The 81,996-nt window shown below is 63.6% G+C and carries 78 protein-coding genes, 1 tRNA gene and 3 pseudogenes (1 of these 82 cut by a window edge); 47 read left to right on the forward strand and 35 right to left on the reverse strand.

Going from position 1 to position 81,996, the window contains the following annotated elements; translation table 11 throughout:
• From C484_RS15135 to C484_RS15155, 4 genes are all read right to left on the reverse strand, one after another.
• Positions 1-74, reverse strand: the beginning of a protein-coding gene (locus tag C484_RS15135) for a metallophosphoesterase family protein (RefSeq protein ID WP_006826778.1). Its footprint begins 871 nt before the window's first position; only the first 74 of its 945 coding nucleotides appear in the window; it begins with the start codon at positions 72-74; its stop codon lies beyond the left edge, outside the window.
• 81 nt (positions 75-155) lie between these two features.
• Positions 156-992 (reverse strand): phosphosulfolactate synthase, encoded by an 837-nt coding sequence (locus tag C484_RS15140; protein ID WP_049915532.1) that lies wholly within the window; start codon positions 990-992, stop codon positions 156-158.
• Positions 993-1,384: 392 nt separating this feature from the next.
• Positions 1,385-2,734, reverse strand: a complete 1,350-nt coding sequence (locus C484_RS15150) for an MmgE/PrpD family protein (protein ID WP_006826781.1) — start codon at positions 2,732-2,734, stop codon at positions 1,385-1,387.
• A 160-nt stretch (positions 2,735-2,894) separates the two neighbouring features.
• Complete coding sequence (locus C484_RS15155) at positions 2,895-3,467, reverse strand: DUF6789 family protein (RefSeq protein ID WP_006826782.1); 573 nt, start codon at positions 3,465-3,467, stop codon at positions 2,895-2,897.
• Between the two features lie 292 nt (positions 3,468-3,759).
• Here C484_RS15155 and C484_RS22435 point away from each other — a divergent pair.
• The 5 genes and pseudogenes from C484_RS22435 to C484_RS15175 all read left to right on the forward strand — a co-directional run.
• A pseudogene (locus C484_RS22435) lies at positions 3,760-4,109 on the forward strand (MFS transporter); the annotation flags it as partial.
• Between the two features lie 162 nt (positions 4,110-4,271).
• The gene (locus C484_RS15160) at positions 4,272-5,051 is read left to right on the forward strand and encodes an alpha/beta hydrolase (protein WP_006826784.1); all 780 of its coding nucleotides are present in this window, start codon (positions 4,272-4,274) and stop codon (positions 5,049-5,051) included.
• Positions 5,052-5,272: 221 nt separating this feature from the next.
• Positions 5,273-6,112, forward strand: coding sequence for an ATP-dependent sacrificial sulfur transferase LarE (gene larE, locus C484_RS15165; RefSeq protein WP_006826785.1), 840 nt, complete (start codon positions 5,273-5,275; stop codon positions 6,110-6,112).
• A gap of 261 nt (positions 6,113-6,373) precedes the next feature.
• Positions 6,374-6,730 (forward strand): hypothetical protein, encoded by a 357-nt coding sequence (locus tag C484_RS15170; protein ID WP_006826786.1) that lies wholly within the window; start codon positions 6,374-6,376, stop codon positions 6,728-6,730.
• Positions 6,731-6,921: 191 nt separating this feature from the next.
• Positions 6,922-7,302, forward strand: a complete 381-nt coding sequence (locus C484_RS15175; protein ID WP_006826787.1) for a hypothetical protein — start codon at positions 6,922-6,924, stop codon at positions 7,300-7,302.
• An 89-nt stretch (positions 7,303-7,391) separates the two neighbouring features.
• Here the strand turns inward: C484_RS15175 and C484_RS15180 are convergent, their stop codons facing one another.
• The 3 genes from C484_RS15180 to tatC all read right to left on the reverse strand — a co-directional run bounded on the left by C484_RS15180 (position 7,392) and on the right by tatC (position 13,094).
• Positions 7,392-9,230 (reverse strand): nitrite/sulfite reductase, encoded by a 1,839-nt coding sequence (locus tag C484_RS15180; protein WP_006826788.1) that lies wholly within the window; start codon positions 9,228-9,230, stop codon positions 7,392-7,394.
• A gap of 376 nt (positions 9,231-9,606) precedes the next feature.
• Entirely contained in the window at positions 9,607-11,733 is a 2,127-nt protein-coding gene (gene nasA / locus C484_RS15185) for an assimilatory nitrate reductase NasA (RefSeq protein WP_049915510.1), read from the reverse strand.
• Positions 11,734-12,107: 374 nt separating this feature from the next.
• A complete protein-coding gene (gene tatC / locus C484_RS15190; RefSeq protein WP_006826790.1) occupies positions 12,108-13,094 on the reverse strand; it encodes a twin-arginine translocase subunit TatC in 987 nt (328 codons plus the stop codon).
• A gap of 175 nt (positions 13,095-13,269) precedes the next feature.
• Between tatC and C484_RS15195 the strand changes: the two genes are divergently transcribed.
• Positions 13,270-15,681 carry a twin-arginine translocase subunit TatC gene (locus tag C484_RS15195; RefSeq protein ID WP_006826791.1) on the forward strand — a complete coding sequence of 804 codons (2,412 nt, stop codon included), beginning with the start codon at positions 13,270-13,272 and terminating at the stop codon, positions 15,679-15,681.
• A gap of 50 nt (positions 15,682-15,731) precedes the next feature.
• Positions 15,732-15,908 carry a ribbon-helix-helix domain-containing protein gene (locus tag C484_RS15200; protein WP_006110673.1) on the forward strand — a complete coding sequence of 59 codons (177 nt, stop codon included), beginning with the start codon at positions 15,732-15,734 and terminating at the stop codon, positions 15,906-15,908.
• A 58-nt stretch (positions 15,909-15,966) separates the two neighbouring features.
• Here C484_RS15200 and C484_RS15205 read toward each other — a convergent pair whose 3' ends face one another.
• Together C484_RS15205 and C484_RS15210 are read right to left on the reverse strand one after the other, a co-directional pair.
• A complete protein-coding gene (locus C484_RS15205) occupies positions 15,967-16,743 on the reverse strand; it encodes a 23S rRNA (uridine(2552)-2'-O)-methyltransferase (protein ID WP_006826792.1) in 777 nt (258 codons plus the stop codon).
• Positions 16,744-16,872: 129 nt separating this feature from the next.
• Positions 16,873-17,781, reverse strand: coding sequence for a hypothetical protein (locus C484_RS15210; protein WP_006826793.1), 909 nt, complete (start codon positions 17,779-17,781; stop codon positions 16,873-16,875).
• A 171-nt stretch (positions 17,782-17,952) separates the two neighbouring features.
• Between C484_RS15210 and C484_RS15215 the strand changes: the two genes are divergently transcribed.
• Both C484_RS15215 and C484_RS15220 read left to right on the forward strand, forming a co-directional pair.
• Entirely contained in the window at positions 17,953-18,696 is a 744-nt protein-coding gene (locus C484_RS15215; RefSeq protein WP_006665106.1) for a DNA polymerase sliding clamp, read from the forward strand.
• A gap of 198 nt (positions 18,697-18,894) precedes the next feature.
• Complete coding sequence (locus C484_RS15220; protein WP_006826794.1) at positions 18,895-19,275, forward strand: HalOD1 output domain-containing protein; 381 nt, start codon at positions 18,895-18,897, stop codon at positions 19,273-19,275.
• Here the strand turns inward: C484_RS15220 and C484_RS15225 are convergent.
• Positions 19,272-20,228 (reverse strand): alpha/beta fold hydrolase, encoded by a 957-nt coding sequence (locus C484_RS15225; protein WP_049915511.1) that lies wholly within the window; start codon positions 20,226-20,228, stop codon positions 19,272-19,274. The two genes, C484_RS15220 and C484_RS15225, sit on opposite strands and share 4 nt — an antisense overlap.
• A 198-nt stretch (positions 20,229-20,426) precedes the next feature.
• Here C484_RS15225 and priL point away from each other — a divergent pair, with 198 nt between their 5' ends.
• Positions 20,427-21,614 (forward strand): DNA primase regulatory subunit PriL, encoded by a 1,188-nt coding sequence (gene priL / locus C484_RS15230; RefSeq protein ID WP_006826796.1) that lies wholly within the window; start codon positions 20,427-20,429, stop codon positions 21,612-21,614.
• Between the two features lie 132 nt (positions 21,615-21,746).
• On the opposite strand, the gene C484_RS15235 is transcribed toward priL, so the two are convergent.
• Together C484_RS15235 and htpX are read right to left on the reverse strand one after the other, a co-directional pair.
• On the reverse strand, positions 21,747-22,007 hold the full coding sequence (locus tag C484_RS15235) for a DUF7472 family protein (protein WP_006826797.1): 261 nt from the start codon (positions 22,005-22,007) through the stop codon (positions 21,747-21,749).
• A 97-nt stretch (positions 22,008-22,104) separates the two neighbouring features.
• Positions 22,105-22,992: a zinc metalloprotease HtpX gene (gene htpX / locus C484_RS15240; RefSeq protein WP_006826798.1), complete on the reverse strand. Its 888-nt coding sequence runs from the start codon at positions 22,990-22,992 to the stop codon at positions 22,105-22,107.
• A 536-nt stretch (positions 22,993-23,528) separates the two neighbouring features.
• Between htpX and C484_RS15245 the strand changes: the two genes are divergently transcribed.
• From C484_RS15245 to C484_RS15265, 5 genes are all read left to right on the forward strand, one after another.
• Positions 23,529-25,145: an outer membrane protein assembly factor BamB family protein gene (locus C484_RS15245; RefSeq protein WP_006826799.1), complete on the forward strand. Its 1,617-nt coding sequence runs from the start codon at positions 23,529-23,531 to the stop codon at positions 25,143-25,145.
• 194 nt (positions 25,146-25,339) lie between these two features.
• A complete protein-coding gene (locus C484_RS15250) occupies positions 25,340-26,482 on the forward strand; it encodes a 60S ribosomal export protein NMD3 (RefSeq protein ID WP_006826800.1) in 1,143 nt (380 codons plus the stop codon).
• The gene (locus tag C484_RS15255; protein ID WP_006826801.1) at positions 26,479-27,807 is read left to right on the forward strand and encodes a class I SAM-dependent methyltransferase; all 1,329 of its coding nucleotides are present in this window, start codon (positions 26,479-26,481) and stop codon (positions 27,805-27,807) included. The genes C484_RS15250 and C484_RS15255 overlap by 4 nt, the downstream gene beginning before the upstream one ends.
• A 341-nt stretch (positions 27,808-28,148) precedes the next feature.
• Complete coding sequence (locus C484_RS15260) at positions 28,149-31,322, forward strand: S8 family serine peptidase (RefSeq protein ID WP_006826802.1); 3,174 nt, start codon at positions 28,149-28,151, stop codon at positions 31,320-31,322.
• A 131-nt stretch (positions 31,323-31,453) separates the two neighbouring features.
• A complete protein-coding gene (locus C484_RS15265; RefSeq protein WP_049915518.1) occupies positions 31,454-32,452 on the forward strand; it encodes a hypothetical protein in 999 nt (332 codons plus the stop codon).
• Positions 32,453-32,987: 535 nt separating this feature from the next.
• Here C484_RS15265 and C484_RS15270 read toward each other — a convergent pair.
• Entirely contained in the window at positions 32,988-34,883 is a 1,896-nt protein-coding gene (locus C484_RS15270) for a helicase C-terminal domain-containing protein (RefSeq protein ID WP_006826804.1), read from the reverse strand.
• A gap of 180 nt (positions 34,884-35,063) precedes the next feature.
• Between C484_RS15270 and C484_RS15275 the strand changes: the two genes are divergently transcribed.
• Positions 35,064-35,163 (forward strand) — tRNA-Gly (locus C484_RS15275).
• A gap of 247 nt (positions 35,164-35,410) precedes the next feature.
• Here the strand turns inward: C484_RS15275 and C484_RS15280 are convergent.
• The gene (locus C484_RS15280; RefSeq protein WP_006826805.1) at positions 35,411-35,680 is read right to left on the reverse strand and encodes a DUF7561 family protein; all 270 of its coding nucleotides are present in this window, start codon (positions 35,678-35,680) and stop codon (positions 35,411-35,413) included.
• 79 nt (positions 35,681-35,759) lie between these two features.
• Between C484_RS15280 and C484_RS15285 the strand changes: the two genes are divergently transcribed.
• Positions 35,760-36,842 carry a YkgJ family cysteine cluster protein gene (locus C484_RS15285; RefSeq protein WP_049915521.1) on the forward strand — a complete coding sequence of 361 codons (1,083 nt, stop codon included), beginning with the start codon at positions 35,760-35,762 and terminating at the stop codon, positions 36,840-36,842.
• A 156-nt stretch (positions 36,843-36,998) separates the two neighbouring features.
• On the opposite strand, the gene C484_RS23120 is transcribed toward C484_RS15285, so the two are convergent.
• Entirely contained in the window at positions 36,999-37,172 is a 174-nt protein-coding gene (locus C484_RS23120) for a DUF5786 family protein (protein ID WP_006110690.1), read from the reverse strand.
• A 130-nt stretch (positions 37,173-37,302) separates the two neighbouring features.
• Here C484_RS23120 and C484_RS15290 point away from each other — a divergent pair, with 130 nt between their 5' ends.
• Positions 37,303-38,310, forward strand: a complete 1,008-nt coding sequence (locus C484_RS15290) for a DUF5784 family protein (RefSeq protein ID WP_083867358.1) — start codon at positions 37,303-37,305, stop codon at positions 38,308-38,310.
• A 101-nt stretch (positions 38,311-38,411) separates the two neighbouring features.
• Here the strand turns inward: C484_RS15290 and hisG are convergent, their stop codons facing one another.
• Entirely contained in the window at positions 38,412-39,266 is an 855-nt protein-coding gene (gene hisG, locus C484_RS15295; protein WP_006826808.1) for an ATP phosphoribosyltransferase, read from the reverse strand.
• Positions 39,267-39,333: 67 nt separating this feature from the next.
• Positions 39,334-40,194 (reverse strand): annotated as a pseudogene (locus C484_RS15300) (stage II sporulation protein M); the annotation flags it as partial.
• A 178-nt stretch (positions 40,195-40,372) separates the two neighbouring features.
• On the opposite strand from C484_RS15300, the gene C484_RS15305 reads away from it, so the two are divergent.
• From C484_RS15305 to hjc, 7 genes are all read left to right on the forward strand, one after another.
• Positions 40,373-40,666 carry a hypothetical protein gene (locus tag C484_RS15305; RefSeq protein ID WP_049915524.1) on the forward strand — a complete coding sequence of 98 codons (294 nt, stop codon included), beginning with the start codon at positions 40,373-40,375 and terminating at the stop codon, positions 40,664-40,666.
• A 436-nt stretch (positions 40,667-41,102) separates the two neighbouring features.
• On the forward strand, positions 41,103-42,401 hold the full coding sequence (locus C484_RS15310; protein WP_006826811.1) for an amidohydrolase: 1,299 nt from the start codon (positions 41,103-41,105) through the stop codon (positions 42,399-42,401).
• Between the two features lie 160 nt (positions 42,402-42,561).
• A complete protein-coding gene (locus tag C484_RS15315) occupies positions 42,562-43,317 on the forward strand; it encodes a hypothetical protein (protein ID WP_049915534.1) in 756 nt (251 codons plus the stop codon).
• A gap of 253 nt (positions 43,318-43,570) precedes the next feature.
• The gene (locus tag C484_RS15320) at positions 43,571-44,854 is read left to right on the forward strand and encodes an adenosylhomocysteinase (RefSeq protein ID WP_006826813.1); all 1,284 of its coding nucleotides are present in this window, start codon (positions 43,571-43,573) and stop codon (positions 44,852-44,854) included.
• A 168-nt stretch (positions 44,855-45,022) separates the two neighbouring features.
• Positions 45,023-45,898, forward strand: a complete 876-nt coding sequence (locus C484_RS15325; protein ID WP_006826814.1) for a hypothetical protein — start codon at positions 45,023-45,025, stop codon at positions 45,896-45,898.
• Between the two features lie 71 nt (positions 45,899-45,969).
• Entirely contained in the window at positions 45,970-46,800 is an 831-nt protein-coding gene (locus C484_RS15330) for a CPBP family intramembrane glutamic endopeptidase (RefSeq protein ID WP_006826815.1), read from the forward strand.
• Between the two features lie 57 nt (positions 46,801-46,857).
• Positions 46,858-47,379: a Holliday junction resolvase Hjc gene (gene hjc / locus C484_RS15335; protein ID WP_006826816.1), complete on the forward strand. Its 522-nt coding sequence runs from the start codon at positions 46,858-46,860 to the stop codon at positions 47,377-47,379.
• Between the two features lie 35 nt (positions 47,380-47,414).
• Here the strand turns inward: hjc and C484_RS15340 are convergent, their stop codons facing one another.
• Positions 47,415-49,253, reverse strand: a complete 1,839-nt coding sequence (locus C484_RS15340; protein ID WP_006826817.1) for an acyl-CoA dehydrogenase family protein — start codon at positions 49,251-49,253, stop codon at positions 47,415-47,417.
• 89 nt (positions 49,254-49,342) lie between these two features.
• Positions 49,343-49,975: an SWIM zinc finger family protein gene (locus tag C484_RS15345; protein ID WP_006826818.1), complete on the reverse strand. Its 633-nt coding sequence runs from the start codon at positions 49,973-49,975 to the stop codon at positions 49,343-49,345.
• Positions 49,976-50,208: 233 nt separating this feature from the next.
• Here C484_RS15345 and pspAB point away from each other — a divergent pair, with 233 nt between their 5' ends.
• From pspAB to sufU, 5 genes are all read left to right on the forward strand, one after another.
• Positions 50,209-50,814 carry a PspA-associated protein PspAB gene (gene pspAB, locus C484_RS15350; protein ID WP_006665131.1) on the forward strand — a complete coding sequence of 202 codons (606 nt, stop codon included), beginning with the start codon at positions 50,209-50,211 and terminating at the stop codon, positions 50,812-50,814.
• Between the two features lie 284 nt (positions 50,815-51,098).
• The gene (locus C484_RS15355) at positions 51,099-52,340 is read left to right on the forward strand and encodes an aminotransferase class V-fold PLP-dependent enzyme (protein ID WP_006826819.1); all 1,242 of its coding nucleotides are present in this window, start codon (positions 51,099-51,101) and stop codon (positions 52,338-52,340) included.
• Positions 52,341-52,770: 430 nt separating this feature from the next.
• Entirely contained in the window at positions 52,771-53,415 is a 645-nt protein-coding gene (locus tag C484_RS15360) for an HD domain-containing protein (protein ID WP_049915535.1), read from the forward strand.
• 103 nt (positions 53,416-53,518) lie between these two features.
• The gene (locus C484_RS15365; RefSeq protein WP_006826821.1) at positions 53,519-53,767 is read left to right on the forward strand and encodes a hypothetical protein; all 249 of its coding nucleotides are present in this window, start codon (positions 53,519-53,521) and stop codon (positions 53,765-53,767) included.
• A 117-nt stretch (positions 53,768-53,884) separates the two neighbouring features.
• Positions 53,885-54,304: a Fe-S cluster assembly sulfur transfer protein SufU gene (sufU, locus tag C484_RS15370; RefSeq protein ID WP_006665135.1), complete on the forward strand. Its 420-nt coding sequence runs from the start codon at positions 53,885-53,887 to the stop codon at positions 54,302-54,304.
• A gap of 274 nt (positions 54,305-54,578) precedes the next feature.
• On the opposite strand, the gene radA is transcribed toward sufU, so the two are convergent.
• The 5 genes from radA to C484_RS15395 all read right to left on the reverse strand — a co-directional run bounded on the left by radA (position 54,579) and on the right by C484_RS15395 (position 59,257).
• Positions 54,579-55,610, reverse strand: coding sequence for a DNA repair and recombination protein RadA (gene radA, locus C484_RS15375; protein ID WP_006826822.1), 1,032 nt, complete (start codon positions 55,608-55,610; stop codon positions 54,579-54,581).
• Positions 55,611-55,741: 131 nt separating this feature from the next.
• A complete protein-coding gene (locus C484_RS15380) occupies positions 55,742-56,944 on the reverse strand; it encodes an outer membrane protein assembly factor BamB family protein (protein WP_006826823.1) in 1,203 nt (400 codons plus the stop codon).
• 78 nt (positions 56,945-57,022) lie between these two features.
• Entirely contained in the window at positions 57,023-57,904 is an 882-nt protein-coding gene (locus tag C484_RS15385; RefSeq protein WP_006826824.1) for a hypothetical protein, read from the reverse strand.
• Positions 57,905-58,013: 109 nt separating this feature from the next.
• Positions 58,014-58,307 (reverse strand): DUF424 domain-containing protein, encoded by a 294-nt coding sequence (locus C484_RS15390; protein ID WP_006826825.1) that lies wholly within the window; start codon positions 58,305-58,307, stop codon positions 58,014-58,016.
• Positions 58,308-58,423: 116 nt separating this feature from the next.
• The gene (locus C484_RS15395; RefSeq protein ID WP_006826826.1) at positions 58,424-59,257 is read right to left on the reverse strand and encodes a tetratricopeptide repeat protein; all 834 of its coding nucleotides are present in this window, start codon (positions 59,255-59,257) and stop codon (positions 58,424-58,426) included.
• A 180-nt stretch (positions 59,258-59,437) separates the two neighbouring features.
• On the opposite strand from C484_RS15395, the gene thpR reads away from it, so the two are divergent.
• The 5 genes from thpR (at position 59,438) to C484_RS15420 (ending at position 62,417) form a co-directional block, all read left to right on the forward strand.
• Positions 59,438-59,998 carry an RNA 2',3'-cyclic phosphodiesterase gene (gene thpR, locus C484_RS15400; RefSeq protein WP_049915538.1) on the forward strand — a complete coding sequence of 187 codons (561 nt, stop codon included), beginning with the start codon at positions 59,438-59,440 and terminating at the stop codon, positions 59,996-59,998.
• 149 nt (positions 59,999-60,147) lie between these two features.
• Positions 60,148-61,197, forward strand: a complete 1,050-nt coding sequence (locus tag C484_RS15405; RefSeq protein ID WP_006826828.1) for a hypothetical protein — start codon at positions 60,148-60,150, stop codon at positions 61,195-61,197.
• Positions 61,198-61,306: 109 nt separating this feature from the next.
• The gene (locus C484_RS15410; protein WP_004267621.1) at positions 61,307-61,459 is read left to right on the forward strand and encodes a 50S ribosomal protein L39e; all 153 of its coding nucleotides are present in this window, start codon (positions 61,307-61,309) and stop codon (positions 61,457-61,459) included.
• Between the two features lie 4 nt (positions 61,460-61,463).
• Positions 61,464-61,742 carry a 50S ribosomal protein L31e gene (locus tag C484_RS15415; RefSeq protein WP_006110715.1) on the forward strand — a complete coding sequence of 93 codons (279 nt, stop codon included), beginning with the start codon at positions 61,464-61,466 and terminating at the stop codon, positions 61,740-61,742.
• Between the two features lie 9 nt (positions 61,743-61,751).
• Positions 61,752-62,417 carry a translation initiation factor IF-6 gene (locus tag C484_RS15420; RefSeq protein WP_006665143.1) on the forward strand — a complete coding sequence of 222 codons (666 nt, stop codon included), beginning with the start codon at positions 61,752-61,754 and terminating at the stop codon, positions 62,415-62,417.
• A 376-nt stretch (positions 62,418-62,793) separates the two neighbouring features.
• Here the strand turns inward: C484_RS15420 and C484_RS15425 are convergent, their stop codons facing one another.
• Entirely contained in the window at positions 62,794-63,105 is a 312-nt protein-coding gene (locus tag C484_RS15425) for an ASCH domain-containing protein (RefSeq protein WP_006826829.1), read from the reverse strand.
• 106 nt (positions 63,106-63,211) lie between these two features.
• Between C484_RS15425 and C484_RS15430 the strand changes: the two genes are divergently transcribed.
• The 8 genes from C484_RS15430 to thiM all read left to right on the forward strand — a co-directional run bounded on the left by C484_RS15430 (position 63,212) and on the right by thiM (position 70,482).
• Positions 63,212-64,162, forward strand: a complete 951-nt coding sequence (locus C484_RS15430) for a DUF6159 family protein (protein WP_006826830.1) — start codon at positions 63,212-63,214, stop codon at positions 64,160-64,162.
• A gap of 412 nt (positions 64,163-64,574) precedes the next feature.
• Positions 64,575-65,027, forward strand: a complete 453-nt coding sequence (gene pfdA / locus C484_RS15440; RefSeq protein ID WP_006826832.1) for a prefoldin subunit alpha — start codon at positions 64,575-64,577, stop codon at positions 65,025-65,027.
• A gap of 137 nt (positions 65,028-65,164) precedes the next feature.
• Complete coding sequence (gene ftsY / locus C484_RS15445) at positions 65,165-66,604, forward strand: signal recognition particle-docking protein FtsY (protein WP_006826833.1); 1,440 nt, start codon at positions 65,165-65,167, stop codon at positions 66,602-66,604.
• Between the two features lie 158 nt (positions 66,605-66,762).
• Complete coding sequence (locus C484_RS15450) at positions 66,763-67,443, forward strand: hypothetical protein (protein WP_152422726.1); 681 nt, start codon at positions 66,763-66,765, stop codon at positions 67,441-67,443.
• A gap of 94 nt (positions 67,444-67,537) precedes the next feature.
• Positions 67,538-68,260, forward strand: a complete 723-nt coding sequence (locus C484_RS15455) for a phosphatase PAP2 family protein (RefSeq protein WP_006826835.1) — start codon at positions 67,538-67,540, stop codon at positions 68,258-68,260.
• 75 nt (positions 68,261-68,335) lie between these two features.
• Positions 68,336-68,953, forward strand: a complete 618-nt coding sequence (locus C484_RS15460) for a GNAT family N-acetyltransferase (RefSeq protein WP_006826836.1) — start codon at positions 68,336-68,338, stop codon at positions 68,951-68,953.
• Between the two features lie 24 nt (positions 68,954-68,977).
• On the forward strand, positions 68,978-69,646 hold the full coding sequence (thiE, locus tag C484_RS15465) for a thiamine phosphate synthase (protein ID WP_006826837.1): 669 nt from the start codon (positions 68,978-68,980) through the stop codon (positions 69,644-69,646).
• The gene (gene thiM / locus C484_RS15470) at positions 69,643-70,482 is read left to right on the forward strand and encodes a hydroxyethylthiazole kinase (RefSeq protein WP_006826838.1); all 840 of its coding nucleotides are present in this window, start codon (positions 69,643-69,645) and stop codon (positions 70,480-70,482) included. The genes thiE and thiM overlap by 4 nt, the downstream gene beginning before the upstream one ends.
• 47 nt (positions 70,483-70,529) lie before the next feature.
• On the opposite strand, the gene C484_RS15475 is transcribed toward thiM, so the two are convergent.
• From C484_RS15475 to C484_RS15485, 3 genes are all read right to left on the reverse strand, one after another.
• Complete coding sequence (locus C484_RS15475) at positions 70,530-71,186, reverse strand: hypothetical protein (RefSeq protein ID WP_006826839.1); 657 nt, start codon at positions 71,184-71,186, stop codon at positions 70,530-70,532.
• Positions 71,187-71,235: 49 nt separating this feature from the next.
• Positions 71,236-71,445, reverse strand: coding sequence for a hypothetical protein (locus tag C484_RS15480; protein ID WP_006826840.1), 210 nt, complete (start codon positions 71,443-71,445; stop codon positions 71,236-71,238).
• Between the two features lie 162 nt (positions 71,446-71,607).
• A complete protein-coding gene (locus C484_RS15485; protein WP_006826841.1) occupies positions 71,608-72,474 on the reverse strand; it encodes a sulfurtransferase in 867 nt (288 codons plus the stop codon).
• Between the two features lie 281 nt (positions 72,475-72,755).
• On the opposite strand from C484_RS15485, the gene C484_RS15490 reads away from it, so the two are divergent.
• The gene (locus C484_RS15490) at positions 72,756-73,556 is read left to right on the forward strand and encodes a sulfurtransferase (RefSeq protein WP_006826842.1); all 801 of its coding nucleotides are present in this window, start codon (positions 72,756-72,758) and stop codon (positions 73,554-73,556) included.
• Positions 73,557-73,600: 44 nt separating this feature from the next.
• Here the strand turns inward: C484_RS15490 and C484_RS15495 are convergent, their stop codons facing one another.
• The 5 genes from C484_RS15495 to C484_RS15515 all read right to left on the reverse strand — a co-directional run bounded on the left by C484_RS15495 (position 73,601) and on the right by C484_RS15515 (position 77,077).
• Entirely contained in the window at positions 73,601-73,783 is a 183-nt protein-coding gene (locus C484_RS15495; RefSeq protein WP_006826843.1) for a hypothetical protein, read from the reverse strand.
• A gap of 278 nt (positions 73,784-74,061) precedes the next feature.
• Complete coding sequence (locus C484_RS15500; RefSeq protein ID WP_006826844.1) at positions 74,062-74,379, reverse strand: hypothetical protein; 318 nt, start codon at positions 74,377-74,379, stop codon at positions 74,062-74,064.
• Between the two features lie 288 nt (positions 74,380-74,667).
• Positions 74,668-76,131 carry a dihydrolipoyl dehydrogenase gene (locus C484_RS15505; protein WP_006826845.1) on the reverse strand — a complete coding sequence of 488 codons (1,464 nt, stop codon included), beginning with the start codon at positions 76,129-76,131 and terminating at the stop codon, positions 74,668-74,670.
• Positions 76,132-76,222: 91 nt separating this feature from the next.
• Positions 76,223-76,762 carry a hypothetical protein gene (locus C484_RS15510; protein WP_006826846.1) on the reverse strand — a complete coding sequence of 180 codons (540 nt, stop codon included), beginning with the start codon at positions 76,760-76,762 and terminating at the stop codon, positions 76,223-76,225.
• A 93-nt stretch (positions 76,763-76,855) separates the two neighbouring features.
• On the reverse strand, positions 76,856-77,077 hold the full coding sequence (locus C484_RS15515) for a type II toxin-antitoxin system HicB family antitoxin (RefSeq protein ID WP_006826847.1): 222 nt from the start codon (positions 77,075-77,077) through the stop codon (positions 76,856-76,858).
• Between the two features lie 352 nt (positions 77,078-77,429).
• On the opposite strand from C484_RS15515, the gene C484_RS15520 reads away from it, so the two are divergent.
• Positions 77,430-78,815 carry a signal recognition particle protein Srp54 gene (locus C484_RS15520; protein ID WP_006826848.1) on the forward strand — a complete coding sequence of 462 codons (1,386 nt, stop codon included), beginning with the start codon at positions 77,430-77,432 and terminating at the stop codon, positions 78,813-78,815.
• 268 nt (positions 78,816-79,083) lie between these two features.
• A complete protein-coding gene (locus C484_RS15525; protein ID WP_006826849.1) occupies positions 79,084-80,100 on the forward strand; it encodes a hypothetical protein in 1,017 nt (338 codons plus the stop codon).
• Positions 80,101-80,131: 31 nt separating this feature from the next.
• Here the strand turns inward: C484_RS15525 and C484_RS15530 are convergent, their stop codons facing one another.
• Complete coding sequence (locus C484_RS15530; RefSeq protein WP_006826850.1) at positions 80,132-80,545, reverse strand: RNA-binding domain-containing protein; 414 nt, start codon at positions 80,543-80,545, stop codon at positions 80,132-80,134.
• Between the two features lie 101 nt (positions 80,546-80,646).
• On the reverse strand, positions 80,647-81,357 hold the full coding sequence (locus tag C484_RS15535) for an AAA family ATPase (RefSeq protein ID WP_006826851.1): 711 nt from the start codon (positions 81,355-81,357) through the stop codon (positions 80,647-80,649).
• A gap of 359 nt (positions 81,358-81,716) precedes the next feature.
• Between C484_RS15535 and C484_RS23125 the strand changes: the two are divergent.
• Positions 81,717-81,996, forward strand: a pseudogene (locus C484_RS23125) (hypothetical protein); the annotation flags it as partial.

Raw genomic sequence — 81,996 nt, forward strand, 5'->3', positions numbered from 1 at the left:
AGGCGGGTCGGGTCGGTCGCCGTCGGTCGCTCGAGGCGTGCGAGAACCTGTCCGGAATGCGGACGAGCTGGCATCGGTATGGTCCCCAACGGCAACGAGCCGTGTAATCCCCGGACCGTCATTCGCCGTCGAAACCGGAACGGTCTCCGCCGCGGTTAGCCACCGTCGCCGTCGTAGCTCGCGATCCGCCCCCACGTCGATTTCTTCCCCCAGAGCCCCGAGCGCATGCACTCGAGTTCGACGATCTGGGAGTTATCGACGAAGAGGTTCACCCGCGGCCCGAACTGCTTGATGTACCACTCGAACACCGCGGGATCGGCGGCCTCGAAGACACAGTGCTCGATCCCGAGTTCGGTCGCGATCTCGAAGGCGACATCCGTCCGCCAATCGCGAACTCGTTCGGTGATTCCCTCCGATTCGACCATGACTTTGTACGCGCCGGCCTCCAGGTGTCGTTTGCCTTCCTCGATCGCGCTCGTCGGATCGATCGCGGACTCGCTTTCGAGTTCTTCGACGCTCGATGCGCCGCCGGCACCGAACTGGACGTTGATCTCGGGTTTCGCCTGCAGGCCGTGGTCCTGGACGAGTTCGGTGAGCGCGACCGTGTCGTCGACATCGATGGCGAGGAAGCCGCTCGAGATTTCGACGATGTCGAAGCCGAGGTCGGCGGCTTCCTCGATGTACCGTTCGACCCGGTCGTGGTCGCGGATCAGGACGTTCTCGATGAAGCCGCCGGTCGAGACCAGTACGTCGTGGTCGTGGCAGACCTCGATCAGCTCTCGGACGGCGTCTTCGGGCATCAGCGCGAACGAGCCGCCGGAGAACTTGTAGATGTCGACGTACGCGCCCATCGTCTCCAGGATGTCGCGCAGTTCGCGCGGGCCCATCGGGTCGTAGTAGGGGCCGCGGATTTCGGTGATGCCGTTCTCACGGGGTTTGTCTTCGCGCTCGTTGACGTGCAGGAAGTCGAACGCGCGGTCTGTGTCGACCATGGAGGGCCCGACCACGAGCATGACCAAAACGCTGTCACGCCACTCCATTGAACTCCTCCGCCGGTGATAGATCTCCGGTGAGAAGCGCGCCTGAAAGATTATCCCGTTCCAAACGAAATTCGAGACTATGCCGTCGCTAGAAGGCCTAAAGACCTGGTTTTACTATGAGGCCCGCATCATAGCGTTCGCCGTCTTCCTGTTTATTGTTTTATGGGCGGTAAATCGGATTACGGGATACCTGGACGGGCTTTCGCTTACAAGTCCGCGATTTGGACTCGCTATCACGGCGATCTGGTTTGGCACGGCCCTGGCTCTGCTCTGGCTGGCAGGGCGATACAACTGACCGGGACGCAGCTCTACGAATCGCCGTTTTCGCACGAGTTCGAACGCGGTCAGGCGAGGAGTGCCGTCAGGTCGGTCACTCTGTGGTCTTCGATCGATCGGATCAGCGCCTGAATGTCATCGCGACGCTCGGCGTCGATAAACTCGTCGGTGACCGTCTCGAATTTTTCCGTGAGACCGTCCCATCCGATCGGATCGGTCGGATGGCCCCGGAAGGCGTCCTTCTCGACCCGGTAGGTGGTCCCGTCGTCCATCGTGACGTCGATGACGGCGGGCATCTCCCCGTTTTCGAAGCGTTCCGTGAGGTCGGGATCCTCGGAAACGTCGACGATCCGGAGCAACTGCTGAACGTCGTTCCGACGGATTCGATCGGGGTCGTACTGCGCCAGCGAGAGGTCGCGATCGAGCAGCGCGACGGCGAGCATGTACGGCAGCGAGTGGTCCGCCTGCGCTCGGTTGGCGACCTCGTAGCGGTTGCCCTCGCCGCCGCCGATGATGAGCTTTGCGCCGCCGAAGGTCTCGAGTTTGATTCCGGCGACCTTCGCCGGATCGAGCTCCTCGCGCTCGGCGAGTTCGACGACGCCTTCGACCGCGGACTGGGCGTAGGTCTCGGCGACGTACCGTTTCGTCATCACGTCGTGAACTCGCTCGCCCGGCGTCAGTTCGACTTCGAACGGCCCCGAGATCACGTCCTGCCAGCCCTTCTGCCCCTCGAAGACGTTCCGCGGGCCGGCAACCCCGTGTTTCGCGAGCATCGCCGCGTAGACCGCGTTGCGAGCGGCGTTGGCCGATGCGAGCCCCTTCCACTCGTTGATCTCGCCGGTGCGGGTCACGCGAAGGGCGTTGTGACCCGTCGCGGCGATGGCGATCGCACTTCGGATCTCCTCAAGATCGAGTTCGAGTACCTTCGACGCGCCGGCGGCGGCCGAGACGACGGTGTGAGTGACGTGATCGAATCCCCGCTCGCGGACGGGTGCGTTCCAGGCGAGTTCAGCCTGGATCTCGTAGGCGACCGCGAGACCGGCGAGCAGGTCGGTGCCGGAGCGGTCGGCGAACTCGGCGGCGGCGACGACGGCTGCGACGTTGTCGCTCGGGTGTGGCGTCTCGCCGGGCGCGAGAAAGGAGTCCATGTAGTCGAGGTAGCGAACGAGCGCCGTGTTGTGCATCGCCGCGCCGACTGGGGAGACGCGTTGGTCGCGGCCCCAGAGCGTACAGGGACCGTCGTTCTCGAGCGCCGTGACCGTCCGGAAGACGGCCTGTGGCGGCCCGGCGACTTCGGCGGGGATAGCGATCCCAACCGCGTCGAAAAGCCGTCGTTTGAGCGCGTCGCGAACGTCCGGGGAGAGGTTGTCGTAGTCAGTTTCCTGAACGAACTCGGCGAGTTCGAGTGCGGTTGTCATACGGCCGGTACCACGACGACCGCCAAACGTCTTGGCGTGGTCGGCACGGATAGCGATCAGCGTCGATGCCGTCGCCGATCGCGAGTGGCCGGTCGTCCAGGACGGGAGACGCGCGTTCGATAGTTCAAAGGGGCATCTAACCGGGTAACCGAGTATTCGGTCAGGGATCGTCGTCGTTGTATCCGTACTCTCGATCCGGGTCCTGAACGCCTTCCGTGCGCGAGCCGACCCAGGCCCCCAGGGCGAGGCCGTAGACGAAGTGGCCGGCGTGAAACAGCGCGAGTTCGTCGGTGTCGAGTCGGATGTCGAGCAGTTCCTTCAGCATGATCTGGGAGCCGAACGCGGAGAGGGCCATCCCGAAGACGGTTCCCCAGACGAGGCCGCGTTGCTCCGGTTCGATCGACTCTTCGGCGTCCTGGAGGGCGAAGAGGGCACCGAACACGGCACCGGCCTGGACGCCGTAGAGGAGATGCAAGGCGATGCCGGCGATCGGATGGTCGTCGGGGTCGCCGCCGGAGACGTACTGCGCCCAGAAGTTGGCGGACGGTGGCAGCGAGCGCAGGATCGGCAGCCGAAACGCCGTCATGATGAGCGTCGCGACGAAACCGGCTTGAAGCCCGCGAACTGCGGCACCGCCGGCGTGTGCGAGACGCGACTTGTCGGTTACCGCTCCGGAACGCTTCGGTGCCGACGAATCCGACCCGAACTGCTGTAACCGATCGAATACTGACATGGGGGTTTGGGACGCTACCACTGGGAGTTCCTTAACGCTCCGGCGTGATCCTGACTGCAACTGGGCGGAACGTGTGTCTGCACAATAGATCAACGCAACTGCCGGTATCGATAGACGGTTACGTCGAATTGACCGACTAGTCAGACGGGAGTAGAAGCGTGGACGAGACACCGGGTACAGACGGACAGTACAATACAGTTCGAGACGGCAGTACCTGATCATCGGATCCGCCGTCGCCAGCACCTTCTTCGTCGGCTTCGGCGGTGGCGTCATCTTTCCGATCCTGCCGAATTTGGCGGGCGCGAGTTCAGCGGTGACGCTGACCGTCGCCTGTCTCTTCATCGGCGCTGGACAAGGCGGGACCAGCGGCCCACTCATGGCGCTGCTCGCCGATCTCACGCCGGACGAGCATGGGCCGGGTCCGGAACGACGAATGTTCTCGGCGATGTCGGCGGCGGGCTCGGGCCGCTGCTCTCGGTTCCACTCGTCGATACGCTCGGCTTTCCGCCGGTGTACGCCGCGTGTGCGATCATGCCGCTGGTCGCGGGCGGAATCCTGCTCGCCGGTATCTACCGCGAGACGGGCGCGTTGCTTCCGGCGACGAGAGAGCAGAGCAGGGCCAGCGAGTCACTGGACGACTAACGACAGTTGAGAATACGAGTGCAGTATGCAGAGTAGTCGATAAAATTCACGCACATTGGAAGTGCAAGCCTACACTACAGACGGTCATCAGTATTTCTTTCCTACGTTATCTGAGTTGCCATCATGTGGATTCTTTTATGATTGTGTCCTTACTAAATACGCATGGATACGATCACTGTGAAGCAGGATATTCGGTTTAAACAAACCGCTGAACGCGACCTTCTCACAGATGTATTTCTCCCGCCTACCGACGACCGGGAACGCACAATCGTTATCTGCATCCATGGTGGCGTCTGGAACCGTGGTGATCGGTCGTTCTTCGATGATCGGTGCCGTGCCCTCGCCAAGCGGGGTGTCCCGGCATTGACGATCGAGTATCGCCTTTCCGGTGAGGCAACGTATCCGGCCGCAGTAAAAGATGTCAAAAGTGCAGTTCGATGGGTTCGGGCTGAGGAACCGTTCGAAACCGCACCACGGCAAATCGTTCTCTGCGGGCACTCAGCAGGTGCGCATCTTGCTGCCTTAACAGCGGCAACTGCGAACACTGGCCTGACACCCGATGACGAATACGAGGACACTGCGACGACAGTTGACGGACTCGTCGGTTTCGATGGGCCCTACGACTGTCTCGGCGCAAAGGAAGACGGTGAAACGGCAGACTTCCTCGGGGGAGCACCGACAGAGATTCCTGAACGATACCGGGAAGCGTCACCGCGAGAACGAGTCACATCCGATCATCCGCCGGCGCTGTTGTATCACGCGACGGATGACGAGTGGCTCACGCTGCGTGAAACGCGGGCATACCGTGACGTACTCAACATTGCTGGTGTGGATGTCGAATTGCACACACCACCGGGCGACCACTTCTTTTTCACCGAGGAACCGTGGTTCGAGCGAACTGTCAACCAGACTGTAACCTTCATAGAACGAATACAGTCCTGATACGTTCGCAGAAGGAATTCTCGAACTGATCGATCGGTCTCAACCATAGTTCTGGTAAAGAAACGACATTCCTATCCACTTCTCGGAGTACAAACTACGTCTGGCGAGAACTGACGCCGTCCGAAGCCGTCAATGGGCCGCCGAGCGACCGAGGCACTGAAATACCATATCGTCACGCCGACGACAACGCGCTTTTGCATATCCGGTCCGAACCAGGCCCCATGACAACCGTCGAGGCCAAACTGGCGGCCGCCCGCGACGAACTGGCGACCCACGACGGCATCCTCGTCGCCTTCTCGGGCGGGGTCGACTCGAGCGTCGTCGCCGCACTCGCTCACGACGCCCTCGGCGACGACGCCGTCGCCTGCACCGCAAAGAGCGAAACCCTCCCCGCCGCCGAACTCGAGGACGCAAAACGGGTCGCCGACGAGATCGGCATCCGCCACGAGATCGTCTCCTTCTCCGAACTCGAAAGCGACGAGTTCGTCGCGAACGACGACGATCGGTGCTATCACTGTCGGACGATGCGCCTCGGCGAAATGGAAGACGCCGCGCGCGAACTGGGCGTCGAAACCGTCTGCGACGGCACCAACGCCGACGATCCCGGTGCCGGCCACCGCCCTGGCCTGCAGGCCGTCGACGAACTCGACGTGCACTCGCCGCTGCTCGCCCACGACATCGCGAAGGACGAGGTCCGAATGATCGCCGAACACTACGGCCTCTCGGTCGCTGACAAGCCCTCGATGGCGTGTCTCTCCTCACGCATCCCGACCGGGCTCGAAGTCACCGACGACCGACTCACGCGCGTCGAACAAGCCGAAGCCCTGCTTCGACAGTGGGGCTTCGATCAGTTCCGCGTGCGCGATCACGACGGCCTCGCCCGCATCGAGGTCGCCCCGGACGAACTCGATCGTGCGCTTGATCGGGGGTTCGTCGAAACGGTACGCGACGCGCTTTCGGACCTGGGTTTCGAACACGTCACGCTCGACCTCCACGGCTACCGAACCGGGAGCGTGAGTCCGGCGACGGACGCCGCTGCCACGACCGAATCCGACGACTAACCGCCCCCGTTTCTGACGGGTTCCCGTACCGATTTCCCGGCCAACCCCAGACAGTCGCGGGTGCGCCGGCACTGACTGCCAGCAGTCCGTATCGAACGAGATTCCCGAACGGGCGAATCGAGCGAGAAGAAGCGCCCGATCGACCACAATATAATCAGATTCTATCCTTGTAATACACCAATAGTACAGGGACTGCGAGAGGGACAGACAATATTGCACAATACGATACGAACGTAGCATCTCCCCGTATACTACTGACTGATGGCTGCCGACGTACCGCCCGACTGGACCGTCCACGTTTCCCGGACGTACACACCCGCCGACACCGACCGAGAATTAGAATACCGCCTCTACCGCCACGAATCGGACGACTTGCGGGTAAAGGTCGCCCCCGCCTCCCTCGACGGTGACGACCGTCCGGGATACGCACTGACGGCCACGAGCTATCCCGAACTCGAGTTCAGCGAGACACACCGGATCAGGACCGTTCTGACGTTCGAACGCTGCGCCGAACTCGCGCGGGATTTCATGGTGCTGTTTTCGACCAGTTACGACGGGGCGGGGTCGCTCGAAACGGCGCGGGAGTACGCGGCCGAGCGGACGCGATCGCACCGGTGACACCGTCCTCATCGTAAACGACGGGGCTACTTCTACGACCGGGATAGCGAAACCTGTCCGGGTTACGTGAGGAGCGATCAGCGGCGCGAGGACGAATTCGAAGACAACCACGAATACGCAATTGTCCGGTATGCGGACTGTTCTCAACACCGAGAGACTTTTTACTCATAATCGAGTAAGCGATTACGATGATGGAAATGATGTGGCAAGATCTAGTCTTTCTCGCAGGGAGCGTTCTCTCGATCGTCTTCCTCGCACCGACAATCAAAGACACCTCCGCACGCGTGCCGCTCGGATCGAGCATTCCGTCGATGACGATCGGCGCGATCTACGCGCTCACGTACGGAACGATGGGGATGACGTTCTCGGCCGTCGGCTCGTTCGGCGTCGCCACCATGTGGTCGCTGATCGCGTGCTATCGCTCGCCTGGCGAGCAGAAAGGCGTCCTGAACATCCTGCGGTTTGCTCGGACGATGAACCGACGCCTTCGTGAACTCGTGGGCACTGCCGTTCCCGGACTCGAAGGCGGACGGAGCAACGCGCAGTCGGGCCACCAGCAATCCGCTGACTAACGCTTGTTACTCGTTGCTCGTTTCGATCTTCTAACTTCGAACTCTCGACGCGATCGCACGCTCGAACCCTCGACGGTATCCCGACGACGTTAATCGTCCGACGATACTGGGGTTTCACTCGCCGCGGGTGACTCCGCCTCTGCGAACGGGTACCACGACTGTTTTCCGTCGGTCATATAGGGGGCCTCGAAGTCGGTCTCCTCCGGCTCGCAGAACTCGACGAGTTGTTCCTCGGCCGTCGCGTCGACCCACTGGCGGAACGTCTGTCCCCGGACGGCTTCTGTCTGTGAGCCAGAGGTGCTTCGCGCCTCGCTGTCACCGTCCGCTCGAGACGCCGCCGGAGCCTCGCACTCGCGATGGGCAGCGTAGGCCTCGAGCAGGTTTCGGATCGCGCCGGGAGCCTCGTCGGCCGGCACGCGTTGACGCACCCAGTCGATGAAGGACGGATCTTCGCCGACACCGCCGCCGACGCCGATATCGAAGGCCTCGACCATCTCGCCGTTCTTCCGGGCGCGCATCCCCTGGAGTCCGATGTCGGCGGTCATCGCCTGTCCGCAGTCGGCGGTACAGCCGGAGTAGTGCATCTTGATTTTGCCGACATCGTCGGGCAGGTCGATGTTCTTGTTGAACCAGCGCAGCATCCGCGCCATCCGCCCCTTCGTCTCGGTCAGCGCGATCGAACAGAACTCGGTGCCGGTACAGGCCATCGCGCCGCGTTCGAACGGACTCGGCTCGGCGGGGTACTCCTCGAGCAGCGGTTCGGCGAGCAACCCCTCGAGTTCGTCGTCGGCCACGTCGACGATGACAGGATTCTGCCGGCGGGTGAGCCGTACCTCTCCGGAACCGTACTCGGCGGCGAGGTCGGCCAGTTCGATGGCGTCGTCGGCCGGCAGGCGACCGACGGGGACGCTCAAGCCGACGTAGTTGCGGCCGTCCTGCTGGTCGCCGACGCCGACGTGGTCGTGCTGGCCGTCTTCGACGGGGCGACCGGCGTTGTAGGTGTACTCCGTCCGGAAGTCCTCGCCCGCGGTGTGCATCTCGAAGTCGACGTACTCGTCCTGGAGCGTCTCGCGGATCTTCTCCATCCCCCAGTCCTCGGCGAAGAACCGTGCGCGGTTCTTCGAGCGGTTCTGGCGACCGCCGTACTCGTGGTAGAGTTCGACGAAGCCGCGGCCGACCGCGTAGGCGTTTTCGGGTCGGACGAACACGTCGAGCGGGGTCGCCGCGCGGGGCTGACGACCGCCGAGACCGCCGCCGATGCGGACGTTGAACCCGCGAACTACCTCGCCGGCGAGTTCTTTGGTCGCCGGCTCGAACCCGATATCGTTGATCGAATCCTGCGCGCAGCCGACCGTACACCCCGACACGCTAATGTTGAACTTTCGGGGCATGTTCGCGAGTTCGTCGTCGCCGCGCAGTTCCTCCTCGAAGCGCTCGAGGAGGGGCCCCGACTCGACGAACTCCTCGGCCTTGCCGTGGAGCGGACAGCCGGAGATGTTGCGCATCGTGTCCCCGCCCGAAGAGCGCGTGTGGACGCCCACCGACTCGAGCGTCTCCCAGATTTCGGGGACGTCTTCCAGATCGATCCAGTGCAACTGGACGGACTGGCGCGTCGTCAAGTCGAGCCAGCCGTTGCCGAACTCGGGATTCTCGACCGGGCCCGTCGCGTAGTCGCGGGCGACCTCGGCGATCGCGCGCAACTGGCCCGGTTCGAGGACGCCGCTCGCGTTGGTCAGGCGCATCATGAAGTACGATTCCTGGCCGTCGCGCTGGTGGAACAGCCCCCAGAACTTGAAGCGGGTGAACCACTCCTCGCGTTCGTCCTCGGGAATCGCCTCGAAGCCGCCGTTTGCGGCGAACTCGAGGATGTGCTCGCGAACCTCGTCGCCGTAGCATCCCTCCTTGATTCCCTCTTTCTTATGCGCCATCGCAAATCACCGCCGGAGGAATTGAACGATCGGTCCCGACGACACGGGATTTGTCACCAAACATATTTTGAGTCACGGTAGAACGACACGATAGTGAGGAATATAATGCTAATCGTTGACATACATCTGTTTTTCGCTCTGTTTAATCGAATAGCTCAGATGTTCAATCGAATATGGTCTGTATTAGGGTGTATATCCGAAGGAAATGGCCCACTCTTTTGGGATTGGGCAGCACTCACCGCTTGGCGAATACGCCTCGTCCGACGGAGAACGCGACACCTATCGACGGAAAGATCCGCTCACGAGAACGGTCGGTTCGGAAGCGACGGTGTCGACACGTCCCCTTCGAAAACCGGCCCGCAGTAACGGACGATCGCTATCGTGAACTCGGCGTCGCAACCGGCCTGTTCTCGCGAGTTCGCGCCGGTTCGAGTCGCACCGCACACTGCTTGAAGTGGGGTTCTTTCGAGCGCGGATCGACGACCGGCAGCGTGAGGTCATTGACCGCCGGGTGATGAATAGGAAGCCAGACGACGCCGTCGGGAATCGACTCGTCGGATTCGAATCTGACGCGGACCGATGCACGCCGTGAGACGACGTGGCAATCCTGAGAGGAGAGAGTCGCATCGGCTTCCGCCGATCCCCGTTCCTCGTCCTCGAGTTCAGTCGTGAACGCGAGCGCCGTCGCGGGACTGACGCGGGCGACGGGGGCGTCCGCGTCGGACGGACGGGTGCGAACGCCGGTGTTGTACGCGTCGGGCTGCCGGCCCGTCGTCAGCGTGAGCGGGAATTCCTCGTTGGGCGGTTCGGGCGCGGGAGCGGCCTGGCCAGCCGAAAACCGTGCACGCCCGGACGGCGTCGGGAACGACCACGATTCCGCGACACCGTCTCGGTCATCGTCCGGCAAATCGGATTCGTAGTACCGATAGCCACCCGCCGCATCCGACTCGGGCGCGGGCCAGCGGACCGCCACGTCTCGCTCGAGGCGCTCGTAACCGATCCCCGAGAGATCGGCGTCGGTTCCCGCAGTCAGCGTCGCGAGTTCGTCGAAGACCGTTTCGGGCGTCGGCGACTCGTCGAACAGGTCGGGCGCGAGTCGCGACGCGAGCGTGCCGATCAGGTCGAGATCGGATTTGACGCCGGCGGGCGTCTCCGTTGCGGCGCGGACGCGGGAGACGGTCCGTTCCATGTTCATCGTCGTCCCCTCGGACTCGCCCCAGGTCGCCGCCGGCAACACGACGTCCGCGAGTTCGACCGTCTCGCTGCGGAAGGCGTCCTGGACGACGAGGAACGTCTCTGCAAGCCGCTCGCGAACGCCCGTTGCGTCGGGCATCCCCGCGGCGGGGTTCGTCGCGACGGCGTAGACGGCCGACACATCCTCGCCGATCGCATCGGCGATGCCGACCGGTCCCGGCCCGGGGTCGTCCGGGAGCCGCGAGAGTGGAACGTCCCAGGCGTCGGCGACGAACTCGCGGTGTTCGGGCGCGTCGAACGGCCGGTGGCCGGGCCAGGTCCCCTTCGACGAGCACACGCGCGTCCCCATCGAGTTCGCCTGGCCGGTGAGCGAGAACGGGCCCGAACCGGGCCGGAGATTCCCGGTCGCGAGACAGCAATCGATCAGCGCGCCCGCCGTCGCGGTGCCGTTGACGCTCTGGTTGACGCCCATCCCCCAGTAGACGAGCGTCGACGCGTCGAACGCCGCCGCAAGTCGATCCACGTCGGCCGTCGAGACGCCCGCGCGCTCGGCGGCTGCGGACGCATCGGGAAGGCGCTCGCGGAGCTCCTCGAATCCCGCCGTCGCCCTCGCGATGAACTCGTCGTCGAGGCGATCGGTTTCAACGAGTCGCGCGAGAACCGCGCGAGCGAGGGCGAGATCGCCGCCGGGGTCGGGTGCGACGTGGCAGTCGGCACCGTCGGTCGTCTCGCTTGCGACCGGGTCGACGACGAGCAGTTCGGAGTCGTCCTCGGCGGCCGATTGCTGAATCCAACGAAACAGAACCGGGTGCGCAACGGCGGGGTTTGCACCCCAGATGAGGTGTGTCCGTGCCGCCGGGATGTCGTCGTACGTCGGCGGCGGCGCGTCGCTGCCGAAGGCGTCGTAGTAGGCGGTGACGGCCGAGGCCATACACAGGGTCGTGTTGGCGTCGTAGTACCGGGTTCCGAAGCCGCCGCGGGCGAGTTTTCCGAGCGCGTAGGCGGCTTCGTTGGTCTGTTGGCCGCTGCCGAGGACCGCGACGCTGGTGGCGTCGTTTTCGAGCGCCCGTCCGAGTCCGACCGTCGCGCGCTCGAGGGCGGTCTCCCAGGTGGTCGGCACGAGTTCACCGTCGCGGCGGACGAGCGGGCGGGTGAGCCACTCGCCGTCGGGATCGGCAGTCTCGCGGATGCCGCGCTGGCAGGCGAGGCCACGGTTGACCGGATGAGCCGGATCGCCGCGGACGATATCGAGTCCGTAGCCCTGTTCGACCGGTTGCTGGACGTGTCCACAGCCGACGGCACAGCGCATACAGGTGGTTGGAACCGGGTCGGTCACGCCGCCCACCTCGCGGGGCGACGAGGCGTTCGTCCGCGTCCTAAAGGAGGAGACGCGGAGCACCCCATTTGGTTCACAATCTCGCACATAGATACGAGAAGAGAGTACAGACACAACACCTAAACGGTATTCGTTTACAAATGGTTAGTTTTAGAGCTATAGGAGGCGCATCCATCGATATAGAAACGGATACCGAGAATATAAGGAGTGAAACCGGGCGAAGGCTGCCGATGACTGTCCGAACGGGCACCAGCGGGCGATGCGCTGGCGAGAAAAGCGGAGAAAGCCGTCGCGTAGACGCGACTAAACGTCGACTGAAAGACGGAAAACGGGAGGACGGACCGGTCTCACTCGGTTCCGACCCACTTCAGGATGAACAGCGTTCCCTCGAACAGGAGGATCATCGTGATCCCGACGATAATGGGTGCCATCCCGGTCGGGTCGAACGTGAACATGAACGCCAGTCCGAAGAAGGCCGCCCAGAAGTACAGCCGCTTACTGACGAGCCAGCGACGGGTCGTCACACCCATCATAATCGCGAGCATTATAAACAGCGGAATCTGGAAGACGACGGCGAGAAAGCCGATCAGCGTGATGATCAGGTCGAAGGTATCGCCGAGCGCATAGGCAATCTCTGCACTGCCTTCCGCGTAGAACGTGAAGTACTCGAAGAGCACCGGCAACACCAGCACGTAGGAGAACAACATCCCGACGCCGGCAAGAACCACGCTCGTCGGGACAGCCGCGAGGTAGTACTTGCGCTCGTGTGGATACAGCCCCGGTTTCATGAAGCGATAACACTGGTAGACGAACATCGGCAGCGCCACCATGATCCCGAGCAGCGTCGAGACCTTGATTCGTGTCAACCACAGTTCGAGCGGCTGGTAGATATGGGGTAAGGGAACCTCCTCTGCCGCGTACGGGAACACGTTGTACCAGATGTGCTCGATTGCCCACGAGGCACCCAGTAGCCCGATCGCCGTCCCCGCAGAACCGAAGAGCAAGACCACGGCAAACCGAAGCACCATCTCCTCGATGTGGTCCGCAAGCGGCATTTCCTCGTCGTCCGGGGGCGTCGAAATTCCACCGACATCGTCGTCCGGATCGGGGTACTCGGGGCTTCCCGTCCCCGGTCCGGTCCCCGAGTCGTGACCACCGCCGACGACTCCCTCACCGTCGGTTTCAACCGGTGGATTGGCATCGGTCCCGGTCGACGCCTCGGGTGAACTCGAAGGCGACGCTTCCGATGGCGAGTGCTCCTCGTCGGACCCGCCGTCTTCACGTGGTTCGTCGGGGTCCACACCGTTCCCCGTCTCCGCCGACTCGTCCGGCATCTATCGGGATATAGATAGGCGGGCGGTTATAGGCCTTTTTCTTGTGCGCACTGGGTCACGGTACCGATCGACGCGTTCGTCCGCACCGGTCGCCGTCGAATGTGGTGAACGAGCACGATGCGCGGTAGGAGACTCGAAAGGTTGATAACTGGATGTCAGTTACCCATGGTAGTAAATGAGTTCTGCCGTTGACGAGGATACCGCCCGTGCGATCAATACCGGGCGCGAAACTCTTGGTGCGATGCTCTCGAGCGTGCAGACACACCTTCAGAAGGTGTTTATCGTCTTCGTTATCGGCTTTATCGGCTCGTTCTACGCGTTGCGCGTCTTCATCTGGGACTTTCTCAAACAGACTGCAAAGGCAGAAATGTCGCCGTACATCGCCGATTCGACGGAGCTTATTACGCGGACTCCGTTCGAGGTTATTCTCTTGCAGGCCAAGATCGGGATGCTCGTCGGTATTGTCGTGGCGGTTCCCGCGTTACTGTACTTCTCGAGGAATAAGTTGCGCAAACGCGGCTACGACACCATCGTGCCCATCTCTCGGAGCTATATCGCGAGCTTCGTCCTGACCGCGATCACGTTGTTCTGCCTCGGGGTCGTCTACGCCTATGCGGTGTTCTTCCCGTATACGTTCGACTTTCTCGCCGGAAACGCCGTCAGCGCCCACGTCAAACCGAGCTTCGGGATCACCGAGTTCACCGAGTTCATCGCACTGTTGACGCTCTCGTTCGGGCTGGCGGCCCAGTTGCCGCTGTTTATGGGTGTCCTCTCGTACACCGAGATCGTCCCCTACGAGACGTTCCGGGACAAGTGGCGACACGCGATCGTCGGGATCACCGTCTTCGGCGCACTGTTCTCGCCGCCGGACCCGTTCACGCAGATCATGTGGGCGACGCCGATGGTCGGGCTCTACATCATCAGCCTCAGTCTCGCAAAGGTAGTTGCAAACATCCGCCGGCGCGGTGCGGCCGAGAGCGACGGGACCGGGACCGATCATATGAAACGAGTCGTCCTCCGATTCGTCGGCGTTCTGGCTGTTGTCGCCATCGGAACCGGCGCGTTCGTTAATCAGGGTGGATTCGACTACCTCGGGGAGGCGGTCTACCCCAGCCTGCCGGCGTGGCTTCAACCCGGTCCCGAGGGCCCGTTCGGACTCGGATCGCTCGCTGCCGAGCACGGACTCCTCGGTGACGCCGCTGTTGGGCTTACCATCGCTGCAGGCGTCGGCGTGCTTATCCTGTTCGCCTATACGATCAAAGTGCTCCAGGCTCCGATCTACCCGCGGGAGGGAGCCATTCGAACGGCCGAATCGCCCGACGATGTCGACTTCGAGATGCTCACCGCCGAGGACGTGGAGGAAGTGCCAGCGTCCGTCTTCCTCCAGATGAAAGAGGAACAGGCGCTCGAGGTTTCTCGACAGGCGATGTACGACGACAACCGGGAGAAAGCCCAGGCGATCTTGAACCGGTTCGACTCGCTGCAAGACCAACAGGCCGAGGACGGCACAACCGGTGACGGCGAGAGTGCAGCACTCACTCAGACCGATGCCGGTGGCGCTGCCGAGGAGGAGGAGGAAGGTGGCTTCCTGACGAGTACGGCCGCCGGAATGCTCGATCCCTTCACCGAGGAAGAGACGACCGAGGACGACATCGGTGGCTACGCCTACGACATCGCCTTCATCCTCAACAGTCTCACCTCGAAGATGTTCCGCATCGTCGGTATGTTTATGCTCGTCATGGGCGGGACCTTCTTCTGGCTCTACCAGGGTGGGATCGGCCAGGTTCTCACGACGTTCCTCCATCGCGTTCCCGAACCGATCCTCCACGAGGTGGCCGTCCGTAACGGGGTCGACCCCGCCGGGATGACACTCCAGGAACTCATCACGGAGATGGACATCGTCATCGCGCTCCATCCCGTCGAAGTGCTCATCTTCGAGGTCAAAGTGAGTGTCATCGCGGGGATCATCGCCGTGCTCCCGCTGGTGCTGTACTACGGCTGGCCTGCGATGAAAGAGCGCGGGCTGGTCCGAGGTGACCGCCGTATCTTCGTCGTCTGGGGTGGCTCGCTGTTGGGTGGGTTCGCGTTCGGAACGTACCTCGGCTTCTTCTGGATCGCACCGGCGGTCATCTCCTATCTCGTCTCCGACGCGATCACCAACGGAATGGTCGTCTCCTACCGGATTAGTAGCTTCTTCTGGATGGTCATCTTCACGACCCTCGGCATCGGCTTCCTGTTCAACATCATCGTCACGATGGCGCTGTTCCACGTTGGCGGCATCATCAACTACCGGACGATGCTCCGGCGCTGGCGACCGGCCGTCGTCGGCATCTTCACCGTCGCGGCGATCGCCAGTCCGAAGGGTGTCCTCACCATGTTGATGGTCGCCATTCCGATCGCCCTGACCTACATGCTCGGCCTCGGCGTCCTGTATCTCCTCACCGGCGGCGGGCGGCTATTTGGCGGCAGCGGTGGCGGCGGTAGTGGCGAACAAAACGACGCAGACGCTGCCGGTACCGCTGGCACTACTGAGGCCGACACCGGCACCGATACCGGCTCCGGACCCCAACCCGACCCAACCACGTAGCGAACTCGTCCGACGGCTTAAGATGGGAGGCATGCGAACGCGTCCCTACGATGCCAAAGATCAGCGTCGAAATCCCGCAGGAACTACTCGAGGACTTAGACGACCACGTCGGCGACGACGGCAAGTTCGTCAACCGGAGCGATGCGATCCGTGCCTCGATCCGAAAAACGCTCGACATTCTCGACGAAATCGACGACCGACACGATCGACTCGACTCCGACGAATAAGTCCGTATTCACCCGGAAACACGACCGAACAGCAACAGATCGTTACACCACGGACCGTTCAGTCTCGATCGATCCGTTGTGCGAAGCCGAAATTCGGCTTCACGTCCTCGACTCGAACCGTCACAACATCTCCCGTCTCCGCCGCCGGAACGAACAACCTGTAGCCATCGACCGATGCAATACCGTCACCCTCGTTCCCGACATCGGTGATCTCGACCTCGAGTTCATCGCCCGGCCGCACCGATGCGGTGAGTCGCCCCTTTCCGATAAAGTAGAGTTCGGAGGATTCGTCCCGTGAGGCCTTCGGACTCGTAGCGCGAACGTACTGGAACTCCTCCTCGACGTCCGCTCTGAACTCGTCGACGTCGGGGCCTTCGAAGATTTTCACGACGAAGTCGCCGTCGGTGTCGAGGAGTTCGAGTGCGGTTTCGAAGGCCTGGCGCGCGAGGTGGAGCGAGCGAGCCTGATCGAGCGAGTACTCGCCGGACATGTTGGGGGCCATGTCGGACAGCACAGCGTCGACCTCGCCGCCCGCGGCGTCGATGACCCGGTCGCGCGTTCGTTCCTCGGTCATGTCCCCGCGGATGGTTTCGATGGTGTCGTGGCCCTCGATGTCTTTGATGCGCTGAAGGTCGACGCCGATCACCTGCCCGTCGGGGCCGACGGCTTCGGCGGCGACTTCGAGCCACCCGCCGGGCGCGGCACCGAGGTCGACGACGGTATCGCCGCGCGAGAGGACGTTTTCGAGTTCGTCGAGCTGCTTGAGCTTGTAGGCGGCTCGGCTTCGGTAGCCTTCCTGCTTTGCCTTGTTGTAGTAGTGGTCCTTTCGTGCCATGCTCGGATAGTCAGTTGGCTGTGGTACACGGCGAAGACGGATAGGTGTCGCGAAGAGGAGTCACGCGTTGTGCGCGTGAAGTCATGACGCTGTCTATCGGGACTTGCGGAGGCGTCCGGACGAGGCGCGTTATCGGGACTCCGGGTCGCCGTCTGCTGCGTCGGTATCGTCATCGTCAGCTGCGTGCTCGGTGTTCGGATCTGCATCCTCGGTGCGCTCTCGTTCCGCGAGATCGGCCTCCTCGTCGACGCCCGAACCGTCCCCGACCTCGGAGTCGATCCGCTCCGGATCGATGGCCGCGTCGTCCCGTCGGCGTTCGTCGATGTTTCCGGGGGCGAGTTCAGCGTCCGAGCGCTCATCGAGCTCCATCTCGGGCTCGACTTCGGCGTCCGTGCGTTGGCCGACATCCTCGTCCGGGTCGAGTTCAGCGTCCGTGTCGCGGCCGGTCAGTTCGGAGGGATCGACCTCGAGCCCGCGGCCGGCTTCTTCCTCGATCGCGTCCATTTCGTCGGCGGCGGTGTCAGCGGACGATTCCGTCTCGTCCAGTTGCTCGTCCGGGTCGACGCGAGGTTCATCCTCGAGATCGTCGTAGAACTCGTCATCGCGCATCGGCTCCGAGCGGTCGCGTGCCGTCGATCCGGGACCTTCTTCGGTCCCGTCGACGCCGGTTTCGGATTCGGTGTTGATTCCCGAGACCGGTTCGCCAGGGGTGTAGTCCGTATCGCGCTGGTCTGACCGATGCTCGGTGTCTACTTTCCCGCCCTCCTGCTGCTCGTCGCTCGTGAGACTTTCCTCGGGAAACGCCGTCTCGAGTCGAATCGCCTCGTCGGTGATCTCGGTGACGGCGTCGTCGGTGAGCGGCACGGTCTCCTCGGATTTGTTGCCCCAGTTGAGCGTCGCTTTAATCGAATCGGTGACGCCAGGGTTCGGGTCGACGTACGCGGTTTCCGATTCGACGGAGTCCACGACGCCGAGGGGCTCGCCGTCCGCACTTTCGACCGTCTTGCCGGCATCGTCGGCGGTGAATGTGGGACTCACACTCGGGGGTAGTGCCGGCGGCGGGAAGCAACTCGTGCCTGCACACCACGGCAGAAAGAATCGGGGAAGCGCAGACCGTGGACCGGGGACGACAGACGACGCCGCGAGTGGCGTGGTGGAATCAATCGTAAAGGGTGCCTTTTTATGCCAACCGTTCGTACCCCGACGCATATGTTCAAGGCCATCGTGAGCGCGGAAACGCTCACCAGCGCGCTCGATTCGATCAGCGTGCTGGTCGACGAGTGTAAGATCCACCTGGAGGAAGACGGACTCGAAATTCGAGCCGTCGACCCCGCCAACGTCGGGATGGTCGACCTCTCGCTCGACGCGGCTGCCTTCGAATCCTACGAAGCCGACGGCGGGCTGATCGGCGTCGACCTCTCCCGACTCGAGGACATCGCAGGGATGGCCGAATCCGGCCAGCTCATCCAGTTCGAACTCGACGAGGAGACCCGCAAGCTCCACATCCAGATCGACGGGCTCGAGTACACGCTCGCGCTCATCGACCCCGACAGCATCCGACAGGAGCCGGACATTCCGGATCTGGACCTGCCCGCCGAGGTCGTCCTCGAGGGCAAGGATGTCAACCGCTCGGTTACCGCTGCGGACATGGTCTCGGACCACATCGCACTCGGCGTCGACGAAGGCGACGACGCGTTCTACGTCAATGCGGAAGGTGACACCGACGACGTTCACCTCGAACTCACCCAGGAAGATCTGATCGATCTGCAGGCCGGTCCCGCTCGCTCGCTTTTCAGTCTGGACTACCTGAAGGACATGAACAAGGCGATCCCCTCGAACACCGAGGTCACGCTCCACCTCGGGGAGGAGTTCCCCGTGAAGATTTACTTCGGGTTTGCGGAGGGTCAGGGACAGGTCACGTACATGCTCGCGCCACGGATTCAAAGCGACTGAATCTGCCCCAGACTGCCGAACTGCAACGGATTCACGCCGATCGGTCGTGTGGTGGGAATACAACGCCTTTCTTTCCTCGACTGCAATCTCGCCGGTTTTGGCGAAACGTGTTAGGTATCGAACACTCTCTCGAGTGGGAAATAAAGCCTGCACAGCGACAGGACAGTCATTACGTGGCCACTACTGGAGGACCGGAGTATGCCCTCCAACGATGACACGCCAGATAGCGCGATCGCTGCAGATACCGATATCGCGGATGAACCGCACAGACACGCCAGTTCGTCGCTGGACGATCTCGACTATACAACCACGTTCGATCCAACTGCCGACTGTGCAAGCGAAATGGTGATTATCACCGTCGCCGCCCTCACCGACTCGACGCCGGTCGATCTTCCGGCACTCGCACGCGTTATCGACCCCGATGCACTCGATGCACTGCTCGATCGCGCGGCACGGGACGACGACCATGGCGTCCAAGAACTCTGGTTCACGTACGCTGGCTTCGATATCGGGCTCCGAAGTGATGGCAAACTCAGAATAACGCTGGCGACTTCGTCGACGAATACAACGACGGCTTAGGTATCGGTGCTGGCCTGAGCGCGGGTCCGTGATCGATTCCGAGTTCCAGTTCCGGTCTCCTGTTCGCCGAGAAACGACACCAGCGCGTCAGAGACGGCGTCAGCCCGTTCGATACACGCCAGGTGTGAGCCGCCCTCGATCAGTTCGAGTCGGGCATCGGGAATCGCCTCCTCGAGCAGCCGCGCGTTCGACGACGGAACCACCGCGTCGTCGGTCCCGTGGATCACCAGCGTCGGGACGCGAACGCGATCGAGTTCAGCGCTGGCGTCGAACGCGAGGGCCGCCCCGAGTTGGGCTTCGATCGCCGGTTCGGTCGCGTCTTGCTCGCGTCGCCACTCGATGATTCGGTCCATCAGGTGCGGGTTCCGGTTGGTGAACGACCCGCTGAAGACGGGGCGCATCCGGTGACGGAGCGTTTCCCGTTCGTTCGCGCCCGAGGGCGTTTCGAGCAGCCGACCGGGGATATCCGCGGGAATCGCCATCGCGTCCGGACCGCCGTGGGTCGTCGCACACAGCGTCAGCGACGCCGCGCGGTCGTAGGCGATCGCGTACTGCTGGGCGACCATCCCGCCGAGACCGATTCCGACGAGATGCGCGCTTCGAACCCCGGCATCGTCGAGAACCGCCTCAAGATCGGCTGCCAGTCCATCGACCGAGTAGCCGGCCGGCTTTCGAAGGAGCGGCGACCGAATGCGACCCGGAAGTCGCGGAACGAGCGGTGGAAGTCCGGCATCTGAGCGGCCGGTTCCCCGCATGTCCGGCGCGATCACGGGCGCGCCGAACTCGCGGGCGACGGCCTCGCGCTGCCAACGCCACAGCCACCGCCCGTAGCCGATGTCCTGCAGAAAGACGATCGGGGTTTCGCTCGCGTGGCTCTCGTCGGTCGGCTCGCGCTCGTCGCGGTCGTCGAACTCGTAGTAGATCGACACGCCGTCCCGCATCGCCCGTGGCATGCTCGACACAACGTTCCGGCCCCTCTTGAAATCGAGCCTCCCGTTCCGACCCGTGCGATCACCCGACGAAGCGGCGGTGGGCCAACGGGCGGGAACCGACTCGATCGAGGGGTAGCGGGGTAATACTATCTTATCGACACTATCGCACTCGATCGACAATCAGTGGACTTAATCCATCAGAGTAGCTTTCAATTACCGATGCAGCGACTGCACGCTCGGTACCCGTTTCTCGAAGCCGCCCGCGAAACCGTGGCGACGGAGACGGTCGATCTGGCAACCGTCGTCGAGCAGGAGCGGGCAGTCGTCGAGCGCGCACGGAAACGCGTTATTACCGCGCTCGAAGACAGCGAGATCGGCGAGCCACACCGCGATCCCCGCACCGAACTGCTCTCTTACCCCGTCGCTCGCGTCCTCGTCTCGATGGTCGACGAACGCGTCCTCGTCCGCAAGTACGCCCGCGCCGAGGCGGCCACCGCTCACGAGCGGTTTACCGCCGACCTCGAATCGACGACCGAACTCAAAAGCGTCGAGTCGACCGGCCTCGAACTCGAGACCGTCCTTGAGGAGTTCAGTCTACAGGAGGCAGTGACTCCCGCACCCGCGAGTGCTCCCCGAGAGGCTGGGACCGCAGCCGCGACGGCCGATATCAACGATGTCGACGACGTCAACGAGTTCAGGATCGATGTCGGCACCTACCTCCCGCTGGCTGCGGACCTCTGGGACGACGAGTGGGGGCTGGTCAATCAGCCCCTGACGAACGGCGAGGTCCCGGTCGCGCGAGACGACCTCCTCGTGCTGTTACGGGAGGCCATCCGCGACCGAATCGAGGAGGGCCTTCCCTTCGAGGTTCCCGACCCGATCGCGACGGGGCTCGAAGACGATGTCGCCGCCGTCCGGGACGTCCTCGCCGAACTCGATCTCACGCGCGACATCGATACCGTCGTTCCCGAACTCTTTCCGCCATGTATGCAGGCGCTGTTGGATCAAATCCAGAAGGGCGAGCCCCTGCCCCACCACTCGCGGTTTGCGATTACGGCCTTCCTGTCGAGCATCGGGATGACGACGGACCAGATCGTCGACCTCTATCGGGTGAACTCGTCGTTCGGCGAGGAGATGACCCGCTATCAGACCGATCATATCCGCGGTGAAACCTCACCGACGGAGTACTCGCCGCCGTCGTGTGCGACGATGCAGTCCTACGGCGACTGCGTGAACAAGGACGACCTCTGCGAGCGCATTCCCCATCCGATGGCCTACTACGAGGAACGGATCGACGAGGCCGACGAGGACGAACTCGAGGACTGGCGCGAAGGGGACACGGAGACGGAAGCCGATGAGAAGGGAACGGACACGAGCGACGGGACTGGAACGGTCAATAGCGACTGATACGGTCTGCTGTAACGATTTACCGGCGCAACCGCGCCCGTCCTGCGGTTGCGCCGGAAATGACTTACAGCAGTCCGTATGAAAAAGCGTACAGCCGTCAGTTCTCTCTCGCACTCATACTCAAATTCAAATTCAAATAGCGTTCTGCGTCTCGAAATCGTTGTCGCCGTCACCGTCCTCAGGATCGTTCAACGCGTAGGCGACGCCGAACCCGGCGGATGTAACCAGGAGAATAAAGCCGACGATAGCACCGACGAGAAGTCGCGCGCCGTCGGGAGTGAGAACTCCGTCGTCGCCGCCGTAGGTCACGCCGATGGCGACCATCGCGCCGAGCAACAGCAACACGGTAGAGACGGCGACGACCAGTTCGATGAGTTTCTCACGCTCGAGCATTACTGCTGCTTTTATCGGGGCGGTCAAAAGCGCTTCGAAGGGACAACAGGGATGGCACGGCGAGTTCACCGGCCGACTCGCGTTCGGCTCGGATCGGTTACGCCATCGCGACCGTTCGTTCGAGGTCGCGCAACTGTTCGACGCGGCGTTCCGTCGAAGGGTGGGTGCTAAACAGGCGGCCGACGACGCCGGATTTCAGCGGGATGATGAAGAAGGCGTTCATCTCGGCTTCCTCGCGGAGGTCCTTGTCGGGAACGTTGTCGACCTCGCCCGAGATTTTCAGGAGTGCAGAGGCAAGGGCGGACGGGTTGCCGGTGATCGCCGCAGCGCCGCGGTCGGCGGCGAACTCGCGGTAGCGCGAGAGCGCGCGGATGAGCAGGTAGCTGATAACCCAGACGACGAGCGAGACGAGGATAGCGACGAGAATGCCGCCACCGCCACGGTCGCCACCGCCGCGGCGATGGCCGCCGCCGAAGAACGCGCCCCAACGGACGATCATGAACGCGATGGTCGAGAGGAACGAGGCGATGGTCATGACCATCATGTCCCGGTTTTTCACGTGGGCGAGTTCGTGTGCGAGGACGCCGTCGAGTTCGTCGCGGTCGAGGGTGTTCAGGAGGCCGGTCGTGACGGCGACGGCGGCGTTGCGCTGGTTGCGGCCGGTCGCGAAGGCGTTCGGGACGTTCGAGTCGACGACGGCGACCGACGGTTTGGGGAGGTCGGCCTGTTGGGAGAGGCGTTCGATCGAGCCGTGGAGTTGCGGGTACTCGTCGGCCGAGACCTTCTTCGCGCCCATGGTCCGGAGGGTGAGCGTGTCGCTGAAGTAGTACTGGACGAGCGAGAAGCCGCCGAACAGCGCGATTATCCACAATCCGCCGCCGATGTACAGCGTGAGTACGCCGGCGAAGACGATGTACAGCGCAAACAGCAGGAACATCGTCAGGAACATTCGAGCCCGAAGCCCCCAATCCGACTGCCAGTTCATAACCTCCCCTAGGGGCCCTGAGGAAATAAGTATCATGACCGTGGTGGGCGGTTCGTCGGTCGAGTCGAACCGGACGTATCAACGGCGGAACCGATAAACAGACCGCCGCTGCAACCCCTTCGTTTCGCATGGAAACCCAGCGACGGGGGCCGTTCGATCCGGACGCATTCGACTGCCGTCTGACGAGCGACTGACGCCGCACGTGAACTCGTCGGACCCCCTCGTTTCGTGTCGAGTTCTCACGCTGTGAGACGTGATTTCATACTGCCGGACAAAAGTCAGTGAACACTCGATCGCGTCTCACGGATCGTCGCTTGTGGCGACGACCGTTCGAGTGCGATCGACGTGTGAATAGTTTTGTCCGGCAGTATCAGAAATCCCTCCAAAAGGAAAGCAAGGGCGTCGCAGTGGAGTCTACTGCAACCGTCAGTCGACAACTCTTGTGCCTGCGTGAACGGAAGACATCGACTGTTCGGGGAGAGAAACAGTACTACCAATCGGATAGAAAAGGGGCGACCCGTCCGAGCACGGCCCGTATGGTCGAACATAATCGGCGGAACGTCCTGAAGTACGCCGGACTCGCGATGACCGGCGGCGCACTCGCAACTGGCAGTACAGTTGCTGATACCACCGGATCCGGAACCGGAGCGAACGGGACCGACGGATCGGCGGCTGAATCGCGCGGCTGGTCGTCAATCGGCGGGAATGCGGGCAACAACCCGGTCGTCTCGGCGGGCGATGCGCCCGAGACACCGGTCACCGTCGCCTGGGAGTACGACCAGGCTGGTCCAACGGCGGTCGTCGACGGCACCGTCTACCTGACGACCGACGGCGAGGTCCACGCCCTCGACGCGGCCGACGGCTCTGTCGAGTGGCAGACAGACGCCATCGGCGCGAGCGGCACGCCCGCCGTTGCAGACGGCACCGTCTACGTCGGCGGCGAGCGCCTCACGGTAATCGACGCCGCAAACGGTGACCTCTGCTGTCAGCACGACCTGGGCTACGACGAGGACATCGCCTCGCCCGTCGTCGCAGACGGCCGCGTCCTCACCGTCGGGGACGGAACGCTGTACGCGCTCGACGCCGCCGAACGCGAACTCGCCTGGGAGTTCACACCCGACGGCGACCCGCTGTACGAGCAACCCGTCGCCGTCGGCGGCGACGCCGCGGTCGCCGTCAGCGAGTCCCGGGCGTTCGCGCGTGAACTCGCGGACGGAACCGAGCGCTGGCGTCTCGACGAACCGGTCGGCGACGACGAACACAGTCGGTTCGCGAAGCCGAGCTATCGCCAGACGAGTTTCCCCGTCGCGACCGACGACGTGGTGGCGATCGGCAGCGCGGATACGGAGCCGGAAGCGATGTGGCCGCTCGGGTACACGACGCTGTACGACGTGGAAACGGGCGAGCAACGCGTGAGCAGCGCCCGCGCGGCGTTCAATCCGGCAGCGATTACCGACGCTAGACTCTACGCGCTGGAGTCGCACAACGCTCGGGGGCACGACCGAGAAACCGGCGAAGAGGGCTGGGACACGGCGGTCAGCACGTATCAGGTGTCCTCGCTGGCTACCGGCGACGGCACCGTCTATGCGGGCTTGACGATCGACGGGGAGGCGTACGGTCCCGGCGAGGCACCCGAAGACGAAAACGGCGTGTACGCCTTCGACTCGGAGACCGGCGAGGTCGAGTGGAGCGTCGGAACGGACAGCATTCCGACGATCGCGGTCACCGACGGGACGATCTACGCCAGTTCCGAGACGCTGGTCGCCATTCGCTCCGAGGGCGACGACCGCGACGCGGAGTCTGCCGACGAGGAAGGAACCGAAGACGAGACCGACGGCGAAAGCGACGGAGAGGCGGACGGTAACGGAACCGAGTCCGATAGCTCCGACTCCACCGGCGGAAACGATACCGGCGAATCGTCGACCGGCGACGCGAACGAATCGGCGTCCGGGGACGGGAACGGGAGCGAAACCGGAAACGGAAGCGGAGACGGCGACTTGGGCGAAGGAAACGTCGAATCGGAAGCCGACTCGAACGAAGAGAGCGAGGGAATGCCCGGTTTCACCGCCGGTGCAGGTGTCGTCGGTGCCGCGGCGGGGATCGAAGCCCTCCGCCGCCGAACCGACGTGGACACGGACGACACGGACGCGTAATCCGAGACGCTGCTGCTATTTTCGGTTCCCCTCCCTCGTCCGCCGCTCAGTACTCACTGCCCGCCGCCCACCGCTCACCGTTCACTGCGTCGGCGGCTTGCTGGACAAACGGGTCGCCAAGTCGACGGCGAGGACTCGACCGTCCACACGTACAGAGCGCGCCGTTTAACTCTCTCAGCCATCAATCGGTGATAATGAGTGATTCTCGCGCGTTCTGTCCCCGATGCGGGGACCCCGTTCCCGAGCGATCGGCCGACGAGGCCGACGCCGCCGACCCGCTGCGCCCCGGCAGCGAGGTCGATCTCTGTGATGCCTGCTATTTCGACGAGTTCAACTTCGTGGACGCGCCGGACCGAATCGACGTGCGCGTCTGCGCCCGTTGCGGGGCGGTCTACCAGGGGAACCGCTGGGTCGACGTGGGGGCACAGGACTACACGGATATCGCGATCGAACAGGTGAGCGACGCGCTCTCGGTGCATGTCGATGTCGAGGACGTGGCCTGGCAGGTCGAACCCGAGCAGGTCGACGAGAACACGATCCGAATGCACTGTTTCTTCACCGGTGTCGTGCGGGGGACGCCGGTCGAAGAGCAGGTGACGGTCCCGGTCAAGATCGCCCGCCAGACCTGCACCCGGTGCGGCCGGATCGCCGGCGACTACTACGCCAGTATCGTCCAGATCCGCGCTGAGGGGCGCACTCCGACGAGCGAAGAAACCGAACGCGCGGAGGAAATCGCCCATGATATCGTCGCCGACATGGAGGCGACGGGCGACCGCAACGCCTTCGTCACCGAAATCGGCAAGACCGACGACGGCCTGAACATCAAGGTCTCGACCAACAAAATCGGCAAGAAAATCTCGAACAAGATGATCGAAGAGTTCGGCGGCACGATAAACGACGCCGAAACGCTCGTCACCGAAGACGAGGACGGCAACGAAGTCTACCGCGTCACCTTCGCCGTCCGCCTGCCGCCGTACACGCCGGGCGACGTTATCGAACTCGATGACGACGACGCGGGGCCGGTGCTCGTCCGTAGCGCCCACGGGAACCTCAAGGGTATCCGGGTGACGACCGGCGAGCGCTACGAGGCCGATTACGAGGAGGGGGCCTCGCCCGATGCCCGCAAACTCGGGGAGCACGGGGACGCCGCAGAGACGACCGTCGTCACCGTCGAAGACGAGAACGCCGTCCAGGTACTGGACCCCGAAACGTACCGGGCCACGACCGTCTCCCGGCCGGACTACTTCGATCCCGACGCCGAGACGGTGCCCGTCCTGAAGAGCCGCGCCGGACTGCACGTTCTGCCCGACGAGGGCGAGACGGAGGAGCCGACGTGACGGACGACACACCCGACGACGGCCCGCAGAACGACGACACCGGAGAACGGCGAACCGAGTCGGCACTCGACCCAGCCGCCGCCGAAGTCCTCGGTCGAACGACCGCCGACGCGCCGCTCGCCGCCGTCGTCGAAAAGCCGCGCGCGGAGACTGCGATCGAATCACTGCGCGCCGAGGGCGTCTATGACGACTCGCGACACGTGCGCGAGGCTGATGCCGAGCGGATCGCGCTGCCGATCACCGAACCACCCACCGAGACTGCCGTACTCGATGTCGTCCGGCAACTCGATCCCGAACCACGCACGACCGACCTTCCCGACCTGCTCGCCGAACGCGGCTGGAGTGAGGCTGCACTCGAGTCAGTCCCGAACTCGTGGGCCGTCATCGGCTCGGTGATCCAGGTCACGGTTCCGGAGGGGGTTCCGGACGACCAAGACGGAACGCGAGAGCGAGAACAGGGACGGGAACGGAAACGGGACCGAGAACGGGAACTCGGCGAAGCCCTCCTCGAACTCCACGGCGAAGCCGACAGCGTGATCGCGGACGAAGGCATCGCCACCGAGGGCGAGGCGGGCCGCATGCGCGAACCGCGAACACGACACCTCGCCGGCGAGCGCGATACGGAGACGATCCACACGGAACACGGCACGAAGTACGGTCTCGATCCGACGGAAGTCATGTTCTCGCCGGGCAACCAGGCCGAGCGCGTTCGAATGGGTGAACGCTGTGCGCCCGACGAGCACGTCTTCGACATGTTCGCTGGCATCGGCTACTTCACGCTGCCGATGGCCCGCGCCGGCGCGCAGGTGACAGCAACCGAGATCAACCCCACCGCGTTTCGCTACCTGGTCGAGAACGCACTCTTGAACGACGTAAGCGAGCACGTCGACGCCTACATGACCGACTGTCGCGATCTGGCGGGCGAGATCGACGCCGACCGCGTCGTTATGGGCTACTACGGCAGCGGCGGCCGTTCAGATGGGGAACCGAAAACGGGAACGGAAACGGAAGCAGAAGCGGAAGCGAACGCGGAATCCGAACACGAACTCGAAACTGAATTTGAAACCGAATCCGACCCCGAGTTCACCGCGAGAACAGCCGCCGCCCACACGTTCCTCGACGACGCCCTCGACGCCCTCGTCCCCGGCGGGACTCTCCACTACCACGAAGCGACTCCCGAAACGCTGCTTTGGGAGCGACCGATCCGGCGCGTCGAAACCGCGATCGACGACGCCGGCCGAACGCTCACTGAACTCGACCACCGCCACGTCAAGAGCCACAGCGCCGGCGTCGACCACGTCGTTCTCGACGCGACCGTCGAGTGAGGGTCCTGCGGAACGTGCTGTCGCTTCTGATGTGATACTCGCCGCTGACCCTGAGCGGTGCAGTTAGGACCATTACATATCCGGAAACCGAGTTTTCAGAGCAGCGTAGTGGCTTGAGTGAGGAGGCTGACTGAAAACGGGTATAGACGGCTGGTAACGCGAATTTTTGCGCGCGTTTGTCCTTACCACACATATACTTTTTGGCCGACTTCTACCGTAGATAATGGTTATTACCATTTAACGAAATATTCAGTAGAGTGTGACTGTGTCGCAAAAGAAAACGTTGCGACACAGACAGAGACATGAGTCGACACACATCGAAATCAGCGGTAATACGGAGTATGGCAGTCGTCTTTGCCCTCCTCATGATCACGTCGGTCCCGGCAATGGCGGGGATCAGCGGATCGAGCGGGGCAACGGAGACAACGCAATCAACATCGGCGGACGCTATCGAGGAGTCGCTCCGCACAGCGGACGGCACGACCGAGATGATCGTCCGATTCGAGAGCGCAGACACCGCCGCTGCGACGAGTTCAGCCGATGCCGTCGAGATGATGCAATCGCAGGCTGACAAGTCGCAGGTGAAAGCCCAGAATTGGGCGGCAGAGACTGACGGCGTCGAGTTCGTCGAGAGCTTCTGGATCGCGAACGCGGCGCTACTGGAGGTCGACACGGACGAAGTATCGCCGAAGGAAGTGCTTCGGTACACCGGTGGCGAGCGCGTTCACGAGAACTTCGAGCTGTCGCTCCCGGAGAACCAGTCCGACGCTGACGAGAGCTACTCGCCGGCCAACGAGAGCGCCAACGTCACGTACGGCCTCGACATGATCAACGCGACCGAGGTCTGGGACGAACACGACACCCAGGGCGGGGGCGCTGGCGTCGCCGTGCTCGACACCGGCGTCGACGGCGACCACCCGGACATCGATATCGCCGACGAGAACTGGCAAGAGTTCGATAGCAACGGCGAGCCCGTCGACTCCGAGCCGAACGACGGCCAGGGTCACGGCACGCACGTGAGCGGCACGGTCTCCGGATCGGACGATCCGGCCGGCGACGTGCCCGCCTTCGGCGTCGCACCCAACGCTGAACTCTACCACGGGAAGGTGCTCGACGACAGCGGGGGCGGCACGTTCGCCCAGATCATCGCCGGGATGGAGTGGGCCGTCGACGACACCGACGCCGACGTGGTCTCGATGAGTCTCGGCGCGGACGGCTACGACAGCCAGATGATGGAACCGTCCGAGAACGCCCGCAACGCGGGCGTCGTGCTCGTCACGTCCGCCGGCAACTCCGGCAACGGCATCAGCGGCGTGCCGGGGAACATCTATCCAAACTTCGCGAGCGGTGCCGTTGACGCGGAGCACAACGTCGCCTCGTTCTCGAGCGGTGAAGAGATCGAGACGGCCGAGGCCTATCCCGACGCGCCCGAGTACTGGCCCGACAACTACACGGTGCCGAACGCTGCAGCACCCGGCGTCGACGTGCTGAGTTCGGTCCCCGGCGGCGGCTACGACGACACCTACTCGGGAACGTCGATGTCCGCACCGCACCACGCGGGGGCGTTCGCGCTGATGATCGCCGCCTCCGGCGGCGACGCCGACCGCGAGATGCTCTACGATGCGATGGAGGAGACCGCCTGGAAACCGGCCGACTGGGACGAACCCGACGACGAGTACGACACCCGCTACGGCATGGGTATCATCGACGTCGCGGCTGCGACGAACATGGTCGCACTCGACAGCGGAATCGACGGCACCGTCACGGACGCCGCCGGTGAGCCGATCGAGGGCGCAACCGTCGCCATCGAAGACGGTCTCGAGACCGAAACGGACGCGAACGGTGAGTACAGCCTGGTCGCTCCGGCCGGCACCCACACCGTCACCGTCGACGGCTTCGGCTACGAGTCGACCAGCGCCGACGTGACCGTCACCGAAGAAAACACCACCGTCCAGGACTTCGAACTCGCCGACGCGCTCGACGCCGAACTGGCCGACGGCCAGCCCGACGGCGTCGAAGGCGGCGATGCGATCAACGTGACGACAACCGTTGCGAACGCCGAAACGGTCACCGTCGACCTCGCGGGCGACTACGACCCCGCGGACGCGACGCTGTACGTCGAGGGTGAGGAAGCCGCCTTCGGCGAACCGATCGACCTCGGCGGACCGATCTCGGGCGACCTGACGATCACCGTCGAAACGACCGAAGACACCGCGGGTGAACTCTCGCTCGAGCAGACGATCGGTGGCATGGGCGACGAACTGACCATAAGCACCGGTCCGACGATGGTCTTCGAGGAGTACGTTCCCGTCGCCGTCGTGGACGACGCCGGTGCCCAGGGAGAGGCCGTCGCCGACACGCTCGACGGTTCGCTTCCGGAAATGTACGATCCCGTCGTGACGACGTCCGAGGACGCGATGGACGGCTACGACGTGATCGTCGTGCAGAACATCGAGACGGCGAACGCCGACGAGTTCGTCAGCGCGACCGAAGAGGGCGACACCGGCGTCGTCTACCTCGACCAGTGGAGCGACGGAAGTAACGGCGTTCCGGCCCACTCTAACGCGACCGGCGAGCCGGAATCCACGTTCGAGGACGACCTCGTCTCGCCGCCGCTCGGGTACGAACTGACCGCCGACCACGAGATCTTCGAGGGCGTCGGTGAGGCCGGCGATACCGTCGACCTCCACAACGCGCTCTTCGGCGATCACACCTGGTTCGAGGGTACCGAGTACGACGTGCTCGCGGAGACGACCGTCACCGGAGAGTCGGTCGGATCCGGCTTCGCCGTCGACGACGAGAGTTCAACGATCCTGGCGTCGAACCTGGGATACACGGCCTTCGTCACCGGCGGTGACTACACGGCGGACGCCGACGCGATCCTGTCGAACTCGGTCGAGTACCTGGTTTCGGGTACCGACGAGCAGGAGAGCGCCCTCATGTTCGGCGAGGGCGACTACATGGGATCCATTGGCGAGACGACGACGGTCGAGATCAACACGAGCGCCGAGGCCGTGGCCGGCTACGAGACGCAAGTCCACTTCGATCCCGACGTCGTGCAGGTAGAGGGTGTCGAAGGCGTCGACTTCGCGGACCCGGTCACGAGTATCGACAACGAGAACGGCACGGTCTCGCTCGCACAGGCCCAGAGCAGCACCGAAGCGATGCCGACCCTTGCCGAGATCGACTTCGAGTTCATCGCCGAGAGCGATACCGAAACCGACCTCGTGTTCGACGAGGACAACACCTACCTCAACGACGAAGCGGGCGAGGTCAACGTCACGCTGGTCAATGGAACGATCGCGTCGGCTTGGCCCGGTGACGTGAACGCCGACGGGACGGTCAACACGCTTGATGCGACGTTCACCCAGCAGTATCTCAGCGGCGAAGAACCGAACGGCACCTTCCACGAGGAACTCGCCGACATGAACGATAACGGCGAAGTCGATGCCGGCGACGTGACGAGCATCCTCGAGGAGATCGTCAACACGCACGGTATCCAAGCACTCGCGTAAGCGACCGACGGCACAGTCTACGAAACACACCATCGAATCGCCACGTGGCGATTCCGTCTGTACCCGCGGGTCGTACTGGGACCGACCTCGCGGCCGCAGGCTGCAGAGAACTCACATTATTTCCAGATCCAATGACACGTACGAGATTGACGCCACGACTGTTCGTTCTCACACTGATCGTCGTCCTCGTGACGACAGCGATGGCCGCGACAGCAGCGACGGCGGCGACGCCCGTCTCCGAAACGGGCGCGGACGCACAGCCGACGATCCACACGACCAGCGACCAGGGCGCACTGCTTACGACCAATGCGGACGAGACGCTCACGCTCGAGGTCCTCGAGGAAACCGACGAGACCATCACCGTCGCCATCTCTTCGACGGCCGCCGATACCGCCGGCTTTCAGGCGAACCTGAGCTACGATCCCGACGCGACGAGCGTCGCCGACTTCGCGTTCGAGGATCTCGACGGGATGGCCGAGGACAACGTCGACCCCGACACCGGTCACCTCTTCCTGACCGAGTCCGTCGTCGGAGCCGACAGCCTCGACGAACCGACCCTCGCAACGGTGACGTTTACCGTCGGCGAGGACGGTCTGGACGAACTCGAGTTCGTCGACGACGACTCGCTCGTGAGCGACAGTGACGGCGAGGTAATCAGTGGCGAAGACGATGGAGACGACGGCGAGTCGCCGCCTGCAAGCGGTGGCGGTGGCAGTAGCGGTGACGACGATAGCTCCGGGAACAGCGGTGGGGGCGGCGCTGGAACGAGTGATAACGGCGACGAAAACGGAGACAACACTGACGATACCGACGGCGACGGCGGTAACGAAACAGATGACGGAGCGGCCGACGGCGGGTCGGACGAATCGGGCGACAGCGACGGTGACGGAAGCGCCGGCGACGATGACGATGCCGGAACGACCGATGGCGACGACAGCGACGGCGATGCAGAGAGCGATGGCGATGACGGCGGGGTAAGCGACGATACGGACGGCGAAACGACCGACGACGGGAACGGTAGCGACGACGAGGGAAGCGACGGACTGCCGGGCTTCACCGGTGGCATCACGCTCGGCGTGCTGGTAGCCGTCCTGGCCGTTCTCGGTGCGACGACGCGCCGGCGGGACTAACGGCTCCCGTCTGTGACGGTTTTCGTTGATTTGGCTATTTTGTGGTTTCAACGGGTTTGATTAGTTGACAACACGGATACAGACGAGTTCAGTGCAACTCGACGAGCGATTACGGAGGCGTCGGCGACGACGAACGCGACGTCGACGACGGACGTGACATTCATACGATCGGAGCGAATCATGGGAACCATGAACCGAAACCAGATCATCGCGCTCGTCTTCGCGTTCCTCATGGTGACCTCGGTGTTCGCAGGCGTTCTCGCTGCATTTTAGCGCGGGTACCGAGTCGGATTCGAAGACGAAACGCAGACGCCGATCGGATGACGGTCGAGATGAGACGCCCTGCCGGTCAGCGCAGGGCATATCGCTGGCGGGTAGCGATAGGTAGCACGAGAGGGAGCATCGATCTCATACGAACGACCGTTAGTGCCGGGACAGCCCCACTCGTCTGTGGCTCGGCATCCTCCATACTGTCGTCCTCCGTCCTGCGAGTGTGCCGAGAAATCAGTACAGCAGTCCGTATCAGTAACCCGAATTACGAACCGTCCGTCTCCCAGACATCGGCGAGCGGACTCGACGACGAACGCGACGAGTTCGATGAACTCGATGAATTCGATGAATTCGTCGCGGAGTTCGACGACCGGCCTGATCGGTGCGGTCGGCTCCCGGAACGGCCGCGACGACGTGTGTTCGGGTCCCCGTCGTCGCCCGTCGAGCGGCCCGCACCGCTTCCGGCGCGGGCGGCCTGCGGATCGAACGCTGGGAGGTCGGGGCGGGTCATACGATCGACCTGCGCACTGAACCAGTCCGGCGTGTCCGTGCGAGCGCGGTCGAACAGATCGAGGAGACTCGAGTCCGCAAGATAGGTCGCGCCGTGGTCGTCCGGCGCGCGAACGACGCGCCCGCAGGCCTGGATGATGGTTCGTAACGCGGTGCGGTAGTACCAGGCCCACTGGCCCTCCTCGAGTCGGTGAGCGACCCGCGAATCGCCGGTGTTGAGATACGGCGCTTTGCAGAGGACCTGCCAGCGACAGAGATCTCCCTTTAGGTCCAGCGCCTCCTCCATCTTCACTGAGAGAAAGACATCGGGATCGTCGCTTGCCTTCCACTCCTCCAAGTCGGCGTCGCGGCCGTCGCGATCATGAACTCGGATGCGGTCGCCGACGCCGAAATCGCGCAGGAGTTCGGCGAGCCGTTCCTGAATGTCGTAGGAGTGAGCGTGAATCAGCCCCTTTTCGTCGGGGTGGCGCTGCATGAGACGGACGATGGTGCGGGCGATGTCCGGCGTCGTTTCGTCCCGGTGCTCGTAGGTCATTTTCCCCTGCGTCACGTCGTACAGCGGCCGGTTTTCGACGGGGAAGGTGTGGCCCACGTCGACCAGCGCGACGGCCTCGGGATCGAGTCCGACCTGCCGGCAGAAGGCCGCCTTATTGAGGATGGTCGCCGAGAGGAGGGCGAACTTGTTTCCGCGGTCCCAGACGGTGTGTGCGAGGTACTTCTCGGGGTTCATCGGTTTGATGGTCAGGGGGCCGCCCCGCGCCTCGTCGGTACCGTCGTCCGTTCCGTCGCCGGTATCGCCCGCGTGCGGCTCGGATTGATCGACCAGCCACGTCGTCGGACTCTGCGGGTCGCGGTAGTCCGAGACGAACCAATCGAGTTCGCCGATGAGTTCCTGGAGGCGGTCGCGTTCGCGCACCTCGCGGGGCGACAGCGACTCCTGGGCGAGCAGGTCGTCCTTCCGGCGGGTGCAGGTCTGTTCGAGGTTGTCGGCGTAGCGGACGACGCGTTCGATGCCGTCGATCTGCGGGACGCGCAGGTCGTCCCAGAAGGGGACGGTTCTGGGGCCGAGTTGGATCGTCGCGTACATTTCGGCCCACTCGGCGAGGCCGTGGGCTTCGTCGATGACGACGACGTCGCGCTTGCGAAAGACCTCGCTGCCGGCGGTCTGCATGAAGTACGCGAGCGTCATCGCTGCGATTTCCCGGTTCGAGGCGATGGCGCGGTCCGAGAAGTACGGACAGCGGTGTTTGACCGAGCAGTCGTAGCCGCGCTCGCGAACGCAGGGAGCCTGATTGACCGGCGTGTTGCGCTCCTCTGGGAGGATGCAGGTGTAGTTCGATTTCCCCCGAATGACGTTCAGGTCGGCGAGCAGGTCGTCGGCCGCAACGTCGTCGAGTTGAGACACCTGCGGCGTCGTGTAATAGGCTCCCGCGGCCTCGCTTGGGTCGGCGTCCTCGACGGTCCGGGCACAGCCGGCGACGGCGCGGGCCAGAAGGGACTTGCCGCTGCCGGTCGGCGCGCGAACGAGCACTACGTCGTTGCCGGCCGCGAAGGCATCGCGAATGTCGCGGAGGGCCTGCTCCTGGTTCCCCCGGTAACTGGGGGCCGGAAAAGCGTCGAAGAGCCGATCGGGATTCACCGTCTGACTCACGGACCGGCCGACTCCTAAAGGCTACGGAGCGTCGCTCGTGCTGAACCGTTCGGCTGCAGTGACCGAGTTCAGGCGAGCGATCGTGAACTCGTCAGTGCGGGTCGAATCGGCGGTAGGGGGTGGATACTCGGGGGTAACTGACCGATTACAAATACGGATTCCGTCCTCGGATTGACGTGCGGAAGGGTCGCTCAGCGGTAGAGCACCGCGGTGCCAGCCGACACTGTCCCTGGCCCGCGGCGGCAGCATGCCTCGTGGCGTTCAAATCCCACCCCTTCCGTGTACGGTTGCGGGCAACATGACCGTTCCCGTTGCCATTGCCGCCACACGACGGGCGGCTTGCGTGTCCATGGCTCGCGTTCGATCTGGCTAACGCGAACGCGGGCGATGACTCATGTCTCTTCCGAGGATCGTTCGGTACCGAGCGGTGTTGCGTTGTAATTGGAGTTCATGTCCTATCCACGTCCGCCTTCCTGCTGTATCTTCGTGCTCCGCCTTCCTGCTCCGCCGTCGTACTCAGATCAAAGCTACGGGTGTTTCGAGGACGAACGTGACGCCGGAGCCACCCGCGAGTTCTCGTGATCGACCCGTTCGAGCCGAGCGATATCGTCGGCAGTCGGGTTGTCGGGAACGACATCGAGACAGGGGTAACACAGCAGGTGATCCGTCCCGTCCTGCAGTTCGAGCATGATCGCCGAGCCATCGCTGCCGTCGTTTTCGCCGAAGGTCCAGAGGTTGGCGACGCCGCCGGCGACGGTGACCGGTCGCCCGCAGCCGTCGCAGGCGTTCGGTGTCATATCCGATGGTTGTTCCGAGCGCTGAAAGTCGTTCCCCCGCGACCGACGAATTATATGGATCGTCGCGGTATCGCCGACTATGGAGGTGCACTGTGACGGCTGTGCTGGCTGTTGTATGGACTGGACAGCACTCATCGAGCGCGACGGCGACGGGAGCGAGAACGGAACCGAACTCGAGTGCGGCGCAGATGGCGAGAGTGACAGTGCCGAAGCGGGGCTCTCGGAACCGGGCTCGCGCGGTCGGTTCGGCGATTCGGACGCGGACGCGACGAATCGACCTCCGTTCGACTCGGACGCCAACTTCGTCCCGCTCACCCGCGAGGAGGTCCGAACCTTTCTGGACCGAGGGCTGGCCGCCGCGATGACGCCTCGGTTCTGGCACGCCCGCGACGAGAGCGAAGCGGTCGAAATCGACGGTCACGCCGTCGCCGCAATCGCGGACCGCCCGGTCTTCTTCGTCGGCCTCCGGAAACCGCCGAAACCCGTCGCCCCCTTCGGCCGCGCGGAGCCGACGTGGCTCCCCACCTGCGTCTTCCTCGATCCGACGACGCTCCAGTGTCGCATCCACGGCGACGAGCACTTTCCAACCGAGTGCGGGGCCTATCCCGCCCACAATCTCGAACTCGACCAGGAAACCGAGTGCGAGCGCGTCGAAGACGCCTTCGGCGGCGACCGACTGGTCGACGACCGCGTCACCGACGACGAAATCGCGGACGGGCCGCTACTCGGCTTGCAGGCTATCGGCGAGAAACTCTTCTGTCATCCTCAGCCAACCGAACTCGAGGGCGTCATCGATCGTCTCGAGGCCGGTACCCTCCGACCGGCCGACCGTGCGGAGTGTCTCGCGGTGGCAAGCGCCTCGAGTTCAGGAACGCTGGCAGTCTCCGAATCCCACTACGAACAGGGGAAAGCGCGGGCGCTCGAGGTGATGGACGGCGACACCGGCAATGACAGTGATGACGACGATGCCGACGGTGACGCCGCAGCGGGCGAGTCGGAGACACGCTCCTGGGTCGGCCCCGCCATCCGCGAGTGGATCCGGCGCTACCGCCACCACCAGCAGTCGACACTGGGAGACGCCACCCCGCCAGCCGAACTCGCAGTCGACATCGAGGAAGCCCGTGGCGCTCCCGAGACGCCAGGCTGGGACGCACTCGAGTGAACGAGGGCCGGCGGGTGCGGTCGTCGCTGAACTCGGCGACGTCTCTGTGAACGCCCGAGTTCAGGAGTCCAAGAGCAAAGTACTACAGTGGAGTGCAACGGGTACCCGCGGCTCAGGGACGTAATTGATGGGAAAACGGCGATGGATCGATCGCCACTAGTCCGACTTGATCTCCTCGAACTGGTCCAACAGATCCTCGGCGGATTCGCCGGCGTCGTACTCTACGCGGCCGTGATATATCGTTCGTTCGTCATCGAAATCGGCGTCGACCCTCGACGCCTGTTGTTCGCGGCGCTCGTGTTCGTCTTCGTCATAGGCACCCATTGACATGGCAAGTATGAACATAGTAGGGTCGGTTCGCATATCAATGTAACGGTCGTTCATATCCGAAGTCACTCACGAGGTCGGGACGGTTAGCACGTCTCGCAAAACGTATGCACGGCCGGCCCGTAACACGGATGTGGCAAAGCCGCTTCGCTTTCGCTATTCGCCCACATCCTGGAGCGAGCAGCGAGTTCGACAGAAGATTCTCCAGCCACTTCGATCGAATATCGGTGCACGTGCAGTGACGCCGCAGTTCGAGATCGGTGCCGACTGGGAGACACACCGCTTCGAGATGCAAAACGGCGACGTTGCCCTCTTTGCGCGTACCGACGACGAGGCCTACTGGATGGGCAACACCGAGACGCCCTCTTCGCTGTGGCGGACGGACAAGTACGGCTGGGACGAGATTCCCTATCACGTCTCGCGGTGGGCCCAGCGCGAACTCCTCGCGACGCTGCACGAAGGCGATCCGTGGCTCGCGGACTATCCGCACCTCTCGTGGTACTTCCTGCCAGTATTCATGTCGAAAGACGGGCGCGAATCGACGCGGGCGTTCTTCCGCCAGCACGCGGCGGGCTTTCCCGACGCGAGTCGACGGGAGGCAACACGATTCTTCGAGGAGTTTCTCACGACCGGCGTTCTCGACGAGTATCGACACGTCATGTCGGGGAAACTCGGCACCAGCGCCCACGTTGACCGCGTTCGGATGAGCGCCGCGATGGGCGAGTTCATCGCCGCCAAAATCCTCGCCGACGCGGGCTATACGGTCACGCCCGAAATCGAGGTAACGACGGGTCACTCGCTGGATTTCCGTGCGGAGGACGAGGAGACGAACGTGCTCGTTGAGGTGACCCGTCCGCAGCCGCCGGGGAATCGAGCCGCATCCGGGCCGGTCGCAGCGGTCCGTGATACGGCGGAGACGAAGACCAACGGCCAACTCGCGGAACACGGTGGCGGCGCGGTGTTGTTCGTCGACTGCTCGAGTTTCCGCGACGACGCCTGGGCGGCGGTTCGCGGCGAGCAGCCGGACGTTCGCCACCGGCCAGCCGTCGTCTATCGGACCCGTCCGAACGGCCGCGTCGAGGGCTATCGAAAAGGATCGGTGCCCCTCGAGTTCGGCGACGCGATCGAGTTCATCGACTGATACGGTCTGCTGTAGCGATTTACCGGCGCAACCGCAGGACGGGCGCGGTTGCGCCGGAAATGACTTACAGCAGTCCGTATGACTCGCGATTCGCCGCGACGTTACTCGACCAATCGCTCGATCTCCGTCACCAGAATATCGCTCGCACCGGCCTGTTTCACGTCGGTGATCGTCTCGAAGACGGCTCGCTCATCGACGACTGCGTGGACGGCGACTTTCTCGCCGCCACCGTTTGCGATATCCATCACCGTCGGCCCGCCCAATCCAGGGATCACGTCGCGGACGTCGTCCAGTCGGTCCTCCGGCACGTTCATCATCAGGTAGCGCTTGCCTTCGGCCTGCTTGACCGACGCCAGCGCAGTCCGCACTTCCTGGATTTTTGGCTCCTCGCGAACGTCCTCTCGGGCGAACAGCCGCACCGAACTCGAGAGAACCTCCTCAATGATGCCGAGGCGGTTCATCTTCAGCGTCGTGCCGGTGCTCGTGATGTCGACGATGGCGTCGGAAATCTCGACGTGTGGCGTCAACTCCGTCGCGCCGGTGACCTCCACGACGTTCGGCTCGAGTCCCCGCTCCGCGAAGAACTCGCGGGTGACGTTCGGGAACTCGGTCGCGACGGTTCCGCCGGCCAGATCGGCGACCGACGTGATCGACCCGTCTTCGGGCGCGGCGAGGACGAGCCGACAGCGACCGAACTCGAGGTCGAGGAGTTCTGCCACATCCGTAACCTGTGCCTCCCGAACCTGGTCGTAGCCGGTGATTCCCATGTCCGCGGCCCCGTCGGCGACGTACTCCGGAATGTCGGCCGCGCGGGCGAAGAGCACGGAAACGTCGGGATCGACCGTATCGGCGTAGAGCTGGCGGTCCGCACCGTTCTCGAGGTGGAGCCCCGCCCGCTCTAGCAGGTCGATCGTCGGCTCGTGCAGGCGGCCCTTGTTGGGAACGGCGATTCGCATTACCGGTCCCTTCGGTATCGGCGGGCAACTGTCTTTTCATCGAGGCGGGTTTCGCTGGCCGAGCCGGTCACGGCGTCGTCGGGAGGGGACCCGGCTGCTGGACTTGCTCCGCAAACAACATCTCGAGCAACGCCGGCGTCACGTAGGCTTCGACGACGGCAGCAAGGACCAGCAAGAGCCAGGCGAACCCGACGAGCGCGGCGGTCCGAGCGAGATACGGCCTGGTGAGAAACGCCTCGCGGGACCCGAGGACGCGCTCGCCGAACCGAGTCACGAGTCGAAAGCCGACGCCGGCGGCGATGAACAGCGCCGGCAGTTCGAAAATACCGTGGGGAACCAATCCCACGACGATGAACTCGACCCCGACGAGTTCACCGACAGCAGCGCCGACGTTGCCGACGATAATGCCGTTGGCGACCATGATGAAGGCGGTGAGCAGGCCGAGCGAGAGCGCGCCGCCGATGGCCAGGAGGAACGGAACGGAGTTGTTCTGGATGAAAAAGGAGGCCGTGAGCTCGAGTTCGAGTTGGCCCTGTCCGTTCCCCGGTCCGGAGTCAGGGGCGAGCCCTTCCTGAAGCAGTTCGGCGAGCAGATCGAGTAAGTTGACGCCGGCGAGCAGGAGGCCGATGCCGATGAGAACGCCGAACGCGAAGAGGCCGGTCGCAGCCCAGGTGGCGCGACGGTGTTCGTCCCACGCGGCGCTCAGGGCGTCGAACAGTCCCGGGACGGCGGTCCGCGAGACGACGGCGAGGGCCACGAAGCCGAACCCGAGCGCGGTCGCGCCGATGACGGGGCTGCTATCAGGTTGCGTCACGGCCGTTATCGCGGCCGACAGGAACGAAGCGAGCGCGAGTCCGAGAACGAGCACCGTCCAGTTTCGCCGGGCGGTCGGGCTGGCGGTGGGGCCGTCTGTCATAGCAGTACCGTCAGAGACTGACATAGAACAACCCACACAGCCATAATCCTATATAAGTCACGGGTGGTCCTCCCGAAAGAGAATTACTAATTAACCGCTGGGCGACCACCAAATCAAGTAGGTTCCCAGAAATCCAAACAAGATCTGGCATATCAGAAAACATTTCTATAATAATTAGACAAGGTAATCTATGCACAACCCAGGTCGTTCTGAACTGATTCTCGGGGGGTTGCTAATGATTCCGGGTATTATCGCCGGGATTTTTGTTGACGCTCTCCCGAAGCAGGTGTTATTTGATCCGAGAGTTGTTGCTGACAGTATCGTTGGTGCAATATTCATTGGGGGATGGGGACTGTCGGAAGGTGGTGGGAAAGCTGTTCTAGTGAGTATGGCGTTTCTTGGGCTTGCCCTTCTGTCTCTCCTTTACTACGTCGGGGCTGTTGCCGTTATCATGAGCGTGGCGTCCATCGTCCGTAATAGCTGATATAGAGGAGTAAACAGTATCTTCCTAGTTGAGGAAAGTATTCTCTCTCAGAGACGGTATCTGGATGGATTCGAAAGAAGAAGTGTCCAAATCATTGCATCCTCTCACTGACCGATTCGCGAGTTCACTGTACCGATCACTAGTGAGCGGAGTCGAGATTTGGGCCGAGACAGGCGACCTCCAAGGGGCGAGCGAAGCCAGCGAGCAGATCAGGGCTCACCGTGGAGACTGCTGAGACGGAGAGTGCCACGAGAGAAACCCGCCTCGAGTTCGCACTCAAATACGGCGGGAGTGGACCGGCGATGCTCTCGAACGGGAACACCAGTTCCAGTGGAAATGAAGGGGCACAAGCGGCGGGACCAAACGCGACTTGCCACCACCGCGGCGACGCACTCGTAACCGTTACGCTAACACGGCCGACCGCGAAACGATGCGTATGGCGACACTCGCGATTACCGGCGGACGACTCCTTCGCCCGGACGGCACGATTTCCCGCGCAGACGTGCTCATCGATCAAGACGAGGGGACGATCCTCGAACTCGACGACGACCTCGACGGCACCGGCGAGACGACCATCGACGCCTCGAACGCGCTCGTCACGCCCGGCTTCGTCAACGGCCACTCCCACGTCGCGATGACCCTCCTCCGTGGCCACGCCGACGACAAGCCGCTCGACACCTGGCTCCAGGAGGACATCTGGCCCGCCGAGGACGAACTGACGCCCGAGGACATCCGCGTCGGTGCCGAACTCGGACTGCTCGAGATGATCAAATCCGGCACCACCGCGTTCGCGGACATGTACTTCGAAGTCCCCGAAATAGCGGCTGCGGTCGACACGGCGGGGCTTCGCGCCCGCCTCGGCCACGGCGTCGTCACCGTCGCAGCCGACGAGGCGGCCGCCCGCGAGGACGCCCAGACGAGCATCGACGTCGCTCGTGAACTCGACGGTGCGGCGGACGGACGTATTTCGACGGCCTTCATGCCCCACTCGCTGACGACGGTCGGCGAGGAGTACTTAGACGAGTTCGTCCCGAAGGCTCGCGAGATCGGGGTGCCGATCCACTACCACGCAAACGAGACGACAGACGAGGTCGCGCCGATCGTCGAGGAACGCGGGGTGCGACCGCTCGCGTACGCGGCCGAGAAAGGGATGCTCGAACCCGAGGACTTCGTCGCACACGGCGTCCACGTCGACGAGAGCGAGATCGAACTGCTCGCCGAGGCAGGGACCGGCGTCATCCACTGTCCGGGCTCGAACATGAAACTGGCGAGCGGCATGGCTCCGGTTCAACGGCTGCTCGACGCGGGCGTCACGGTCGGCCTCGGCACCGACGGCGCGGCCTCGAACAACGACCTCTCCTTGCTCGACGAGGCGCGCGATGCGGCCATGGTCGGCAAACTCGAGACGGGCGACGCGAGCGCGGTCCCCGCCGAGGCCGTCGCCGAGTTCCTCACGCACGGCACCGCCGACGCGATCGGTCTCGACACCGGCCGACTGGAGCCGGGCGCGGCCGCCGATATCGCCGTGATCGACCTCGACGCGCCGCATCTGACGCCGCCCCACGACTTCGTGAGCCACCTCGCATACGCGGTCGCGGCGGCCGACGTGAAACACACGATCTGCGACGGGCAGGTGCTCATGCGCGACCGCGAGGTGCAGACGCTCGACGAGCGTGCAGTGTGCGACCGGGCGAGCGAACGCGCCGCGGCGCTGGTTGATCGCGCCGCGGAGTGAGCCGACCAACCGTCTCGGCGTGAACGGAATCCGAACGCTCAGAGACTCCAATAAACAGTATACTCGTCTTTTGGACGGTCTCGCTGATTCGAAAACCGACCGAACGACCCCGAACCGCCGGCGGGCTTTATTCGTAAAACTCGAACTGTCACGACTTGCAATGAGTCGCCACAACCACGTTGCAATCGCAATCGCTGCACTGGTCGTCCTCTCCGTGGCCGCCTTCCCCGGCGCGGTCGCCGCGGACGAATCGACCGACGAATCGGCGCTCGAAATCGACGTTGCACAGGACGAGACGGTGACCGTTACCGTCACGGAAAACGACACCGTCGTCGACGAGATGAACCTGACCGTCACCGCAGTCGATGACAACGAAACGTACGCGGACACCGGCACCTACACCGGCGTCGACGGCGAGTTCACTCTTTCGCCCCCGGAGGGAAACGAGTCTGTTGAACTCGCGTTCGGCGCGACAGTCGACAATGCGACGGTCGAAACGACCGAGACGGTCGACGGAGCCGCTGCCGAGAACGAGACCCCCTTCGGCGAACTCGTCTCGCAGTTCGTTGCGGACAACAAGAACGAAACCGACGGACCGTTCGGCCTCGCGGTGGCCAACTTCGTCGTCGAGAACAACCCGGGTAACGCGCCCGACCACGCTGGACCGCCCGCACACGCCGGTCCGGGCAATGACAGCGAGGACGCAACCGACCGGCAGGGCCCGCCGGCCCACGCCGGACCGGGCGGCGATGACCCTGCCAGCGGCAATGACGATAGTGAGAATTCGACGGCCGAACTCGACGACGAAGACGCAGAGACGGTCGACGAGGAGCAAAACAGCGACGATGACACCGAAGACGAACCCAACGGCGGCGGTCCGCCGTCCCACGCGGGAGCGAACGGCAACAACCGCTAACGACGCCGAGCGTATGCAGTAACGTATCCGCCATCGGACGACGGCTCTCCCATTCAGAGGCACCACCCACCACATCGCTCGTTCCCGTCGCCGATGCCGGTCTCGACCGCGGCGGTCATCGCCACCGGCCGTCCACGCCGCTGGCACACCGCCGACGTCCGCCGGCCTGAACTCGGTCTATATTCGCAGGCAGCGCTCGTTTTGACTGGTTGCCTTCGGTAGCGTTTTGGCCCCCGTCGCACTCACTCGAAGTATGAGCGACTATCAGCGGATCAGCGAACAGCTGGACGACGTCGCCGACGCTCGCGAGGAGGGGCGTCGGAAGATGGACTGGGCCGCCCAACACATGCCCATTCTCGAGCACGTCCGCGACGAGTTCACCGCGGACCGGCCGTTCGAGGGCGAGCGGATCGGGATGGCGATGCACGTCGAGGCGAAGACGGCGATGCTGGTCGAAACGCTCGCCGAGGGCGGTGCGGAGGTGGCCATCACGGGCTGCAACCCGCTCTCGACGCACGACGACGTCAGCGCGGCGCTCGACGCCCACGAGAACATCACGAGCTATGCGAAGCGCGGCGTCGACGACGAGGAGTACTACGCCGCCATCGAGGCCGTCATCGGCCACGAGCCGACCGTGACGGTCGACGACGGCATGGACCTCGTCGCGGCGATCCACGAGGACTACCCGGAACTGATCGAGACCATCATCGGCGGGGCCGAGGAGACGACTACGGGCGTCCACCGCCTTCGCTCGATGGACGACGACGGCGCGCTCGAGTATCCGGTGTTCGCGGTCAACGACACGCCGATGAAGCGCCTGTTCGACAACGTCCACGGCACCGGCGAGTCCTCCCTCGCCTCCATCGCCATGACCACGAACCTCTCGTGGGCCGGCAAGACGGTTGTCGTCGCCGGCTACGGCTACTGCGGCAAGGGCGTCGCGAAGAAAGCATCGGGCCAGAACGCGAACGTCATCGTCACCGAAGTCGAGCCCCGGCGCGCCCTTGAAGCCCACATGGAGGGCTACGAGGTCATGCCGATGGCCGACGCCGCCGAGGTCGGCGACGTCTTCCTCACGACGACCGGCAACCGCGATGTCATCGTCGAAGAGCACTTCGAAAAGATGCAAGACGGCGTCCTGCTGGCCAACGCCGGCCACTTCGATATCGAGATCGATCTGGACGCACTCGCCGATCTCTCCGTCGATCACTACGAAGCCCGCGACGGTGTCGACGCCTACGAGATGGATGATGGCCGCCGACTGAACGTCATCGCCAAGGGCCGCCTCGTCAACCTCGCCGCCCCCATTTCGCTCGGCCACCCCGTCGAAGTCATGGACCAGTCCTTCGGCGTCCAGGCCGCCTGCGTCCGCGAACTCGTCGACAACGGCGATCAGTACGACGCCGGCGTCCACGACGTGCCCGACGAACTCGATACGGAAATCGCCGAGATCAAACTCGAGGCCGAGGGCGTCGAGTTCGACTCGCTGACGGAGACCCAGCGCGAGTACATGGACAGCTGGGACCAGGGGACGTAACTGCCGAACACCGCGTTCGTTCGGAACGGGCGGACTTCGGATCGGGCGTTCTGGGTCCGGATACTCGGGCGTTCCGGTGTTCGTACTCCATCTGTTGATTCTCGCGGAGTCGTTCGAGCGGAACGGCCATCACCCTGAACTGGGTCGGGTGTGAGAATCACCTATCGAATGCCAGAGATCCCGTCAACGTCCGATGAAAGACCGACCGATTCCGCCGAAGCGACCGCTGACGAGAACGCGGGAAAAAGCGACGGCAGTCGCACAGACGGGAAGAAGGAACGCAGAGGGGAAGAATACAGAGGGGAAGAACCGCCAACGGATCCGCGGTCGTACTCGATCGGGCCGCTGCTCAAACGCTCGCACATCGACTCGGACGGCCACCTGGAGGTCAGCATCTACGTCGAGGGCACCGGCTCCCTCGACGACATCGACCTCGACGTGTTTCTCAAACGTCCGCGGATCGATCCCGGCGAGCGAATTGAACTCGGCATCTTCGTCTCGGGCTGTGACTCCGTCGCCGAGGAAACGATCACCGTCTTTCACGACCACGACGACGTGCTCGATCTGACCGATCCGGGAACGGTGCGTCGGAACCGCGTCGGTTCCGACCGGACCGCAGAGCCAACTGAAGCGAGATCGGCTGACAAGCCGAACTTAGTCGGAACCAAAGACACGACTGCACCCGAAACGGTGGCCTCCTCCTCGACGCTGTTTCAGTACGGAGCGGAAACCGACGATCGAGAACTCCGACAGAAGCCGCTCGACGGCAACAGCCGCGATGATCCCGCCTACATCCTCGAGTTCAATACGCGAGCGAGTGCGACGCCCGGGAGATATCGGCTGCCGGTCGTGCTCACGTATCGGTCCGAGGCGGGAATCAAACAGGAGAAACACGTCCAGACCGTTCGCGTGAATAACTGGCGCAAGCGGTGGGAGCCGTGGGTGACTCGCGGTGTGCTTCTGGGCGGCGTTCTCAGCGTCTGTAGCGTGGTCTATGGTGGCGGTTCTGTGCCAATTCCTGGGGCGCTGGGAGTGGGGTTGTGAAAACGGCGATTGCGATCGGTGTGGCGGACGAGAGAGGAACGCCCAAGAGGGCAGCCCGTAAACGTCCGGGTATGGAAACGTCCACACGACAGCGGACGGATGGCCCGGTTCGGTCGACGCTCGTCGGCATCGGGCTGGCAGTGCTCGGACTGGTCGCCTCGCAGTTCACGTCGCTTCCGGCCGCGCTTCTCGACTCGACGTTGCTCACCGATCCGGGTGGCGCATCCAACCTCGCGACGTTCGTCTTTCTCACCCTGAACTTCGCCGGCTTCGTCCTCGTCGGCGGGGCCTACCTCTGGTGGACGGATCGCGGCTGGGGATGGCTGGATCTCGAGGTGCCGACGCGGCGCGGCTGGGGCTACATCGGCCTCGGCATCGTCGCCAGTATCGCGTTCGTCATGGTCGTCAATGCGGTCGCGACGGTCCTCGAACTGCCCTCGTCCGAGAATCAAGTCATCACGCTGGTCGGGGACGATCCGACCATGGTACTGCTCATGATCGTCATCGTCTTCCTCTTTAACGCCCCCGCCGAAGAGTTCCTGTTCCGGAACGTGATTCAAAAGCGCCTGTACGCCGCGTTCAGCCGCATGGGCGCGGTCGTGGCGACGAGTCTCATCTTCGCGGTGCTTCACATCCCTTCGTACGCCATCGCCATGGACGACGGCACCTTCGCCCCGCCCGGCGCGATCGCCGTCTCGCTCGCCGTCGTCTTCGGCGGCGCGCTCATCTTCGGCACCCTCTACGCGAAGACCGACAACCTCTTCGTCCCGATCGCAGCCCACGCCGCGTTCAACGCGATCCAGTTCGGCATCCTCTATCTCGTGCTTCGATACGCCCCCGACGAACTCGAGACCGCGACGGCTGTGTCGCTCGAAAGCGGCCTGGCAATCCTGCCACTGTAGGCCGTCGCCGACTGCGGTCCCGCCCCGTTTATTAGCTCCCGCCGGTGATCCTTCCGTATGTCTCAGGCGAAGGGCGACCGCCGCGAACGCGAACTCGTCAACGAACTCGACGAGGCTGGCTTCGCGGTGATGCGTGCGCCCGCAAGCGGCTCGGCGACAGAACGCGAACTCCCCGACGTACTCGCCGGCGATAGCGAACAGTTCTACGCGATCGAGGCCAAGTCGAGTTCAGGAGATCCGATCTATCTCACCGGGGAAGAGGTCGAAGCGCTAATCTACTTCGCGCAGAATTTCGGCGCGAAGCCCCGCATCGGCGTTCGATTCGACCGCGAGGACTGGTACTTCTTCCACCCCGCGGACCTCCACGTCACCGACGGCGGAAACTATCGGGTCAAAAAGGAGACGGCGCTGGCCGAGGGCACCGACTTCGCCGAGTTCGTCGGCGCGTCCGAGAAGGTGACCCTCGACGAGGTCGGTGGCGGGGAAGACAACGGGCCGGACGAGGACGTGCTTCGGGTGCTCAACGCGGTCGAGCAGGGCGTGATGGGAGTCGAGGAGGCAGCAGACGCGCTCGAGTAGACACCGCTTACCGCTCAACCCAACTCTCAACGCTGCTAGTCCGATTCTGTCATGATTTCGCGTACTCGATCGGGATCGATCGATTCGTAGCGAACGATGGGGTCGTACGCTTCGAGCGCGAATCGATCGCCGCTCGTGATGCCGCGCGCTTCCCGGGCCTCGAGTTCAGTCGAGACGAATCGCTGTGCGACGAGCGCCGGTCGGCCGTTGCCCGCCTCGAGTTCTCGCTGGGCGTTCTCAAGGAACAGCGCCGCCGTGAAGACGTCGAACACGTAGTGTGCCAGTCGTTTGGCCGACAGTTGTGCGTACTCGTCGTCCTCGCCGGCGAGCGTCGCAAGCGCAGTTAGCAGGTCGTGATACTCGTCCTCGACGGTGGCCGTGGTGTCCGCGAGCGCCGGGTGCGAGACGCTTTCGAGTCGCGCCTCGATCGCCGCCTGGAGCGGTTCGTGGGCCTCCTCGTGCTCGAGCGCCCGGAGCACGTCAAGCGAAAGGACGTTCTCGGTGCCCTCCCAGATCGGCAGGACCTGCGCGTCCCGAAGCAGACGGTTGGTGACGAAGTCATTCACGTAGCCGTTGCCGCCGTGGATCTCCATCCCGTAGGAGGCCGTCTCAACGGCCATCCGCGCGGTTCGGGCCTTGGCGATGGGGATCAACAGTCGCATGAGCCGATAGGCGTCGTCGGCCGTCTCACCCGCGCGCTCGGCTCGTTCGCGTTCGGAAAGCAACCGTGCCGCCTCGAAGACGTAGGTCGTCGCGGCCTCGTGGGTGACGGCCATGTCGACGAGATCAGCCCGCATCAGCGGGTACTGACCGATCGTCTCGCCGAAAGCCTCGCGGTTCGCGGCGTAGATCTTGCTCTCCAGCAGCACCCGGCCAATGATTCCGCAAGAAGCCGCCGCGTTCGACAGGCGCTCGAGATTGAGCATCTCGGCCATCTGCCGGAAGCCGTTCTCGGCTTCTCCGACGAGAAGCGCCTTCGCACCGGTGAACTCGACCTCGCCGGTCGGCACCGAGATGGTGCCGAGTTTGTCCTTCAGTCGCCGGTAGAGCTGATCGTTGACTGCCTCGGGAGAGAGCGGGCCGTCCTCGAGCCGCTGTCCCTTGGTCAGGGGACCGTTCTGACCCGAACGATCGGGGTCGGCGTGGGGAACGAGAAACATCGAGAGGCCCGCAGTCCCGTCGGGTGCGTCCGCGGTTCGGGCGAGCGCGAGCGTTCCCTCGGCGTCGATATTCGAACAGAACCACTTCTCGCCGAAGAGCCGCCAGCAACCCGCTTCGTCGTCCCACTCGGCGCGGGTTTCGTTCGCGCCGACGTCGCTGCCGCCCTGTTTCTCGGTGAGGAACATCGCCCCCTCGATCAGACCGTCGTACTCGCGGCTCGTCAGTGCCTCGTAGAACGGCGCGTGCTCGTCGCCGCCGAACTTCTCGAGGACGAGCGCGGCACCGGCGGTCATCGCGACCGGGCAGTCGAATCCCGGATCGGCGTACGAAAGCAGGCACTGCATGGCGAGGTTGTGCGCCAGTCCCATCGGCTCGTCGCGCCCCGGCGGCGCTTCGAACGCGTCCGCGACGATCCCCTGCTCGTAGGCCAACCGCTCGTTCTCGTACTGGCGTTCCGGGTAGCGGACCAGGTTCTGTACCTCGCCGTCCCTGTCGTACGGCTCGAGTTCAGGTCCGTGGTCGTCGATGTCGTCCGCGTTGGCCGCGATGGTGTGACCGACGGTCTCGCCGAAGTCGGCGAGATGGGACTCGGCCCAGGTGAACTCGTCGTCGGTGTAGACCCGCCGCACTTCGCGTCTGAGCGTTCGGTCGAGGGTCCAGTAGTTGACGCCCCGCCCGTCGCTGAACTCGGCGTAGTCGATCCCCGTGACCATACTCGCAATTGTTACCGTGACTCAATAAAATGGGCGTAACAAAACCGGGTGTGCGTTTCGTCGCGTTTGCGCTGGACGGGATTCGCTCGCTACTGGGATCGCTTCTCGAGGCGTGTTCGCGGGAAGACGTACACCTGTAGCGAGGCGGGGACGACGCCGTTCGCCTTCACGCTCGCGTGTGGATAGATCGCGCCGACGACGGGGACGTCCGGGTCGTACGTCTCGTTCGTCCCGTACTCGGCGACGGTGCGGCCGGTCGTCTCGATCCGAACGGCGTCGGCGCGTCGGTCGGAAACGTCGACGACGGTGAGCCGGTCGCCCGTTTCGCGGTCGACGACCGTGTCGCCCGGCCAGATCGCGTGGTCATCGCAGTAAACCGGACCGCTGTCGGCGTCGTCTTCGTCGACGAAGACCGCGGTTTCGCAGTCGTGACATTGGACGGCGAGTTCACCCGGCGGCGGGGTGCGCCCGTCCGTAATCTCGATTGCAACGCGGCGGATGTGCTTACAGCGGACGCCGCGGAAGACGTGATCGGGACAGGTGCATCGACCGCCGGTGAGATCGACGAGGTAGGTGTGATCGCTGGCGGATTCGACCTCGTAGAGGCCGTCCCCGAGCGGGAGGACGGACATCGGCTCGGTTCGTGCGCGGCGCGAGCGCTGCTCGAGCGTGTCGGTGGACGGTGCTGGAAGTGTCGCTTTCGGTGACGCTGTTGTTTTCATGGATGCGTCGAGAGTGGTGCTGGTGGTCGGGTTGCTATTCAACGAATGTAGGGGCTCGAGGCCTATAACAGGCATGCTCCTTCGAATTGCTGACTGTCGAACGCGACTGACCGTCGAGGTTCGTGATAGTATTCGCGACTCTCCGCGGTCATAACTGACAACCGGGCGGCGCGAGCATCGACCGGCGGCGCACAATAGGTGAGTTCTAAGAGGATGGCACCGTTCTCCTCGATATGGGACTGCTGGACGGACTCCGTGCCGCCCTCGGATTGCGCGCCGAGACCGACGCCAGACGCGACGCCGACCCCGAGGACCTCTTCGGGATGAGCACTGCCTACCTGACGATGGAGGCGGAGTTGGGCTACCGGTCGCTCGATGTCGGCGCGCTCTGTTTCTCCGGCGTCGACTCGCGAAGCTTTCGCGACACCGTCGCGGAGGTCGAGTCCATTCTCGAGGCCGGGCAGAAAGACACCGGGACCGAGTTCACCGTCACGGACGACGACCACGGCTATCACTGGGTCGTGCTCAGAGACACCGATCCGGAGGACCTGATCACGAGTATGCACTTCGCGGCGGACACGTTCATCGAGCGCGACTACGGGTCTCGCCTGCTCGCAGCCGTGTTCGCGTACGAAAACAGCGACGGGCCGGCGTACTGGATCTACTCGTTCCGTCGCGGCGCGTACTATCCGTTCGCTCCACGCGCCGGCCGAGAGCGCGATTCGAGTACCGAGTTCAAACTCGAGTCGACGCTGGACGGCGAATTAGAGATCGAAGGCGAGAAGGAGTACTGGTATCCGCTCTGGCCGAGCCAGCAGGGAACCCACCCCTGGGAGTAGGCGAACGGGTTGAACGAGGTCGCACCAAATATATTTGGCATCACGCACTTGTCACACAAGCCCATACGAAATGATACGGCAGGCTTGCCACATCATCCCCACCACACCACTTCACATCCGAACTGCGCCATACACAGTTCGTCGCCTGCCGCATACCACTTCCTTTCCATCCCCCTTGACACCCTAACCCGGTAGCCAGTAGTGACTCATCGCGCCGTCTCTTATGACCGGTTCCCGATCGCGGACCGAAGGAGTGTTTTGCATCGAGGACTTCCTAGAGAGCAATGAGTCACCAGCATCTCGAGGCGCTCGACGTCGCGGCTATCCGCGAGGAGTTCCCGATCCTCCAGCGCGAGTTCGACGACCAGCAGGTCGTCTACCTCGACAACGCGGCGACGACCCAGACGCCGGACCCGGTCGTCGACGCGATGAGCGACTACTACCGCGAGTCCAACGCGAACGTTCACCGCGGCATCCACCACCTAAGCCAGGAGGCGTCGAACGCCTACGAGACGGCCCACGACCGCGTCGCCGAGTTCATCAACGCGGACGGCCGCGAGGAAATCGTCTTCACCAAGAACACCACGGAAGGGGAGAACCTGCTCGCCTACGCCTGGGGCCTGAACGAACTCGGTCCCGAAGACGAGGTCGTCCTCACGGAGATGGAACACCACGCCTCGCTGGTCACCTGGCAGCAGATCGCCGAGCGGACCGGCGCGACGGTCCGGTACATCCGCGTCGACGAGGACGGCCGCCTCGACATGGACCACGCCGCGGACCTGATCACCGACGACACCGCCATCGTCTCGGCGGCCCACGTCTCGAACACGCTCGGCACGGTCAACCCCGTCGGCCAACTCACCGATCTCGCCCACGACCACGACGCCCTCTCCTTTATCGACGGCGCACAGGCCGTCCCGAACCGACCCGTCGACGTGAAAGCGATCGACGCGGACTTCTACGCCTTCTCGGGCCACAAGATGGCCGGCCCCACCGGCATCGGCGTCCTCTACGGGAAGCGAGACCTGTTCGAAGAACTCGACCCGTTCCTCTACGGCGGCGGCATGATCCGAAAGGTCACCTTCGAGGACTCCAGCTGGGGTGACCTCCCCTGGAAGTTCGAACCCGGCACGCCACAGATCGCCGAAGCCGTCGGCCTCCACGCCGCCATCGACTGGCTCGAAGACATCGGGATGGAACGGATCCAGGCCCACGAGGAAGAACTCGCGGCGTACGCCTACGACCGGCTCGCGGCCGAGGACGATATCGAACTCTACGGCCCCGACGGAAGCGACCGGGGCGGTCTCGTCGCCTTCAACCTCGACGGCGTCCACGCCCACGACCTGACCTCGATCATGAACGACCACACGATCGCCGTCCGCGCCGGCGACCACTGTACCCAGCCGCTGCACGACAAACTCGGCGTCCCGGCCTCGACTCGCGCCTCGTTCTACGTCTACAACACCCGCGAGGAAGTCGACAAACTGGTCGCTGCGCTGGACGACGCCCGGCAGTTGTTCGCGTGATCCGACCGCGAACGGTGCAGTTCGGAGCGAACAACGTGAGCGAGAACCGCGAAAGGCGAGCGGTGAAACCGCGAGCCGAGGAGTGAGCAGCTTTTTGGTCCAGATTTTTACTCGAGTAGTTCGACCGAACGGCGTGAGGAAGAACTCGAGAGTAAAAAGGTGGTCTCACAACACCCGCGAGGAAGTCGACAAACTGGTCGCTGCGCTGGACGACGCCCGGCAGCTATTCGCCTGACGATCACTGCTCCCACCGAACCGTCCGGTTCGGTTCGGTTCTGTTGGTGAGAGTCACCGTCTATCGGATACACTGTTCTCAACGAGTGCAATACGCTGGCGATTGCGCCAGGTTGGCTCGGCCATCGATCCGAGCACGGCCGATCAGCATCCAGCAGCGGAGCGCTTATCGGATTTCCCCGAAAACGCAACTGGCATGCTCGAACTCGAAACCGTCCGTAACCGCGCCAAACCGTACTTCGAGAACGCGCCGCCAGCCCACGACTGGCACCACATCCAGCGCGTCGAAGAACTCGCGGCGACGCTCGTCGAACGCCACCCCGAGCCGGAGACGGTCGACGAACGCGTCGTCTCCCTCGCCATCCTCCTCCACGATATCGGCCGCGAGCGGGAGGACCGCGGCGAAATCGACGACCACGCGACCTGGGGCGCACGGGAAGCGGGCGAGATCCTCCGCGAGTTCAGCGTGGCCGACGAGACGGTATCACAGGTCAAACACTGCATCCGCGCCCACCGCTACTCGAACGACGTCACTCCGGAAACGATCGAAGCCGAACTCGTCTCCGACGCGGACAACCTCGATGCGCTCGGGGCGGTCGGCATCGGCCGCGTCTTCGCCCACGGCACCGCGATCGACTCGCCGATGTACAATCCGGCCCTCCCGGTGGCCGACGATGAGACGGCCGCCGGGACGAGTCAGTACAACCACCTCCACAAGAAGATCCTCGACCTGCCGGCGCGCATGTACACCGACGCCGGCCGCGAACTCGCCGCGGCGCGCGCGGCGTTCGTCCGCGAGTTCATCGCGCAGTTCGATGCGGAAGTCGCCGGCGAGCGGTAGCGTGATCGGTCGGTCGTTCACGGACCTATCAGGCACGGTTCTAGAACTGGCACAGCGTTTTTGATTCTCAGGCCGGTACGTACCGGTGCCGAGGTGAGAACCAATGTACGAGAAACGTATCGGGAGTCCGCAACGTGACCCGTTCGATGCCCTGGTCGACGGTCTCGCCGCGGCCGATCGGTACGATCTCGTCCTCGGGATCATTCCGATCGCATTCGCGGTTGCACTGGTCGTCGCGACCGTCGCGAACGTGCCGGTGACACAGCCGCTCGCCGTCGCCGCGCTCGTCGGCATCGTCGCCATCGTCGATGCCTGTTATCGAAACCCACCGATCGACCAGGGATCGACGTAACGGCGTGATATCGACCGCCAACATGCAACCGTTTTCCGGCGCGCGACCGCCGGTTTCGTCCCGGCGAGCGCCGCCCCGGAACCCTTTTACAGGGCACTGGCATATCCGTACACACCGATGGGACTGGGTTCGGATATGTACCGACAGCAGATCCTCGACCACTACAAGAATCCCCGCAACTACGGGGAACTCGAGGATCCAACGTTTACCCACGTCGGCGAGAACCCGATGTGCGGCGACGAGATTCGTATGGATGTCAAACTCGATGACGACGAGGAAACTATCGAGCGAGTCGCCTTCTCCGGCGATGGCTGTGCCATCAGCCAGGCCTCCGCGAGCATGCTCTCGGGTGAACTCCACGGCAAAACCGTCGACGAACTCCTCGAGATGGACCGCGACGACATCATCGACATGCTCGGCGTCGATATCTCGCCGATGCGCGTCAAATGTGCCGTCCTCGCGGAGAAAGTCGCCCAGGACGGTGCCGAAATCTACCAGGGTGAACTCGACGTGGAGAAGACGACGACCGAGGACTAAGAACTGAGGATTGCGGATTTCGGACTTCGGACTGACCGCCACACACTCGTTCTACCGCCGTTTCGATTTCGATTCGAACCGTAAGAACTCGAGAGTGCGAGTTCGGTTCACCATACCCTGCCGCGTGATCCCGAGTTGGGAGTGCTGTGTAGCAAGTGCGCTCGATCAGTGATTTGGTGATTTCGGACTGTGGTGCGTCGCTGACGGATACCCAAGCACGAATGCACAAAACGACGGTAATGAGAGAGATGGCAACGAAACGGCGGTACAGTAGTTACTCTGCTTTCAGCCCGCCGTCTTGGACACGCATGACCGCCTCGCCGTCGGCGAGGTTCGGCGCGTCGACCAGGCGGACGATCCGCTTGTCGCCCTTGGACTTGCGGAGGTACATCCGGAAGGTCGACTTGTGGCCGAGGATGTTGCCGCCGATCGGCTGCGTCGGGTCGCCGAAGAACGAGTCCGGGTTCGAGGCAACCTGATTCGTCACGATGACGGCCGCGTTGTAGAGGTTGCCGACCTTATCCAGGTCGTGGAGGTGCTTGTTGAGCTTCTGTTGGCGCTCTGCGAGTTCACCGCGGCCGACGTACTCGGCGCGGAAGTGGGCGGTCAGCGAGTCGACACAGAGGAGGCGAATCGGGTACTCGGCCTCTTCGTGCTCGCTGGCCAGTTCCTTTGCCTTCTCGGCTAGCAGCATCTGGTGGTTGGAGTTGAACGCCTTCGCGACGTGAATCTTGTCAAGGATGTCCTCGACGAGTTCGTCGACGGCGGCCTCGTCGGCGGCCGAGCCTTCGATGTCGCGGTCTTCGAGCGTCGCGTTGATCACGTCGTCCGAGAGACCGCGGACCATGTCGTCGATGCGCTCGGGGCGGAACGTGTCCTCCGAGTCGACGAACATCGCAGCACCGTGGAGACCGCCGACCTCCTTGGGAAGCTGGACGTTGACGACCATCTGGTGGGTGACCTGGGATTTCCCCGCACCGAACTCGCCGTAGACTTCGGTGATCGACTGGGTTTCGATGCCGCCGCCGAGGAGTTCGTCGACCTCGTCGATCTGCCAGCTCAGTTTGCCGATTTTGTTCCGTCGTTCGAGTACCGTCGAGCCGGTTTCGAAGCCGCCGACGTCGGCGGCATCGCGGGCGGCGTTGACGATATCGGCTGCAGTGGAGTCGCCGACATCGGCGGTATTCGAGAGTTCAGCGGGGGCGGCGACGGCGAGGCTCTGGAAGGAGTCAAAGCCCGCGTCGTGGAGTTTGTCTGCGGTTGCCGGTCCAACGCCGGGGAGTTCCTCGAGGTCTGCGTCTGCCATACTCCGTCGTTGTCCCGGCGACCCCATAAACCCTCGTTAACAGGAGAGTGAAAGTGAAAGTGTGGGGAGGCGGCGGGGTAGCTGACAATCAAACCGGAGGTTGAAGAGTGAAGGCAGCGAGAACGAGACGATCAGGGTATCGACGCGTCGGTGGGTGGCCACTCGAAGCAGGTGAGACGGTCGTCACTGCCGACGTAGAGGCGCTGTTCGGCGAGTGCGGGCGTGTTCGTGATCGCGCCCTCGAGTGCAGCGTGCCACCGGTGGCTCCAGCCGTCGACGAGGTCGATACCGTAGAGCGACCCGGTCGTGTCCCCGACACAGAGGACGGTCCCGGCGACAACGGGACTTGCGCTGACGGTGCCGTCCAGCGCGACGCCCTTTTTCGAGAATAGCCAGCCGCGGCGCTTTCGCCGGCCGACCGTCGTGTCGGTAACGTGGGCGTAGCCGTCGGCAGCGCCGACGATTGTCATCCCCTCCTCGGCGAGGACTGTGACGCCGGAGGTGAACTCGTCGGCGATGGAATAGCTGAACCAGGTTTGGCCAGTGTCAGCATTGAGCGCGAGGAGGGTGCCGCCGTCGTCGGCGACGTAGACACGTCCGCCGGCGATCGTTGGGCCGGCGGGAACGTCGCCGTTCGTGGGTGCAGACCAGATTACAGTCCCGGATTCTGTCCCGAGACACTCGACTGTCCCACCCTCTGTGGCAGCGTAAAGACGGGGTCCGTCCCAGGTTTGTCGTTCCCGTTCCGAGTGCACCGAGCCGGTGTCCGCGTGGTTTCGGCCGAGTTCTTCCAGACCCAGGTCCCGTATTTGCTGGTCGCGTTCTAACTCCCTGTCGTCGCCGATTGCGGGCGATCCCGTCACGGCTGTTTCGGTCTCGGTGGTCCAGTGCTCCCCGCCGGAAGTACCGTCGAGAGCGGTGAGACCGTCCTCGTGGCCGGCGTACAGGTCGCCGGTCGCGTCGGAATAGACGAGTGTAGCCGTGAGTTGGGCGGGTACTGCCGTCGCCCAGTGCTGGTCACCCGTCGCCGGATCGAGTGCATAGATCGTGCCGTCGTCGGTGCCAAGATAGAGGCGATCGCGAGTAACGATCGGCGCCGCCTCGGTCGCCGCGGTCGTCTCGAAGACCCAGCGACGATACCCCGTCTCGTGGTCGAACGCGTAGCAGTTGCCGCGGCGTGTGCCGACGAAGACGGTGTCACGGTCGAGAACCGGCGAGCCGACGTGGCCGACGAGATCGGCCGTCCAGGCTGCGTCCAGATAGCGCGGGCCGGTCGCGTCGCGTCGAACGCCGGTGTGGCGAGAATCACCGCTGAGTTGTGTCCACGAAGTCACTGCCAGTGACTACTGAGTGAACCAGGATAATGCATGTGGCCTGTTGTCGTCCAGTTTGCCGTCCGCGAAACGTCACCGCTACTGTCTCACTTCGAGAATCCGCGCGTCACACTCGTTACAGGTGATCGCATAGACCTGATACGACCGACAGCAGGACTCGACTGTCTCCTCGTCCAGCGAAATCGTCCCGTTACAGCCCGGACACTGCTCGACGAACGCCCGAAGCCCGTTCGCCAACTGACTCCGTTGCTCGAGTGACAGCTGATCCCACTCCGGAACCTGCGTTGCAAGCGCACGCGAACTCGCGAGATCGGCGACGAGCGCGGCGTCTGACTCCCATTGGGCTGCGACCCTGTCCTCCACGCGAGCACGAACCGGCGACGTTGCGTCGTCGGGTTGGTCGATCGATACCGACGCCGGCTCCGTTTCGAGAAACGCCGCAACCTGAGTCGCTCGCTCGCCGTCCTGAATCTCGTCGATTGCCTCCTGCCAGGTCGTCTCGAGGTCGTCCGCAAGACAGAGGTCTTCCTGCTCTTGCTCGCCATCATCCGCCGCTCGCGTGCACGGAACGACGAGTTCATGTTCGAGGAACCACTGTTCGGGTTCGATCGATTCGCCGGCTGCGTGAGAGTGAGTGGCGTCGGCCCCCGTTTCGGCGGCATCGGTTTCGAGCGTCGAACCGCCCGGTTCGGGTGCCTTGTCGAACTTCGCGAGGAGCCAGTCGGGGAAGTATCGCTTCGTCAGCGCCGGCGTTCCCGGAACGAGGTACCCGCGGAGGCCGATGGCGGCAACGGAGAGAACGAACACGGCGACCGCAGCAATGGGTGATGCGATCGCAACCGCAACGGTCAGGACACCTGCGATAACGAGATTGACGGCAGTACAGGGGATACAGCGATTCTCACCGGTGTATTCGGGGTTGTGTATCTGGGCGAGGATCGGAAGCTGCGTGAGTTCCATATTTCATCCATTGGATAAAATTACAAAAACGTTTTCCCGCCGGTAATTGCCGGTACTATATCGGGCTCACGACGGCGATTCCGCAGTACACGCAGTACACGCAGTACACTCAGTACATCCGCAGCAACTGCGCATGGCGCGTCTCCCCGACATCAAGGACGTTCGCCTCGTCGACAAACCCCTCCTCGATCGCGAGGGAAACGGAGCGGGTGCCGACGATATTGGCCACGTCCGCCCGCGCGAGACTATCGATGACTACCGATTCGTCGACCTCGTCACCGCCGTAGAACTCGTCGGTGACCGTCAGAGAGAGGTCCTCGGCTTCGAACGTTTCGCCGAGGATATCACTGTCGCACACAGCGACGAGCAGTCCTTCCGGAGTCTGTCGTTCAGTCACGCGCATGATCGTATCCGCATCTCGTACGTACTGTGGAGTCGTGACCGTATTTGTGTTTATGGGTGTCGTGTGTCCACGGGGTCTGGAGTTCGTTCGTCTCTCGGGTTACCGGGTCACCGTCGTCACTCGAGTTCCCACTCGCGATCCCGATCAGTTTCGCGGCTGGGTTCCGTGAGTTCGTCCACACCGGTCGGCTGGCCCTCCATCTCCCGGCGGTCTTCCATGATCTCCTGTTCGGCCTGCTCGCGCATCTCGTTTGCCTCCTCGGCGATCTCCTCGGCCTCGTCGTACTCGCCGAGTTCTTCGAGAATCTCGGCTTTCTCTTCTAAGACCTTGGCGTTTCGCAGGCCGAGTCGGATCGCGTTGTCGATACACTGCAGGGCTTCTTCGGCCAGGCCGCGCTCCGAGAGGAAGAACGCGCGGTTGAACCAGCCCTCGGCGAAGCGCTCGTCTATCTCGATGGCGCGTTCGGCGTGCTCTAAGGCCTGGGCCGTCTCGCCGAACTCCCAGAGGGCGTAGGCGAGATTCGTCTCGGCCGTCGCGGCGTGTTCGCTCTGGTCGTCGATGTCGAGCGCCTCGCGGTGGGCACCGATCGCCGCGTCCCACTCCTCGAGTTCGGCGTGGGCGACGCCCTTGTTGACCCAGGCTTCCTGTTCGAGGCGCTCGTCGTCGGCAAAGCGGGCGGTCCGCTCGAAGGCGTCGGTCGCCTGCTCGTAGCGGTTGATCTGCATGTAGTTCAGCCCGACGTCGAGCAACTCGCTGGCGTCGACATCGTCGCTCGCGATCTGCTGGCTATCGAGCGTATCGGTGACGACTCGAGAGTCCACCGGGTCGACCTTCGAGGGGTCGATATCCAGTTCCGGCGGATCGAGATCGAACTCGTCGTAGGGATCTTCGAACCCCTCACCTTCGGAGAAACGGTGGTCGCGGGTATCCTCACCCTCTCGGTCAGTCATTACCCGAATTTGGCGTCGCGGACTGTTAAGGGCTGCGACCCGGCTACCGACGCCGTGCACGCAGCTGCGGTTCGGAACCACCGTTCGTCCGCCGACTTCACGACCTTGCGACCCCGAAACGAGCCATCGTTCGACGGATCGTCCGTTACCGTTGAGTACCGCGGCCGCGAGTGCACACGTATGCGTCTCTTCATCAGCGTCGACCTGCCTGACGACCTCACGGAACCGGTCGCCGACCTGCAGGACGAGTTCAACGACGCGAGCGGCCTCAATTTCATTGATCCCGAGCAGGCCCACGTGACGCTGAAATTCCTCGGCGACGTCGACGGCGAGCGAGTGCCCGACCTCGAATCTGAACTCGAGGCTGCGATCGCCGACGCCGGAGTTAACCCCTTCCCCGTCCGCTACGGCGGTCTGGGCGTCTTCCCAAGTCTCGAGTACATCAGCGTGGTCTGGTTCGGCACCGAAATCGGCGGCGACGAACTCACCGCGCTGCACGAGGCCATCGAGGAGCGAACGACGGAGATGGGATTCGAGGCGGAGTCCCACGAGTTCACGCCGCACGTGACGCTTGCGCGCATGGAGCACGCGGGCGGGAAGGAGTTGGTGCAAGAACTCGTCCGCGAGCGAGAACCGACGGTCGGCGAGACGCGCGTTGAGGAGGTCAGATTGACCGAGAGCACGCTCACTGAGGAGGGGCCGGTGTACTCGACGGTGGCGCGGTTCCCGCTCGACGAGTGACCGACTCCACCCGGCTGTGGCCGCCAGTATGCGTCGTTGTGAGTGCGCTATCGGTCGCCTACAGCCACTGTAGCGCCCGCATACGGCACGATAGCCGAACGATACAGCACCGGGAGTGATAGGGACCGATCCCGTAGCCGGACCGGTCGATGGGGAACTCGTCCACGGCGGATCCCGGTCCCGACCATTCCGATCACCGCGACCACACCACCGCGACTGCCCAGCGTCGCTCTCGCATCGGACGAACCGCCTCGGTCAGCCGCCGCGAGTTCATCGCCGCGGTCGGCGGCGTCGGCGCGGCCTCGCTCGTCAGTCCGAGCACGGACGCCGCCCAAACCGATACCGGGACGCTCCGCGTGCGCGTCTCTCCCGGCCCCATTCCGCCGACCGTCTGGATCCGATACGGGATTTCGGGCCTGCGACGCGACTGGCCGGTCCCCTTTCGGGAGTGTTTCGCTGCAATCGAGGACGCCATGGCACAGCTCCAAACCTACGCCGTCTCCCACTCCGACCGCATCGACGCCGATTTCGACATTCGCGTCGAGCGCGGCCCATCCGTCCGTTTCCCCCCGCTCGCGACGCCGCGGCCATCCGAACTCGTCCTGCCATCGCTATCGACCGTCCTCGACGTCTTTCGCGAGCAGCTTCGGGACCGCGGTGAACTCGGCGGGCCGGCCTGTCACGTGCTGTTTTGCTGGTCCCCGCTCAACTACCGGGTCGGCTACGGCGGGACGATGTCCCCGAACGATCTGGTCGGTGCAACGGGTTCCGATGGCGCCGCCGCGGACGGCGCACAAACCGTCGCCAACATCGGGGCGACCAAAGTCTGGGACTCGCGAGCCATCAGCCGGAACATCGCCATTCACGAGGTCTTTCACACGTTGCTCCCGCCGGAACTCGTTGAGGCGGTCGGCGGGACGGACTGTGACCACGACCTCGGAGCCGCGACTCGAGTTCAGACCGGCGGGGACGACCAAGCACTTCGCGTGACGCCGATGGCAACCGCCTACGCCGGCCCGGACGAACTCGGCGGCGGAACGCGCTTTCACGGCACCGGCTGCTACGACCACGACGAGTTCACCCGCCACGACGGCTACGAAGGCGTCGACCGATTCGAGTACACGACGACGGTGAGTGAGGCGACGCTCGCGGTGGCGACGCGGTATTTAGAACGTATTGGGGAGCGACGGCGAGCGTGAAAACGGAAGGGTGACAAGGTGAACTCGTACCGACCACGGACCACTGCTCACCGACCGGTCCCGAAAGATGGACAAGATTTTAAGCCAGCACGGGCTACGTCCGGCTACTATGGGTAAGAAATCGAAGGGCAAGAAAAAGCGACTTGCCAAACTCGAGAACCAGAACAGCCGCGTTCCGGCCTGGGTTATGATGAAGACGGACATGGAAGTCCAGCGGAACCCGAAACGACGCAACTGGCGGCGTAACGACACTGACGAGTAATACAATGAGTGCAAGTGATTTCGAAGAACGCGTCGTAACCGTCCCGCTTCGGGACGTCAAGAAGGGAGCCAACCACGAGGCCGCAGACCTCGCCATGCGACTCGTCCGTGACCACCTCGCGAAGCACTTTGCGGTCGACGGGGACGCCATCCGACTGGACCCCTCGATCAACGAGGCAGTCTGGTCGAACGGGCGCTCGAACCCGCCACGAAAACTTCGCGTCCGCGCGGCTCGTTTCGACGAAGAGGGTGACGCCGTCGTCGAAGCCGAGGTCGCCGACTAACCACTACACTTGCAACGCCTCGCCTTCGCCGGGTCGGCCTACGTCGGCGTCTTCGCCCGCGCGACCGACTCGTGCGTGCTCGTTCGTCCCGATATCGACGACGACGCCGTCGCCGACCTGACCGACGAACTCGAGGTGCCCGCAATCGAAACGACCGTCGGCGGCTCCTCGACGGTCGGCGCATTAGCGACGGGTAACGAAAACGGCCTGCTCGTCAGCTCTCGCGTCCTCGAGTACGAACGCGAGACGCTCGCCGAGGAAGTCGACGTTCCCGTGGCCGAACTGCCGGGCAGTATCAACGCCGCCGGGAACGTCGTCCTCGCGAACGATTACGGAGCCTACGTCCATCCGGACCTGCCCCGGGAGGCAATTCAGATCGTCACGGACACGCTCGATGTACCCGTCGAACGCGGCGATCTCGCGGGCGTCCGAACCGTCGGCACCGCCGCCGTCGCGACAAACGATGGCGTCCTCTGTCACCCCAAGGCGACCGACGAAGAACTCGATGTCTTGGAGGACGTTCTCGACGTCCGCGCCGATGTCGGGACGATCAACTACGGCGCGCCGCTCGTCGGCTCCGGCCTGCTGGCAAACGAGTTCGGCTACGTCGTCGGCCAGGATACGACCGGCCCTGAACTCGGCCGAATCGAAGATGCGCTCGGGTATCTCGACTGATCCGTCACGCCACGGCTCGAGTTGTTTGGCGCGGACCCGGACACTGGATACCGGACGGCTAGCATTCGTTTCTGATAGCGGTTTCGTGACTGTATCGCGTTCGTAACGTGGCTCGCAGTGACGGGTAACCTCAGTGCGTATCTGGCGATGGAACAACTACTCGGTCTCAGCGCCGCGATTCCGGTCGCGCTTGCACTGTTCGGGTCGGTAGCTCGCGGCCTCCGGTGACCGCCGCCCGCGCTAATTGAGAGCACTCGAACCGACGGAACAGAACTTGGCGTGCAAACGGTGGCGGATACTGGAGCAGACATCGATACCACGGGGTCCGTCGGAGAACGGACGCAGCCGACTCGCGGGGCAGCCGGAATCGAAAACGCTACTGTCGTTCGAATCGATGGCGGACGACTCCGCTGGCGTCGTCCCACTCGAAGTCATCATGAGTGCGGGAGAGCAGTTGCCGATACGCTTCGAGATCGGCCATCCCCTCCGCTCGTGCGTCCTCGTCGGTCAGCTCGCCGAGCGTACGCTCGGTCACGTCGGTCACTACGAACGTCGTCTCGCCGATGATAAACGTATCGCCCGTCGACGCGTACTGGTGGCCGCGGTGGATCTGGGTGACATCGCCTTCGAGAACCTGCGTTTGCAGCCGGTCGCTGGGGAGTAACTCGCTCGGATCGAGTTCGCTCATACCCGTGCGTACGCGGCCCCGGACAAAATCGGTTGGGCACCGTAATGGATGTCTCGAGCTGTTCACATAATCAACATTTATACTGTCTTCCGACGATACGTTTCGTATGGTCCTCCAATCGGTATTCGCCCGGTTTCGAACCGGGTTCGAAATCGCGAAGGCATCCTTCGGGGTCTTGCGGCGCGAGAAGTGGTTACTCGCGTTTCCAGTATTGTACGGAGCGTCCTGGCTCGTCGGGTTGATTGGCCTTGTCGGCGGGATTGTTGCGGCGCTCTTCGGCGTCGGCTACGGGATGGCGCTCCTAGAGCAGGTCACGAACGTCTCTCCCGCAACCGCCGATACGGCTGTGACCGCCACGCTGGTCGCCGCCGCGGTCGGATTCATGTTCGTCGCAACGTCGATTGCGACGTTTTTCAGCGCGGCGCTCGTCCACGCCGTCGGCACCCTCTTTACGGACGAACCGACGGGGATCCGTGCCGGCCTCGCGGGTGCCTGGGAATCGCGCCGGACGATTCTCGCGTGGGGCGTCGTCGGCGCGGCAGTCGGTCTGCTCTTTCGGGCGCTCGAGAGTCAGGACGGACTCCCGGCCCAGATCATCAGATCGGTTGCCGGCTTTGCGTGGTTCGCGATGACGTTTTTCATCGTTCCCGTGATCGTCTTTCAGGACGGGAGCGTTCGCGAGTCGATGCGCGAAAGCGTCGGTCTGTTCCGCGAGACGTGGGGGCAGGTCGGTGGTATCAACCTCGGCGTCGGACTCGTACTGCTGCCGCCGATGATCCTCACCGGACTCGCTGGAATCGGCTTGCCAGTGTTCGTTCTCGACGACCCCTGGTCGGTTCTCGCGTTCACGCTCGTACCGACGCTGTTGGTACTCGGTGCGCTCATGGTCATCTACCAGGCCGCAACCGGAGTCGCAAAGACGGCGCTGTACCAGTACGCACGCGAGGGGACGCTGCCGCCGGAGTTCGACGGCATCGATCCCGATACTCTGACGCGGTCTTCCGGACCGACTAGTGCGCTGAACCAGCCACCGAATCAGAAGCCCGGCCAGATATAGACGATAGTAGCCGCTGAAAGTCAGTGCATACCTGGTCGCACGGCCGCCGTGCAATCAGTGTGCAAACGGTTCAGTTGTGTTACAGAGGAACCCCCTCGGAACCCGACTCACACAGTCTGTCTCCTCCGGAGACGATCGGTCCCGTTGAGACGATCGAGACGCCAGTGGCGACGGAGAAATGGCTACGGAAGGGAAGATTCTTCCGACTGCCTGCCGGAGTGATAGCCATGAGTCAGTTTGCGGTCACCGGCCGGTTCACCGTTCGCGACGGCTACGCGGCGGGTGGAACTCGGCTACGGCCGGAAACGAGGCTGTTGCCCGCGAGCACTCCGAGACTCGTTTCGGCAGCCAGCGTGGACTCACGCGCACGGAAATCGAAGATGACGACTACGACAACGGAGGTTGATGCAGAATGAGCCAACAGCAACTTCAGCAGCTCTCCCAGGAACTGCAAGAGATCGAAGAACAGATCGACACACTCGAAGCGAACGTCGAAGAAATCCAGCAAGAGCAGACCGAAGTCGACGAGGCCATCGACGCGCTCGACACCCTCGAGAGCGACTCGACGGTACAGGTCCCGCTCGGCGGCGGTGCCTATCTGCGTGCGACCATCGACGATATCGACGAAGCGATCGTCGAACTCGGATCCGATTACGCCGCAGAGTTCGAGCAAGACGACGCGGTCGAGGTCCTCGAACGCAAGAAAGAGACCCTCGACGACCAGATCGACGACCTCAACGACGAGATCGACGATCTCCAAAGCGAGAGCGACGAACTCGAATCGCAGGCCCAGCAACTCCAACAGCAGGCGATGCAACAGCAGATGCAGCAACTTGGCGGGCAGGGCCAGGAGCCCGACGAATAGTCGATACGCAGTAGTCAGTCCGCAGTTCGACGACCGATCGATTCCGTTCCCTGTTACCGCAGTACGCAGTTACCGGGTCCAAGTCACCACCGACCGATCACAGCCACCAACAGTTCCAGTCACCGTTACCGTTACCAATGTTCGATAACCTGAAGGAGAAACTCGGAAGCTTCCGCAAGGATGCCGAGGAAGCAGCCGAAGAGAACGTGGAGGAAGTCGACGAGACAGCAGCTGAAGCCGAAGCCGAAGCCGAAATCGAAGCCGAGGGAGAGCGGGAAGGGGAAGGGGAAGGGAAAGAAGGAGACGAAATCGACCCCGACACTCCCGAAAGCACTGTCGCGGAGGCTCCCCCCACCCAGGACGCTGCCGCTCACGCAACGGACGAGCCCGCCACGCCAGACGACGCTGCGACCGCCGCTTCGAGTTCAGCGTCGGACCCCAGCGACGGTGGTGAGGAGACCGTGGCCGACTCTCGGTCGGAGCCAGCGCCGGCAACCGACGCGACACCAGACTCTTCGCCGGGTTCCGAGTCGGCACCGCGACACGACACCGAGACGGCGACACCGGCAGCTGCCACTGAAGCCGACGCTGAACTCGGCGGAGACACTGCGTCGGCAGTCGACGAGACTGAGGGCGAAGACGAGGGAGAGGACGAAGACGAGACAAAAGCTGACGACACCACCAGTACCGGCTTCGGTCGCAAAGCCAAATCCTTCGTCAAGGGCAAGTTCGTCATCGAAGAGGAGGACCTGGAGGACCCGCTTTACGAACTCGAGATGGCGCTGCTTTCGAGCGACGTCGAGATGGGCGTCGCCGAGGAGATCCTCGACACCATCCGCGATGAACTCGTGGGGGAGACGCGTACGTTTACGACCTCGACCGGAGACGTCGTCGAAAACGCGCTTCGGGAGGCGATCCACGACGTGATCAGCGTCGGTCAGTTCGACTTCGACGAGCACATCGCGGTCGAGGACAAGCCGGTCACGATCGTCTTCACCGGCGTTAACGGCGTCGGGAAGACGACCTCGATCGCAAAACTTAGCCGTTACTTCGAGGAGCGAGGGTACTCGACGGTGATGGCAAACGGGGACACCTACCGCGCGGGTGCCAACGAGCAGATTCAGGAACACGCCGACGAGCTCGACACGAAGCTCATCGCCCACGAACAGGGCGGGGACCCAGCCGCGGTGTTGTACGACGCCGTCGAGTACGCCGAAGCCAACGATATCGATGTCGTCCTCGGCGATACGGCAGGGCGACTGCACACGAACGAAGGGCTGATGGACCAACTGGAGAAAATCGACCGCGTCGTCGATCCCGACATGACGCTGTTCGTCGACGAAGCCGTCGCCGGGCAGGACGCGGTCAACCGCGCTCGCGAGTTCAACGACGCGGCCGAAGTCGATGGTACGATTTTGACGAAAGCGGATGCGGACTCGAACGGCGGGGCGGCGATTTCGATCGCACACGTGACCGGCAAGCCGATTCTGTTCCTCGGTATCGGGCAGGGATACGACGACATCGAGCGGTTCGATCCGGACGAGATGGTCGATCGATTGCTCGAGGAAGACGCGTAGCGGGTAGCGGGCTCTCTCGCTGCTGGGCTGGAGATGCGTCGCAGAGCGGCGACGGACGGCGACCGCGGCTGCACTCGGAATCGACGGTGTGCTTGATTACCGCAGGAAACAGCGATCGAAGACGAAATGTATATTGGTGTTGTGTCTGACAGAAGAGTATGCGCCCTCCTCGATCTCGGCGGTCCCTTCTTGCGACGGTTGCGGCGGTGGTCCCATTTACAGCTGGCTGTTCGGAAGCGTGGTTTGACGACCCCGAAACGCCAGCAGAGACGTCGACGACGGTTACTCCCGAATCGTACGACTGCACCGATCTCTCCCGTCCGGAGCCCCGTCCCGAGGCCACGTCGTCCACGTCGACATTTGAGGATGGCTCGGCGGAGCAGTCGCTCGAACCGCTCGAGTATCCGTCGACGCTCCCGGATGCCGAAACGACGACCGGGGCAGCCACCCAGTACGCGATCGAGTTCGAGCAGGCGTATCGACAGAACGCACTGCTCGTCGAATACGGGGAAGCGACGCGCGCGTTCGATCTCTCAGTCACTGATCGGCAGTCGTCACCGATCGGGGCGGACGGAGAGACGAACGGCAATGTGACCGAAGCGAATACAGCAGAGAGGGAAGAGTCGGCAACGGGCTCGAACGGCACCCTCGTCTCGCTCGTCTACAACCTGACAACTGAAACAACCGACGGTAACAACACGAAGTGGGGTGTACGAGCGGTTTATTACGTTGGCGAGGTCGTCCTGCGAGCCGTCTACGGCGGTATCGCCAACGACCCGACGTTCGATCCCGACCCCCGAGAGCGAGCCCACAGCGAACTCGTCGCCTGCCTCCGATGAACGAGAACAAGACCAAAACCAATAGCCACTGCCCCATCGGCCACCGGTGGCAAAACACCAGTAGCTTATGCGCACACCCTCCATAGCCCTCGATATGTCCCGTGGTATCGGCGTGTTCGACCCGATTCAGGAAACCATTCCCGAGTGGGCCGCCATCGTCGTCGCGCTCGTGACGCAACTCGGAGATATCTGGTTTCTCGCGGTCCTCCTCGGTGTGCTCTACTGGCGTCGCCCACGCGAGCGCGGGGACCTCCTCGTCGTCGCCGGCCTCGGCCTGGCCGGATTCGCTCTGATTACGACGCTCAAGTACACCTTCGCGCTGCCGCGGCCGGCACACGCACTCGTTGAACTCGAGACGCTTTCGCCGACGGTCCGCCCGTTGTACGAACTCACCGGGACGGGAAGCGGCTACGGCTTTCCGAGCGGGCACGCGCTGGTGACGACGGTCGTCTACGGGAGCTTGGCGGCGCGGCTGTCGCTCTGGACGCTGCGACGGCGAGTGCTCGCGGCGGGAACGCTCGTCACGGTGGTCTGTCTCTCCCGGGTCGCCCTCGGGGTGCACTTCGCCGTGGATGTGGTCGCCGGAATCGGGATCGGGCTGGCGTTTCTACTCGCAGTCACGGGCCTGCTGACGCGGTATCCGGACGACGAACAGACTGTCGTCTTCGTGATCGCGGCCGCCCTGAGCGTCGCCGCGGTGGTCGCGAGCAGCGCCACCCTCGATTCGATTCTCGTTCTCCTCGGATCGCTCGGCGCGGTCCTCGGCTGGCGGATCGTCGGCCGGGAGCGGCTGACGGCGGTTCCGGGGAGCCGGTGACGGTGACGGTGACGGCGACGACGATGACGATGACAGTGACGGCGCGTTTATCACGCCCGATCTAGAACGGAGGGTATGGAATCCATCCGCGTCGCAACCCGCTCTGACGCGGCCGCCGTCCGGGAAATCTACGCCCCGTTCTGTACGTCCTCGGCGGTCACGTTCGAAGAGACGCCGCCGACCGAGTCCGAAATGGCCGACCGCATCGAGTCGACGCTCGAACAGTATCCGTGGCTCGTCGCCGAAACCGAGGCGGGCATCGTCGGCTACGCGTACGCAGGGCCGCTGCGCAAGCGCCAGGCCTACGAGTGGCTTGTCGAACTCTCGGTCTACGTGGCCGAGGACGCCCGCCGGTCGGGCGTCGGTCGCTCGCTGTACGAGGCGTTGTTCGCGGTTCTCGAGCGGCAGGGCTACTACGATGCCTACGCAGTGACGACGCTGCCGAATCCGGACACGGTCCGGTTCCACGAGCGACTGGACTTCGAACGGCTCGTCGACTTCCCCGCAATGGGGTACACGCAAAACGCCTGGCACGACGTCTGCTGGTGGCGACGCCCGCTCGCCGAGAAGGAGGACGACCCGGACCGACCCACGCCGTTTCAAGCGTTCAGCGAAGCGGTCGATGTGGACTCGATACTCGCAGCCGAAGCAGACGGGGTATCCGACACAGCGGGGCCAACCGAAGTCTCTTAGTGACCCCCGACTGACACGGTCGCTATGGCACCCTCGAACTGGCGCACCTACCTCGTGACACAAGCCTCGCTTTCGGCGGGCCGGTCGACGGCGGAGATCGCCCGCGAGGCCATTGCCGGTGGCGTCGACGCGATTCAGCTTCGGGAGAAAGACACCGACGCGCGAACCCGATACGAACTCGGGCGCGAACTCCGCGAGTTCACGGCCGAGGCGGACGTCGCGCTCATCGTCAACGACCGGGTGGACCTCGCGCAGGCGATCGACGCCGACGGCGTCCACGTCGGACAGTCCGATCTCCCGGTCGCCGTCGCGCGCGACCTGCTCGGTCCCGACGCGATCGTCGGCTGCTCGACTTCGACGGTCGCCGAGGCACGGCAGGCCGAAGCCGACGGTGCGGACTACCTTGGCGTCGGCTCGATCTACGGAACGACATCGAAGAGCGTCGCCGAACACAAAGACGGCATCGGCCCCGAGCGCGTCGCCGAGATCACCGACGCCGTCTCGATCCCGGTCGTCGGCATCGGCGGCATCACCGCCGACAACGCCGGTCCCATCGCCGACGCTGGCGCTATCGGCGTCGCCGTCATCTCCGAAATCACCGCCGCCGACGATCCACGGACTGCGACTGAAGCGCTCTCGGCGGCTCTCGAAGCACCAACGCAAAGCCCCTCGAGCACGGAGGGACAGCCATGACTGACTCGATCGACGTACCCAGCGCTGAACTCGCGAATTCCTTCCGGGCGATCGACGAGTCAGCGCCGCTTGTCCAGGCATTGACGAACGAGGTGACGATGAACGACGTGGCGAACCTTATCCTGCACTGGGACGGGCTGCCGGTAATGGCAGACTCGCCCGGCGATGCCGGCGAGATGGCCCAAGGCGCGGACGCGCTCTTGCTCAACACCGGCCAGGTTCCGGCGACGAAAGTCGAAGCCATGCGCGAGGCCGCACAGACGGCAACCGAGCGCGGAATCCCGATCGTCCTCGATCCCGTCGGCGTCGGGTCGACTCCGACGCGCAAGGACGTTGCACAGACGCTGCTCACGGACGTGACGTTCACCGTGATCAAGGGCAATTACGGCGAGATCAGCGCGCTCGCCGGGGTCGAGGCGGACGTGAAAGGCGTCGAATCGGTCGGCGACTACGAGAAAATCGAGGAGACGGCACGATCGCTCGCAGACTCGACCGGGTCGATCGTCGTCGCCTCCGGCGTCGAAGATATCGTCGCCGACGCCGACAGCACCTATCGACTCACCGCGGGCCACGAAATGCTCGGCGAAGTCGTTGGCACCGGCTGCATGCTCGGCGCGACGCTTGCGGCGTTCAACGGTGCACTCGAGGACAAACACGCCGCCGCACTCCACGGCACGCTCGCCTTCGGCATCGCCGGCGAACGCGCCGCCGAACTCCACTACGAGGGACCGGCGAGCTACCGGACGAACTTCCACGATGCAGTCGCCGGGCTGACAGCCGATGTCGTCTCCGAACTCGACCTCGAGTTCAGCGGCCGCGTCGAACGGGTCGCGTGAGGCGGGTGTGCGGGTATGGCGGATGCGGCGGTGAAGATGAAGAACGCTTAGCAGACCGGCTTCGGGTTCGCGCCCATCGCTTCCATATTCTCGACGTACTCGGCATAGGCGGCCTCAATAGCGCCCGTTGCGGCGTCCATCGCACGCTCCTGATCCGCCTCGGACTGACAGACGGCCGCGAATACCTCGCCGGTGCGTTCGAGTTGGGCGTCCAGGTCGTCGCCGAACTCGCGGAAGACGGCGGCGGTCTGGGGGTCGGCGTCGCCGACGAAGTAACCCACGACCTGTTCTTTCGAGCGCTTGCTCGCGAGGATGCGACCGGCGAGTGCACCGACGCGTTCGACCGTCGCGTCGATTCCGCGCAGGTGGTCGTGGAGGGCCGGGATCGTGTCCGGTTCGTACTCGTTATCGCCGAGTTCGTCGCGGACGGTCTCGAAGTGGCCCTCCTCCTCCGCGGCGGTCGCCTCGAAGGCAGCGCGTGCGTCGTCGTGGGATTCGTCGTCGGCCCAGGCGCTGAAGGTCTGCCAGGCGGCGTACTCGGCGTCGGCGGTCGCCTCGAGCACGGGTTCGGTGTCGATGTCCCCACCCGTCTCGGCGTAGAGCGATTTCGAGGAGCCGAGTCGCGAGAGTTCGGTCTGGGCGGTTTCGCGGACGGTATCGAGGAAGGCGTCGAAGTCGGCGACAGTGTCGCTATCGTCAGCCATACCGGTGCTTTGGGAACCCGATAGTTAGACCTATCGTCAGCCGTCGACGCTACGAGTCATCGGTTCGAGCCAGGAGCGCGAGAAAGAGCGCGATCGAACAGACGAGTATCACGACGAGAAGCGTCTCCGCGACGAACCGGATCGACGCGGGGCCGAGCTCACCGACGCTGACGAATCCGGCGGCGAGAACGACGATGCCGAAGGCGAGCAACTGGTTCGTCGTTTTACGGCTCCTGAGCCAGTCGGTGTCGTCGGTCATCGGAGTGGAGTCACGGTCGCAGCATCTCCTGTCGGGGAGATAGCAGTTTCGATCGCACGCGGCTCGAAAAAGAATCGGTACGAATCGGCGGAGCCGACGGTCGAGACAACCACAGCGAGCGGTGCCGGTCACCGCGCGAGCGTGAGCGGTCTCGTGGTCCCGTTAGTTCGCGTCGCCGGTTTCGACGGGCGCGTTGACCAGGTTGCCCCACTCGGTCCAGGAGCCGTCGTAGTTGACGGCGTCCTCGTAGCCGAGCAGTTCGTGCAGGGCGAACCAGGCGACCGACGAGCGCTCGCCGATGCGGCAGTAAGCGACGGTCGTCTCGCCGCCCGTAATGCCCTTCTCGGCGTAGAGTTCTTCGAGTTCGTCGCGGCTCTTGAACTTGCCCTCGTCGTCCGTAACGGCCGCCCAGGAGATGTTCTGCGCACCCGGGATGTGGCCGCCGCGCTGGGCCGTCTCCTGCAGTCCCGGCGGGGCGAGCACCTCGCCGCTGAACTCTTCCGGCGAGCGGACGTCGACCAGCGGAACACCGCGCTCGATCGCCTTCTCGACGTCGTCGCGGTAGGCGCGGATGTTCTCGCGCGGGCCGTCGGCGTCGTACTCGGCGGCCGAAAAGTCCGGATCCTCCTCGGTCGTCGGGTAGTCGTTCTCGAGCCAGTACTCGCGGCCGCCGTCGAGCAGGTAGACTTCGTCGTGGCCGTAGTACTTCAGTTGCCAGTAGGTGTAGGCGGCGAACCAGTTCGAGTTGTCGCCGTAGAGGACGATCGTCGAGTCGTCGCTGATCCCGTGGGACCCGAACAACTCCTCGAGATCCTCCTTCTCAAGGATGTCGCGGCGAGTCTGGTCCTGCAGTTGCGTCTCCCAGTTGAACCCGACCGCGCCGGGCGCGTGTTCCTCGTCGTAGGCCTCCGTGTCCACGTCGACCTCGACCAGCCGGTGTCCGGGGTCGTCGCTCTTGAACTCGTCGAGGCGGTCCTCGACCCAGTCGGCCGTGACCAGCACGTCGTTGGCGTACTCGTTCGTTGCCATACCTGGGCCCAGACACCCCAGGGTCATAGTGGCTCATGAACCGGACAATTCGGTCGCCGATCAACTGTTCCGGATGGTATTGCCGGTAGATGCGCGTCGGGATTGCCGATCGACGCCGGTACCACCGCAAGGAGGTAAAATCCGGCGAACGCCGCCGGTTTCCGGACCCACACCGAGTTCAGTCCGCCACAATCGAGGATTATGTTGCCGCTATTCCGGTATCAAGGGGAGACGTGCCGGGATCGGTGTCCTCTCCGTGCTGGACCGAGTTCGAGCACGCAATGGACGAATCCGTCGTCGTCGATCTCGACTGGCTCGCAGACGCTCGTGAGGACCCGGAGGTACGTCTCGTCGACGTGAGGGACGCGTGGGAGTACGACGGGATCGGTCACATTCCCGGGGCCGTCAACATCCCGTTCGACAGCTATCGGGACGACACCGATATCGACCGAGGAACCCTCCCCGGGGTCGACCCGTTCGCCGACTTACTCTCGACGGCCGGAATCAGCCCCGAGGATACTATCGTCGCCTACGACGACACCCACGGCGTCTTCGCCGCCCGCTTGTATCTCACTGCGCTCGAGTACGGCCACGACGACGTACGACTGCTCGACGGCGATTTCAGCGCCTGGAATCTAGAATACGAGACGACATCGAACGAACCCAGCGTCGAGCCGACGGCCTACGACCCCGCGCCACTCGACCCGGACGAAAGCCCGCTGGTCAACCTGTCGGCTGTCGAAGACGCCATCGAGCGCGACGCGCTGCTGGTCGACACCCGCGAACAAGACGAGTTCGAGGACGCCCGTCTCCCCGGTGCCGTCCGGTTCGACTGGCGCGAGGCCGTCGACGACGAGACGCGGAGCCTCCTGCCGGCGGACGAACTCGAGGCGCTTCTCGAGGAGTACGACATTACGCGCGACCGCGAGATCGTTCTCTACTGTAACACGGCGCGACGGATCAGCCACACCTACGTCGTCCTCCGGGCGCTCGGCTACGAGGACGTGTCGGTCTACGAGGGCAGCCTCGCGGAGTGGCTGGCGATGGACGGCGAGGTCGAAAGCGGACCGGTCGAACAGTAACGAGCCAGCCGAGTGTAACGGTTGAGCGCACCACCGGGTCGCCACTACGTTCCGATTCGGGCCCAGACCACGTCAAGGAGGAGTACGAACACGAATACGAACGCAGCAACGTACACGAGATACCCCCACTCGATCGAGTTCTGGACGTACTGAAAGACCAGGAGCGTGAGAAACACGACGAGAGCCTGCACGATCCGGTCTCGCAACGATCGACCGACGAGTTCCATAACGAGAGTCCATCGGGAGATGACAATATGGTTTTGTTTTGAATCGGGTTCAGAACTCGGCTGAACGGATCGGTGCGAGTTCTGAGTCGCTAGCGCGGACTTCGAACGCGAACTCGCGTCGCAATTTCGGGCCGAGTTCACCGCCGGGTGCGAGCGTGGTGGTTCGATGGATGTGATGGTGGTCCGATCGTCTCGAACACCCGACGGCAACTCGGCTGGCCGCCGCGACGCGAGTTCACCCGCGGTGGAACCGCGCTACTGAACTCGTCTCGCGGGGGTTAGTTCGGTTTGGATCGGTCGGTGTTGGGAGCGGTATTGGGACTGGATCGGTTGGTGTCGGTGTCGGTGCTGGGGGCGGTGTCGGCATCGGTACCGGCATCGGTACCAGGGTCGGAATCAGGGGAAGGGTCCGGCGGAGCGACGCGACAGCCGCAGGGGCCGGCGATGGCTTCGCCGGGGCCGATCATGGTTCGCTGTGCGATCGGCGACCCACAGCGGGGACAGCGCGGCAGATTGCACTGATCAAGTCGTTCGGACTGGCCGGTGTCGTCCGCATCGTCGCCACCATCGGTGGTGTCGTCGGCGTCGTCGCTCATCCCAACCGACACCTCGTTGCTCTCGTAATTCGGCAGGAGATGCCTGCTGCTGGTCGTTGAACGCGATGCGTCAGTCGTGCGGGATGTTTATATCCCGTGAGAATGTACGCAAACATGGCTGCAAACCCTCGTAGGTTTGGAAGCCACGTCTCGGATGTCTTCAGCATCCGGGGCCTTTCAATGCCCGTTTAATGGCTTCCGTCCTAATTGTTGATTGGTAGTGACTTATATCTACCGCTGAACGCCGGGAAGGAGCAGCAGCCAGAACGCGACCGCGATCCACTGCCGTCAAGCGCCGTCGGTATCTCGCCAATCCGGTGCCGTCGAATACCGCCGCGAGGAAAGTTCATCGAACGCCGTGTAGACCGCCTCCGACAGCGCCGGGTGCACGTGAACCGGTTCCGCAACGTCGTCGACGGTCCCCTCCCCGCGGTCCATCGCGGTGACGACCTCCTGAATCAGCGTCGAGGCGTGGGGCCCCACGATGTGACAGCCCAGAATCTCGCCGTCCGGGGCTGCAAGCACCTTGACAAACCCGTCGTCGGCGTGGAGGATCATCCCCAGCGGCGCGGCGTCCACCGGCACCGTCGCCGCGTTGAACTCGCGGCCCGCATCCTCGAGTTCACCTTCGGTCCGCCCCACGCTGGCCACCTGCGGGGACGTGAAAATCGCGTGGGGCATCGCGCCGTAATCGACTTCCTCGCCGGCGTTATCGAGGACGTTCGCGGTGACGACGCGAGTCTCGTAGTCCGCCGCGTGCTTGTAGGGCTGCTCGCCGAGCACATCGCCGAGCGCCCAGATCCCGTCGACGCTCGTTTCGAGGAACTCGTCCGTTTCGACGTGGCCCAACTCGTCCGTTTCGACGCCCGTCGCTTCCAGGTTGAGGGTATCGGTGTTTGGCCGCCGGCCAGTCGCAAGCAAGAGGTCATCGGCTTCGCGGTCGATCGTGGTGCCTCCGTCACCCTCGTCACCGCTCGGCTCGGCCGTCACGGCGATACCGCCGTCGGCCTCCTCGACGGCCGTCGCTTCGTACCCTGTCCGAACGTCACAGTACTCGCCGAGTGAATCGGTCACAACGTCGCTGACGGCGTCGTCCTCCCGCGGAACCAACCGGTCGCTTCGCCCGACGATCGTAACCTCGGTCCCGAGCGCACCGAAGAAGTAGCCCAGTTCCGTGCCGATGTAGCCGCCGCCGACGATGACGAGCGAGTCGGGCTGGTCATCGAGAAAGAGCGCGTCCTCGCTCGTCAGGAACTCGACATCGTCGAGCCCGTCGATCGGCGGCACGACGGGTCGACTGCCGACGGCGATCACGACGGTGTCGCCGCGGATCCGATCGCCGTCCGTGTCGCCCGAATCAGCGTCATCGCCGTCGCTGACATCGATCTCGATCGTCCGCTCGTCCACGAACCGCCCCGTACCGCGGTAGCGGTCGACGTTCTCGGCCGCCTCGATCGATTCCGCCTGCCGATCCGCCTTCTCGTAGACCGCGTCGTGAATCGCCGCGGTGAACTCGCCGTAGTCGACGGCCTCGAGTTCGGCGTCGATGCCGAACTCCGAAGCGCGGCGGAGTTCAGCAACGATGTCCGCCCGATGGATGAGCGCCTTCGAGGGCACACAACCGCGAGTGACGCAGGCCCCGCCGAGCGGCCCGGGTTCGACGACGGCGGCGGAGAGCCCGTCACCGGCTGCTGCGGTCGCGACCTGACTCCCCGATCCGCCGCCGAGAACGACCAGATCGTACGCGTCCATACGCGGTGCAACCACGGACGGCCGCGTAAAACTGAAGCCTGCTATCCGAACGGCTGGTGTCCGCCCGCGGCTCCGTCCCGATCAGTCCCCGTCAGTCCCGACCAGGTCCCTGACAGCCGACGATCGTCACCGCTCCCGTTCCGGCGAGCCCGTGGTTCCCGTCATCGGTGCGTTCCCACTCGAGTCGACCGCTCGATTCGTCACCGTCGAACCCGGTTTCGTCGACCGGAAAGTGCAATTGGAGCGCCGTTCGCCCGTCCCCGTTCACATCGACTTCGTGACCGCCGTGCACCGGCCGCGCACCGCCGCCGTCGCCGACGACATCGGGTGCCCCGAACCGATACCGAACGGGCTCGCTCGTCGGATCGAACTCGTCCGTCTGCAAGACGACAACCGGAACGACGCCGCGACTCCGCGGATTGATCGGGGCTGGATCGCTTCCGCTCCCCGGTTTGATATCGATCTCGAGATCCGGCGGGAAGTGAGCGGCCGCCTGCCCGCCGAGCGTCGCGATTCCGAGCGTCGTCGCCGCAAGTCCCGTCCCCGCCCGGAGAACTCGGCGTCGGTCGACTCCAGTCTGTGCGCTCGTCGCTTCGTCCCGTTGCGATGAATCGCGTCGTGGTCCGTCCATACTACAGGCCATACCTCATGGGCCCCGGTGGTATTCGCTCTGGTCCGAACGTAGAACGAACCGCGTCGACAGCGAGGAGAACTCGTTCGGTCGTTAGAGCCAGTCGTCACCCGGATCGTCCGCGGTCGCTTCCTCGTACGATGCGACTGCGGCCGCGAGGTTTTCGAGGGCCTCCTCCGGGGTCTGTCCCTGGCTCGAGACGCCAGTCGCCTCGTCGTCGGCGATGTGAAGGCCGTGATCGTTGACTCGCAGCGTCACGTCCGCATCCTCGAGCGCGTCGTACTCCGAGGGATCGACATCTGCGTCGGAGCTCATACGCGAGTATTGTCGGGGTCGAGTGAAATACTCACCGACGTGCCGACGTGCCGACGTTCAGTCCGTGTGCCCTCACATTACAGATCACAGTTCGGGTCGGTTACCCAGCGCGTACACGAGCAGTGCTGCAAGGACCGTACTGAGAGACGCCTCGGACCCGGCGAGCAGTTGAACTCTCGCCCGAGGAACGAAAGCGGATTCTCGGCTCGGACGACTCGCAGTCCAGCTCAGCGCGCCACCGATGCGCGACCGTCGAGTTCGTTGCCACCAGCCGCTCGTCGGCCAGACACCGTTTTGAAACGGCTGTCGTCTAGATAAAACCTTTAACACCGTCGTCCCGTAGACCGAGCAAATGGTACTCGACGATCTCGGGAGTTCTCTGCGGAGCAGTCTCGACAAACTCCGCGGGAAGTCACGAATCAGCGAGGAGGACATCGAGGAGATCGTCAAGGAGATCCAACGCTCCTTGCTCTCCGCCGACGTCGACGTGTCGCTCGTGATGGAGCTGTCGGACAACATCAAAGAACGCGCCCTCGAGGAGGAACCGCCGGCCGGCACGCCGGCACGGGACTTCGTCCTCCGCATCGTCTACGAAGAACTCGTCGGCCTCATCGGCGACTCGACGGAACTGCCACTCGAAGAACAGACGATTCTCCTGGCGGGCCTACAGGGGTCTGGTAAAACGACATCCGCTGCGAAGATGGCCTGGTGGTTCTCGACGAAGGGGCTCCGTCCGGCAGTCATCCAGACCGACACCTTCCGGCCCGGTGCCTACGACCAGGCAAAGGAGATGGCAGGCCGCGCCGAGGTCGACTTCTACGGTAATCCGGACAACGACGACCCGGTCGAAATCGCCCGCAAGGGACTCGAAGAAACCAGCGAGGCCGACGTTCACATCGTGGACACGGCGGGTCGCCACGCACTGGAGGACGACCTGATCGACGAGATCGAGCAGATCGAGGGCGTCGTCGAGCCCGACACCTCGCTGCTCGTCCTGGACGCGGCGATCGGTCAGGGAGCCAAGGAACAGGCCCAGCAGTTCGACGAGTCGATCAGCATCGACGGCGTCGTTATCACGAAATTAGACGGGACTGCGAAGGGTGGCGGTGCCCTGACGGCCGTCGACCAGACCGATTCCTCGATCGCCTTCCTCGGCACCGGCGAGGAGGTCCAGGACGTCGAACGCTTCGAACCCGACGGCTTCATCTCCCGCCTGCTCGGGATGGGCGACCTCGGCCAGCTCGCAGAGCGCGTCGAGCGCGCAATGGAGCAGACCGAGATCGAAGAAGACGACTGGGATCCCGAGGACATGCTCCAGGGCCAGTTCACCCTGAACGACATGCAAAAACAGATGGAGGCGATGAACAACATGGGGCCGCTCGACCAGGTCATGGACATGATTCCCGGCTTCGGCGGCGGGATCAAAGACCAGCTCCCCGACGACGCGATGGACGTCACCCAGGAGCGCATGCACACCTTCAGCGTCATCATGGACTCCATGACCGAGGCCGAAAAGGAGTACCCCAAAGCCATCGGCGCGAGCCAGATCGAACGCATCGCCCGCGGCTCCGGGACGAATGAGGACCAGGTTCGTGAACTCCTCCAGCAGTACAAGATGATGGAGAAGACGATCAAGCAGTTCCAGGGCATGGGCTCCGAACAGGAGATGCAGCGCATGATGAAACAGATGCAACAGGGCGGCGGTGGCGACGGCATGGGCGGTCTGGGGCCGTTCTAAGCGGCGTCACCCGCGGCTTTCTCTCGGTTTTCTCGGCTCTCGTATCGAGTTCGGCGTTGAGAATCACAGAGGGCGCTGCAAGTCGTGGCTGTGTCTCCGGCTGCTGTCTCTCGACTGGAACTGAGAAATATATGACCACTCGATATTTGTGAGTGTTGTTATCGGGATGATTTCTGGTTTAGGGCACTTGATACGGGTACTCCTGAATCCACCTAGTATGACATATCTACCAGCATGTTAATACAGGGGGACACACATTCTCGATTCGATGAACCGACGGCAGCAACTCGCACAGCTCGGCGGCGTTGGGCTCGCCGCTCTCGCAGGCTGTCTGGACACGTTTCGAAGCGACGACACAACGGTCGTCGTCGCGGACCGTACCGGCCAGCGCGCGCTCGATCGTGCGATCGGACGCCTCAACGAGGTTGCGATCGAACTCGGAACGCAGACCGACGAGACCCTCGACCGTGGCGCACAGGAATCGACAGCGACGGAGACCGCATTCGAGCCGACCCCTCATTACAAGACGATCGATACCGCTCGCTCGGCACTCGATACTGCCGCCGACGAACTCGAAGCCGATCGGCAATCCGACGTTGAACTCGGTCGGGAGTACGCCGATAGCCTCGAGACATTAGTTTCGGTAACTGCAACTGTCAGCGACGACGAGCTATCGGCGGAAATCGAGGAAGTCGGCACTATCTTCGAGGAAGCCGACGAAGAAACCGACGACACCGAAACGGATCTCGAGCAGGCCACCACGACCATCGAGGACCGAACCGTGCTCCTCGATGAGGCACGGACGACCCACGAGACCGCTCGGACGAGTATCGACGGCCTCGATGACCCCCGGTTCGAGGCCCTGCCGACCATCGATCTCGACCGGCTCACGGACGGCCTCTCGACCCTCGGGACCGTTCTCGACGCCCAAACCGCTCTCGCGGACAGCTATGGCGACCTGCTCGACGGCTATGCCTCACTCGAGGCCGGCCGCGAGTTCATAGACGACGGTGCCTACCAGGAGGCCGAAGCTGCGTTCGCCGATGCCGAGTCGGCGTTCACGGCGGGACGGAAAACGGTCGCGGAGAGTCGCGACGAGGCACCCGCTGAACTCGCAGCGTCGTTCGAAACGGCACACTGTCAAAGTAGTCACTTGCAGTCGGCAGCGGCGGCGTTCGCCGAGGCGGCAGCGGCTGCTGACAACGGAAACTATCTCACCGCCCAGGAGCATCAGGACGAGGCCGACGAGTCACTTGCGGCGGCGGGTGACTGTGGCGACGAGTAGACCAGTAGCAGTAGGCCAGCAGGAGGCCGTCTCACCCCTCGACCGGTTGTCCGTCTTCCGTCGGCGGCGCGATGTGATCGATGTACTCTTCGACTGTCGGTTCCTCGACGCGGACGCGGACGCTGATCTCGCCGAGTTCGTCCGGTTCGCCGACCGAGAAGGTGATCCGGTCCTCGAAGGCGGCCTGCTTTTTGAGCGCGAACGAGAACGTCTCGCCCTCGCGCGTCGAGAAGAACTCGCCGCGAGCGGTGTCGAGGATCTCCTGTCTGTGGAGCAGTTCGGAGAGGTGTTCCATCGAGTGCGTTTCCCCTCGGATTTCGCCGACCGAGTCCTCGAGATCGGCGTTCGGGAAGATATTGGCGACGGCATCAGCGACCCGACTCGTCACCTCGGTATCGTAGATCGGTGCCGTAATTTCGACGGCGACGCGGTAGATGTCGGTCATGTGTATCAGTGTTTCAGTGTCTCAGTAGCGGAATCGGTATTGGTATCGATATCGGTGTTGGGATCGATGTCAGTCGTGGTGGTAGCGGGTCCGTTCGATAGCTACGGCTGCGGTTCTTCTGTCTCGGCCTCAGTCTCGGTTGTCGTGTCGACCCCGAGTTCAGGTTCAGATTCAGATTCGGGTTCGGCTTCGGGGTTGTCACCACCACTCTCGTTATTGTCACTATCGCGATCGCCATCACGATCGCTATCACGGTCATCACCAGTCGATCCCGTACGGATAATTGAACGGATGCGCTCGTGGAACGCCTCGAGCGAGTCGGTGTTTTCGACGACGATATCGGCGCGATCCATCGCGTCGTCCATACCGAAGCCCCGTTCACGTTCGTCGCGGGCGGCCAGCCCCTCGCCGCCGTCGGCTTCGCGGACATCACGGCCGCGGGCATCGATCCGGTCGGCACGAACCTCGAACGGCGCTTCGATACTGATCAGCGTAAACGACTCGCCGAATCGCTCCTCGAACGTGTCGACTTCGGTATCCGACCGAATGCCATCGACGAGGACCGTCTCGTGGTTCTGCAAGCGATCTTCGATCATGGGGAGCGAGCGCTCGGCGATAGCCGCCGGGCCGTTCTCCTCGCGCAACGCCTGTGCGACCGTGCCGTGGTCCTTCGTCGGATCGAGACCGCGGTCCGCCGTCTCCTGGCGGACGACATCGCCCATTGTCACGACCGGAATCCCATCCTCGCGTGCGACGGTGGCTGCCTCGCCCTTGCCACTGCCGGGAAGTCCCACCGTTCCGATGACGTGCATCGAGGAAACGTACCGGCGAGACGTGCATAAGGGCTGTGTTCGCCGACGCAAGATAGCCCGTATCCGACACCGCCCCCAAAGTTGTAGCTGCCGAAACTAGTTAGGACCGCGATAGTTTGTCCCCTACGGACTCGTTTCTTCCTCCTGAACTCGGTCGGCAGCACTCACAACTGCGCCGTCGAGGCAGTCTCGGAGCAACAACGGAGGGAAAATTCGTTGCGTGAGTGAAACCAACACGCACGGGGAAAACGAGTCGTTCTCGTGGATGGGACCATCGGTAATTCGTCTGAATCGGCATTGTTCGTCCAAACGGACGGTACGCATTATTTATCACACCATCATCGGGATCAGGTGCTGATATGACAGCACCAACCCTCAACAGGCGTCGGTTCACGGCAGCTCTTGGAGCCGGCATAGTTACAGCGGTCGCGGGCTGTAGCGACGACCAACAGGAAGACGATACCGGCGGTGACGACGGTATGGGCGGCGGCGATGGCGGCGGAGACGACGGTATGGACGGCGGCAATGGCGGCGGAGACGACGGTATGGACGGCGGCAATGGCGGCGGAGACGACAGTATGGGCGGCGGCAATGGCGGCGGAGACGACAGTATGGGCGGCGGCAATGGCGGCGGAGACG

It is taken from the genome of Natrialba taiwanensis DSM 12281, assembly GCF_000337595.1.
GTDB classification, from domain to species: Archaea; Halobacteriota; Halobacteria; order Halobacteriales; family Natrialbaceae; genus Natrialba; species Natrialba taiwanensis.

Excerpts from the sequence above, each read along its gene's own strand:
- C484_RS15205 (WP_006826792.1), bottom strand. The coding sequence starts at position 16,743 with ATGGCACGAAAGGACCACTACTACAACAAGGCAAAGCAGGAAGGCTAC.
- C484_RS15315 (WP_049915534.1), top strand. The coding sequence starts at position 42,562 with ATGAGTCGCCACAACCACGTTGCAATCGCAATCGCTGCACTGGTCGTC.
- C484_RS15250 (WP_006826800.1), top strand. The coding sequence starts at position 25,340 with ATGAGTGATTCTCGCGCGTTCTGTCCCCGATGCGGGGACCCCGTTCCC.
- hisG (WP_006826808.1), bottom strand. The coding sequence starts at position 39,266 with ATGCGAATCGCCGTTCCCAACAAGGGCCGCCTGCACGAGCCGACGATC.
- C484_RS15150 (WP_006826781.1), bottom strand. The coding sequence starts at position 2,734 with ATGACAACCGCACTCGAACTCGCCGAGTTCGTTCAGGAAACTGACTAC.
- C484_RS15180 (WP_006826788.1), bottom strand. The coding sequence starts at position 9,230 with ATGGCGCATAAGAAAGAGGGAATCAAGGAGGGATGCTACGGCGACGAG.
- radA (WP_006826822.1), bottom strand. The coding sequence starts at position 55,610 with ATGGCAGACGCAGACCTCGAGGAACTCCCCGGCGTTGGACCGGCAACC.
- C484_RS15505 (WP_006826845.1), bottom strand. The coding sequence starts at position 76,131 with ATGGACGCGTACGATCTGGTCGTTCTCGGCGGCGGATCGGGGAGTCAG.
- C484_RS15495 (WP_006826843.1), bottom strand. The coding sequence starts at position 73,783 with ATGGAACTCGTCGGTCGATCGTTGCGAGACCGGATCGTGCAGGCTCTC.
- C484_RS15510 (WP_006826846.1), bottom strand. The coding sequence starts at position 76,762 with ATGGACGGACCACGACGCGATTCATCGCAACGGGACGAAGCGACGAGC.
- C484_RS15235 (WP_006826797.1), bottom strand. The coding sequence starts at position 22,007 with ATGCTCGAGCGTGAGAAACTCATCGAACTGGTCGTCGCCGTCTCTACC.
- priL (WP_006826796.1), top strand. The coding sequence starts at position 20,427 with ATGCAGCGACTGCACGCTCGGTACCCGTTTCTCGAAGCCGCCCGCGAA.
- C484_RS15430 (WP_006826830.1), top strand. The coding sequence starts at position 63,212 with ATGGTCCTCCAATCGGTATTCGCCCGGTTTCGAACCGGGTTCGAAATC.
- hjc (WP_006826816.1), top strand. The coding sequence starts at position 46,858 with ATGTCTCAGGCGAAGGGCGACCGCCGCGAACGCGAACTCGTCAACGAA.
- C484_RS15310 (WP_006826811.1), top strand. The coding sequence starts at position 41,103 with ATGGCGACACTCGCGATTACCGGCGGACGACTCCTTCGCCCGGACGGC.
- C484_RS15535 (WP_006826851.1), bottom strand. The coding sequence starts at position 81,357 with ATGCACGTCATCGGAACGGTGGGACTTCCCGGCAGTGGCAAGGGCGAG.
- C484_RS15160 (WP_006826784.1), top strand. The coding sequence starts at position 4,272 with ATGGATACGATCACTGTGAAGCAGGATATTCGGTTTAAACAAACCGCT.
- ftsY (WP_006826833.1), top strand. The coding sequence starts at position 65,165 with ATGTTCGATAACCTGAAGGAGAAACTCGGAAGCTTCCGCAAGGATGCC.
- C484_RS15245 (WP_006826799.1), top strand. The coding sequence starts at position 23,529 with ATGGTCGAACATAATCGGCGGAACGTCCTGAAGTACGCCGGACTCGCG.
- C484_RS15480 (WP_006826840.1), bottom strand. The coding sequence starts at position 71,445 with ATGACCGACGACACCGACTGGCTCAGGAGCCGTAAAACGACGAACCAG.
- thiE (WP_006826837.1), top strand. The coding sequence starts at position 68,978 with ATGGCACCCTCGAACTGGCGCACCTACCTCGTGACACAAGCCTCGCTT.
- C484_RS15450 (WP_152422726.1), top strand. The coding sequence starts at position 66,763 with ATGCGCCCTCCTCGATCTCGGCGGTCCCTTCTTGCGACGGTTGCGGCG.
- sufU (WP_006665135.1), top strand. The coding sequence starts at position 53,885 with ATGGGACTGGGTTCGGATATGTACCGACAGCAGATCCTCGACCACTAC.
- C484_RS23120 (WP_006110690.1), bottom strand. The coding sequence starts at position 37,172 with ATGTCAATGGGTGCCTATGACGAAGACGAACACGAGCGCCGCGAACAA.
- C484_RS15345 (WP_006826818.1), bottom strand. The coding sequence starts at position 49,975 with ATGAAAACAACAGCGTCACCGAAAGCGACACTTCCAGCACCGTCCACC.
- C484_RS15415 (WP_006110715.1), top strand. The coding sequence starts at position 61,464 with ATGAGTGCAAGTGATTTCGAAGAACGCGTCGTAACCGTCCCGCTTCGG.
- C484_RS15225 (WP_049915511.1), bottom strand. The coding sequence starts at position 20,228 with ATGCCACGGGCGATGCGGGACGGCGTGTCGATCTACTACGAGTTCGAC.
- C484_RS15200 (WP_006110673.1), top strand. The coding sequence starts at position 15,732 with ATGCCAAAGATCAGCGTCGAAATCCCGCAGGAACTACTCGAGGACTTA.
- C484_RS15265 (WP_049915518.1), top strand. The coding sequence starts at position 31,454 with ATGACACGTACGAGATTGACGCCACGACTGTTCGTTCTCACACTGATC.
- C484_RS15520 (WP_006826848.1), top strand. The coding sequence starts at position 77,430 with ATGGTACTCGACGATCTCGGGAGTTCTCTGCGGAGCAGTCTCGACAAA.
- C484_RS15395 (WP_006826826.1), bottom strand. The coding sequence starts at position 59,257 with ATGACTGACCGAGAGGGTGAGGATACCCGCGACCACCGTTTCTCCGAA.
- C484_RS15455 (WP_006826835.1), top strand. The coding sequence starts at position 67,538 with ATGTCCCGTGGTATCGGCGTGTTCGACCCGATTCAGGAAACCATTCCC.
- nasA (WP_049915510.1), bottom strand. The coding sequence starts at position 11,733 with ATGCGCTGTGCCGTCGGCTGTGGACACGTCCAGCAACCGGTCGAACAG.
- C484_RS15140 (WP_049915532.1), bottom strand. The coding sequence starts at position 992 with ATGGTCGACACAGACCGCGCGTTCGACTTCCTGCACGTCAACGAGCGC.
- C484_RS15500 (WP_006826844.1), bottom strand. The coding sequence starts at position 74,379 with ATGAGCGACGACGCCGACGACACCACCGATGGTGGCGACGATGCGGAC.
- tatC (WP_006826790.1), bottom strand. The coding sequence starts at position 13,094 with ATGCCGGACGAGTCGGCGGAGACGGGGAACGGTGTGGACCCCGACGAA.
- C484_RS15530 (WP_006826850.1), bottom strand. The coding sequence starts at position 80,545 with ATGACCGACATCTACCGCGTCGCCGTCGAAATTACGGCACCGATCTAC.
- C484_RS15410 (WP_004267621.1), top strand. The coding sequence starts at position 61,307 with ATGGGTAAGAAATCGAAGGGCAAGAAAAAGCGACTTGCCAAACTCGAG.
- C484_RS15460 (WP_006826836.1), top strand. The coding sequence starts at position 68,336 with ATGGAATCCATCCGCGTCGCAACCCGCTCTGACGCGGCCGCCGTCCGG.
- C484_RS15340 (WP_006826817.1), bottom strand. The coding sequence starts at position 49,253 with ATGGTCACGGGGATCGACTACGCCGAGTTCAGCGACGGGCGGGGCGTC.
- C484_RS15360 (WP_049915535.1), top strand. The coding sequence starts at position 52,771 with ATGCTCGAACTCGAAACCGTCCGTAACCGCGCCAAACCGTACTTCGAG.
- C484_RS15285 (WP_049915521.1), top strand. The coding sequence starts at position 35,760 with ATGGAGGTGCACTGTGACGGCTGTGCTGGCTGTTGTATGGACTGGACA.
- C484_RS15490 (WP_006826842.1), top strand. The coding sequence starts at position 72,756 with ATGGACGAATCCGTCGTCGTCGATCTCGACTGGCTCGCAGACGCTCGT.
- C484_RS15405 (WP_006826828.1), top strand. The coding sequence starts at position 60,148 with ATGGGGAACTCGTCCACGGCGGATCCCGGTCCCGACCATTCCGATCAC.
- C484_RS15390 (WP_006826825.1), bottom strand. The coding sequence starts at position 58,307 with ATGCGCGTGACTGAACGACAGACTCCGGAAGGACTGCTCGTCGCTGTG.
- C484_RS15425 (WP_006826829.1), bottom strand. The coding sequence starts at position 63,105 with ATGAGCGAACTCGATCCGAGCGAGTTACTCCCCAGCGACCGGCTGCAA.
- C484_RS15515 (WP_006826847.1), bottom strand. The coding sequence starts at position 77,077 with ATGAGCTCCGACGCAGATGTCGATCCCTCGGAGTACGACGCGCTCGAG.
- C484_RS15305 (WP_049915524.1), top strand. The coding sequence starts at position 40,373 with ATGCACAACCCAGGTCGTTCTGAACTGATTCTCGGGGGGTTGCTAATG.
- htpX (WP_006826798.1), bottom strand. The coding sequence starts at position 22,992 with ATGAACTGGCAGTCGGATTGGGGGCTTCGGGCTCGAATGTTCCTGACG.
- C484_RS15155 (WP_006826782.1), bottom strand. The coding sequence starts at position 3,467 with ATGTCAGTATTCGATCGGTTACAGCAGTTCGGGTCGGATTCGTCGGCA.
- C484_RS15525 (WP_006826849.1), top strand. The coding sequence starts at position 79,084 with ATGAACCGACGGCAGCAACTCGCACAGCTCGGCGGCGTTGGGCTCGCC.
- pspAB (WP_006665131.1), top strand. The coding sequence starts at position 50,209 with ATGGGACTGCTGGACGGACTCCGTGCCGCCCTCGGATTGCGCGCCGAG.
- C484_RS15215 (WP_006665106.1), top strand. The coding sequence starts at position 17,953 with ATGTTCAAGGCCATCGTGAGCGCGGAAACGCTCACCAGCGCGCTCGAT.
- C484_RS15485 (WP_006826841.1), bottom strand. The coding sequence starts at position 72,474 with ATGGCAACGAACGAGTACGCCAACGACGTGCTGGTCACGGCCGACTGG.
- C484_RS15170 (WP_006826786.1), top strand. The coding sequence starts at position 6,374 with ATGGCTGCCGACGTACCGCCCGACTGGACCGTCCACGTTTCCCGGACG.
- C484_RS15220 (WP_006826794.1), top strand. The coding sequence starts at position 18,895 with ATGCCCTCCAACGATGACACGCCAGATAGCGCGATCGCTGCAGATACC.
- C484_RS15260 (WP_006826802.1), top strand. The coding sequence starts at position 28,149 with ATGGCAGTCGTCTTTGCCCTCCTCATGATCACGTCGGTCCCGGCAATG.
- C484_RS15325 (WP_006826814.1), top strand. The coding sequence starts at position 45,023 with ATGCCAGAGATCCCGTCAACGTCCGATGAAAGACCGACCGATTCCGCC.
- larE (WP_006826785.1), top strand. The coding sequence starts at position 5,273 with ATGACAACCGTCGAGGCCAAACTGGCGGCCGCCCGCGACGAACTGGCG.
- thpR (WP_049915538.1), top strand. The coding sequence starts at position 59,438 with ATGCGTCTCTTCATCAGCGTCGACCTGCCTGACGACCTCACGGAACCG.
- C484_RS15280 (WP_006826805.1), bottom strand. The coding sequence starts at position 35,680 with ATGACACCGAACGCCTGCGACGGCTGCGGGCGACCGGTCACCGTCGCC.
- C484_RS15320 (WP_006826813.1), top strand. The coding sequence starts at position 43,571 with ATGAGCGACTATCAGCGGATCAGCGAACAGCTGGACGACGTCGCCGAC.
- C484_RS15385 (WP_006826824.1), bottom strand. The coding sequence starts at position 57,904 with ATGGAACTCACGCAGCTTCCGATCCTCGCCCAGATACACAACCCCGAA.
- pfdA (WP_006826832.1), top strand. The coding sequence starts at position 64,575 with ATGAGCCAACAGCAACTTCAGCAGCTCTCCCAGGAACTGCAAGAGATC.
- C484_RS15330 (WP_006826815.1), top strand. The coding sequence starts at position 45,970 with ATGGAAACGTCCACACGACAGCGGACGGATGGCCCGGTTCGGTCGACG.
- C484_RS15475 (WP_006826839.1), bottom strand. The coding sequence starts at position 71,186 with ATGGCTGACGATAGCGACACTGTCGCCGACTTCGACGCCTTCCTCGAT.
- C484_RS15175 (WP_006826787.1), top strand. The coding sequence starts at position 6,922 with ATGGAAATGATGTGGCAAGATCTAGTCTTTCTCGCAGGGAGCGTTCTC.
- C484_RS15355 (WP_006826819.1), top strand. The coding sequence starts at position 51,099 with ATGAGTCACCAGCATCTCGAGGCGCTCGACGTCGCGGCTATCCGCGAG.
- thiM (WP_006826838.1), top strand. The coding sequence starts at position 69,643 with ATGACTGACTCGATCGACGTACCCAGCGCTGAACTCGCGAATTCCTTC.
- C484_RS15195 (WP_006826791.1), top strand. The coding sequence starts at position 13,270 with ATGAGTTCTGCCGTTGACGAGGATACCGCCCGTGCGATCAATACCGGG.
- C484_RS15365 (WP_006826821.1), top strand. The coding sequence starts at position 53,519 with ATGTACGAGAAACGTATCGGGAGTCCGCAACGTGACCCGTTCGATGCC.